This is a genomic window from Microbacterium sp. NIBRBAC000506063, from assembly GCF_017968845.1.
In the GTDB taxonomy this organism is placed as follows: Bacteria; Actinomycetota; Actinomycetes; order Actinomycetales; family Microbacteriaceae; genus Microbacterium.
Map to the genome: position 1 here is coordinate 784768 of NZ_CP072876.1, position 113406 is coordinate 898173.

Annotated in this window: 92 protein-coding genes and 30 pseudogenes (2 of these 122 cut by a window edge); 59 read left to right on the plus strand and 63 right to left on the minus strand. The window is 69.7% G+C overall.

What is annotated here, in order from left to right; genetic code table 11:
- The 9 genes and pseudogenes from KAE78_RS04455 to KAE78_RS04495 form a co-directional block, all read right to left on the minus strand.
- Positions 1-304, minus strand: the beginning of a protein-coding gene (locus tag KAE78_RS04455) for an AAA family ATPase (RefSeq protein ID WP_223171957.1). It extends 668 nt beyond the left edge of the window; only the first 304 of its 972 coding nucleotides appear in the window; the start codon lies at positions 302-304; the stop codon falls past the left edge of the window.
- Positions 305-703: 399 nt separating this feature from the next.
- Complete coding sequence (locus tag KAE78_RS04460) at positions 704-1693, minus strand: fibronectin type III domain-containing protein (RefSeq protein ID WP_223171958.1); 990 nt, start codon at positions 1691-1693, stop codon at positions 704-706.
- A 163-nt stretch (positions 1694-1856) separates the two neighbouring features.
- Positions 1857-2063 (minus strand): annotated as a pseudogene (locus tag KAE78_RS17325) (fibronectin type III domain-containing protein); the annotation flags it as partial.
- Between the two features lie 2 nt (positions 2064-2065).
- Positions 2066-3316: an Ig-like domain-containing protein gene (locus KAE78_RS04470; protein WP_223171959.1), complete on the minus strand. Its 1251-nt coding sequence runs from the start codon at positions 3314-3316 to the stop codon at positions 2066-2068.
- Positions 3271-3753 carry an Ig-like domain-containing protein gene (locus KAE78_RS04475; RefSeq protein WP_223171960.1) on the minus strand — a complete coding sequence of 161 codons (483 nt, stop codon included), beginning with the start codon at positions 3751-3753 and terminating at the stop codon, positions 3271-3273. Before KAE78_RS04475 ends, KAE78_RS04470 begins: the two co-directional genes overlap by 46 nt.
- A 217-nt stretch (positions 3754-3970) precedes the next feature.
- A complete protein-coding gene (locus tag KAE78_RS04480) occupies positions 3971-6439 on the minus strand; it encodes an Ig-like domain-containing protein (protein ID WP_223171961.1) in 2469 nt (822 codons plus the stop codon).
- A gap of 110 nt (positions 6440-6549) precedes the next feature.
- Positions 6550-7134: a DNA-3-methyladenine glycosylase I gene (locus KAE78_RS04485; RefSeq protein ID WP_317451862.1), complete on the minus strand. Its 585-nt coding sequence runs from the start codon at positions 7132-7134 to the stop codon at positions 6550-6552.
- A gap of 103 nt (positions 7135-7237) precedes the next feature.
- Positions 7238-9294, minus strand: a pseudogene (locus KAE78_RS04490) (acyl-CoA dehydrogenase).
- A 147-nt stretch (positions 9295-9441) separates the two neighbouring features.
- Complete coding sequence (locus tag KAE78_RS04495) at positions 9442-11193, minus strand: glycoside hydrolase family 3 protein (protein ID WP_223171962.1); 1752 nt, start codon at positions 11191-11193, stop codon at positions 9442-9444.
- Positions 11194-11343: 150 nt separating this feature from the next.
- On the opposite strand from KAE78_RS04495, the gene KAE78_RS04500 reads away from it, so the two are divergent.
- A complete protein-coding gene (locus KAE78_RS04500; protein ID WP_223171963.1) occupies positions 11344-12597 on the plus strand; it encodes a TetR/AcrR family transcriptional regulator in 1254 nt (417 codons plus the stop codon).
- A 92-nt stretch (positions 12598-12689) separates the two neighbouring features.
- Here the strand turns inward: KAE78_RS04500 and KAE78_RS04505 are convergent, their stop codons facing one another.
- The 5 genes and pseudogenes from KAE78_RS04505 to KAE78_RS19410 form a co-directional block, all read right to left on the minus strand.
- Positions 12690-13364, minus strand: a complete 675-nt coding sequence (locus KAE78_RS04505) for a MetQ/NlpA family ABC transporter substrate-binding protein (protein WP_262927752.1) — start codon at positions 13362-13364, stop codon at positions 12690-12692.
- A complete protein-coding gene (locus KAE78_RS04510) occupies positions 13361-13510 on the minus strand; it encodes a hypothetical protein (RefSeq protein WP_223171964.1) in 150 nt (49 codons plus the stop codon). Before KAE78_RS04510 ends, KAE78_RS04505 begins: the two co-directional genes overlap by 4 nt.
- 51 nt (positions 13511-13561) lie before the next feature.
- Positions 13562-14233, minus strand: a complete 672-nt coding sequence (locus KAE78_RS04515) for a methionine ABC transporter permease (protein WP_223171965.1) — start codon at positions 14231-14233, stop codon at positions 13562-13564.
- Between the two features lie 124 nt (positions 14234-14357).
- Positions 14358-14600 (minus strand): ATP-binding cassette domain-containing protein, encoded by a 243-nt coding sequence (locus KAE78_RS19405; RefSeq protein ID WP_411156016.1) that lies wholly within the window; start codon positions 14598-14600, stop codon positions 14358-14360.
- 226 nt (positions 14601-14826) lie between these two features.
- A pseudogene (locus tag KAE78_RS19410) lies at positions 14827-14985 on the minus strand (ATP-binding cassette domain-containing protein); the annotation flags it as partial.
- 147 nt (positions 14986-15132) lie between these two features.
- Here KAE78_RS19410 and KAE78_RS04525 point away from each other — a divergent pair.
- Entirely contained in the window at positions 15133-15477 is a 345-nt protein-coding gene (locus tag KAE78_RS04525; RefSeq protein ID WP_223171966.1) for an OsmC family protein, read from the plus strand.
- Here KAE78_RS04525 and KAE78_RS04530 read toward each other — a convergent pair.
- The 6 genes and pseudogenes from KAE78_RS04530 to recQ form a co-directional block, all read right to left on the minus strand.
- Positions 15462-16385: an HTTM domain-containing protein gene (locus KAE78_RS04530; protein ID WP_223171967.1), complete on the minus strand. Its 924-nt coding sequence runs from the start codon at positions 16383-16385 to the stop codon at positions 15462-15464. The genes KAE78_RS04525 and KAE78_RS04530 overlap by 16 nt on opposite strands.
- A 106-nt stretch (positions 16386-16491) precedes the next feature.
- Positions 16492-17217: a DUF5819 family protein gene (locus KAE78_RS04535; RefSeq protein ID WP_223171968.1), complete on the minus strand. Its 726-nt coding sequence runs from the start codon at positions 17215-17217 to the stop codon at positions 16492-16494.
- Between the two features lie 117 nt (positions 17218-17334).
- Entirely contained in the window at positions 17335-19032 is a 1698-nt protein-coding gene (locus tag KAE78_RS04540; protein WP_223171969.1) for a hypothetical protein, read from the minus strand.
- Positions 19029-19454 (minus strand): hypothetical protein, encoded by a 426-nt coding sequence (locus tag KAE78_RS04545; protein ID WP_223171970.1) that lies wholly within the window; start codon positions 19452-19454, stop codon positions 19029-19031. Before KAE78_RS04545 ends, KAE78_RS04540 begins: the two co-directional genes overlap by 4 nt.
- Positions 19382-20842 carry a choice-of-anchor G family protein gene (locus KAE78_RS04550; protein ID WP_223171971.1) on the minus strand — a complete coding sequence of 487 codons (1461 nt, stop codon included), beginning with the start codon at positions 20840-20842 and terminating at the stop codon, positions 19382-19384. The genes KAE78_RS04545 and KAE78_RS04550 overlap by 73 nt, the downstream gene beginning before the upstream one ends.
- Positions 20843-20939: 97 nt before the next feature.
- Positions 20940-22831, minus strand: a pseudogene (gene recQ, locus KAE78_RS04555) (DNA helicase RecQ).
- A gap of 66 nt (positions 22832-22897) precedes the next feature.
- On the opposite strand from recQ, the gene KAE78_RS04560 reads away from it, so the two are divergent.
- Positions 22898-23203: a GNAT family N-acetyltransferase gene (locus tag KAE78_RS04560; RefSeq protein ID WP_223171972.1), complete on the plus strand. Its 306-nt coding sequence runs from the start codon at positions 22898-22900 to the stop codon at positions 23201-23203.
- Positions 23203-24121 (plus strand): annotated as a pseudogene (locus KAE78_RS19415) (pirin family protein). The gene KAE78_RS04560 and the pseudogene KAE78_RS19415 overlap by 1 nt, the downstream one beginning before the upstream one ends.
- Before the next feature lie 26 nt (positions 24122-24147).
- Here the strand turns inward: KAE78_RS19415 and KAE78_RS04570 are convergent.
- From KAE78_RS04570 to KAE78_RS04595, 6 genes and pseudogenes are all read right to left on the minus strand, one after another.
- Positions 24148-25605: a cation acetate symporter gene (locus tag KAE78_RS04570; RefSeq protein ID WP_223171973.1), complete on the minus strand. Its 1458-nt coding sequence runs from the start codon at positions 25603-25605 to the stop codon at positions 24148-24150.
- On the minus strand, positions 25602-25976 hold the full coding sequence (locus KAE78_RS04575; RefSeq protein ID WP_223171974.1) for a heavy metal transporter: 375 nt from the start codon (positions 25974-25976) through the stop codon (positions 25602-25604). Before KAE78_RS04575 ends, KAE78_RS04570 begins: the two co-directional genes overlap by 4 nt.
- On the minus strand, positions 25973-26698 hold the full coding sequence (locus KAE78_RS04580; protein WP_223171975.1) for a LytR/AlgR family response regulator transcription factor: 726 nt from the start codon (positions 26696-26698) through the stop codon (positions 25973-25975). Before KAE78_RS04580 ends, KAE78_RS04575 begins: the two co-directional genes overlap by 4 nt.
- A pseudogene (locus tag KAE78_RS04585) lies at positions 26695-27886 on the minus strand (sensor histidine kinase). The gene KAE78_RS04580 and the pseudogene KAE78_RS04585 overlap by 4 nt, the downstream one beginning before the upstream one ends.
- A gap of 125 nt (positions 27887-28011) precedes the next feature.
- Entirely contained in the window at positions 28012-28236 is a 225-nt protein-coding gene (locus tag KAE78_RS04590) for a YbdD/YjiX family protein (protein WP_223171976.1), read from the minus strand.
- Between the two features lie 27 nt (positions 28237-28263).
- Positions 28264-30544 (minus strand): annotated as a pseudogene (locus KAE78_RS04595) (carbon starvation CstA family protein).
- Between the two features lie 138 nt (positions 30545-30682).
- Here KAE78_RS04595 and KAE78_RS04600 point away from each other — a divergent pair.
- From KAE78_RS04600 to KAE78_RS04630, 7 genes and pseudogenes are all read left to right on the plus strand, one after another.
- Complete coding sequence (locus KAE78_RS04600) at positions 30683-31234, plus strand: ECF transporter S component (protein WP_223171977.1); 552 nt, start codon at positions 30683-30685, stop codon at positions 31232-31234.
- Positions 31235-31306: 72 nt separating this feature from the next.
- A pseudogene (locus KAE78_RS19420) lies at positions 31307-33004 on the plus strand (ABC transporter ATP-binding protein).
- Between the two features lie 313 nt (positions 33005-33317).
- Positions 33318-33464, plus strand: coding sequence for a hypothetical protein (locus KAE78_RS04610; protein WP_223172542.1), 147 nt, complete (start codon positions 33318-33320; stop codon positions 33462-33464).
- Positions 33446-33583 (plus strand): annotated as a pseudogene (locus tag KAE78_RS17330) (energy-coupling factor transporter transmembrane protein EcfT); the annotation flags it as partial. The gene KAE78_RS04610 and the pseudogene KAE78_RS17330, both read left to right, overlap by 19 nt.
- 127 nt (positions 33584-33710) lie before the next feature.
- Entirely contained in the window at positions 33711-33854 is a 144-nt protein-coding gene (locus tag KAE78_RS04620; RefSeq protein WP_223172543.1) for an energy-coupling factor transporter transmembrane protein EcfT, read from the plus strand.
- A 9-nt stretch (positions 33855-33863) separates the two neighbouring features.
- A pseudogene (locus KAE78_RS04625) lies at positions 33864-34622 on the plus strand (siderophore-interacting protein); the annotation flags it as partial.
- A 115-nt stretch (positions 34623-34737) separates the two neighbouring features.
- Positions 34738-35325: an ECF transporter S component gene (locus KAE78_RS04630; RefSeq protein WP_223171978.1), complete on the plus strand. Its 588-nt coding sequence runs from the start codon at positions 34738-34740 to the stop codon at positions 35323-35325.
- A gap of 354 nt (positions 35326-35679) precedes the next feature.
- On the opposite strand, the gene KAE78_RS04635 is transcribed toward KAE78_RS04630, so the two are convergent.
- A complete protein-coding gene (locus KAE78_RS04635; protein ID WP_223171979.1) occupies positions 35680-37104 on the minus strand; it encodes an HNH endonuclease signature motif containing protein in 1425 nt (474 codons plus the stop codon).
- A gap of 123 nt (positions 37105-37227) precedes the next feature.
- Here KAE78_RS04635 and KAE78_RS04640 point away from each other — a divergent pair, with 123 nt between their 5' ends.
- Together KAE78_RS04640 and KAE78_RS04645 are read left to right on the plus strand one after the other, a co-directional pair.
- Positions 37228-37746, plus strand: coding sequence for a GNAT family N-acetyltransferase (locus tag KAE78_RS04640; RefSeq protein WP_223171980.1), 519 nt, complete (start codon positions 37228-37230; stop codon positions 37744-37746).
- On the plus strand, positions 37722-37904 hold the full coding sequence (locus tag KAE78_RS04645; RefSeq protein ID WP_223171981.1) for a hypothetical protein: 183 nt from the start codon (positions 37722-37724) through the stop codon (positions 37902-37904). The genes KAE78_RS04640 and KAE78_RS04645 overlap by 25 nt, the downstream gene beginning before the upstream one ends.
- Before the next feature lie 83 nt (positions 37905-37987).
- Here KAE78_RS04645 and KAE78_RS18415 read toward each other — a convergent pair.
- Positions 37988-39149, minus strand: a pseudogene (locus KAE78_RS18415) (acyl-CoA dehydrogenase family protein).
- A gap of 193 nt (positions 39150-39342) precedes the next feature.
- Here KAE78_RS18415 and KAE78_RS04665 point away from each other — a divergent pair.
- Positions 39343-41016 (plus strand): Rv2578c family radical SAM protein, encoded by a 1674-nt coding sequence (locus tag KAE78_RS04665; protein WP_223171982.1) that lies wholly within the window; start codon positions 39343-39345, stop codon positions 41014-41016.
- Between the two features lies 1 nt (position 41017).
- Here the strand turns inward: KAE78_RS04665 and KAE78_RS04670 are convergent.
- Positions 41018-42820, minus strand: a pseudogene (locus tag KAE78_RS04670) (glycosyl hydrolase family 18 protein); the annotation flags it as partial.
- A gap of 91 nt (positions 42821-42911) precedes the next feature.
- Between KAE78_RS04670 and KAE78_RS04675 the strand changes: the two are divergent.
- From KAE78_RS04675 to KAE78_RS04685, 3 genes and pseudogenes are all read left to right on the plus strand, one after another.
- Positions 42912-43382, plus strand: a pseudogene (locus tag KAE78_RS04675) (TetR/AcrR family transcriptional regulator); the annotation flags it as partial.
- Positions 43383-43497: 115 nt separating this feature from the next.
- Entirely contained in the window at positions 43498-43659 is a 162-nt protein-coding gene (locus KAE78_RS04680; RefSeq protein ID WP_223172544.1) for a hypothetical protein, read from the plus strand.
- A 244-nt stretch (positions 43660-43903) separates the two neighbouring features.
- Positions 43904-44176 (plus strand): hypothetical protein, encoded by a 273-nt coding sequence (locus KAE78_RS04685; protein ID WP_223172545.1) that lies wholly within the window; start codon positions 43904-43906, stop codon positions 44174-44176.
- Here KAE78_RS04685 and KAE78_RS04690 read toward each other — a convergent pair.
- Positions 44152-46242 (minus strand): DEAD/DEAH box helicase, encoded by a 2091-nt coding sequence (locus tag KAE78_RS04690; protein WP_223171983.1) that lies wholly within the window; start codon positions 46240-46242, stop codon positions 44152-44154. The two genes, KAE78_RS04685 and KAE78_RS04690, sit on opposite strands and share 25 nt — an antisense overlap.
- 111 nt (positions 46243-46353) lie before the next feature.
- Here KAE78_RS04690 and KAE78_RS04695 point away from each other — a divergent pair.
- A pseudogene (locus KAE78_RS04695) lies at positions 46354-47070 on the plus strand (hypothetical protein); the annotation flags it as partial.
- A 379-nt stretch (positions 47071-47449) separates the two neighbouring features.
- On the opposite strand, the pseudogene KAE78_RS04700 reads toward KAE78_RS04695, so the two are convergent.
- From KAE78_RS04700 to KAE78_RS04715, 4 genes and pseudogenes are all read right to left on the minus strand, one after another.
- A pseudogene (locus tag KAE78_RS04700) lies at positions 47450-50586 on the minus strand (efflux RND transporter permease subunit).
- Positions 50587-50600: 14 nt separating this feature from the next.
- Positions 50601-51170: a TetR/AcrR family transcriptional regulator gene (locus KAE78_RS04705; RefSeq protein WP_223171984.1), complete on the minus strand. Its 570-nt coding sequence runs from the start codon at positions 51168-51170 to the stop codon at positions 50601-50603.
- 100 nt (positions 51171-51270) lie between these two features.
- Positions 51271-51624: a fluoride efflux transporter FluC gene (locus KAE78_RS04710; RefSeq protein ID WP_223171985.1), complete on the minus strand. Its 354-nt coding sequence runs from the start codon at positions 51622-51624 to the stop codon at positions 51271-51273.
- Positions 51621-51992: a fluoride efflux transporter FluC gene (locus KAE78_RS04715; protein ID WP_223171986.1), complete on the minus strand. Its 372-nt coding sequence runs from the start codon at positions 51990-51992 to the stop codon at positions 51621-51623. The genes KAE78_RS04710 and KAE78_RS04715 overlap by 4 nt, the downstream gene beginning before the upstream one ends.
- A 150-nt stretch (positions 51993-52142) precedes the next feature.
- On the opposite strand from KAE78_RS04715, the gene KAE78_RS04720 reads away from it, so the two are divergent.
- The gene (locus KAE78_RS04720) at positions 52143-52817 is read left to right on the plus strand and encodes a Pr6Pr family membrane protein (RefSeq protein WP_223171987.1); all 675 of its coding nucleotides are present in this window, start codon (positions 52143-52145) and stop codon (positions 52815-52817) included.
- Positions 52818-52883: 66 nt separating this feature from the next.
- Here the strand turns inward: KAE78_RS04720 and KAE78_RS19425 are convergent.
- The 3 genes and pseudogenes from KAE78_RS19425 to KAE78_RS04735 all read right to left on the minus strand — a co-directional run.
- Positions 52884-53138: pseudogene (locus KAE78_RS19425) on the minus strand (FAD-dependent oxidoreductase); the annotation flags it as partial.
- A gap of 536 nt (positions 53139-53674) precedes the next feature.
- Positions 53675-54166: pseudogene (locus KAE78_RS04730) on the minus strand (FAD-dependent oxidoreductase); the annotation flags it as partial.
- A gap of 167 nt (positions 54167-54333) precedes the next feature.
- Entirely contained in the window at positions 54334-55116 is a 783-nt protein-coding gene (locus tag KAE78_RS04735) for a MerR family transcriptional regulator (protein ID WP_223171988.1), read from the minus strand.
- A 301-nt stretch (positions 55117-55417) separates the two neighbouring features.
- Between KAE78_RS04735 and KAE78_RS04740 the strand changes: the two are divergent.
- Together KAE78_RS04740 and KAE78_RS19430 are read left to right on the plus strand one after the other, a co-directional pair.
- Positions 55418-56259, plus strand: a pseudogene (locus tag KAE78_RS04740) (DUF4097 family beta strand repeat-containing protein).
- 82 nt (positions 56260-56341) lie between these two features.
- Positions 56342-56443: pseudogene (locus KAE78_RS19430) on the plus strand (PadR family transcriptional regulator); the annotation flags it as partial.
- A gap of 23 nt (positions 56444-56466) precedes the next feature.
- On the opposite strand, the gene KAE78_RS19435 reads toward KAE78_RS19430, so the two are convergent.
- The gene (locus KAE78_RS19435) at positions 56467-56727 is read right to left on the minus strand and encodes a hypothetical protein (RefSeq protein ID WP_411155985.1); all 261 of its coding nucleotides are present in this window, start codon (positions 56725-56727) and stop codon (positions 56467-56469) included.
- A 12-nt stretch (positions 56728-56739) separates the two neighbouring features.
- Between KAE78_RS19435 and KAE78_RS19440 the strand changes: the two genes are divergently transcribed.
- Positions 56740-56883, plus strand: a complete 144-nt coding sequence (locus KAE78_RS19440) for a hypothetical protein (RefSeq protein WP_411155986.1) — start codon at positions 56740-56742, stop codon at positions 56881-56883.
- 118 nt (positions 56884-57001) lie between these two features.
- Here KAE78_RS19440 and KAE78_RS04750 read toward each other — a convergent pair whose 3' ends face one another.
- Positions 57002-57541 carry a universal stress protein gene (locus KAE78_RS04750; protein WP_223171989.1) on the minus strand — a complete coding sequence of 180 codons (540 nt, stop codon included), beginning with the start codon at positions 57539-57541 and terminating at the stop codon, positions 57002-57004.
- 149 nt (positions 57542-57690) lie between these two features.
- Between KAE78_RS04750 and KAE78_RS04755 the strand changes: the two genes are divergently transcribed.
- Both KAE78_RS04755 and KAE78_RS04760 read left to right on the plus strand, forming a co-directional pair.
- Positions 57691-57879, plus strand: a complete 189-nt coding sequence (locus tag KAE78_RS04755) for a DUF3073 domain-containing protein (RefSeq protein WP_223171990.1) — start codon at positions 57691-57693, stop codon at positions 57877-57879.
- A gap of 203 nt (positions 57880-58082) precedes the next feature.
- Positions 58083-58313: a hypothetical protein gene (locus KAE78_RS04760; protein ID WP_223171991.1), complete on the plus strand. Its 231-nt coding sequence runs from the start codon at positions 58083-58085 to the stop codon at positions 58311-58313.
- 15 nt (positions 58314-58328) lie between these two features.
- On the opposite strand, the gene KAE78_RS04765 is transcribed toward KAE78_RS04760, so the two are convergent.
- The 5 genes from KAE78_RS04765 to purM all read right to left on the minus strand — a co-directional run bounded on the left by KAE78_RS04765 (position 58329) and on the right by purM (position 62574).
- Positions 58329-58691 (minus strand): TIGR02611 family protein, encoded by a 363-nt coding sequence (locus tag KAE78_RS04765; protein WP_223171992.1) that lies wholly within the window; start codon positions 58689-58691, stop codon positions 58329-58331.
- A gap of 65 nt (positions 58692-58756) precedes the next feature.
- Positions 58757-59359, minus strand: coding sequence for a hypothetical protein (locus KAE78_RS17340; protein ID WP_262927757.1), 603 nt, complete (start codon positions 59357-59359; stop codon positions 58757-58759).
- A gap of 46 nt (positions 59360-59405) precedes the next feature.
- Entirely contained in the window at positions 59406-60068 is a 663-nt protein-coding gene (locus KAE78_RS17345; protein WP_262927758.1) for a CynX/NimT family MFS transporter, read from the minus strand.
- A 76-nt stretch (positions 60069-60144) separates the two neighbouring features.
- Positions 60145-61521 (minus strand): amidophosphoribosyltransferase, encoded by a 1377-nt coding sequence (purF, locus tag KAE78_RS04775; RefSeq protein WP_223171993.1) that lies wholly within the window; start codon positions 61519-61521, stop codon positions 60145-60147.
- A gap of 21 nt (positions 61522-61542) precedes the next feature.
- Entirely contained in the window at positions 61543-62574 is a 1032-nt protein-coding gene (gene purM / locus KAE78_RS04780) for a phosphoribosylformylglycinamidine cyclo-ligase (RefSeq protein ID WP_411156017.1), read from the minus strand.
- A gap of 130 nt (positions 62575-62704) precedes the next feature.
- Between purM and KAE78_RS04785 the strand changes: the two genes are divergently transcribed.
- On the plus strand, positions 62705-63310 hold the full coding sequence (locus KAE78_RS04785) for a zinc-binding alcohol dehydrogenase (RefSeq protein ID WP_223172399.1): 606 nt from the start codon (positions 62705-62707) through the stop codon (positions 63308-63310).
- Between the two features lie 149 nt (positions 63311-63459).
- On the opposite strand, the gene KAE78_RS04790 is transcribed toward KAE78_RS04785, so the two are convergent.
- From KAE78_RS04790 to KAE78_RS18420, 3 genes and pseudogenes are all read right to left on the minus strand, one after another.
- A complete protein-coding gene (locus tag KAE78_RS04790) occupies positions 63460-63834 on the minus strand; it encodes a potassium transporter Trk (protein ID WP_223171995.1) in 375 nt (124 codons plus the stop codon).
- A gap of 101 nt (positions 63835-63935) precedes the next feature.
- A complete protein-coding gene (locus KAE78_RS04795) occupies positions 63936-65453 on the minus strand; it encodes an HtaA domain-containing protein (protein WP_223172400.1) in 1518 nt (505 codons plus the stop codon).
- A gap of 200 nt (positions 65454-65653) precedes the next feature.
- Positions 65654-67633: pseudogene (locus tag KAE78_RS18420) on the minus strand (HtaA domain-containing protein); the annotation flags it as partial.
- A gap of 1093 nt (positions 67634-68726) precedes the next feature.
- Here KAE78_RS18420 and KAE78_RS04805 point away from each other — a divergent pair.
- The 4 genes from KAE78_RS04805 to KAE78_RS04820 are packed head-to-tail and all read left to right on the plus strand — an operon-like array spanning position 68727 to position 71639.
- Positions 68727-69797, plus strand: coding sequence for a hemin ABC transporter substrate-binding protein (locus tag KAE78_RS04805; protein WP_223171996.1), 1071 nt, complete (start codon positions 68727-68729; stop codon positions 69795-69797).
- Entirely contained in the window at positions 69794-70867 is a 1074-nt protein-coding gene (locus tag KAE78_RS04810) for a FecCD family ABC transporter permease (RefSeq protein WP_223171997.1), read from the plus strand. The genes KAE78_RS04805 and KAE78_RS04810 overlap by 4 nt, the downstream gene beginning before the upstream one ends.
- Positions 70864-71463 carry an ATP-binding cassette domain-containing protein gene (locus KAE78_RS04815; RefSeq protein WP_223171998.1) on the plus strand — a complete coding sequence of 200 codons (600 nt, stop codon included), beginning with the start codon at positions 70864-70866 and terminating at the stop codon, positions 71461-71463. Before KAE78_RS04810 ends, KAE78_RS04815 begins: the two co-directional genes overlap by 4 nt.
- A complete protein-coding gene (locus KAE78_RS04820; RefSeq protein ID WP_223171999.1) occupies positions 71400-71639 on the plus strand; it encodes a hypothetical protein in 240 nt (79 codons plus the stop codon). Before KAE78_RS04815 ends, KAE78_RS04820 begins: the two co-directional genes overlap by 64 nt.
- Before the next feature lie 165 nt (positions 71640-71804).
- Here the strand turns inward: KAE78_RS04820 and KAE78_RS04825 are convergent, their stop codons facing one another.
- Entirely contained in the window at positions 71805-72161 is a 357-nt protein-coding gene (locus KAE78_RS04825) for a sterol carrier family protein (RefSeq protein ID WP_223172000.1), read from the minus strand.
- Positions 72162-72382: 221 nt separating this feature from the next.
- Here KAE78_RS04825 and KAE78_RS04830 point away from each other — a divergent pair, with 221 nt between their 5' ends.
- The 5 genes and pseudogenes from KAE78_RS04830 to KAE78_RS04850 all read left to right on the plus strand — a co-directional run bounded on the left by KAE78_RS04830 (position 72383) and on the right by KAE78_RS04850 (position 77642).
- Positions 72383-73057, plus strand: coding sequence for an NUDIX hydrolase (locus tag KAE78_RS04830; RefSeq protein WP_223172001.1), 675 nt, complete (start codon positions 72383-72385; stop codon positions 73055-73057).
- 33 nt (positions 73058-73090) lie between these two features.
- On the plus strand, positions 73091-74365 hold the full coding sequence (purD, locus tag KAE78_RS04835) for a phosphoribosylamine--glycine ligase (RefSeq protein WP_223172002.1): 1275 nt from the start codon (positions 73091-73093) through the stop codon (positions 74363-74365).
- Positions 74365-75225 carry a phosphoribosylaminoimidazolesuccinocarboxamide synthase gene (locus KAE78_RS04840; RefSeq protein WP_223172003.1) on the plus strand — a complete coding sequence of 287 codons (861 nt, stop codon included), beginning with the start codon at positions 74365-74367 and terminating at the stop codon, positions 75223-75225. Before purD ends, KAE78_RS04840 begins: the two co-directional genes overlap by 1 nt.
- 117 nt (positions 75226-75342) lie before the next feature.
- Positions 75343-76715, plus strand: a pseudogene (locus KAE78_RS04845) (uracil-xanthine permease family protein).
- Positions 76716-76781: 66 nt separating this feature from the next.
- Positions 76782-77642: a VOC family protein gene (locus tag KAE78_RS04850; RefSeq protein WP_223172004.1), complete on the plus strand. Its 861-nt coding sequence runs from the start codon at positions 76782-76784 to the stop codon at positions 77640-77642.
- Positions 77643-77669: 27 nt separating this feature from the next.
- On the opposite strand, the gene KAE78_RS04855 is transcribed toward KAE78_RS04850, so the two are convergent.
- Genes KAE78_RS04855 through KAE78_RS04875 form a run of 5 tightly spaced genes read right to left on the minus strand, consistent with a single transcriptional unit; the run spans position 77670 to position 83056 of the window.
- Positions 77670-78668 (minus strand): LacI family DNA-binding transcriptional regulator, encoded by a 999-nt coding sequence (locus KAE78_RS04855; RefSeq protein WP_223172005.1) that lies wholly within the window; start codon positions 78666-78668, stop codon positions 77670-77672.
- A gap of 37 nt (positions 78669-78705) precedes the next feature.
- A complete protein-coding gene (locus KAE78_RS04860; protein WP_223172401.1) occupies positions 78706-80130 on the minus strand; it encodes a GH1 family beta-glucosidase in 1425 nt (474 codons plus the stop codon).
- Positions 80131-80166: 36 nt separating this feature from the next.
- Positions 80167-81066 (minus strand): carbohydrate ABC transporter permease, encoded by a 900-nt coding sequence (locus KAE78_RS04865; RefSeq protein WP_223172006.1) that lies wholly within the window; start codon positions 81064-81066, stop codon positions 80167-80169.
- Positions 81063-82115: a carbohydrate ABC transporter permease gene (locus KAE78_RS04870; protein ID WP_411155987.1), complete on the minus strand. Its 1053-nt coding sequence runs from the start codon at positions 82113-82115 to the stop codon at positions 81063-81065. The genes KAE78_RS04865 and KAE78_RS04870 overlap by 4 nt, the downstream gene beginning before the upstream one ends.
- Before the next feature lie 47 nt (positions 82116-82162).
- On the minus strand, positions 82163-83056 hold the full coding sequence (locus KAE78_RS04875) for an ABC transporter substrate-binding protein (RefSeq protein WP_317451912.1): 894 nt from the start codon (positions 83054-83056) through the stop codon (positions 82163-82165).
- 516 nt (positions 83057-83572) lie between these two features.
- Here KAE78_RS04875 and KAE78_RS04880 point away from each other — a divergent pair.
- The 3 genes from KAE78_RS04880 (at position 83573) to purQ (ending at position 85132) form a co-directional block, all read left to right on the plus strand.
- Positions 83573-84091, plus strand: a complete 519-nt coding sequence (locus tag KAE78_RS04880; RefSeq protein WP_223172007.1) for an adenine phosphoribosyltransferase — start codon at positions 83573-83575, stop codon at positions 84089-84091.
- Between the two features lie 88 nt (positions 84092-84179).
- A complete protein-coding gene (gene purS, locus KAE78_RS04885; RefSeq protein WP_223172008.1) occupies positions 84180-84428 on the plus strand; it encodes a phosphoribosylformylglycinamidine synthase subunit PurS in 249 nt (82 codons plus the stop codon).
- Positions 84425-85132: a phosphoribosylformylglycinamidine synthase subunit PurQ gene (gene purQ, locus KAE78_RS04890; protein ID WP_223172009.1), complete on the plus strand. Its 708-nt coding sequence runs from the start codon at positions 84425-84427 to the stop codon at positions 85130-85132. The genes purS and purQ overlap by 4 nt, the downstream gene beginning before the upstream one ends.
- Before the next feature lie 100 nt (positions 85133-85232).
- Here purQ and KAE78_RS04895 read toward each other — a convergent pair whose 3' ends face one another.
- Complete coding sequence (locus KAE78_RS04895; RefSeq protein ID WP_223172010.1) at positions 85233-85673, minus strand: DUF1761 domain-containing protein; 441 nt, start codon at positions 85671-85673, stop codon at positions 85233-85235.
- A gap of 83 nt (positions 85674-85756) precedes the next feature.
- Between KAE78_RS04895 and KAE78_RS04900 the strand changes: the two are divergent.
- Positions 85757-87425 (plus strand): annotated as a pseudogene (locus KAE78_RS04900) (glycoside hydrolase family 13 protein); the annotation flags it as partial.
- Positions 87426-87466: 41 nt separating this feature from the next.
- Positions 87467-88477, plus strand: a complete 1011-nt coding sequence (locus tag KAE78_RS04905) for a LacI family DNA-binding transcriptional regulator (RefSeq protein WP_223172011.1) — start codon at positions 87467-87469, stop codon at positions 88475-88477.
- A 142-nt stretch (positions 88478-88619) separates the two neighbouring features.
- On the opposite strand, the pseudogene KAE78_RS04910 reads toward KAE78_RS04905, so the two are convergent.
- A pseudogene (locus tag KAE78_RS04910) lies at positions 88620-91625 on the minus strand (alpha-mannosidase).
- 96 nt (positions 91626-91721) lie between these two features.
- Between KAE78_RS04910 and KAE78_RS04915 the strand changes: the two are divergent.
- The 4 genes and pseudogenes from KAE78_RS04915 to KAE78_RS04930 all read left to right on the plus strand — a co-directional run bounded on the left by KAE78_RS04915 (position 91722) and on the right by KAE78_RS04930 (position 96664).
- Positions 91722-92935 (plus strand): annotated as a pseudogene (locus KAE78_RS04915) (amidohydrolase).
- Between the two features lie 127 nt (positions 92936-93062).
- On the plus strand, positions 93063-94376 hold the full coding sequence (locus KAE78_RS04920) for an MATE family efflux transporter (protein WP_223172012.1): 1314 nt from the start codon (positions 93063-93065) through the stop codon (positions 94374-94376).
- Between the two features lie 417 nt (positions 94377-94793).
- On the plus strand, positions 94794-96077 hold the full coding sequence (locus tag KAE78_RS04925; RefSeq protein WP_223172013.1) for an RNA polymerase sigma factor: 1284 nt from the start codon (positions 94794-94796) through the stop codon (positions 96075-96077).
- 35 nt (positions 96078-96112) lie between these two features.
- Complete coding sequence (locus KAE78_RS04930) at positions 96113-96664, plus strand: Ig-like domain-containing protein (RefSeq protein WP_223172014.1); 552 nt, start codon at positions 96113-96115, stop codon at positions 96662-96664.
- A gap of 125 nt (positions 96665-96789) precedes the next feature.
- Here the strand turns inward: KAE78_RS04930 and KAE78_RS04935 are convergent.
- Positions 96790-97412, minus strand: a pseudogene (locus KAE78_RS04935) (TrmH family RNA methyltransferase).
- A 201-nt stretch (positions 97413-97613) separates the two neighbouring features.
- Here KAE78_RS04935 and KAE78_RS04940 point away from each other — a divergent pair.
- A complete protein-coding gene (locus KAE78_RS04940) occupies positions 97614-98234 on the plus strand; it encodes a metal-dependent transcriptional regulator (RefSeq protein ID WP_262927759.1) in 621 nt (206 codons plus the stop codon).
- Positions 98227-98424, plus strand: coding sequence for a hypothetical protein (locus tag KAE78_RS04945; protein ID WP_223172015.1), 198 nt, complete (start codon positions 98227-98229; stop codon positions 98422-98424). Before KAE78_RS04940 ends, KAE78_RS04945 begins: the two co-directional genes overlap by 8 nt.
- Here the strand turns inward: KAE78_RS04945 and KAE78_RS04950 are convergent.
- The gene (locus KAE78_RS04950; RefSeq protein ID WP_223172016.1) at positions 98393-98995 is read right to left on the minus strand and encodes an ROK family protein; all 603 of its coding nucleotides are present in this window, start codon (positions 98993-98995) and stop codon (positions 98393-98395) included. The two genes, KAE78_RS04945 and KAE78_RS04950, sit on opposite strands and share 32 nt — an antisense overlap.
- 134 nt (positions 98996-99129) lie before the next feature.
- Between KAE78_RS04950 and KAE78_RS04955 the strand changes: the two genes are divergently transcribed.
- Positions 99130-99300, plus strand: a complete 171-nt coding sequence (locus KAE78_RS04955) for a hypothetical protein (RefSeq protein ID WP_223172017.1) — start codon at positions 99130-99132, stop codon at positions 99298-99300.
- Positions 99301-99309: 9 nt separating this feature from the next.
- Here KAE78_RS04955 and KAE78_RS18425 read toward each other — a convergent pair whose 3' ends face one another.
- The 3 genes and pseudogenes from KAE78_RS18425 to pyrE all read right to left on the minus strand — a co-directional run bounded on the left by KAE78_RS18425 (position 99310) and on the right by pyrE (position 101210).
- Positions 99310-99480: a hypothetical protein gene (locus KAE78_RS18425; protein WP_317451866.1), complete on the minus strand. Its 171-nt coding sequence runs from the start codon at positions 99478-99480 to the stop codon at positions 99310-99312.
- A 45-nt stretch (positions 99481-99525) separates the two neighbouring features.
- Positions 99526-100566, minus strand: a complete 1041-nt coding sequence (locus KAE78_RS04965) for a LacI family DNA-binding transcriptional regulator (RefSeq protein WP_223172018.1) — start codon at positions 100564-100566, stop codon at positions 99526-99528.
- An 84-nt stretch (positions 100567-100650) separates the two neighbouring features.
- Positions 100651-101210 (minus strand): annotated as a pseudogene (pyrE, locus tag KAE78_RS04970) (orotate phosphoribosyltransferase).
- 81 nt (positions 101211-101291) lie between these two features.
- Between pyrE and KAE78_RS04975 the strand changes: the two are divergent.
- The 4 genes from KAE78_RS04975 (at position 101292) to KAE78_RS04990 (ending at position 103493) form a co-directional block, all read left to right on the plus strand.
- Positions 101292-101828 carry a YbhB/YbcL family Raf kinase inhibitor-like protein gene (locus KAE78_RS04975; RefSeq protein WP_223172019.1) on the plus strand — a complete coding sequence of 179 codons (537 nt, stop codon included), beginning with the start codon at positions 101292-101294 and terminating at the stop codon, positions 101826-101828.
- 101 nt (positions 101829-101929) lie between these two features.
- Complete coding sequence (locus KAE78_RS04980) at positions 101930-102175, plus strand: AbrB/MazE/SpoVT family DNA-binding domain-containing protein (protein ID WP_223172020.1); 246 nt, start codon at positions 101930-101932, stop codon at positions 102173-102175.
- Between the two features lie 10 nt (positions 102176-102185).
- The gene (locus KAE78_RS04985; protein ID WP_223172021.1) at positions 102186-102521 is read left to right on the plus strand and encodes a PIN domain-containing protein; all 336 of its coding nucleotides are present in this window, start codon (positions 102186-102188) and stop codon (positions 102519-102521) included.
- Positions 102522-102632: 111 nt separating this feature from the next.
- Positions 102633-103493 carry an exodeoxyribonuclease III gene (locus KAE78_RS04990; RefSeq protein WP_223172022.1) on the plus strand — a complete coding sequence of 287 codons (861 nt, stop codon included), beginning with the start codon at positions 102633-102635 and terminating at the stop codon, positions 103491-103493.
- A 13-nt stretch (positions 103494-103506) separates the two neighbouring features.
- Here KAE78_RS04990 and KAE78_RS04995 read toward each other — a convergent pair whose 3' ends face one another.
- Positions 103507-103944, minus strand: coding sequence for an NADPH-dependent FMN reductase (locus tag KAE78_RS04995; RefSeq protein ID WP_223172023.1), 438 nt, complete (start codon positions 103942-103944; stop codon positions 103507-103509).
- Positions 103945-104203: 259 nt separating this feature from the next.
- On the opposite strand from KAE78_RS04995, the gene KAE78_RS17350 reads away from it, so the two are divergent.
- Positions 104204-105457 (plus strand): sensor histidine kinase, encoded by a 1254-nt coding sequence (locus tag KAE78_RS17350; RefSeq protein WP_262927760.1) that lies wholly within the window; start codon positions 104204-104206, stop codon positions 105455-105457.
- A pseudogene (locus KAE78_RS05005) lies at positions 105454-106166 on the plus strand (response regulator). Before KAE78_RS17350 ends, KAE78_RS05005 begins: the two are co-directional and overlap by 4 nt.
- 420 nt (positions 106167-106586) lie before the next feature.
- Here KAE78_RS05005 and KAE78_RS05010 read toward each other — a convergent pair.
- Positions 106587-107161, minus strand: a pseudogene (locus tag KAE78_RS05010) (NADPH-dependent FMN reductase).
- A 130-nt stretch (positions 107162-107291) separates the two neighbouring features.
- Between KAE78_RS05010 and KAE78_RS05015 the strand changes: the two are divergent.
- The 4 genes and pseudogenes from KAE78_RS05015 to KAE78_RS05030 all read left to right on the plus strand — a co-directional run bounded on the left by KAE78_RS05015 (position 107292) and on the right by KAE78_RS05030 (position 111320).
- Positions 107292-108461 (plus strand): annotated as a pseudogene (locus tag KAE78_RS05015) (benzoate/H(+) symporter BenE family transporter).
- A 155-nt stretch (positions 108462-108616) separates the two neighbouring features.
- Positions 108617-109054, plus strand: coding sequence for an alternative ribosome rescue aminoacyl-tRNA hydrolase ArfB (gene arfB / locus KAE78_RS05020; protein WP_223172024.1), 438 nt, complete (start codon positions 108617-108619; stop codon positions 109052-109054).
- Positions 109055-109321: 267 nt separating this feature from the next.
- A pseudogene (locus KAE78_RS05025) lies at positions 109322-110217 on the plus strand (ABC transporter ATP-binding protein).
- A 71-nt stretch (positions 110218-110288) separates the two neighbouring features.
- Positions 110289-111320, plus strand: a complete 1032-nt coding sequence (locus KAE78_RS05030) for an ABC transporter permease (RefSeq protein ID WP_262927829.1) — start codon at positions 110289-110291, stop codon at positions 111318-111320.
- A 128-nt stretch (positions 111321-111448) separates the two neighbouring features.
- Here KAE78_RS05030 and KAE78_RS05035 read toward each other — a convergent pair whose 3' ends face one another.
- Positions 111449-112666 carry a trans-sulfuration enzyme family protein gene (locus tag KAE78_RS05035; protein WP_223172026.1) on the minus strand — a complete coding sequence of 406 codons (1218 nt, stop codon included), beginning with the start codon at positions 112664-112666 and terminating at the stop codon, positions 111449-111451.
- A 115-nt stretch (positions 112667-112781) separates the two neighbouring features.
- Here KAE78_RS05035 and KAE78_RS05040 point away from each other — a divergent pair, with 115 nt between their 5' ends.
- The 3 genes in view from KAE78_RS05040 to KAE78_RS05050 are tightly spaced (at most 23 nt apart) and all read left to right on the plus strand, a layout consistent with a single transcriptional unit that may run on beyond the window.
- Positions 112782-112952 (plus strand): Lrp/AsnC family transcriptional regulator, encoded by a 171-nt coding sequence (locus tag KAE78_RS05040; RefSeq protein WP_223172027.1) that lies wholly within the window; start codon positions 112782-112784, stop codon positions 112950-112952.
- A complete protein-coding gene (locus KAE78_RS05045) occupies positions 112913-113269 on the plus strand; it encodes an Lrp/AsnC family transcriptional regulator (protein ID WP_223172028.1) in 357 nt (118 codons plus the stop codon). The genes KAE78_RS05040 and KAE78_RS05045 overlap by 40 nt, the downstream gene beginning before the upstream one ends.
- A gap of 23 nt (positions 113270-113292) precedes the next feature.
- A protein-coding gene (locus KAE78_RS05050) for a type II toxin-antitoxin system Phd/YefM family antitoxin (protein ID WP_223172029.1) crosses the window boundary here: on the plus strand, positions 113293-113406 show its start. Its footprint extends 168 nt past the window's final position; only the first 114 of its 282 coding nucleotides appear in the window; its start codon is at positions 113293-113295; its stop codon lies beyond the right edge, outside the window.

Genomic DNA, 113406 nt, shown 5'->3' on the forward strand with positions numbered 1-113406 from the left:
GGTGGAACTCGAACTTGTGCGACTGCTGATCGTAGATCGTCACGCCTGTGACATCGGACGGCAGCAGGTCTGGCGTGAACTGGATGCGCGAGCTCGTGCCCTGCACTGTGGCCGCGAGCGCCTTGGCGAGGCTCGTCTTGCCCGTGCCCGGAGCGTCCTCCAGGAGCACGTGGCCCTCGGCGAGCATCGACGACAGGACCAGCGCCACCACCTCGCGCTTGCCCTGCAGAGCGGCGTCGATGTTGTCGACCAGCCGGGTGAAGGTGCCCTGGAACCAGGCGGCCTGTTCGGGAGTCATCGTCATTACGCAGTCTTCTTTCTCATGTGGGTACTAGGGCCTCGGCCAGAATCTCTTCTCCGTGTCGACACTGCCGCCCAACCGACGATGTCGACCCAGACTTCGACATCATCTCGGCCCTGGTAGCAGCTCACCTGCTGCGAGCCGTTGCCGTGGAAGTTGACCGAGTAGGACTGGCCGCTGATCGGTTCCCTTCCGCCACGCCAGGAACTCGCATAGCAATACACCTGGTGAGAACCAATCGACAGGTTCTCGAAGTTGACCACAAATCTGCGGCATCCGTTCACGCAATTGCCTGCGGCTTCCCCTTGCGAGACCCAGACCTTCGGCTGCGGCGGGTTGCTCGTGGTGGCAGAACTGCGAGCCACCGACGAAACCTGCCCCGCGGTGTCGTGAGCGCGCACCTCAATGAGCCATCGTTGCTGGTAGCCGTTGCCGACGTTCCGCGAACCGCTGTTGGCGACATTGGTCCAGCCGCCGCTGCACGAGTTGCCCGAGGTCTGGCAGGTTCGGATCTGAACCTGGTCGATCGGACGCCCGTTCGGACTCGGTGCCGTCCAGCCCACGCGCACCGAGGTGCCCTGGTTCGTCGCCGTCGCACCGGGTGTGCCGACGGGCCGTAAGGCGTCGCCGTGGCCGAGGCGCCCGACTGGGCTCCCGCGTAGGTCGTGCCGCTGACGGTCGCGATCGCGCGGACGCGCACGGTGTAGTTCGTGCCGTTGGTGAGCCCGGTGATCCTGTTGCCCGAAGGCATGCTCGTCCAGTTGCCCCCGTTGAGCTGGTACTGGTAGGAGATCTCGTTCGCACGAGCGCCATTGCGGTTGTCGGCGGACAACGAGTAGTCGATCGTGATCTGACGGTCGCCCACGTTGGAGATCGTCGGCGTGCTCGGGCCCCGGGCGCGATGACCCCGCGGCGCTCGGCCGACAGCGGGCTCCAGTCGCCCCAGCCGGCCTTGTTCCGCGCACGGATGCGGTAGGTGTACGCCGTCTCGGAGGTGTCCACGACGACGGCCTGGCTCGTGGCGCTCGCGGCCGGGGTCAGCGTCTGCACGACCGAGGAGCCGCGGCGGACCTGCAGTTCGTAGGCCGAGATCGCGTCGCCGTTGTTCGCCGGGTGCGCCCAGTTGACCCGCATTTGCGCCTGGCTCCCCACCGGGGCGAGCTCGGTCGTGACGGGAGCCCCCGCGGCCGACGGAGGAGCCGCAGGGACCATGCCCGTCGACCAGGTGCTCCAGCTGGAAGGGTCGGGTGCGCGGTTGTGCGCGCGGACCCGCACCTGATAGTTCACGCCGTTCTCCAGGCCCTCCCACACGAGGGAGTTGCCCGTCACGTTCGTCTTCTGCGCGATGCCCGAAGGCGGCGCCGGGGAGATCTCCAGCGTGAACGACTCCACGGGCGAGCCGGGGTCGTCGGGGTGACCCAGTCGACCGTGAGCGAGCGGTCGCCGAAGCCGAGCATCGGCGGGCCGGGGTGTCGGGGCGCGCGTCGGGGCGCGCGACCTCGGATGCCGGGGAGGGCGGCGAGTCGCCGACGCGGTTGGTCGCGATCACCTGGAACACGTACTCGACGTTGTTGGTGAGCCCATCGAGGGTGCAGGTCGTCGCCGCGCACTGGCGCGAATACTCCGTGCCCTGGATCGAGGTGACTGTATAACCGGTGATCTCCGCACCGTTGTTGGCCGGGGGCGACCACGACAGCACGACAGTGCGGTCCTGGACGCTGGAGACCGACGGCGTGCCCGGCGCATCCGGGGCGCCACGCACGGTCAGGTTGATGCGACCGTCGACCTCGCGGTCGGGGTCCCCGTCGCATCCTGGATGCGGTAGCGCACCACCATCGATCCGACGAAGGTGGCATCGGGCGTCACTTCGACGTTGTCGCCGGCGACCCGCACCGAGCCGCTGCCGGTCTCGACCACGGCCGTGAGCACCTTCAAAGGCGTCTCCGGGAAGGGATTGAAGTCGTTGCGCAGGACGGCCACGGTCTCGGTGCGCCCCTGATGCGCCTCGTCGACGACATCGGTGTTGGCGGCGGGCAGCTCTCGGGTCGAGGCGATCACACGCACATGCACAGTGCCTTCGATCGCGGCCGTCTCGCCGTCGGTGATGCTCAGCCGGACGGCGCCCGTCGTCCCCTTGGGCGTGCTCGTGCCCGCCTCGACGAGCAGCGTGCTGCCGTCCACGCGGGCAGTCATGCCGTCGCCGGGTCCCGAGACGACCGTGTACCGCATCCTGTCGATGTCGCCGGGGTCGGGGTCGGTCGTCAGGGCCTTCAGGTCGAGGGAGACGGCGGCCTCACCCGGTGCGACCTGCATCTCACTGCCGAGGAAGGTCGGCTGCTGGTTGTCGGGCGGGAGCACGGTGATGGGGATGGTCAGCGTGGCCTTGCGCCCGTCGGGATCGTCGGGGCCGGTGCCGTCGGTGACCTCGAAGGTGAGCGCGTCCTGCCCGTGGTAGCCCTCTTTTGAGGTGTATTCGAGCGTGCGCTGGTCACGGATGAGCGGGGAGCCATCGGAGTGGACGGCGCTGACCTTGGCCGCCTCGGTGATGACGACCTCGCCACCGCCGACGACCGTCACGTACTCCGACAGCGGAAGGACGATCGTCTCGCCGCTCTTGACCTCGACCGGCGTGGTCGACAGCAGCGTGGGCGGAAGGTCGGCGACGGCGGGGACGAAGATGAACGCCGAGGCGTCCTGGTCGTCCTCGTCGGTGATGGTGTAGCGCACGAGCTGCGGCTCGTCGGTCACCGCCACCTGGATCGTGCGATCGGGCAGCACCGTGCCGCCGTCGCCGGCACGCAGCGTCAGCGCATCGACCGTGCCGTCCGGATCCTCGTCGTTCGCGAGCACCTCGACGGCGACCGTCAGCGTCTCGTCGATGTCGGAGGGCTGGACCCGGTCGTCACGGGCGATCGGGCGCTGCAGAGGCACGTTCTCATCGACCGTGATCTGCAGCACGGCGCGTGCGGTCAGTCCGCGCGCATCGCGGATCGTGTACTGGAGCGAGGTCTCCATCTCGCGATCGGGGCGGTCACGACCACCCGGTCGCCCACGACCCTGGCCTCGAGTCCTTCGACGTCGGGGACGATGAGCCCGTTCGGAACGAGGGAGATCTGGTCGCCCTCGGGATCGGAGTCGTTGGCGAGCACGGGAACGGCGACCTCGCGACCGGGGCGCACGACGAGCGAGTCCTTGACCGCGTAGGGCGCCTGGTTCACCGACTCCGGCGGGGCGATGCCCACACGTACGGTGGCCACGCCCGTCTTGCCCAGCCGGTCGCGCACCTCGTAGCGGAAGACGTCGACGCCCGCGGCGGTGTCGAAGGCTTCGTAGTCGAGGTAGTTCGCGCCGACCTCTGTGACCCGGCCCTGTGCGGGCGAGGAGGCGAGACCGACGAGCTCGACCGAATCGCCGTCGGCGTCGATGCCGTCCAGCGGCACGGCGATGCGCACCGTGGTCCCGCTCAGCGCTCGCGCGGTCAGATCGCGCGGCCTGGGGCGGCGTTGTTGTCCTCGTCGACGGGGAGGATCTGGATCGTGATGTATCCGGCATCCTTCTGCCCCGTGGAGTCCACCGCCTCGTAGGTGGCATAGACCGTCTTCGCCTCGGGACCTGCGCGGAAGCGGACGGTGTTCTGGGAGACGAAGATCTCGCCGTCCTCCGGATCGATCAGCGGCGGGACGAGATCGGGGCGACGGTGAGGGTGTCGTTGTTCGGATGCGAGTCGTTGTCGAGGACAGGGATCGTCACGACATCACCGGCGCGCACGACGACCTGATCGTCGTTGACGATCGGCGGCAGGAGCTTGTCGGGCGCCGAGATCGGGATGACGATGACGTCGCCCTCGGCCGTGTGAGAGCCGTTGGAGATGCGGTAGGTCAGGTGCACCTGCTCATCGAGCAGTCCCTGGTCGCTGATGCGCAGGGTCTCGTGGCCCAGCACCGAGACCGATACGCCGCTGCCCGGATCGACCGACACGGACTGCACGACCAGGATGCCGCCCGAGGGCTCAGTGTCGTTGTTGAGCACGCCGACGAGGACCTCGCCGCCCGAGGGCAGCAGCGCGACGTCGCGCACGGCGATCGGCGCCAGATCGCTGTCGTCGGGCTCGAGCACGTCGACGCGGACGAGCCCCGGCACGGGGGTGGGCCCGGCGGTGACCAGGTACTGCACGTAGTAGACGCCGGCCTTGTCCGAGACGAAGTCGAAGGTCTTGTTCGCGAAGTCCGCGGTGATGCGGGTGTCGGGGACCTCGTCGACGCGCGCCAGGCGCAGCGGCTCACGCCCGGAGCTGGTGTCGTTGGCCAGCGGCGCGACCGTCACCTGCTGGCCGACGCGGGTGACGACGTGATCGGCGTTCGTCTTCGGGAGCGTGGAACCCTGCGGGCGCACGTCGAGGATGAGCGTGCCCGAGGCGATCTCGCCGAGGCCGTCGGCGACGCGCACCTCGACCTCCTTGCGCCCCAGCAGGGTGCCGAGTGCGCGATAGGTGATCTGACCGTCGGTGGTGAAGTCGACCTCGTCGCCGTCGGCGGGGATCACCGTGCGCAGGTAGATGTCGTCGCCGTTCGGGTCGATCCAGTCCGGCAGCACGTTGTAGGAGACCGTGCCGCCGAGCTCGACGGCGATCGCGGTGGAGCGCTTCTGCACCGGGGCGGAGTTCGTGCTCCAGTCGTGCACCGTCAGGCGCACGGTCGCGGTGTCGGTGCCGGTGCGCCCGTCGTCGACCTTGTAGGTGAAGGATGCGGTCCCTGCGGCGCCTTCCGGAACGGTGATCTGCAGTGCGCCGCCGTTCTGGATCGGCTGGACCTCGCCGAGCGAGGGCTGGTCGCCCTCGAGCGAGGCGACGAGCACGTCGCCGTCGGCGTCCATGTCGTTGTCGAGCACCGGCAGCACGGTCGAGCGGCCCGGCCGGACGCCGAAGGAGTCATCGACGGCGATCGGATCGGTGTTCTGCTCGCTGCGCTCGGGCAGCGTCGTCTCGATCGTCTCCTCGGTCGTCTGCTCGTCCTCCTCCGAGTCGCCTTCCGGAGGCGTGATGTCATTCCAGTTGTCGACGCGCTGGAGGCTCTCGGTGGCCAACCACGCGGCGCCGCCGACGACGTCGTTGAGCACGACGACGTCGCGATTCACCCGGAACACGAGCTCCGCGGTGTCATCGAGGTCCGCGATATCGCTGACAAGATCGTTGTCGTCGCTCACGCAGTCCCTGACGAACTTCGCCGACCCCGCCCAGGCGCCGTAGGTGCAGCCCAGCAGGTGCACGGGCGCGGCCGGCGTCCCCTGGCCGCCGGAGGCGATCTCCGTCGGCTCGCTGCCGTCGAGCGGGACCTGGACGAGGTGCGAGGCCGTTGCGAGGGTCACGGCATCCGCCTCGGCGGAGGGCTGCTGCAGCACGACGGCGCCTGATCGACCGATCGAGGTGTGGAGCCCGCTCGTCGTGTGCACGGTGCCGGTGGCATCGTCGAAGACGACGGGCGTGGAGCCGACGACGGTGATCGAGGGGAAGGCCCTCTCGTCCAGCTCCGCCAGCTCGGAGACGGACGGATCCTGCGGCTCGCCCTCCGCGTCGACGGTGATCGTGACGATCGTGGAGTCCTTGGCAGAGACGGCGTGAATCGTACCGTCGGTGCCGACCGTGACGTCGGCGCCGTGGCCGAGCTCGGCGATGGGATCGGTACCCTGGATCTCGAGCGCAGAGAGACCCTGCGCGGGTGCGACCCAGAGACTCCCCGAAGAGCGGTCCAGCACCGCCACGGTGTTGTTGCCGAGCGCGACCTTCGCATCTCCCGGAATCGTCGCGTCGTCGGTGAGCGCGACGCGTGCGGGGTCGACGCTGGTGAGCGTGTTCTCCTGCTCGTCGATCACGAGCACGGTCGCCGCGCTCTGCAGGATGTCGAAGGACTCCCCGCTCGTGCGCAGACCGCTGTCGATGACGGTCGACTCATGGTTGAAGTGTCCGACGAGGAGATTCGAGGTCTTGGTGATCCAGACGCCGCCGTCGTGGAGATCGACCTCGGTCGTCGGGTTGCCGTCGTAGGCGAGCGCAAGCACCGAGATGGCGACGGCTCCGGCCGTCACCGCGGCGGCGGAGGCGAACGCTTTCGGGCGCGCGCGGACCCACGATACGGCCTTCACACTCAGATTCCCCCGGATGAGTTCACGCAGACATCGGCGACCACAGCGGTGGCACCGAGAAGTACCAGGTCATCATAGCCGTCGAAGGTGAGTGGTTCCGATGGGGAGAACTACCCTGTGGACAGGTCGAGGGCTCGCCAGCATCCGGCGATGTGATCGTCGACCATGCCGGCCGACTGCATGAGCGCATACATCGTCGTCGGACCGACGAAGCGGAATCCTCTCTTCCGCAGCTCCTTGCTGAGGGCGGTCGACTCGGCCGTGACCGCCGGCACGTCGGCGAACGCCGCCGGCCGGGGCCGCGGCTCCGGCGCGAACGACCACATGAACGCGTCGAACTCGCCGCCTGCCATGTCTCGCACGAGTGCGGCGTTGCCGATCGTGGCGAGGATCTTCGCGCGGTTGCGGATGATGCCGGCATCCGACATCAGGCGCTCGACGTCATCCGCGCCGAAGCCGGCGACGGTCTCGGGGTCGAATCCGGCGAACACCTCGCGGAATCGGGGACGCTTGCGCAGGATCGTGATCCAGCTGAGCCCGGCCTGGAAGCCCTCCAGCGACATCTTCTCGAACAAGGCACGGTCGCCGTGCAGCGGCGTGCCCCACTCCTCGTCGTGGTAGCGCTGGTACTCGGCATCCGATCCGACCCAGCCGCACCGGGCACGCCCGTCGTCACCGTGTACGAGAGAGCTCATGGCGTCAGCGTATTCGCCCCCACCGACATCCGTCTCCGTCTCGGCACGTCGGCCCCTGAGCCGACCCGTCGGTCGCTGAGCTCGTCGAAGCGCCCGCCAGCCGCTACTTCTTCTTGCGCTTGAGGGTCTTCTCCTCGACCGGGGCCTTGCCACTGGCGGCGAGGTCGGCGTAGTACGCCCGCGCCTCGTCCTGACGCGCCTGCTCCGCACCCGAGGCGATCGGGGCGCGCACGTGCTCGGGCTCGTAGCCGAAGGCGTCGACGAGGTCGAGCGCGTGCGGGCGCAGCCGTGCGCAGAGCCGGTCGATGTAGCGGGAGACGGCGGCCGCGCGCTGCGACGACAGACGGCCGTTGATGAGGTACCAGGCGAGGTGCTTCTCGATGAGGTGCAGCCCGAAGAGGTCGCGCAGCCAAGTGAGCACCTGCTGGGTTCCCTCGTCGGATGCGGCGTGCACGGCATCCGTGAACGCCTCCCACTGCAGCAGCTCGCCGTGGGCGCGGGCCGCCTCGATGAGCTCGGACTGGTTCTCGTTGAAGATGCGCTCGGCCTCGGCGGGAGTCGCCTTCTGCGCGGGCGCAGTCGGCCCGCGATGTCGCCGACCATGTCCTGCACGCGGTCGGCGAGCAGCTCGTGCTGCTGGCTCTCGCGAAGGCCCAGCTCCACCGAGCGGGCCGTCGAGCCGAAGTCGGCGACCGCCTGGCCGAGCTGGCGAAGTCCGGCCCCGTGGAAGACGCGCTCGGCGGTCTGCCCGACCGCGAAGGCGGCGAGGGCGGCGGCGTCCTTACCCTTGAACTGCTTCGCGAAGTCGGTGAGCAGGCGCTTGCCGACCAGCTGGAGCAGCACGTTGTTGTCGCCCTCGAACGTGACGTAGATGTCGAGGTCCTGGCGGAGTCCGACCAGGCGGTTCTCGAACATGAACCCGGCGCCGCCGCAGGCCTCGCGGGCCTCCTGGAGGGTGTCGAGTGCGTGCCACGTCGAGAGGGGCTTGAGCGCCGCGGCGAGGGTCTCGAGGTCTTCGCGATCCTGGTCGGTGTCGGTCTTGCCGCTGAAGACGCCGTCGAACTTCTTGAGGAACTCGTCGTGCGCGAAGATCTGCGCATAGGTCGTCGCAAGGCGCGGCAGCAGTCGGCGCTGGTGCTTGCCGTAGTCGAGCAGCACGGTCTCCTGGCCGTCGGCGCCGCCGAACTGGCGGCGCTGCGAGCCGTAGGTGATCGCGATGTAGAGGCCGAGGGCCGAGGCCCACGACGACGCACCGTCGAGGGAGACGCGGCCCTGCACGAGCGTGCCGAGCATCGTGAAGAAGCGGCGGCCGGGGCTGTCGATCGGGCTGGTGTACGTGCCGTCCGGGGCGACGTCACCGTAGCGGTTGAGGAGGTTCGTGCGGGGGATCCGGATGCCGTCGAAGGCCAGGCGGCCGTTGTCGATGCCGTTGAGTCCACCCTTGAGTCCGTCGTCCTCGCGGGTGATGCCGGGCAGGTCGTCGCCGTCCTCGCCCCGCAGCGGCACATAGAAGCAGTGCACGCCGTGGTTGACGCCGTTAGTGATCAGCTGCGCGAACACCGTCGCGGCGATGCCGTGCAGCGCCGCATTGCCCAGGTACTCCTTCGTCGCCGCCCGGAACGGGGTGTGGATGACGAACTCCTCGGTCTCCGGGTCGTAGGTCGCCGTGGTGCCCAGCGACGCGACGTCCGATCCGTGCCCGATCTCGGTCATCGCGAAGGCGCCGGGGATCTCCAGGCTCATGATGCCGGGCAGCCACTTCTTGTGGTGCTCCTCGGTGCCCAGCTGCAGGACGGCCGAGCCGAACAGGCCCCACTGCACGCCCGACTTGATCTGCAGGCTCGGGTCGGCGGCGACGAGCTCCTCGAAGCCGGCGATGTTGGCGCCGTTGTTCTCCTCGCCGCCGAACGCCTTCGGGAAGGCGCGGTGCACGGCACCGTTCTTCACGAGCAGGTGGAGCTGGCTGAGCACGCGCTCGCGGTGCTCGTCCTTGCCGAGCTCGTCTGCCCGCCAGAAGGCCGGGTCCTTGATCATCTCGCGCGACTGGCGGCGAGTGTCCGCCCAGGTGCCCAGAAGCTGATCGTTCAACTGCGCGACATTGACGCGCGGGCTGTTCTCAGTGGTGTCGTTCGTCTCGTGACGGACGGCGGCGTCGACCATGACCATTCCTCTCGGGAAGAAGCGGGAGTGCCTCCATGGTAGGTCTGCGACAACGCTCGCCGAACTCGACTGTCAATATTCTCTAAAAATATCGCGAGCGGACCCCCGCCCGCTTGTCTCCTCCCCACAGCGCGCGGCGCGTGGTCGTTACAGCGAGAGGCCGTGCCCGAAGCGGAACAACGGGTCTGCGGTGTCGAACGGCACGTCCGGACGGGATGCCTCGACCGCCGCCATCGAGCGCGCCACGTCGAAGGGCAGTCGGCCCCTCGCCTCGACGGCTCCGGTGAGCACGTCCAGCAGCGCGGCGGCGCTCGCACCCCAGTTCGCCGTGACTGCGGCAGCGGCATCGACGATGGGCTCGAGGATCGCCGGCCGATCCAACAGGACGTCCACGACGGTCGGGACGAGGGCAGCGATCTCACGCACATGCGCGACGACCTCGGCCGGGAACTCGAGGGAGCCGGAGTGGAAGAAGTTCTCGAACGTCGACCCGCGCTCCTCGAACGGGGCCTGGAGACGCAGGATCGCAGCATCCGCCTCCTCCGGCGTGTCGACGACCTCGCCGAACCTCGCAGCGGCTTCGGCGGCGATGCCCTCCACGTACAGCTTCGCGCCCGAGATGAGAGGGAGCACACCCGTGTTGCTCAACACAGCGATCGAGGCGCGCTGGGCGGCTTCGCCGGCAGCTCGGAAGTCGGCGCGACCGACGGTCTCGTCGGCCGTCTCTTCATCCACGTACGGGTCCTCGAACAGCCCGAGCTCGAACTTCTCGCGCAGAAGGCGCCGCGCCGAGACGTCCAGCCTCTCCTCGGCGACCTCACCCGAGGCCACGAGCTCGAGCAGAAGCTCCGGGCACGCCTCACCGCCGAACTGATCGGCGCCGGCGTCGAGAACCTTGACCATGCGCTCTTTGGGCGACAGGTGCTCGACGCCCCAAGCCCGGGCGGGAAAGCGGTGGCCGAAGATCTCGGCGTCGTTGATCAGGCCCCAGTCGGTGCACACGACGCCATCGAAGCCGAAGCGCTCGCGCAGGAGCCCGGTGATAACCGACTTGTTGAAACCGAAACCGACCTCTTCGAACTCGGTGCCGATCGGCATCCCGTAGTACGGCATGATCTGTCTGGTGCCCGCCTCGAAGGCCGCTTCGAAGGGCTTCAGGTGGTGCTCGAACGCATCGCCTGGGTAGACCTGCTCGCGACCGTACTCGAAGTGCGGATCCTCGCCGTCCTTCTGCGGCCCGCCTCCGGGGAAGTGCTTCGTCATGGTCGCCACGGACCCGTGACCGAAGGTCTCGCCCTGGAATCCGCGGATGTAGGCGGCACCGAGGCGTCCCGCAAGCTCCGCATCCTCGCCGAAGGTCGCGACCTGCCGCGACCAGCGCGGCTCGGTGGCCAGGTCGATCTGCGGATGCAGTGCGACCCGCAGCCCGACCGCGGTGTACTCCTGACGCGCGATGTCGGCGAAGCGCTCGACGACCTCTTCGTCCCCGATGGCTGCGAGACCCAGCGCCTCCGGCCACTGCGAGAACGGACCCGCCATGATCGCCGCGCCGGGGTTCTCGCTGAAGGAGTGTCGCGGGTCGGTCGACAGCGTCACCGGGATGCCCAGGCGCGTGGAGGCCGCCAGCCGCTGGAGCGCATTGTGCCAGGCGGCGATGTCGCGGCCTGTGGGTGCGGCGCCGAGCAGGTTGAAGTGCGACATCCGCTTCACCTCGACGAATTCGCGTGCCGAGGGCGTGCCGAATACGGGGTTCGGCGCGTCGAGGTCGCCGATGGCGATCATCGTGTGGAAGAAGAGCCCTGCTTTCTCCTCCAGGGTCATCTCGGCCAGCAGCAGATCGACGCGCTCGTCGACGGGAAGGCTCGTGTCGAGCCAAGGACGGACTGTGGTGTCTGTCATCTCACTTCACTCCTTTGATGCGGTGGACGAGGATGGCGCCGGTGCACGACTGTGAACACAGTACACGAAACCTGACCATTCGGTAACTGAAAGCCGATCGGTCGGTAAGCCATCGAGAGTAGGATGTATGCCGATGGAGAGGCACTGTTGATGACGCCCGCGACCGCGACGCACTCTCGCTCGACGCGTGCGCGCGGCGCCGAGGGCACGCGTCGGACGATCGTAAGGACAGCTCGCGAGCTCTTCGTCGCCCAGGGCTACCGGGCGACCTCACTGCGTGACCTCGCGACCGCGGCCGGCATCTCGCACCCCGGGCTGCTCCGGCACTTCTCGACGAAGGACGAAGTGCTCGCCGCCGTCGTCGGACAACTGGAAGCCGAGCGCACACCCGAGGTGCTCGCCCGCATCGAGGCCGATGAACCGGGCACGCTCGACTACGCGAGCATCGCGCGGGAGAACGCGGCGATCCCCGGCTACCTCGCGCTGTACGCCGCATTGGCCGGCGAAGCCTCGACCGTGCGTCACCCCGCACACGCGTACATGCGCGATCGTTACGCGAACCTGCGCGAGATCGCGTCAGCCGGATTTCACGAGGCGATCGACCAGGGCACGGTCTCTCCCGACCGGGATCCGATGGGCGAGGCGATCCGCCTGGAGGCGGCGTGGGATGGTCTCCAGCTGCTCGAGCAGTACCTTCCCGAACGCGTGAGCGTGGTCGACGAGCTCGAGGCGCGCGAGGGCCAGTTCGCCCTGCCCGTCGGCTGGCGCGACCCCGATGATTCGGCACCCACGAGCGATCCCGCGCCCCTGCCGGCCTCGCCCGCATTCGATCGCGTCGGCGGTACCTCGGCCGATGGCGGGTATCGCGTGGGTCGCGAACGCCGCGCGCGCATCGTCACCGACGCCCTCACTCTTTTCGCCGCCGAGGGATACGGCGACACGAGCCTGCGCGAGATCGCCGAGAAGGTCGGCGTCTCGAAGTCGACGCTGCTGCACCACTACGGCACGAAGGAGGAGTTGCTCCGTGCCGTGCTCGGCGAGCGCGACCGCCTCATCGGTTCCCGGATGTCCGGCGTGCCCGCCGGTCGGGCCGCGGAACTGCTGCGCGACATGCCGGCGGGCGCCGCGGAGAACCATGCCCGATCACCCGGCCTCATCGAGGTCTACGCCGTCCTGTCCTGCGAGGCCGTGCCGGTCGACCACCCCGCGCACGCGTACTTCACTGAGCGCTTCCGTCTCGTGACCGATCACTTCACGGCGCTCTTCCGCGCGGCGCAGGCGGACGGCGATCTACCCTCGCACCGTGCCCCGAACGCGAAGCCACCTGGCTCGCCGCGCTCTGGGATGGTCTGCAGTTCCAATGGCTCTATGATCGCGAGGCCCTCGACGTCGCCGCTCATCTGACGGCGCATCTCGACGACGTGCTGCCGCGCTGACGGCGCCCGGGCTGTTGCGCCCGCCGCACCGTCGTGCCCGCTCCCTGCGGGCACGACGGCTCAGAAGGCGACGTCGATCGTCGGGTTGGACTCGATGACCTCGCGCACGGCGTCGCTGCGGAAGGCGGCCTTGAGGGCCTCGGTCGCCGGCGTCCCGGCATCCTGCTCCCGCACCACCAGGTGCAGCGCGAAGGTGTCGTCGAGTTCGGTGATCAGTCCGTCGTCGTGCGGGTTGAGCCCGAGTACGGCGATGTGCGAGGGCCACTGGAAGACGAGGTCGGCCTCATCGTAGGCGGCGTTGAGCAGGCTGATGCCGACCTGGAGGAACTCCAGCTCCAGCGGGTTCTCGACGATGTCGTCCACGGTCGAGGCGTAGGGGTCGACGGCGGGATCGAGCACGATGATCCCCTCGTCGTCGAGCATCTTCAGGGCGCGTCCGCGGTTCGAGGCGTCATCCGGGATCGCGACCGTGTCGCCCGTGGCCAGGTCGGCGATGTCGTCGTGCGTCTTCGAGTAGAAGGCGATCGTGAAGTTGTAGACCGGCTGCACGCCGACGAGCGTGCCGTCGTTGCCGGCGTTGAACGTCTCCATGTACGGCACGTGCTGCGAGAAGTTCGCGTAGACGTCGCCGGCGTTGAGGATCGTGTTGGCGGTGACGTAGTCGGACACCTCGACCAACTCGATCTCGTAGCCGTCCTCGATCGCCTCGGCGGCGGCGAGCACGACATCCGTCATGGGCGACTGGACGGCGACGACCTGGAGGGTCTGGATGCCTTCGGGGTCTCTTCGCCGGCATCCGATTCACCTCCGGCGGCGCATCCGGCCAGGACGAGGACGGATGCCACGGCGGCGCCGAGGGCGAGACGAGATGTGGAACGCATGGGACTCCTTCTTTCTGGGGGTGCGGGACAGACGCGTGCGGCATCCGACGATCAGCGACGGTCGAGCCGACGAGAGGTGCGATGGCCGACCGCCTGGATGACGAGCACGCAGAGGATGATGACGACGATGGCGAGATACATGAGCGAGTCGTTGTACTCCTGGTAGCCGTAGCGCATCGCGAAGTCGCCGATGCCGCCGCCGCCCACGACGCCGAGGACGGTCGAGTACGACAGGAGGCTGATCGCCGCCGAGGTCAGCGCGTAGACCAGGCCCGAGCGCGCTTCGGGCAGGAGGAACCGGAACACCGCCTGCGGCACGGTCGCCCCCATGGCGTCGGCGACCTTCGGGATGCCCGGCGGGATCTCGCGCAGGATCTGCTCGGTCAGTCGCCCGTAGACCGCGATCGCCACGATGCACAGCGGCAGCGTCGCCGCCTGCGTACCGAAACTCGTGCCCATCACCAGGCGCGTGAAGGGGATGAGGAAGACCACGAGCACGAGGAAGGGGAAGGAGCGGACGATGTTGATGAAGGCGTCGGCGACCGCCCACACCGGCCTGTTCTCGATGAGGCCGCCGCGCTGGGTGAGGAAGACCGTCACACCCAGGGGAAGCCCGATGAGCACGGCCGCGGCGAGCGAGACGGCGAGCATGTAGCCGGTCTCGGCCAGTGCCTCCAGCAGGTCGTCGCCGTAGTCGGCGAGCAGGTCGGTGAGCCAGGTCATCCCTTCAGCTCCCGACGTACCTGCTCGCGGTAGCTCGGCAGCGACCGGTAGTCGGTGCGGGCGACGTCGAACAGCTCGACGAGCCGCCCCTCCTCCAGGAGCGCGGCGCGATCGCAGATGGCCTTCACGACGTCCAGATCGTGCGTGATGACGAGGATCGTCGTGCCGAGCTCGCGCTGCGCCCGCAGCAGCACGCCGAGCACGTCGGCGGTCGTCTTCGCGTCGAGCGAGGAGGTCGGCTCGTCGCAGAGCAGCAGCGAGGGCGGGCCACGAGCGCGCGGGCGAGACCGACGCGCTGGCGCTCCCCGCCGGAGAGCTGCGCCGGGAAGTGATCGGCGCGATGGGCGAGACCGACGAAGGCGAGCATCTCGTCGACCGCTTCGCGCTCCTGGGCACGCGTGCGATGGGCGGTGCGGCGCTCCAGCTCGAGGGCAGGGCGATGTTCGCGCGGACGGTGCGGTTGCTGAGCAGGTGCACGCCCTGGAAGAGCACGCCGATGTCACGGCGAAGCGCGCGCAGCCCCCGACGGCCGAGCGCGGGACGTCGCGGCCGGCGACGCGCAGGTCACCGGCATCCGGTCGCTGCAGCCCGTTCACGAGCTCGAAGAGCGTCGTCTTGCCCGCGCCGCTCTCGCCGATGACGCCGAAGATCTCCCCCGATCGGATGCCGAGGTCGACCTCGCTCAGTGCCGCGCGCTCGTTGCCGTCGAAGTGCTTCGTGACACCGCGAAGCTCGACGATCGTCTCGTGCATCGGTTCAGGCCGCTCCTCGTTCCGGCGGCATCCACCGATCGGATTTATTGGACTGAATACAAATATACTCGATGTATGAGCATGAGGTACCGGACGGAAGCCATCAACCGCGACGGAGGAAACGGAGTCAGTCGCATCCCCGGCGGGTTGAGCGTCACGGTCGCCTCACCGCTGGCCACCGACCCCGATCCTTCCGCGAGCAATCCCGAGCAGCTGCTCGCGCTGGCGTGGGCGACCTGCCTGAACTCCACCGCGCAGGTCATCGTCGCGGGCGAACGACGCACCGCCGTGCGCGTCGAGGTCGAACTGCACACCGCCGAGCCCGGGCCGGGCTACGAGTTCCACGTCGACGCCTTCATGTCGGTGGAGGGCGTCGACGAGGCCGAGGCGCAACGCGTGCTCGATGCCGCCCACGCCCGCTGCCCGGTCTCGAAGCTCCTGCGGGAGGCCGCGACCGTGCGCGTGCACACCGAGCTCTACGCGGCGGGCTGAGGCTCCGGCACGGACTCTTGCTCCGGCTCCTTGCGCCGCGCCGAACGCCGTCGCTGCACGTAGGCGCGCGCCTTCGCCCAGCTCTCCTCGCGGATGAAGATCATGTCGCCCGCGATCATCAGCAGGGAGAAGAACGGCAGGGCCATCAGGATGCCGATGCCCGCGTGCATCCCGGTGATGCCGATGAGAGCGACGATGCGCGTCCAGCGATTGAGCAGCAGAAGGGGGAACAGCAGCTGCAGGTAGATGCTCACCCAGGACGAGACGAACACGAGCGGCGTGATGTGCCAGACGAGCGTGTTCAGCCACGGGAAGAGGGTCAGTTCCTCCAGACGCAGGGGGTAGTAGACGGCGACGCCCGTGATCCAGGTGCTCCCCTGCAGCTTCCACAGCGCCGAGGTGATGTAGATCATGCACAGCTGGAAGCCGATGAGGATCACCGCGACGTTGTTGAGGAGGTTCGTGAACCACGCCGGTATCCCGAGGAGCGTCTTGCCGCCGGCATCCGGTGTCCGTTCTCCCCGGCGGGCGCGACGACGGGCATCCAGTGACCAGCGACGCGACAGATCGGCCAGGAGCATGACGATGACCATGATCCGGAAGGTCTGGTAGTGACCGGAGTTCGTGATGACCGGGTTCAGCGTCGTGAAGCCCAGCCAGAGGAACACGAACAGCGGGGAGATGATCCGCATGCGCCAGCCGAGCGTGTAGGCCACGGCCACGGCGAAGAGGATCGCGACCTTGATGTAGAGGACGACGTCCGGGTCGTCGCGGCTGAACGGGAAAGGCAGCGGCCAGAAGTACTCGTTCGTCGACGACACGGATGTCCGCGCCTCGCCCCAGTGGGACGCACTGCCGAACGAGTAGGACAGGTGGGGTGCCGAGAGCGCGAGGATGACGAGCGTCATCCCCCGTAGGCGATGCGCATGAGCGCGAGCCCATAGCTTGCGCGCCGGCCGTCGAGAAGCCAGCCGGTGAAGCTCTCGCGGGCATCGGCGAGGATCGTGGAGACGCTCATCGCGGGTACGCCTCCTCACCCGCACGCTCGAGCCACGTGAGGAAGCTGCGTGCGAACTCCTCCTGATCCTGACCGTCGTATTCGAGCGGCTCACGCCAACCCGCACGGGTCTGAGTCGGTGGAGGCGGCTCGGCGTCGGCATCGTGACGGTCGCGCCAGCGGACGACGGGCTCGTAGACGATGCGCGACTGCACGGCGAGGATTTCGTACTCCTCGCCGTAGAGCGCATGAGCGACCTGAGTCGCGTACGCGGTGACATAGTCGGATGCCCGCATGTACGCCCCTGCGCTCCCGTGTTCGGACAAGGCGGCCACCAGACGCTCGCGGTCACCCTCGCGATGGAAGTTGCCACCGGTCACGATCTCGGTCTGCTGCGCGTTCAGCCCTCGATAGGCCGCCATGTACGCCTCGGCACCGACGATCGTGAGTTGCTTGCGCAGAACCTTGCGGTAGGTGTCGGTGAGCTCCACCGCCGTGGCATTGATCCACTCTGTCTCGGTGCGCGTGCCGTCTTCGGCCTCGACCCAGGCGCGCACCCACAGTTCGCGGTCCTCGCTCGCCGGGTTCGGCGCGAAGATCCGGTAGTTCTGCACGAAGTACGGTCGGACATAGGCATCCGCCGCCGCGCCGGGGAGCGGCCCGTACTTCACCTGCGAGTACGGCACGTTCACCACGGCCGTGAAGAACATGTGCGTCGCCGCGAGGGCGAGCACGATCAGCATTGTGACGATGACGCCTCGAGAACGAACCGGTCGTCGTGATCGCTCGTTCCGACGACGGGCGGGGGTGCCCTCCGTACTGACGGGGGCACCCCGTTCCGTTGTCGTCATGCAGGCAGACTACCGTTCCGCCTGCTGCCGTACCGCGATCGCGAGGCGCCATAGGCGAGCGCTCCGCCGAGCAGCAGCAGCGCGCCGATTCCCATCGCCGGCCACGGGTCCGAACCGGTGGGGGCATCTGCTCCGCCACCACTTCGAAGGTCCGCTGACCGATCCGGATTCCTCGCCGGTCAGCGTCACCGTGTGCGTGCTCAGCGCCGCGGACTGCGGGATCGTCCACACGAAGGTGACTTCACCATCCGCATCGGCGACCTGCGTTCCCAGCTGGATCGTCGGCGTGGAGTTCATCACACCCGCGACGACCTCACCGGGCAGGAATCCGGTACCGATCGCGGTCTGGACCTCACCGCGCTGCAGCACCGGCACCTGAACGATGATGCCGATCTCACCCTCGGGATCCGTGGGATCGGTCGGGTCCGTCGGGTCGCTCGGGTCCGTGGGATCTGTCGGGTCACTCGGGTCCGAAGGATCGGTGGGATCGCTCGGGTCCGTGGGATCACTCGGATCGCTGGGGTCCGTCGGGTCCGAAGGATCTGTCGGATCGCTCGGGTCCGAAGGATCGGTGGGATCACTCGGGTCCGTGGGATCACTCGGATCGCTGGGGTCCGTGGGATCACTCGGGTCCGTCGGATCACTGGGATCCGTCGGGTCACTCGGGTCCGTCGGATCAGTCGGGTCCGAAGGATCTGTCGGATCGCTCGGGTCCGAAGGATCGGTGGGATCACTCGGGTCCGTGGGATCTGTCGGATCGCTGGGGTCCGTGGGATCACTCGGATCCGTCGGATCACTGGGATCCGTCGGGTCACTCGGGTCCGTCGGATCAGTCGGGTCCGAAGGATCTGTCGGATCGCTCGGGTCCGAAGGATCGGTGGGATCACTCGGGTCCGTGGGATCTGTCGGATCGCTGGGGTCCGTGGGATCACTCGGATCCGTCGGATCACTGGGATCCGTCGGGTCACTCGGGTCCGTCGGGTCACTCGGGTCCGTCGGATCTGTCGGATCTGTCGGATCGCTCGGGTCCGTGGGATCGCTCGGGTCCGTCGGGTCCGAAGGATCTGTCGGATCACTCGGGTCCGTCGGATCAGTCGGATCTGTCGGGTCCGAAGGGTCGGTGGGATCACTCGGGTCCGTCGGATCCGAAGGATCTGTCGGATCACTGGGATCCGTCGGATCGGTCGGATCGCTCGGGTCCGTCGGGTCACTCGGGTCCGTGGGATCGGTCGGGTCACTCGGGTCCGTGGGATCGGTCGGGTCACTCGGGTCCGTGGGATCGGTCGGATCGCTCGGGTCCGTGGGATCGCTCGGGTCCGTCGGATCACTGGGATCCGTCGGATCGCTGGGATCCGTGGGATCACTGGGGTCCGTCGGGTCCGAAGGATCACTGGGATCCGTCGGGTCACTCGGGTCCGAAGGATCGGTCGGATCGCTCGGGTCCGTCGGATCAGTCGGGTCCGAAGGATCTGTCGGATCCGTGGGATCGGTCGGGTCACTCGGATCGGTCGGATCGCTCGGGTCCGAAGGATCAGTCGGGTCCGAAGGATCTGTCGGATCCGTGGGATCGGTCGGGTCTGTCGGATCCGTGGGCTCCGTGGTGTCCTCGGCCACGACGACCGTGTCCGACTCCGCCGTGTTGCCGTACTCGTCCGTTCCCACGACAGTGAACACGTCGCCTTCCACTGCGGTGTCGGGGATCGTCACGGGCGTGTCCGCGGGATGTTGCCCTCACCGTCGGTGGTCACCGTGATCGGGTCGCCGACCGGATCACCGTTCTCGTCGGTCAGCTGCAGGTCGACGTCGGTGTTCGGCGGCCAGCCCGAGGAGTTCACGAGCGTTTCACCGCCGGCGACGACCGGGCTCGATGCATCCAGCTCCGGCTCGTACTCCGCAACGGAGTTCGGGCCGACTTGTGCATGGGCGAGCACGATCGTGCCCACGCCGCCTGCACCCAGGAGGTCGCCTACAGTCAGGACGAATGCTTCCTGACTGTAGACCGGACCGTTGTCCGGCTGCACATTGCCTCGCAACGAGACGACGCCGTTCAGCAGCGTCACAAGCGGGGAGATGTCGTCGATGATGTCGGTGACGGCACCGGTGACGACCGGTACGATGTCATCGACCACGCCACCAGAGCCCAGAAGGACGTCGGTAATCGGGCCGGTAAGCTCACCGAGCAGCACTCCCCGTCCAGACCAGGAACGGTGACTCCCGCGACAACTGCGGAGATGCTCGCCGTGGCGGTTCCATCCACAACCGAGGCGAGGGTCTGGTTCGGAACCGACACCGTCGCACCAAGGGTGCATATGACGATTTCAGCGAGACACACGTCGATGTCAACGTTCAATGTCGCCGCGTTCAGTGCGTCCTCGACCGCCGATTCAACGGCATCCGGCACAGTGTCCAGAAGATTGCCGATGCGTGTGAGCAGGTTGTTCAATACATCTGCGGAGAGTACCTCCTCCCCCACGAGGAGGTTGTTGAGCCCTCGACCAGTAGTGTCGCTGAACAGCGCGTCCAGATCCACTTCCACGACGCCTGTTCGCAGGTCGAGAGTGATGACGCCATCACCGAGCGGTGTGTCGAGGATGCTGTCCAGCGCCCCCGCGACATTGCTCGTGATCGAGATCTCAACCTCGCTGTTGCCGAGAAGATCTGTAACGCCGGTCAATGTCGCGATGACACCCGCCAGCAAGCCGTTCGGTCCCGTCAGGGTGTTGATCGCCGCATCGACGGTGTCAGCGACACCGTCGGTTCCGGTCAGCACCGTCTCCAGCCCGCCGACCGCAGGAAGACTGAGCAGCAGATCGCCACCGGCGACGTGATAGTCACGCGTCACACCGTCTTCGCCGTCGAGCGATGCCTCGGCGGTGACCGCGCGTAGAGAGATCTCCAGATCCGCGACCACATCGGTGACGCTCTCGCCGAGCAGACCGCTCAGATCGAGTGTCGCATCCGCGGGATAGTCCCCTGTTCCGCTCGTGTCGACGATTCCGCTGTCGTTGACGGCACCGGTCGCGGCTCGCGACTGTCCGCCATCTGACGACTGGGAGTACTGATTGACCGCGCCCAGGGCGAGGAAGTCGCCCAGCGGCACGGACAGACCACCGGGGATCGTGATGTTCAGCGCGTTGAGCGCCGTGAGATCCAGCGAGCTGGTCTGCGTGTCTGGGTCGGGCGACGTGCCGTCGTGGCTCGTCTCGACACCAGCCAGAGCGGCGACATTGTCGAGCGATACTCCATCCAGCAACAAGGATCCGGAGAGGAATCGTGCGCTGGACGCGGATTCATCCCCAGGAGCGGCGAAAGCCGCAGAGGAACCGAGCGAGTGCCCGACCACCAGAGCGGCGATCGCCGCAACCGTGAAAGGTCTTGTTCGTCTGCTCTTCTTTTTTACAGCGTGTTCTTTCTTGTGGTCGATCATGTACTTTGCCCCCTCGATGCAATGTACGTACTGTGATCTTCCCCTAGTCGGCCGATGTCGCCACCAACAGTCAAACTCCGTGACCCACACTGCCGTAGCCCTCAGCAAATGTCCAGGGTTCGTTCGACCATGTTGTGACACACGGTGAAACATCCGAACGTGATCATCCTCCGGCCACGTGCCTGGCTCACGCGCCGGCGATGACCTCCAGCACGGCCTCTCCGTAGGCCTCGCGCTTCTTCGCACCGATGCCGGTGATGCCATCGAGCGCATCCCAGGAGCCTGGCCGATGTTCGGCGAGCGCACGCAGCGTGGCGTCGCCGAACACGATGTAGGCGGGCACCCCGGCTTCACGCGCTGTGGTCGCGCGCCATTCGCGCAGTGCCTCGAACAGTTCGCGATCCTCCTCGCCCAGGGTGTCGGCCGCGGCCGCCTTGCGCACTTTCGCCTTCACCGTGCGGCCGATCGTGTCGCGCCGCAGCGGCACCTGACTCTCACCTCGGAGCACGGCACCGGCCGCTTCGCCGAGCGCCAGCGTGCCATATTCACCTTGCGGAATGAGGATGCCTCGAGCAAGCAGCTGCCTCACCACGGAACGCCAGTCCTGGTCGGTGAGGTCGGCGCCGATGCCGTAAGTCGCAAGACGCTCATGGCCCTGCTGCCGCATCCGCTCGGTGTCGGCACCACGCAGGATGTCGATGAGATGGCCGGCACCGAACGCCTGCCCGCGTTCCCGCTGCAGCCGCACGATCGTCGACAACAGCTTCTGCGCCGGCACGAGTCCGTCGAAGGTCTCCGGCGGCTCGAGACACGTATCGCAGTTGCCGCACGGGCTGGACTCCTGCCCGAAGTAGTCCAAGAGATTCTGTCTGCGGCATGCAACCGTCTCGCACAGTGCGAGCATGGCGTCGAGGTGCTGCTGCATCCGCATCTTGTAGGCGCGCTCGCCCGGCGACTGGTCAATCAGGCGACGCTGCTGCACGACATCGCCGAGCCCGTAGGCCATCCACGCGATCGCGGGGTCGCCGTCGCGGCCGGCGCGGCCGGTCTCCTGGTAGTAGCCCTCGACGGATTTCGGCAGATCGATGTGGGCGACGAAGCGGACATCCGGCTTGTCGATCCCCATCCCGAAGGCAATGGTGGCGACCATCACGACGCCGTCGTCGCGCAGGAACCGCGACTGGTTCGCCGCCCGCACCTCGGCGGGAAGGCCCGCGTGATACGGAAGCGCGTCGATCCCCTGCGCGCACAGGTACTCGGCGGTCTGCTCGACGGACTTGCGGCTGAGCGCATAGACGATGCCGGCCGGCTTCGAGCGGGCGTCGGGCCCGTCGACGAGCTCAGGGACCGACTGTATGAATCTCAGCAGCTGCCCGCGGGCCCCCTGCGGTCCCTGAGCCTGTCGAAGGGCGATGCGGTACTGAATATTGGGTCGGTCGAAACTCGCCACGAAGTGCCGCGCTTCGGGCAGCCGCAACCGCTCGGTCAGCTCGCGGTGCGTCGCCTTCGTCGCCGTGGCTGTGAGCGCCATGCGCGGCACGCCCGGAAAGCGCTCATCGAGATCGCCCAGCGCCAGATAGTCGGGACGGAAGTCGTGCCCCCACTGCGACACGCAGTGCGCCTCGTCTATCGCGATGACACTGAGCGTGCCGCGCTGCAGGAGCGCCGTCGTCTGCGGCGACGAGAGCCGCTCCGGGGCGACGTAGATGAGGTCGAGCTCGCCAGCCAGATAGGCGCGCTCGACCTCGGCGCGCTCGTGGGGGCCTGCGTCGAGTTCAGATAGGCCGCCCGCACGCCGTTGGCCAGGAGCGCGTCGACCTGATCGTGCATGAGCGCGATGAGCGGGCTCACCACGAGCCCCGTGCCCTCGCGGACGATCGCCGGCACCTGGTAGGTGATGCTCTTCCCGCCACCGGTCGGCATGAGGACGACCGCGTCTCCACCGGCGACGACGTGCTCGACGATCGCGGCCTGATCGCCGCGGAAGGCGTCGTACCCGAACACGGTGCGGAGCACGTCGAGCGGATTCTGCGGCATCCGTCCAGCGTATCGGCGGCGCGCGACATCCGATCCCTCCATCCACAGCTCCATCGTCCGGATGGGGCTTCACGGGCGTAGGTTGGAGGAACGAGCGAAGGAGCGCAGATGAGCGACATCACCGTCACCCTCAACGAAGACGAGTCCCGCTACGAGATTCACACCGGAGACGTACTGGGCGGATTCGCCGCCTTCGAGCGCCGCCCCGGCAAGATCCTCTTCGTGCACACCGAGATCGACCCCGCATTCCAAGGGAAGGGTCTGGCCGGGCAGCTGGCGGCGCATGCGCTGGCGGACGCCGCGGCATCCGGCGACACGATCGTGCCCTACTGCCCGTACATCCGGAAGTACCTCGAGACCCACGAGGTCGACGGCGCGACCATCGAGTGGCCGCAGCTCCCCGGGAACGGATGATGCGGGGGCCGCGCTCGATCACCCTCGAACCGAGGGAGGTGCCGCTGGGCGGCGTGCGCAACATGAGCGTGCTGCGCACCCTCCCAGCCGCGACCTGCCGACGGTGGGCGCCTGGTGCTTCCTCGACCGCTTCGGCCCGGGTCCGGTGAAGATGCGCGTCGAGCCGCATCCGCACATCGGCCTGCAGACGGTGACCTGGCCGCTCGTCGGCGATGTGCGCCACCGAGACTCCGTGAACAGCGACGTCATCGTGCGCCGCGGGCAGCTGAACCTCATGACCGCCGGGAACGGCATCTCGCACTCGGAGTACTCCGTGGGGAGGAGCCGGTGCCGATGGACGCACTGCAGCTGTGGACCGTGCTGCCCGAAGACGCCCGTCACGGTCCCGGCGGCTTCGAGCAGCACCACGACCTGCCGACGCTGACGATCCCCGCGGAGGAGGGAGCGGATGCCGAGGTCACGGTCGTTCTGGGCGAGTACCGGGGGACGCGCTCACCGGCATCCGCCTTCACCCCGATCGTCGGCGCCGAGATCGTGCTGGCACCGGGGTCACGGGTGGAGCTGCCGCTGGCGGTCGCCTGGGAGCACGCGATCATGCTCGTCGAGGGCGACGTGCGGGTGGCCGCCGTGGAGGTGCCGCGCGGGCAGATGCAATTCCTCGGTGACGGACGCGATGTCGTCGAGGTCATCAGCAAGGACGGCGCGCTGCTGTTCCTGCTCGGCGGTGAACCCTTCGAGGAGGATCTCGTGATGTGGTGGAACTTCGCCGGCCGCACCCACGAGGAGATCGCCCAGGCGCGCGAGGACTGGGAGGCGGGGAGCGACCGCTTCGGCCACGTGATCCATCACGGCGACGAGCGGATCCCGGCGCCGCCCATCCCGCCGGTGCGGCTCATGCCGCGAAGGCGGCACGTGTAGCGCCGCTCCGTCCCTCGGATGCCGCCTCACGCCCGATCGGGCGTGTGCAGCCGGCTGAGGAAGCGATCGGTGCGCAGGGGCGCGCCGCGGCGGTCGAGGAGCGAGACGATCACGGCTGTGGCCGTCGCGAGCGGGATCGTCCACGCCGCCGGCTGCGCCAGGAGCGGGGCCGCGACGCCGACGCCGTCGATCGCCCCGTGGATGAGGGCGGCCAGTCCGCAGGAGACACCGCCGGTGACCATCCCGGCGACGGCACCGCGTGCCGTGAGCCTGCGCCACCATACACCCAGCAGCACGATCGGCGACAGCGTCGAGGCGGCGACGATGAAGACCATGCCGACGCTGGAGACGAGACCCGCCGGCGCGGTCAGCAGCGCCACGGCCAGCGGCACGAGGCTGCACAGCACCGCCGACAGGCGGAAGGAGCGCACCGAGCCGGAGAAGACGTCCTGGCTGATGACGCCGGCCAGCGACACCACCAGGCCCGTCGACGTCGCCAGGAACGCCGCGAAAGCGCCCGCCACGATGAGCGCCGTCAGCAGCTCGCCGAAGATGCCGGGGAACACCCGGGAGGGAACGACCAGCGCGACCGTGTCGGCGACACCGGGCTCGGCAAGATCCGGAGCCACGATCCGCCCGAGCAGGCCCATGCCGCTGGAGACGGCGTAGAACACGCTCACCATCGCGATCACCAGCACGGTCGTGCGCCGCGCCGCGGCTCCCGTGGGACTCGTGTAGAACCGCACGAGCACATGCGGCAGCCCCATCGTCCCCATCAGCAGCGCCAACAGCAGTGATCCGGTCGCGTAGGCGTCGAATCCGGAGGGCCCCGCCTCGGCCGGGAACACCAGGGCGGGGTCGAAGTCGTGCGGCCCGCCGCTCAGCGCGAAGGCGATGAGGATCACCGGCACGAGCAGCGCGGTCAGCTTCAGCCAGTACTGGAACGCCTGCACGAAGGTGATCGCCCGCATCCCGCCCGCTGCCACCGCGGCTGCCACGAGCACCGCGACCGTCACGGCGCCCACCCACTCGGGGAGCCCGGCCACCACGACGAGCGTGATGCCGGCGCCGTGCAGCTGCGGGACGATGTACAGCCAGCCGATCACGAGCACGGCCGCGCTCGTGACCCGGCGGGCGGCGAGCGACTCCAGCCGCGCCTCGACGAAGTCGGGGATCGTGTACGCGCCGCTGCGGCGCAACGGCGTCGCGACGAAGACGAGCACGAGCAGATAGCCGGCCGCGTAGCCGATCGGGAACCAGAACCCGCGCGCGCCGTCGAGCAGCACCAGGCCGGACAGCCCCAGGAAGGTCCCCGCCGACAGGTACTCACCGCTGATCGCCGAGGCGTTCCACACCGGGCTGACCGTGCGCGAGGCCACGAAGAAGTCGCTCGTCGTGCGCGAGATCCGCAGCCCGTACGCGCCGATGAGGAGCGTCGCCACCACGATCAGCGCGACGCCGACGAGATCCAGGGCGACGTTCACTCGCGCTCCCGGAGGGTGCGGTACCGCCGCTCGTTGCGCGCCGCCCCGCGGGCGTAGAGCACCGCGAAGACGAAGATGATCGGGTAGAAGGCGAAGGCGTGCAGCAGCCACGACAACGGGACGCCCGCCACGACGATCTCGTCGAAGACAGGAATGAGCGCCAGGGTGATCGCCATCGCCGCCATCACGACCACGAAACCGGCCACCGTCCCCAGGGCCAGGCGCAGCTGGCTGCGCATGAGCGCTCGCGCGTAGACGGCGTCGGCCTCGTCCGCGGCGTCGCCGGGGAGCGCGAGTCCGCGGGTGACGGGCGCACCCCGCCGGGGTCCGACATCCGATGTCACCCGGACCCGCCGCGGTGCGTCGCTCATCGCCCGCTCCTCTGCTCGCCCCGGGTGAAGGTCTCGCGCACGACCGGCAGCAGCCTTCTGCTCACCGGCAACACGATGTCGCCGACGCTCACCGAGGGCTCCGATCCGCTCAGCCGCACCTCGGTGACCGCGGCCGCGCTCACGAGGTAGGAGCGGTGCACGCGGAGGAACCCGGCATCCGCCCACCGCTGCTCCAGCTCCGAGATCGGCACGCGCACGAGATGTCCGGTGCCGTCGTCGGTGTGCAGCCGGGAGTAGTCGCCCTGCGCCTGCACCCAGCGCACGTCGCTGCGGCGTACGAAGCGCACGGCCGAGCCGACCGTGACCGTCAGCACCTCGTCGTCGCCCTCGGCCGCCGCATCGCCCAGTTCGAGCACGCGGTCGACGGCACGGCGCAGACGGTCGGCGCGCACGGGTTTGAGGAGATAGTCCGCGGCGCGCAACTCGAAGGCCTCGACGGCCCGCGCCTCGTCCGCCGTGACGAAGACGACCGCGGGCGGCTCGGCGAGCGCGAGCAGGGCGCGGGCGAGCTCGGTGCCCAGCAGCCCCGGCATGTGGATGTCGAGGAAGGCGATCGTCACCGCGCTCTCCGAGAGCAGCCGCAGCGCCTCGGCGCCGGAGGTCGCCGTGCGGATCTCGCCGATGCGCGGGTCGGCGCGCAGCAGGTGGACGAGCTCGTCGAGGGCCGGATGCTCGTCGTCGGCGACGAGGACATCGATCATGAGCTCACCTCGCCGAGATCGGGGTCGTGCAGCGGCTGCGACTTCGGCACCCGCATGCGCACCAGGGTACCGGCGTCGCGGTTGGTCTCCACGACCAATCCTCCCTCGACGCCGTACAGCTGGCGCAGGCGCGTATCGACGTTGCGCAGCCCGATGTGGGCGCCGTCGTCGGCCGAGACGAGCAGCTCCCGCAGCGAGACCGGGTCCATCCCGACCCCGTCGTCCTCCACCGTGATCTCGGTGTGGGTGATGTCGTCGCGGGACTCGATGCGGATCGTGCCGCCGCGCTCCCCGGCTCGAGCCCGTGCCGCACCGCGTTCTCGACGAGCGGCTGCACCGACAGGAACGGGATGACGGTCGCGAGGGTCTCCGGCGAGATCCGCAGGGTCACGCGCAGCCTGTCGCCGAACCGCGCGCGCTCCAGCTCCAGGTAGGAGTGGATGCTGCGCAGCTCCTCCGCGAGGGTCGTGAACTCCCCCTGGCGACGGAAGGAGTAGCGCGTGAAGTCGGCGAACTCCAGGACGAGTTCGCGCGCCCGGGTCGGGTCGGCGTGGATGAAGGAGGCGATCGCCGTCAGCGCGTTGTAGATGAAGTGCGGGGAGATCTGGGCGCGCAACGACCGCAGCTCCGCCTCGGCGAGCGCGGTCCGCGAGGCGTCGAGCCCGCCCAGCGCCACCTGCGCCGCGCACCAGTCGGCGACCTCCTCGGCGGCGCGGACGAGGCTCGCGCGCACCGGCGCGGCGAAGGCGACGACCACCCGAGCACCTCGCCGTCGACGCCGATCGGCGCGCCGACCGCCTCGAGGTCGCTGTCGTCCTCGGATGCCGGGAACACCTGCCGCCGCCCAGTCTCGCGGACCCGGGCGGCGATGCGCACGGCCGCCGTCTCGAGCCCGTCGGCCGCTCCGTCGAGCACCACCGCGTCGTCGTCGCCGACGATCGCGATCGCCGCGCTCCCCAGCAGCACCCGAAGGTGCCGGGCCGCCCGGGCCACATCCGGAGAGGAGAGCCCCGCGCGCAGATGCGGCGCGGCCAGGCTCGCATGATGCAGCGCGCGGTACGCGGCCTGCTCGGCGTCGCTGCCGAGGTCGGCCGTTCCGCGGGCAAGCCGCCGGGCGAGCAGCAGCAGGACCGTCAGGGCGATCCCGCCGATCACACCCAGCACCGCCGCCAGGACGACATCCGTCATGGCCTCCAGCCTAGGAGGTGCGACGCCGACGATTCCGGAAGAATCGGATACCCGCCGGGTGTGATCCGTGGGATCACCCCCTCAACCGGAACGCACCCGATTCTTCCGGAACCGTCGTTCGCACCTCAGCAGCAGCGCGCCCCCGGATTGCGGTCCTGGTCGTCCATCTTCTGGCGCCAGAACTGCCGCTCGGTGAGCGGCTCCTGGTCCGGATGCGTACGCCGGAGATGGGCGACGTAGGTCGCGTAGGCGCTGTCGCCCATCAGGTTCGTGAAATACCAGCGGATGCCGCGCCCGGCCCGCCCCCGAACGCGGCGAGCGCGCGCAGGGGTGGGGGCCGGTCGCGGCATCCGTCTTCTGAGTCATCGTCGCGGCGCTCAGTGGTGAGCGCGGCCCTTCAGCTCGGCCTCGACGATCGGCGCCCATTCCTTCTCGAGCTCGCGCTCGGAGGGGTCGGGATGAGCCCGGCCGGGGCGTAGCGGCGCGAGGCGACGGGTGCCTCCTCGGTGTTCTCACCACCGCCGTTGCGGACGGCCTTGATCGTCACGGCGATCGAGGCGACCATCACGATGATGGCGAGGGTGACGAACACGACCGACAGGGTGCCCTGCACGCCCGTGTTGCGGATGACGGCCTCCATGACCTCCGGGGAGCCGAGGGTCGTGTCGCCGGCGGCGAGCGCGTCGCGGTAGCGGAAGTGGTTCGCCCAGTATCCGATCGCGGGACCGGCGAGAAGATCTTGTACAGCGACGCCGTGATGGTCACGACGGCGGTGAACCCGAGCGGGAGGATGACGATCCACAGCCACTTCGCGAAGCTCTTGCCGCGCTTGGCGACGATCGCGAGGACCACGGCGAGCGCGATGGCCGCCAGCAGTTGGTTGGCGATGCCGAAGAGCGGGAAGAAGGTGTTGATGCCGCCGAGCGGGTCGGTCACACCGAGGATGAGGATGTATCCCCAGCCGGCGACCATGATGGCGGTGGTGATCCACACCCCGGGACGCCACGACACATCGCGGAACTTCGGGATGACGGCGCCGATCGAGTCCTGCAGCATGAAGCGGGCCACACGCGTGCCGGCGTCGACGGCCGTGAGGATGAACAGCGCCTCGAACATGATGGCGAAGTGGTACCAGAACGCCATGAGCGCCTGACCGCCGAGAGCCTGCTGCATGATGTGCGCGAGGCCGAGGGCGAGGGTCGGGGCGCCACCCGTGCGCGAGACGACCGACTCCTCGCCGATGGCCGCGGCGGTGCCGGTGAGCATCTCGGGCGTGAGGTGCACCCCGGTCAGGCCCAGCGAGTTCACGAAGGCGACCGCGCCCTCCACCGTGCCGCCGGTCATGGCGGCGGGCGAGTTCATCGCGTAGTAGATGCCCTGATCGATCGAGATCGCGGCGACGAGGGCCATGATCGCGACGAACGACTCCATGAGCATGCCGCCGTAGCCGATGAAGCGGGTCTGGCGCTCCTTCTCGACGAGCTTGGGGTCGTGCCCGAGGAGATGAGCGCGTGGAACCCGGAGAGGGCGCCGCAGGCGATCGTCACGAACAGGAAGGGGAACAGGGCCCCGAGAACACCGGCCCCAGGCCCGTCTTGCCGAACTCCGAGATCGCGGGGACCGTGATCTCCGGACGCACCACGATGATCGCGACGGCGAGGAGGACGATGACGCCCACCTTCATGAACGTCGACAGGTAGTCGCGCGGGGCCAGCAGCAGCCAGACCGGGAGGACGGCGGCGATGAAGCCGTAGATGATGATGCCCCAGGCGATGACCTCGCGGTCGAGGTGGAACATCGCGTAGCCCCACTCGGTGCCGGCCACCCAGCCGCCGGCGATGATCGCGGCGATGAGCAGCACGAAGCCGATGATGGAGACCTCGGTGACCTTGCCCGGGCGCAGGTAGCGCAGGTAGACGCCCATGAAGAGCGCGATCGGGATGGTCAGCGCGACCGAGAAGACGCCCCACGGGCTCTCGCCGAGGGCATTGACGACGACGAGCGCGAGGATCGCCACGATGATGATCATGATCAGCAGCGAGGCGATGATCGCGGCGGTGCCGCCGATCTTGCCGAGCTCCTGGCGGGCCATCTGACCGATCGTGCGACCGCCGCGGCGCATCGAGAAGAACAGCACGAGGTAGTCCTGGACGGCACCGGCGAGCACGACGCCCACGATGATCCAGATCGTGCCGGGGAGGTAGCCCATCTGCGCGGCGAGCACGGGACCGACGAGGGGCCGGCGCCGGCGATGGCGGCGAAGTGGTGACCGTAGAGGACACGACGGTCGGTGGGGACGTAGTCCTTGCCGTCCTGCTTGACCTCGGCGGGGGTGGCCCGCTTGTCGTTCGGGCGCGTGAGGTAGCGCTCGATGACCTTCGAGTAGAAGCGGTAGCCGATCAGGTAGGTGCAGACCGCGGCGAACACGAACCAGATCGCGTTGACGGTCTCGCCTCGCACGAGGGCGAGCATCGTCCAGGCGACACCGCCGAGCAGGGCGATGGCGGCCCAGAGGACGATCTTGGCCGGGGTCCAGCGGGTGTCCTTCTTGTGCTGTTCCTCGGTGAGGGCGACAGGGGGAAGGTTCGGGTCGGTGGCGAGATCCTGCTCGTCGCCTGCGACTGCGGCGCCGCGACCGCGCGACGTGGAATCAGTCATGGGTTCTCCTTGTGAGTGCGCAACGTTGCGTGACCCCACGTTAGGGAGCGTGGCACGGGCGGAGAGCACGAGCGGGCATCGGATGCGACGAACGGCGCCGACTGCGCGACGAACGGCACCGGCCGGTACTCTGAGAGGATGCCGAAACCACCCTCCGCCCTGTCCACGCGCGTGCTCCTGACATGTGCGGCGATCGGCGTCGCGACGGGTCTCCTCTCGGCCGGGGCCGGCTATCTCAGCATCCCCGTCTCGGCCGCGATCCCGGTCCTCTACGGGGTGCTGCTGGGCTCGCACGTGCTCCCAGGCGTCATCGCCCAGGCGCTGCTGCGTCTGCCGTGGGTCGCGCTCCTCACCCACGTCCTGGCCGCTCTCGTCTCCAGCGCCCTCGCGCCGCACTGGGCGACCCGCTTCATCGGAGCGGCGATCCTCATCGGCGGCATCCAGGAGGGCATCGCCGCCCTCACCCGCTACCGGCACTGGGAGTGGTGGCGCTTCCTCGTTTCCGCCCTCATCGTCGGCGCAGTCCTGGGCGTCTCGATCGGCATCGCCGCCGACGTCAGCAAGTTCACCCCCTGGGCGATGGTGATCTACTTCGGGCTGTTCCTCGTGGCGCCGGGCGCCTGGACCTTCGTCGGAATCGCGATCGCCGAGGCACTGCGGCGGGCGGGCGTGGCGCAGATCCCTCGCTGACGATCTCTCACCGCACGGCCCCCTCGATGCACGCCGCTGCGCACCCAGGTAAGGCTCAGCTAAGTTAGAAGGATCGACACCTCATCCGCGCCCCTGCTTCGCGTGCGTGACCTCTCCCTCACCCACGCGGGATCCGAGCGACCCTCGCCGAGGCGGGTGAGCTTCGACATCCATCCCGGCGAGGTCGTGCTCGTGCTGGGTCCGAGCGGCTCGGGCAAGTCGACGCTCACCCTCGCACTCAATGGACTCATCCCCCACGCGGTCCCCGCGGAGATCTCCGGCACCGTCGAGGTCGCCGGGACGGACACCTCCGCGGCATCCGTCGCCGAGTTGAGCACGCATGTCGCGATGGTGTTCCAGGATCCGGACGCCCAGCTGGTCACCGGCACCGTCTTCGACGAGGTCGCCTTCGCCCTCGAGAACCTGCTGCTGCCGGTCGACGAGGTGCTCGCCCGCACCGAGGACGCCCTCCGCCGCATCGGACTCTGGGAACGGCGCGACGACAACCCCGACCGGCTCTCCGGCGGCGGCCGTCAGCGCCTCGCGATCGCCTGCGCCCTGGCGATGGGCTCTCCGGTGATCGTGCTCGACGAGCCCACGGCGAACCTCGACCCGCGCGGCATCGACGATGTGTACGCGGCGCTCGGCGACCTCGTCGCGTCGGGAGACCGAGCGATCGTCCTCGTGGAGCACAACCTCGACGCCGCCATGGCCTTCGCGACGCGGACGATCGTGCTGGGCCCCGAGGGTCGCCTCGCCTTCGACGGGCCCGTCGCCGACGTCATCCGAGGCCACACCGACGAGCTGTTGGAGATGGGGTCTGGCTCCCCGCCGCGACCCTCGCCGCACGAAGGCTGCGCGACGCCGGCGTGGAGATCGAGCCCCTCCCGCTGACCCCGGCCGAGCTGCGGTCAGGGCTGGAGAAGGCCGCGCTGCCCAGGATCCATGAGCCGTCGGATGCCGGAGCCGTCACCACCGGCATCCCGGTTCCCGCCGCGGAGCCGCTCATCCGCGCTCGCGGGCTCACCGTCCGTCGCGGGCGCACCGAGGTGCTCCACGACGTCGACCTGGACATCACCGCCGGCAGCTTCGTCGCCTTCGTGGGCACGAACGGCGCCGGCAAGACCACCCTGATCCAGGCCCTCGCGGGGTCGTCCCGCCGCCGCGTCGACAGGTCAGCGTGGCCGGGATGGATCCGGCCTCGGCCTCACCGCGCGACCTCGCCGCGCACATCGGCTTCGTCTTCCAGAACCCCGAGCACCAGTTCATCGCGCACACCGTGTTCGACGAGCTCGCGCACGGGCTGCGGCTGCGACACGTCGGCGCCGACGAGATCACCGAGCGCGTGGAGCAGATGCTGCGGCGGTTCGGCCTGGAGGACAAGGCCGACACGCACCCTTCCTCCTCTCCGGTGGCGAGAAGCGCCGGCTCTCGGTCGGCACGGCCCTCATCACCCGCCCGCGGGTGCTCGCCCTCGACGAGCCGACGTTCGGGCAGGATCGCGCCCGTGCCGCGGAGCTCCTCTCGCTCCTGCGCGACCTGCGCGAGGAGGGCACGACGATCCTCGTGGTCACCCACGATCTGCAACTCGTGGCCGACTATGCCACGCACACCGTCGTCCTCGAGGACGGCCGCATCCGCGCGGCGGGCCCCACGGCGGAGCTGTTCCGCTCGGAGACACTGTTCGAGGGCGCCGGGCTGCGCCTTCCCGCCCTGCACCGGGCGCTGCCCTCGGCGCTGCGCGGTCTGCGGTTTGAGGCGGCCCGATGAGCCTCGCGACGCCGGACCCGACGACGACGGATGCCGCAGCTCGCCCGCATCCGTCCTTCGACCCCTATGCGCCGCCGCCGGCTCCGTCGTGGCGGTTCCTGCACGGACTCAACCCGCTCGCGAAAATCGCCGCGGTCGCCCCGGCGATGATCCTGCTCGTCTTCGTGCGCGACCATGCCACGCCGATCGCGTTCCTCGCGCTGGCCTACGCCCTGATCCTCGCCGGGGCGCGCATGACGCGGCTCACGGCGCTCCTTCTGTTCGGGGCCGTGCCGCTGGGGTCGTCGCGATCGGCTTCGGCTTCGCGATCTGGGTGGATGCCGCCGGCGTCGATCACACCGCTCCCCTGCTCGAGGTCGGCCCGTGGACCCTCTACACGGGCGCCTCGCGATCGGCTTCGCCACGAGCCTGCGGCTGGCGGCGATCCTCGCCCTCGCCCTCATCGGCGGGCTCACCATGACCGGGCCCGATCTCGTGCGGGCGAGCGTGCAGCAGCTGCGCGTGCCCTATCGGGTCGGCTACACGGCTCTGGCCGCCTACCGCTTCGTGCCGCGCTTCGGCTACGAGCTCTCGGTGATCCGAGCGGCCCACCGCGTGCGCGGCCACCACGGCGGGCGCGGCCCCGTCGCCCGGCTCGCCCGCGGCTGGGGTACATCGTGCCACTGCTGGCGGGGCGATCCGGCACGCCGAGCGCGTCGCCCTCGCGATGGACTCCCGCGCCTTCGGCGCCCACCCCACGCGCACCGAGCGGCACCTCGTCCCGTTCCGCGCCCGCGACGTCGTCTTCACGGTCGCGGTGCTCGCGGCATCCGCCCTTATCTTCTTCCTCTCCTTCCCCTGGCAACTGTAAGGAACCGTCATGGCCGCACACAGCAAGCTCGTCCGCCCGGAGAACGCCGAACTGATCCGGTTGGAGGTGCTGCGCCGTGAGAAGCTCGCCCCGCACTGGGTGCGCATCACGCTCGGCGGCGGCGAGATCGACCGGTTCACGCCGATGGGCTACGACCAGTGGTTCCGGCTGTTCCTGCCGATCGGCGGCGACGCGGGGCTCGAGCGGGTGCCGGCGAAGGCGAACAAGATCTTCGGCTACCTGAAGTTCCTGCGCATCCCCGACGGCGAGCGGCCGGTCATGCGCAACTACACCGTGCGCGCATACCGGGCCGCGAACGCGGAGCGCGGCGCCGAGATCGACGTGGACTTCGTGCTGCACGGCTCGGCGGCCGACGGCACCGCCGGGCCCGCCTCCCGCTGGGCGGAGCTGTGCGAGGTCGGCGAGAACGTGCTCATCATCGACGAGGGTCTCGGCTTCAACCCGGCCCGCGGCACCGACCGCGTCGTACTCGTGGCCGATGAGACCGGGCTTCCCGCCGTGTCGGGGGTCTGTGCTTCGCTGCCGTCGGATGCCGCGGGCACCGTGATCGTCGAGGTGCCCACCGACGACGACGCCCTGGTGTTCCCGCATCCGGAGGGTGTGGACGTGCGGTGGCTGACCCGCCCGCACGGCATCGCGCCCGGCACCCTGGCGCTGGATGCGCTGCGCGCTGCGGAGCTTCCCGCCGATCCGTTCCACGCCTACATCGTCGGAGAGCAGTCGCTCGCCACCGGCGCCCGCAGGCATCTGCACGGCGAGCGCGGCATCGACAAGGACCGCATCACCTTCACCGGATACTGGCGGATCGGCGCGGCCTCCCCGCCTCGAAGGCCTCGCGCGCCGCTGCCGCGGAGCCGCTCGCGTGAACGCGCCCGCCGTGCGCCGCCGCTTCCCCACCGCCCTCCTGCTGATCTGCGCGGCGATCGGCGTCGCCGGCGGCCTGCTCCTCGCGCCGGCGAACTGGCTGTCGACGGGGCTGCTCGCCACCGTGCCCCTGTTCTCGGTGGCGATCGCCGGGCTCTGGATCCTTCCGGCGGTGATCGCCCTGCGCCTGCTGCGCAGACCGCTCGTCGGCATCCTCGTGGGCGTGATCTCGGGTCTGGTGATCGTGCCGTTCTCCGGCTACGGCTTCATGAGCGTCGTGACCAACGCCTCCTGGGCGCTGTTCGCCGAGCTGCCGTTCCTCGTGGTGCTGTGGCGGTTCTGGCGCACCTGGATGCACTACGCCGGCGCAGCCCTTCTGGGTCTGACGTACCCGGTCTTCGCCTGGGCGTTCTTCGACCTGGGGTCGGTGGGCCTGTGGGCGCAGATCGGCTTCTTCGCGCTCACTCTGGCGAGCTGCCTGGCCGCGACGGCCGTCGGCATCCTCATCGCCGACCGGCTGCGCGCCGCCGGTGTCGGACGCACGGTTTCCCGGACCGGAACGGCCGGGTCATCTCTGCACGGGTGAGTCATCTGCCCATCCGAGCGCCCTGGCAGGGGTCTGCTGAAGGAATGGGTGACACTTGATCTGTGGTGCCGTGTGGCGCTGCGGGAGGCTGTCATCTTGCCCAAGCCCTCTCCCCGTGAGTCCCGCTACGATGTCGTGTCGCGCGAAACCTCTCCAGCGCACCATGCGGCGCGGCGCGCACCACGCACCAACCATCCGCCCCAGGGCACACGGCGCCAGGCACGAGACACCGGCACGTCCACCCGTCAAGTTCACACAGGCGTGCGCCGCGCGCAGGTCGCTGACCTCATTCGGGCGTGCGCGATCAGGCGGCCAGGCGCCACCCGGTGCGCGGCGGTGGATCGAACAACCACCTCAGCGGCGAGGCCGATCGGAGCGGGATGGGTTCTCGCCCGTCTCCCGGCGGCCGGTGCAGGAGGAACTCCCCTTGCCCTCGCGGGTGATCTTCCAGCCGGCGTTGTGCAGATGCAGGTGATGGTATCGGCAGAGCAGGATGCCGCGGTCGATGTCGGTGCACCCACCCTCGGAGTAGGGGTCGATGTGATGCGCCTCTGAGTAGGAAGGCGGCCTGTCGCATCCAGGCCACATGCACCCGCCGTCGCGAACGGCCAGAGCCAATCTCTGCGTCGCATTGAAGAGCCGACGTTCGCGCCCGACATTGAGCGGGTTGCCGCAGGCGTCGACGGCGACCGCGACTGTTCCGGTCTCGCAGAGCGCTCTCTCCAGCACGGAGCCGGGCAGCGGCACGTGCCCGTCTTCGGTATGAGCCACCGCAAGGAGCCTGCCGAAGGCGTCGCGGGGACCGGCCGCCTCCGCGACCGTGACGACGCGCACACCCGCCTGGCGCACCCCGAAGACTTCTTCGGCCTCGGCGAGAGTACCGGCACGGAACAGGTCGGTGACCAGATCATAGGCGAGCTGCTCATTGCTGCGCGGGTCGTCGATGAGATCAGCGACGGCATCCTTGTCGTCGGAAGCGAAGCGGGGGCCGCCTCGACGGGGCCGCAGAGCGGCATCGAGCACGCTGCGCCACCACGCGGCAGCCTCGTCGTCGAAGACGATATGGCCGTGGGTGCGCCCCTCGGCATCGACCCGCATGCGGAAGGAGCGCTGCGCGTAGTGCTCCTCCCATCGACGCTCGGCGCCGGCCGGGTCGATGAGGTCACGTGCGGCACGCGCGGACGCGGCGAGATCCTCGACGGTTCGCCCGGATGCCTCGCTCACGAGCTGCTCCGCAGCCAGCCGCCACACCTGGATCACATCGTCGTCCTCGCAGCCGGGAATCTCCGGCGGCTCCCCCAGACCTCGCCGGATCACGTCGTGCTGCGCCCGGCTGATCTCACCTCTGATGAGCGCCTGACCTAAGGGGCGGTGCCAGGGCTCCCGCGTCGCCGAGGCGACAGGTTCGGCAGAATCGCCGGAGCTCGCTGCGTCATCCGACTCGACCAACGACGCTCCCACGCGAATGACACGAATCGCCTCGCCCTTGGGGACACCGGCGACTTCTTGCACCATCTGCACCGGTGAGCGGAAACCGCCGGCCTGCGCGAGTCCGGCATGCCCGGCTTGCCGTGTCGAGCGCTGCGCGATCACGCCCGCGAGCACTGCCTCCAGCTTCTGCACGTCTCGAGACAGCTCCGCGACCGCGGAGAACGCGAGCCGCACCGACTCATCGCTGAGTTCGCATGCTCCCACCGCGAGTCCGGCGGCATCGACATCAAGCTCGGCGAACTGCGCGAGCTTCTGCAGCCCATCGTTCAGATCACCAAGGAATGTCATACTTCTACTATGCCATACTTCGAATATTTGTTCTAGTCTTTTGACGATGAATCGCCGCTGCCCTCACCCTCCCGCCGCGGGCCGCCCTTCGTCCGCCCGACATCGCCGTGCCATACTTTCCCGATGAACGCCCCCGACCTCGCCCGTCTCTGGCCGGCATCCGGAGTCCGAGCCCGCGCCGGCGACCTCGAGCTGCGCTGGATCGACGACGAGATGCTCGTCGCACTCGCAGAGCTCGCCGGCCGGGGCGTGCACGACCCCGAGCGGATGCCGTTCTACGTGCCGTGGACGCGCGGCGACGCCGGCACGGTGGCGCGCTCGGTGATCACGTATCAGTGGGGCGTGCGCGCGCACGTCGGACCGGAGAAGCTCATGCTGGAGCTCGGAGTGCTCCACAGCGGCACCCCGGTCGGCATCCAGGGTGCGAGCGGCAGCGACTGGGGCGTCCTCCGCCGCGTCGAGACCGGATCCTGGCTGGGCCGCGAGCATCAGGGCCGCGGCATCGGCACCCGGATGCGCGCGCTCATGCTCTTCCTGCTGTTCGACGGCCTCGGTGCCCGCGAGGTCACCTCGGGGCGTTCCGCGACAACCCGGCGTCGAACGCCGTGTCGCGCAGGGTGGGATATCTCGACAACGGCGTGACGACCGTCGCCCGCGAGGGCCGGCCCGTGGCCCACAGCAACTACCTCATGACCCGCGAGCGCTTCGACGAGGTGCGCGAGGCGAATCTCGCCCTTCTCGGCGCCCCCGTCGAGCTCGAGGGCGTCGAGGCGCTCCGCGCCGCGCTCGAGCCGTCCTGACCGGGTCGTCGGACCAGCCCGACCCCACACATGACGGATGCCGCGACCTCGCCGGCCGCGGCATCCGATGCTTCTGTGTGGGCTCAGCGCTTCCCGGCGATCTGACGACCCACGAGGTCGCGCATGATCTCGTTGGTGCCGCCATAGATGCGGTGCACGCGGGCGTCGGTGAAGGCGCGGGCGATCGGGTACTCCATGATGTAGCCGTAGCCGCCGTGCAGCTGGACGCCGATGTCGAGTACCTCCCACTCGCGCTCGGTCGCCCAGAACTTGATCTTCGCCGCGTCCTCGGCCGTGAGCTTGCCATCCTTGTACGCAAGCATCGCGCGGTCCACGTAGGCCCACATCGCCTCGGTGGTCGTCGCCATGTCGGCCAGGCGGAAGCGGGTGTTCTGGAAGTCGGCGATCCGCTCGCCGAAGGCCTCGCGCTCCTTGGTATACGCGACCGTCCAGGCCGTCGCCGCCTCCGCGGCGGCCGCAGCCGCGACGCCGATCGACAGACGCTCGAGCGGCAGGTTCATCATCAGCTGGATGAAGCCCTGACCCTCCTTGCCGCTGATCAGGTTCTCCTCGGGACGAAGACGTCGGTGAAGCTGAGCTCGGCGGTGTCCCAGCCGTGGAAGCCCATCTTGCTGAGCTTCTTGCCCTGATCGAAGCCCTCCATGCCCTTCTCGAGCAGCAGCAGGCTGAACGCGTCGGGGCGGTTGCCCTCGCCGGTCTTGACGAAGGTGACCACCAGGTCGGCGGTCGTGCCCGAGGAGATGAACGTCTTGGCGCCGTTGACGATGTAGCCGCCGTCGACCTTCTTCGCGTTCGTCTTGATGCCGCGCAGGTCTGAGCCCGCGCCAGGGTCGGTCATCGCGAGCGCGCCGAGCACCTCACCGGTGGCCATGCGCGGCAGCCACTTCTCCTTCTGCTCCTGCGTGCCCATGTGCACGAGATAGGGCACGGCGAGGTCGTCCTGGATGCCGAAGGCCCCGCGAGCGAACCGGCACCGGCGCCGATGACCTCTTCGTTCACGATCGCGCGGAATCGGTAGTCCTGCAGCATCCCCGCGCCGCCGAACTCCTCCGGCACGGACAGGCCGATCAGACCCGACTCACCGGCGGCGAGCATGGTCTCGCGGCCGATCTCGCCGGCCTCTTCCCAGCGGGCGATCGCGTCGAGCGTCGCGTGGCGCTTGACGAAATCCCTGACGAGGTCGCGGAATGCCTCGTGGTCCTCTTCATAGATGTCGCGTTCCATCGCGTCCTCCTGGTCGTGAACAACTCTGTCGCTCTGGCGATTCTAGGCGGATCGAATGCGAAGCGACAGCCGATTGTGGGAATGCGTCCCATATGCAGTGAAACTGGGTACCGTTCATTGTCGGATGCGGTAATTTACCATTCTCATGCACCGATGCTTGACACAGTTTCGTATCTATGTTCCCCTTAACGGCATGAGATGGCAGGGGCAGGAGATCGGTGCGACGGATGCCGCGGCTCTGCCGGGCCTGGAACACCTCGGCGGGCTCGTGCAATCGGTGACGACACCCGACTTCGCGGGCATCACCTTCCACGAGGTGCTCTGCAAGAGCGCCCTGAACCGCGTGCCCGGCTCGTCGGCGATGCCCTTCGACTGGACGATCAACCCCTATCGGGGCTGCTCCCATGCGTGCGTCTACTGCCTATCGCCCGACACACTCGTGCTGATGGCCGACGGGCGGCAGCGCAGAATCGCCGACCTGGGTATCGGCGACGAGATCATCGGCACAGAACGACAGGGCTCCTACCGTCGTTACGTACGAACCTCTGTCCAGGCGAAGTGGTCCACACGCAAGCGGGCATACAAGGTCGAGTTGGCCGACGGCACTGAGCTGGTGGCCAGCGGTGACCACCGCTTTCTGACCGAACGCGGGTGGAAACACGTGACAGGAGATATGAGCGGCACCCATCAGCGCCCTTATCTCACCCCCAACAATCGGCTCATGGGTTTCGGTGTGGGGCTACTGAGCGACCCTGCGATCACGCGCAAGGTCGACCTCACTGGGACGGCCGTGAAGACGGTGGCCGATCTCCGTGTCATGAGCGTCACCGACCTCGGCGAAGAGATCGACATGGTCGACATCACAACAGGCACGGGCGACTTCATTGCCAATGGCGTCATCAGCCACAACTGTTTCGCCCGGCGCACACACGAGTACCTCGAGCTCGACGCCGGGCGCGACTTCGATTCGCAGATCGTCGTCAAGGTCAACGTCGCCGAGGTCCTGCGGCGCGAGCTCGCCCGCAGCTCCTGGAGCCGGGAACCCGTGGCCCTCGGCACCAACACCGACCCGTACCAGCGGGCCGAGGGCCGCTACCGGCTCATGCCCGGCATCATCTCCGCCCTGACGGATGCCGGCACACCCTTCTCGATCCTCACCAAGGGCACGCTCCTGCGGCGCGATCTTCCGATGCTCACCGAGGCCGCGGCATCCGTCGACGTCGAGATCGCCCTGTCGATCGCTGTCTTCGACGACGCACTGCAGCGGAGCATCGAACCGGGCACACCGTCAGCGGCGGCGCGGCTGGCCACCGTCCGCGCGGCGACGGACGCCGGGTTCCGGGTCACGGTCTTCCTCATGCCGCTCCTGCCCCACCTGACCGATTCGATCCCCGCGATCGAGCACGCCCTGACGCGGATCAAGGAGGCCGGCGCCGCCCGTGTCGTCTACGGCGCCCTGCACCTGCGCCCCGGGGCGAAGCAGTGGTTCTTCCGGTGGCTGGAGCGCGAGCACCCGGAGCTGCTCACCTCGTACCGCGCCCTCTACCCGGGCGCCTCCGCGACCGCCCCCAAGGTGTACCGCTCGTGGCTCGCGAAGCGCATGCGTCCGATGCTGCGCATCCACGGTCTCGACGGTCATGACGAGGACGACCCGCCCCGTCGCGCGCCGATCGCCGGGCTGGCCGCGCGGAGGTCGGATGCCGCATCCGCTCCCCGGCCGCCGCACCCGCTGCCGGCATGCTCTTCTGATGATGGCCGGGGACGCGACCGCCTTCCTTGGGTCGCGCCCCCGGATCTCGATCAGCGCTTCCAGGGCCCCAGGCCGAAGCTCCGGGCTCTTGACCACGCGTCCACCACTGCGCGATGAACACCTCGCCGTCGTGGGTCACCTGGTCGCCGGCCTGGTAAACGGTGTCGGCGAACCAGGGCTGGATGGCGGCATCCGACTCTCCGCAGAGCGCGACCGTCTGCCAGGAGCCGTACACGCTCGCGCCCGGCTCCTCAGCACGCGTCCACCACTGCGCGGCGAAGACCTTGCCGTCGAGGAAGACCGTGTCACCGTTGTTGTACACGGCGCCCGCGTTCCACGGCCCGGCCGCCTCGCACGTCACGAGCTCGGTGCCCGCGACCGGTCCGGGTGCCGCGTCGCGCAGCACCTCGGCCGAGGCCGCCGGCAGCTCGACGGCCACATCGTGACCCAGCTCCCAGAAGTCCACACCGCCCAGGCCCAGGCTCAGCGCCCAGCGGGTCTTCTCGGCGACCGCCACCGGGTCGTCGAGGGTCCACCACTCGCGCGAAGCCTCGTCGTAGGCGTAGGTCGCGTTGAACTTTCCCTCGATGTAGTCGTGATGGATGTCGAAGTCGCGGTTCTTCAGCGTGTCCCACGACTGGATCGCCGTGCCGTCGCTCTGCCAGGCCGGGCTGTCGGCGTCGCCCCAGGGCTCGAGATCGGCACCGCGCCAGCCGTAGCCGTAGGCGGCGAGGCCGAGGTTGAGCTTGGCGGGATCGATGCCGGCGTTGGTGTAGCTGGCGATCACCGCGTCGAGCCCCAGGCCCCAGTTGTGCGCGGGGTCGCCGAAGACGTTGCCCTGGTGCCCGGTCGTGGCGCCCCACGAACCCCACAGGTCGTAGCCTTGGATGTTGCCGAAGTCGAGGTACTGGAAGAACTCGGGGTCGTTCCAGCCGCCGGCGGTGATGACCGTGGGGCTGGCGGGCAGGAAGGCCGAGATCTCGTAGTGCTTCCCGGTCTCGGCTCCCAGATCGTCGAGCGCCTCGCGCAGCTCCCTCGTGAAGGCGAGGAAGTTGGCGCGGTCGTTCTCCTCGTCGACGCTGTTGCCGACCTCCTGAGCCCAGTCGGGCGCACCCGGCCACTCCCAGTCCAGGTCGAAGCCGTCGAAGATCCCGGATGCCGCACCCTCGCCGCCGCGGCCGTCGATCACCGGCAGGTCGCCGCGGATCCAGAGGTCGACGCACGACTCGACGAGCGCCGCGCGGCGTTCGGGCGTGGCGACGGCATCCGAGAACGACTTCGACCACGACCATCCGCCCAGCGAGACGTTGATCTTCAGCTCGGGATACAGGCGCTTGACCTGACGCAGCTGATTGAGGTTGCCCGCGAGCGGCTGATTCGCCCGGTCGGCGATGCCGAGCACGGACTCGTCGGCGCTGAACAGGTGCAGGAAGTCGCTGTTCGCATCTCCTGCGGTGTCGGTCTGGCCGGGCGCGGGAGCGGGTGTGTCCGAGATGAAGCAGGTGTAGGGGTCGACGTCGTCCAGACCCTGCGCGCCGTCGGCGATGGCCGCGTCGATGGCGGCCTGCGAGCCGGCGATGTTGCCGAAGGAGTAGTTCAGGTGAGTGATGTTCTCACCGGCGTCCGCGTCGACGAACAGCTTCTTGAGGGTCGCCTGCTTCTCGCCGGTGGCGTGCCACTGGCCGTAGTAGCCGACGTTGCGATAGCCGTTGATGTGGGTCGTGTCGGGGAGGTCATCGGATGCCGCAGCGGCCGTCGGCGCGACGAGAAGTGCCGCGGCGATCACCGCCGCGGTCGCGAGCGGAAGGGCGGGGTTTCGGGGGGACAACGCGAGCTCCTTTGTTCGGTTGGACGACTGCCGAGGCGACGCCGCTCCGGCACACCATTTAGGACATAGTCCTAACAAATTGGCTTCCCCCATTCTTCCACGAAGGCACCCGATTGCGCTTGTATTCTTTGGCTAACTGTCTTAGCTTTAGAGCTATGCAGACTAACAGCGCGGTGGAGCAATGATGGCGCGTGCGGGACTCACCCCCGAGTCCGTCGTCGATGCCGCGCTCGCGGTGATCGACGACAGCGGCGCCGACGCACTGACGCTCACCGCCATCGCCGGGCGCACCGGCGTCGCGAGCCCCTCGCTCTACAAGCACGTCGCCGGTCTCGCCGAGCTGCGCACCCTGGTCGCCATCCGCGTGCTCGACGAGATCACCGCCGCGCTCACCACCGCGGCCCTCGGTCGCAGCGGCGGTGACGCCGTCGGCGCCCTCCTCCACGCCTATCGCGACTACGCGGTCTCCCACCCCGCCCGCTACGCCGTCGTTCCCGCCGATCCGCTGCACGATCCGCAGCTCGCCGAAGCCGCCGGCAGGCAGCTCGCCGTCATCTTCGCGGTGCTGCGCGGCTGGGGGATCGAGGGCCCCGATGCCGTTCACACCACCCGCGGGCTGCGCGCACTCGCGCACGGCTTCGCCCACATCGAGTCCGCAGGAGGCTTCGGCCTCGCCGAGGACGTCGACGAGAGCTTCCGCCGCATCGCCGAGGCCTTCGTCACCGCTCTGACCGGCCAACCTCGCACGACCCCACCATCGAGGAGAAGCAATGATCACCGACAACGGCACGCGTCGCGGCATCCGATCCGGCGCTCTCGCCCTCGCGCTCTCGGGGGTGCTCTTCGCCCTGTTCCCGCTTCTGCGCCCCTGGGCCGACAAGTCGCAGCTCGAAGACGGGCTCATCCAGGCAACCGGTTCCCCGCCTGGGTGATCGCCCATCTCGCCGGTGCCCTTGCCTTCGTGCTGCTGTGCCTGGGCGCCTTCGCCGTGCGCGACGCGCATCTGGCTCATCGCGGCGAACGCACGGCGCGAAGCGCACTCGTGCTCCTGTGGATCGGCACCGGACTCACGCTGCTCTTCTACGGCGCCGAGACCTTCGCCCTCAACGCCCTGGCAGTCGCCCCGAGTCCACACCCACGCCGCTGTTCGACGCGATTCGCGAGGGCGTCGCGCAGGTGTCGGTCTTCGGCGTCGGTCTGCTGCTGCTGGCCATCGGCGCCGTGCTCCTCGCCGTCGCGGTGTGGCGCGGGGGCGTCCTGCCGCGCACGAGTGCGCTGCTGCTGGCCGCGACGATCGCGCTCTACCTGCCGCAGTTCTTCCTGCCGCCGGCGGGGCGCATCGTGCACGGCATCCTCACCGCCGTCGGCGCGCTGTGGCTGGCGGTCGCGCTGTGGCGCACGACCCGCCCGGCCACGGCCCTCGGTCAGCCGGTCACGTCGGAGAGCTGACGCCCCGAGATCTCCTCGATCAGGTCGTCTCCGGGGCGGGCCTCCTCGAAGGGCGCGTCGATCTCGGCGCGGTCGAGCAGCTCCGTCATCCGACGGCGGCGCTGGCGCGTGATGAGCGTGACGACGCGGCCCTCGCGGCCGGCGCGACCCGTGCGACCGGCGCGGTGCAGGTACGTCTTGTACTCGTCAGGTGCGTCGGCCTGGACCACGAGATCGATGTCGTCGACGTGGATGCCGCGGGCTGCGACATCCGTCGCCACGAGCACGTTCACGCGCCCCGAGGTGAGCTTCTGCAGGTTGCGCGTGCGCTTGGCCTGGTTGAGGTCACCGTGCAGGGAGACGGCAGGGATCCCGGCATCCTCGAACTGCTCGGCGAGCATCTCGGCGTAGGCGCGGGTGCGGCTGAAGACGAGGGTCTTGCCGTCGCGGTCGACGAGCGAACCGAGGATCTCGGCCTTGTCGCGGTGGTCGATCACGAGCACGCGGTGGTCGATCGTGCTGGAGTGCTGGTCTTCGCCGGCGACCTCGAAGACGGCCGGGTCGACGAGGAACTCCTCGACGAGGGCGGCGACCTCGCGGTCGAGCGTCGCGGAGAAGAGCAGCTTCTGGCTTCCGTCGGCGGTCTCGCGGAGGATGCGCTGCACGGGCTCGACGAAGCCCAGCTCGCACATGTGGTCGGCCTCGTCGAGCACGGCGATCTGCACCTCGGAGAGGTCGAGCTTGCCCTGCTCGATGAGGTCTTCGATGCGGCCGGGCGTGCCGATGACGATGTCGACGCCCTTCTTCAGCGCACCCACCTGGCGGCCCTGCGGGACGCCGCCATAGATCTGGGTCGTGAACAGGCCGACGCTGCGCGCGATCGGCTGCACGGTGCGATCGATCTGCAGGGCGAGCTCGCGCGTCGGGGCGAGGATGATCGCGCGCGGCGCGCGGCCGATCTGACGGCGCAAGCCGCCAGCGGTCCCTGAACCTGTCGAAGGGCGGCGCTTGCCCTTCTGCGACTGCAGGACGCTCTCCACCAGCGGCGCGCCGAAGGCGATGGTCTTGCCGGAGCCGGTGCGGCCGCGGCCGAGCACGTCGCGGCCCTCGAGCACCGAGGGGATCGTCGCCGCCTGGATCGCGAAGGGGCTGGCCGCACCCAAATTGGCGAGGGTCTCGACGATGTTCGAGCCGAGCCCCAGGTCGCCGAAGGTCGTGTCCTGGACATCGGATGCCACCACGGCCTTCGCCTTCAGTCGCTCGTGGACGACGTCCTCGGTGGGGGCGGCGGCCGGGGTCGCGTTCCAGTCGGCGCGACTCGGGCGCGCGGTGCGGTCGTCGCGGCGGGGACGGTCGTTGTCGTAGCGGGGGCGGACGCTGCGATCGGAGGAACGACGGTCGTCGCGGCCGGAAGCGCGGCGGTCGTCGTCGCGACGCGGGCGGTCATCGCGCCGAGCGCGGTCATCACGACCGGACGTGCGGCGATCGTCGTCACGACGAGGGCGGTCATCGCCGTACGAGCGCCCCGCACCCTTCCGGTCGCCCCGCGAACCCGCGCTGGCGCGCGAGTCGAAACGCGGTGAGCCACCGCGGGAACGGTCATCGCCGCGGTCGCCGTTGTACCGCGGGCGGTCGTCGCTGTAGCGCGACGGCCCGCGACGGTCATCGACCCGACCCGGGCGGTCGGCCCGGTCATACGAACGACGCTCGTCGCGGTCGTTGTAGCGGGGGCGGTCGTCGCGCGGACGGTCGTCGCGGTGGTGCGGCGCCTCGCGGCGGCCCGACTCGGCACGGTTGCGAATACCGCGCGCCTCGTCGCGACCGGCCCGCTCCTGCGCGGTCCACCGACGCTTGGGTGCATCCTGCGCGGCCTCCGCGGGACGATGGCCGCGGTGCTTCGGGCTCTTGCTGCCGGGGCGGGAGTCGCGCGCGGGACGAGTATCGCGCGCAGGGCGCTGCTCTGCGGCATCCGATCGCTCGTCACGGCCGTGGTGCCGGTCGTGGAACGACGGGCCCTTCTTCTTGGCGTAGCGGGGGTCGAAGTTGCGGGAGGAGCGTCCGCCCTTGGGCGGGGTGTTCTTGGGCATGGTGGTGTCCTTACTCGGGTTGTTCTCAAGGAACAGCGCCATGCGCGCGCAGGATCGCCGCGCGGCACGGTGAACCCGGACATTCGTCGGCCGGGGGCCATTCAGATCGTGATGGTTGTGAACCATCGGCCCCTGGGCTCACACATTCACACACGATTCCGCACCCCGCTCGGGGCCGCGGATGCCCGAAGCCGACCCGTACACGCTAGCGCACCGACCTGGGAGACCGCCGGTGCCGCGTACGATGACGGGGTGACTTCTCCCACCGGCATCCAGGTGCACCTCTCCCGCGGCGGCGTGCGTGCGCAGATCTCGCAGGTCGGTGCCTCACTGCGCGCCCTCACCGTCGACGGCACCGAGATCGTGCCGCCCTTCCCCGATGACGAGCCGGCGCCGGCGTGCGCGGGCATCGTCCTCGCGCCGTGGCCGAACCGCATCCGCGACGGGCGCTGGGACGACGAGGGCACGCCCCGCCAGCTCGCCATCACCGAGCCGAAGTACGGCAACGCGAGCCACGGCCTGCTGCGCTTCACCGCCTATGAGATCGAGCAGTCGGATGCCGCGGCCACCTTCCGCGCGACCGTCCACCCGCAGACCGGCTACCCGTACCTCGTGGAGACGGCGGTCACCTATGCGCTCACCGACGACGGCATCGAAGTCACGCACACGCTCGTGAACAGGTCGCCTGTCGCCGCCCCCGTCGCCCTCGGCGCGCACCCCTATCTCACGATCGGCGGCGCCGACCCGCGTGCGCTCGTGCTGCGCATCCCCGCGCGCACCGCGTTCGAGGCGGACGAGCGGATGCTGCCCGTGCGCACCGTCGCCGCCCCGGCCGTGCTGCGCGAGGGCGTGCCGCTCGGCGAGATCTCGCTCGACACGGGCTTCACCGATCTGGAGCGCGATGCCGACGGGCGCGTGCGCCACACGCTCTCCGCCCCGACGGTCGCCGGGTCACGCTCTGGCAGGGCGAGGGCTTCGACAGCGTGCAGGTGTACATCACCCCGACTACCCCGGGCAGGATCTGACGGTCGCCGTCGAGCCGATGACGGCCCCCGCCGATGCCTTCAACAGCGGCATCGGCCTGCGCCGCCTGCCCCCGGGCGCCTCCTGGCAGCTGCGCTGGGGCATCGTCTTCGCCGGCTGAGCGCTCCGCGGCATCCGCCGCTCCCGGAGAACGGAACGCGGTTCGCTGGTCGTGGCGAGGGGATCAGTCCCCGGTACGATCGCGCAGCGCGCGGCGGGTCAGGCCGGCATCCGACGGCGGCGGCCAGGCGGCGGCATCCGCCACCGCGGGCTCCCCGCGCTTCTCGCGGCGACGCTCCTTCGCCCCCTCGACGAGGTTGTAGAGCGTCGGGAGCACGATCAGCGTCAGCACCGTCGACGACAGCAGACCGCCGATCACGACGATCGCGAGCGGCTGCGAGATGAACCCGCCGTGCCCGGTGATGCCGAGGGCGAGCGGGGTCAGCGCGAAGATCGCCGCGAGCGCCGTCATCAGGATCGGGCGCAGACGCTTCTCGCCGCCGGCGAGGGTCGCGTCGTGCGCGCTCAGCCCTTCTCGCGGTACTGGTTGACGAGGTCGATGAGCACGATCGCGTTCGTGACCACGATGCCGATGAGCATGAGCACGCCCACGAGCGAGGCGACGCCCAGCGGGATGCCGGTGGCGATCTGCAGCAGGATCGCGCCCGTCGCCGCGAACGGCACCGACACCATCAGCAGCAGCGGCTGACGCAGCGACTTGAACGTCGCGACCATCACGACGTAGACGATGAGCATCGCCGCCAGCATCGCCAGGCCCAGCTGCTCGAACGACTCCTGCTGCTGCGCGGCGACGCCGCCGATCTCGGCCCGCGCGCCGTCCGGCAGTGAGACGGCATCGAGCGCTTCGGTCACCGAGGCGGTGCCGACGGCCAGGTCATCGGATGCCGGCGGCACCGTGATCGTCGCGGTGCGCATCCCGCCGACGGTGGTGATCGAGGTGGCGCTCTCGCGCTCCTCGACCGTCGCGATGTCCTGCAGCTCGACGGGACCGAGAGCGGTCGGCACGATGAGCTCGCGGAGCTCCTCGACCGTCACCGGCGGCTCATCGGTCGCCTGGTAGACGCTCACGGAGGTGCCGTCGATCTCGACCGCACCCAGCTGCTGCGGGCGCATCGTGTTCGAGACGATCTGACCGACCGCGACCTCCGAGAGGCCGCGCGCAGCGGCCTCCTCCCGGTCGACGACGACGGCGATGTACGGCAGCGAGGCCGAGAGGTTGTGCGTGACGTTGCCGATGCCGTCGCGGCCCTGCAGTTCGTCGACGATCGCGAGGGTCGCCTCCTCCAGATCGGTCTCGGATGCCGCGCTCACACTCACCGCGATGTCGGAGGAGCCGAACCCGGCCGAGGCGCTGACGGCCACGTCACCGGCATCCGACAGACCGTCCAGGGCCGCCTGCACGTCGGCACGCAGCTCCTCCTGGTCGACCGCGGAATCGGTCATGATCGAGAAGGTCGCCCCGGCGCCGCCCGAGAACGCGTCCATCATCGCCGAACCGCTCGACCCGATCGATACCTGCACCGTCTCGATGCCGTCGATGCCCTCGAGCGCCTCCTCGACCAGGCGGGCCGCCTCGTCCTTGGCCTCCAGGCTCGCGCCCGGGCCGAGGTTCTGCGTCACGGTCATCGTGTTCTGACCGCTGTCGCTGAGGAAGTTGACCTTCATGAGAGGCGCGGCCGCGACCGTCGCACCCATCACCAGCACCGCGAGGATGAGCGTGACCGCGGAGTGCTTGAGCGTCCACGTGAGGATCGGCCGATACGCCCTCTGCAGACGCGTCGGCGGGGCCTCGGGGTGCTCGGGGTCGACCGCGTTGCCGGCCTCGTCGAGCAGCGGCTTGCCCGGACGCAGGAACCAGTACGCCAGCACCGGCACGATCGTGAGCGACACGAGCAGCGAGGCGCTCATCGCGAACGTCACCGTCATCGCGAACGGACGGAACAGCTCGCCGACCATGTCGCCGACGAACACCAGCGGCAGGAAGACGGCGACGGCCGTGACGGTGGATGCCGTGATGGCGCTGGCGACCTCGCGTACGCCGAGCTTGATCGCCGCGATCTTGTTCGCATCGCCGACATAATGCCGCTTGATGTTCTCGATGACGACGATCGAGTCGTCGACGACGCGCCCGATCGAGAGCGTCAACGCACCGAGGGTGAGGATGTTGAGCGAGTAGCCGAAGGCCTGCATCCCCACGAAGGTGATCAGCACGCTCGTCGGGATCGAGATCGCCGTGACGAGCGTCGAGCGCACCGACATGAGGAAGACGAGGATCACGAGCACCGCGAAGACGAGACCGAGCACGCCCTCGACGGCGAGCGTCTCGATCGAGTCGACGATGAAGGGCGCCTGATCGAAGACGATCGTGAACTCGGCATCCGGGAAGGATGCGGCGATCTCGTCGAGCGCGGCGATCACGCCCTCCGACACCTCGACCGTGTTCGCTGCGGGGAGCTTGGTGATCGAGATCGAGATGGCCTCCTCGCCGTTCACCCGCGAGAGCGAGGAGACCGGGTCGGACTCCTGCGCGACCGTGGCGACGTCGCCGATCGTCACGGGAGAACCGACGAGCGGGAGCTCGGCGATGTCCTCCACCGACGTCAGCTTCGCGCCGGTCTGGACGGTGAGCGTGCGGTCGCCCTCGGTGATCTCGCCGCCGGGGAACAGGATGCCGTTCTGCTGCAGCGCGGAGGAGATCGCCTGGGTGTCCAGCCCCGCGGCGGCGAGCTCTGCGGCATCCGGCGTGATCGTGATGCGCTGCCCGATCCCGCCGACGATCGCAGCGGCGTTGACGCCCTCGACGTCCTCCAGATCGGGGATCGCGAGACGCTCGAGGTCGGACTGCGCCGTCTCGATGTCGGCGAAGCCGGTCGCGGCGATCTGGATCACCGGCAGGTCGTCGAGGCTGATCGAGAGCACCTGCGGTGTGACGTCGTCGGGCAGCTGCGAGGAGATGCGGTTGATCGCCTGCTGGATCTTCTGTTCGGCCGTCGCCAGGTTCGTGCCGTAGGTGAACATCGCCTGGACGACGCTCGCGTTCGTCGTGCTCGTCGCGCTCGTCGACTCCAGGCCGGCGACGCCCTGGATCGCCGTCTCGATCGGCGTCGACACGTCGTTCTCGACGACCTCGGGCGAGGCGCCTGGGTACGTCGCCATGACCACGAGCGCGGGCAGCTCCAGCGAGGGGATGAGCTCCTGCTTGAGGTTCGTCAGCGCCAGGCCGCCGAAGACGGCGGAGACGATGGTGATCAGTGCGATGAGTGCACGGTTGCGCAGACTGAAGACGGCAAGGTTCGACACGTCGGTTCTCCGGGTCAGGTGGTGCGGCGATCAGACTCGCCGAGGATGCCGGCGAGCGCGGTTTCGATGATGCGGTGCGGAAGCGGATCGTCGCTGATCTGCAGATGCCAGAGGATGCCGTCGACGAAGACCGCCGCTGCGCTGGCGCGGTCGCGTCCGTAGTGGGGTTCGAGGATGCCGATCATCTCCTGCGACCAGGAGTTCGCGATCGCGCGCAGCTTCGGATCGTGCACCGCCGCGGTGACCACGGCGCGATCGGCGCGTACCGAGCGCGCGTCGGCGAGAGCAGCCGTGAGCACCTCGGCGAGGACGGTCGCGGTCGCACCGCGCACCTCGAAGGCCTCGCGCATCCGCTGCATCTGCGTCTCGATATGCGCGACGAGCAGCTCCAGCGCGGCGTCACGAAGGTCGTCGAGCGTGGCGAAGTACTGCGTCGTCGCTCCGAGCGGCACATCCGCGCGGGCGGCGACCATCCGGTGCGTGACGGCGTCGACGCCCACCTCGGTGATGAGCTCGGCGGCCGCCGTCACGATCGCGGCGCGACGCGCTTCGGGGTCGCGCTTGCGGCGTGGCTGCTCGGTCATCGTTCTCCTGGACTTCTGTACATGTACTTTTGTACAGCTCCGCCTTGTGGGGTTGCTGGGAGGGGGTCGCTGGGGCGGGTGCGGGGGCGCTCCCGCTCCGTCAGCTGGTGAGCAGCAGGCCCGCGAGCGCCGCCGCCACCGACAGCACGAACGTGCCGAGGAGATTGAGAGCGGATGCCGGGCGCTCCCCGTTCCGCCAGAGCACGACAGTGTCGAGCATCGCCGTCGAGAACGTCGTATAGCCGCTCAGGAGGCCGGCACCCACGATGAACAGGGCGTCCGGGGCGAGCCCGGCGGCGAGGCCCAGCGCGAAGGAACCCGAGACGTTGACGAGGAGGATGCCCCAGGGGAACCGGCGTCCGGCCAGACGCGCCACGCCCAGGTCGGCGAGATAGCGCAGGGCGGCACCGACTCCGCCGGCGAGCGCGGCGGCGAGGAAGACGAGCGGTGTCACGACTCCTCCCCCCGGCGCGGCGAGGCGATGCGCAGCCCGAGGACGGCGGCGATCACCCCCAGCACGAGGCTCGCCGCGGCGAAGAACAGAGCGAGGGCCGGGGCGCTCTCCCAGAGCTCGACCGTTCCCGCACCGAAGGCGCTGTAGGTCGTGAAGCCTCCCAGCACCCCCGTCGCCAGGAACAGACGGATGCCGGTGGCCCGCGGCATCCGACCCATGACCACGCCGATGAAGAACGCGCCGGCGATGTTCGCCAGCAGGATCGCGAGCGGGAATCCGCCCGGGGCGGGCAGGGCCAGATCCAGACCGAGCCGTGCCGCCGTGCCCAGCGCACCGCCGGCGGCGACGAGCAGGATCCGGATGAGCACGCGGCTACCCTACTCCCCGGCGTCCGCGGCCCCGTCTGTCCGTGGCATGTGCCGCGGCGCGAGCCGGACGGATGCCGCGGCATCCGATTACGTAAACTCACGGGAAGGCGATCCCAGCGACCCGATGCGGGAGGCAGCACGCAGGTGAACATGAGAACGGCATTCGGATGGGCGCGTCTGCTCACCGCGGCCGTCTGCGTGGTCGCCCTCGTCCACCGCTGGCTCTGGGCACTCGGCTCGCAGACGATCGCCAGCCAGAACTTCCTCGCCTACCTCACGATCCAGTCGAACATCGCCTTCGCCGCACTCGCCCTGATCGCCGGCGTGATCGCCCTGCGCCGTGCGGAGGATCCGCGATGGCTGACGACCGCGCGGGCGATCGTGCTCAGCTGGACGATCACCGCCGGTCTCGCCTTCGCGGTGATCGTCTGGCAGGCCGGCTCCCGCGGCATCCCGATCTGGGTGCCCTGGTCCGACGTCGTGCTGCATTTCGTGCTCCCGGCGTGGACCATCGTGGCCTGGATCCTGGGGCCCGGCCGCCGTGCTGCCTCGTGGCGTGTGGTGCCGTTCGTGCTGCTCTACCCGGTGCTCTGGGGCGTGTTCACGCTGTGGCGCGGCAACGTCATCGGCTGGTACCCGTACTACTTCCTCGACCTCCGGCAGGTGTCTGGGCTGCTCGAGCTGATCATCAGCTGCGCGATCGCGCTGTCGATCTTCGCGCTCGTGGCGAGCGGGCTCGTCGCCGTCAGCCGCCTGCGCACCACCGCGTTCCCACCGGTCGTCGAGCGAGCACCGCCAGACGACCGGACTACGCCTCCGGAGTGAAGAAGGCCAGGGACGAACGCGCGGCGCGCTCCACCTCATCATCGTCGAGGGATGCGAACTCCTCGGCCGCCGCTGCGCCGACGAGCCCGACGAGCACGGGTTCGCCGGTGGCGGGGCGAGGTTCAGCCAGGTGCGGATGAGGGCATCGCCGCCGATCACGTGCCAGATGACGGCATCCGTCTCCCAGAAGTGCTCGTCGAAGCGCAGCCAGACGGTCTCGACGAAACCGGAGCCGAGGGCGGCGATCGCCCCGCGCTTGGCGAACGGCAGCGCCGGGGCGAACTCGATCGCCTGCTCCTGCAGCACGCCGAGGGGCACGGTGACGACGACCCGGTCGAAGGAGAGCGCCTCGCCGGTTCCGAGCCGGAGACTGACCCCTCCTCGTCATAGGCGATGCGGCCCACCGGGGAGGCGAGCGTCACGTCGAGGTCGTCCAGTGCCTCCTCGACCATCACGCCGACGTCGACCGGTGCGCCGGTGAGCGTGTCGGAGGGGAGCGAGGGCGGGAACCAGCTCGACGCCCGCGCCGCGTCCACGCCGGTCGTCGCCTCGAGCCAGGCGAGGGAGGCGAGGAGTTGCGGGTCTTCGATGTCGGCACCCGCCTCCGCCAGCGCATCGAGCAGCGGGATGTCGGCGGGACGGCCCGCCGCCTCCTCGACGGCGCCCTGGATCTCCGCAGTGCCGAGGCTCTCGACCTCGCCGCCCTCGGTCTGCCCGATGCTGCTGTCGAAGGGGAGCTGCGTGATCGCCGGGAGATCGAGGCTCGCCGCGACCGAGGCGGTGTCGCCCGGTGCCGAGAGCCAGGCGCCGAGCTGCACCGGCAGCGGCCAGGCTTCGTCGTGCACGGAGTGGAGGCGGCCGCCGGTGCGCTCGCGCGCCTCGAAGACCATCACGTCCGCGCCCCCGTCGGCGAGCGTGCGCGCCGCGACGGCACCGGCCGCACCGGCACCGATCACGGCGATGCGCTCACCGCGTTCGCCTGCCGCCAACACGGCGAAGGCCGCACGGCGACCCGAGTCGATCGCGCCTCGGACGGTGCCGGGGTGCTCGGCATCCGTCGCCTCGCCGGCGAAGAACACGCGATTCTCCAGCGCCTCGCCGAGCGCCTCGCGGTGCTGCGGCGTGGCGCCGGCGGGCACATAGCTGATGGATCCGCGCGAGTAGGGGTCGTCGGCCCAGGTGCTGCGCAGCATCGCGGCCGGTTCGGGCGCTCCTTCGACGGGCTCGGGAGGCGTCGGATCCACGGTCGCGGTCGGTGTCGGCTCGGGCCGCGGCGTGCAGGCGGCGAGCAGCATCGCGACGGCACCGGATCCGGCGCCGATAAGCAGAGTCCGCCTCGTGATGCTCATCGAGTGCCACCCTACCGCCCGGGGACTGCTTTCCCGGCGCGTGAAGGCTTTCTCGCCGTGCAGGTGGCGTTCTCCTCGCGCAGGCGGGGAGGAGAGCACACGTGGGGAGGAGCGGATGCCGCGCGGGCGTCCTCCCGACGCGCACTTCTCCTCCCTCGCGCGCAGCGTCACAGGTTCGCCGCGGCGTAGACGCGCAGCGCGTCGCGGACGAAGGTCGCGCCCTCGGTGCCGCCGTAGTTGGCGGCGAAGCGCGGATCGGCGACGTACATGTCGCCGAGGCTGAGCACGTAGCCCTTCACTTCCTCGCCGGATGCGGCGGGCGTGCCCGGGATCGACCGCAACCACTCGACGTGGCGGCGGGCGAGGTCCTGGGCGACATCGGATGCCGCATCGGTGCCGGATTCGGCCGCCGCAGTCCAGTCGCGACCGAGGTCGGCGACCTTCTGTTGCCACGCGGCGCGCTCGGCATCCGACATACCGCGGTACCAGCGGTCGCTCTTCGCGTACGCGTCCTCGCCCCAGCGCTCTTCGACCTCCTCCTTGTACCGGGTGTGGTCGAAGCCGTCGAACATCTTCTCTGCCATGAGCTGTTCACCTCCTCTCAGTCCGTCGATGGTGTGCACGACCGCCTCGATCTGACGGGCGAGCCGGTTCTGCTCCTCGCGCAGGTAGGCGAGGTGGGTCTCGAGCGCGGACACCTCCTCAAGAGCGGTCCCTGAGCCCGCCGAAGGGCGAAGCACATCGGCGATCTGCGGCAGCCCGAGTCCGAGCCCACGCAGCAGCAGGATCCGCTGCAGGCGCACGAGCGCGTCCTGGTCGTAGTGTCGGTAGCCGTTCGCGGCGATGCGGCTCGGAGCGAGCAGACCGATGTCGTCGTAGTGCCGCAGCGTGCGGCTCGTCGTGCCGGCCAGGCGCGCGATCTCCTGAATGGACCAGTCTTCACCGGGCATGATCGCCTCCTCTCTCTGTGGTTCCGTACCACCGTAGAAGTTGACGTCGCGTCAATGTCAACTCCCGTCTTCCCTGCGCCCCCGCGTGCCGGTCTCACATGTTGCGACACGAGGCCCGGTATCCCCGCATCACCCGAGACCGAGAGGTTTGGCGGTCTCAGTTGATGCGACCTCGATGGCTGCGCACCCGCAACAAATGAGACCGGCGAGACGAGAGTATTGACAAACTCGAGATATATCGTGTTATTCTTGAAACACGCGATATATCGCGATCAGACTTCCAAAGAAACAGGAGAACACCATGACCGAGAAGTGGCTCATCGCCCCGGGCGAGACCCGCGTCATCGACATCGAGCGCGCGCAGCGCCTGAAGATCGGCCTCGTCCGCGGGCAGGTCGACATCATCGCCCACGACGAACCCGGCATCCGGGTCGAGGTCCACGGCGTGACCGTGAAAGACCTCCGCATCGAGCACGACGGCACGCAGCTCGAGATCGACCACCCGCAGCTGAGCTGGGAGAACTTCCTCGAGGTCTTCCGCAACTTCGGCTCGGGCGGCCCGCGCGCCGAGGTCAGCGTCGCCGTCCCCCGCGACATCGCCCTGAACCTCGGGGTCGTCAGCGCCAGCGCACTCGTGTCCGGCCTCGAATCGGATGCCCGCCTGAACACCGTCTCCGGCGACGTCATCGTCAACACGCACACGGGCGACCTGACCGTCAACGCCGTCTCGGGCGACGTGCAGGTGCAGGGCCTCGACGGTGCCTTCTCGGCCAACAGTGTCTCGGGCGACGTGGCGGTCACCGGCACCCCGAGCAAGGCCGCGATCGACACGGTCTCGGGGGCGATGGTGGTCGACACCACCGCATCCATCGACACGATCGCTCTCAACACCGTCGCCGGCGGCGCCACCGTCCGACTGCCCGAGAGCCTCGCCGCGAAGTACTCCGTGCGCAGCATGAACGGCCGCCTGACGATCGACGGTGTCGACCGCGGCTCCGCCGGCCCTCCAGCTACAACGGCTCGACGGGTGAGCTGGCCGGCTCCTTCGTCGACCTGCGCTTCAACTCGGTCTCGGGCGATCTGACCGTGCTCCGCCACGGCCCGATCACCAGCACCGAGAACGACGAGGAGTGGGACGCATGACCCCGCCGTCTTCTCGCACGGCGAGCTGCGCCTGTACCTGCTGTCGCTCCTCGCGGAGGAGCCGCGGCACGGCTACGACATCATCCAGGCGCTCGCCGATCGCACGGGAGGCACGTACACGCCCAGCGCCGGCACGATCTACCCGCGCCTGGCCAAGCTCGAGGAGGAGGGTCTGGTCACCAAGACCGTCGACGGCCGCAAGACCATCTACGCGATCACCGACGCCGGCCGCGCCGAGCTCGACTCCCGCGAAGACGACCTCGCCGGCATCGAGGAGGACCTCGCCGACTCGGTGCGGCTCATCGCCGATTCGGTGCGCCAGAGCGTGCAGGACGCCATGAAGAGCCTGCGCGCCGATCTCGCCGCCGCGGCCCAGGAGTCGCGCAGCACGCGCGCCTCCTCCTCCGCGCACAGCACGCCCCGGCACCGGAGACGGCGGATGCCGTCGGCAGCCGCGAGCAGCTGCACCGGGCGGACGCCGTGATCAACGCGTTCCGCGGGCGGGCGCGGTCGGTGCTGCGCACGCACGTCGCCCGCGGCGGGGCGCTGGCGGCATCCGTCGTCGATGACCTCGAGAAGGCGCTGGACGCCGCGGCCGAGGCGATCACGCGCGCGCTGCGCTGACAGCCGAAAAATCGGGACCGGTCCCACGGAGACACGCGAGGGCGGCCCTCGCGCTGAGCCCGTGGGACCGGTCCCGAATGTTCACGGGCGAGACGCACGGACGAGCAGTACCCGCGAACTACTCGACCCAGATGTCCTGCGAGTCCTCGACCGGCTCCTCCAGCGGAACCACGAGGATCGGGCGATGCTGGCGATGGGCGAGGCGAGCGGCGACCGATCCGGTGAAGAACTCCCGGATCGACTCGCCGAGCCCGCGCTTGCGGGTCCCGACGACGATGAGCTGCGCGTCCAGGCGGTTGGCGAGCTGCTTGATCGCCAGGGCCGGGTCGCCGACGAGCTGCCGGGCGGTCCACGTGATATCCGCCCCCGCGAGCGCCTTCTCGGCGGCATGCTGCACCTCGGTGAACTCCGCGGCTCCCGCATCGAGGTTGATGTCGATCGGCGCCGAGTGCACATAGCCGTCGGGATCCTCGTAGGTCACGAAGCGCGTCACGTCGACGTGCACGACGACGAGCGGGACGCCCAGGATCTTCGCGTAGCGGACCCCCTCCTGGAGGACCCGGGGCGACTGGGTGGGCTGCATGCCGACGATGACGGCCTTCTGCAGGGCGGCGTTCTGCACGGCCTGCTCATCAGGCGTGGGGGTCGTATCGGTCATCTGGATCGCTCCCTTCACGGACCGTGCTACGGCGGACGGCACCTGCTCCCATGGTATTCTGAATGCTACTCTTACCGGCTTGTCGCCGGTGTCGTGAATGCAGCGGGTGCCGGAACGCCCGCCGCTCAACTCGTGAGGGGGTCTCGCGCATGGGGCGTGGCCGTCAGAAGGCGAAGCACACAAAAATCGCCCGCGAACTCAAGGCGTACAGTCCTGAGGTGAACTACTCTGCGCTCGAGCGCGAGTTGGGTCATCCCAACGACTCCGAAGACGCCTACGTCGACAAGTGGGCCGACCAGTACGCGGACGAAGACGAAGACGAGTACGAGCGAGCCTGAAGCCCGTTCGTCACGCCCGTCGCCTCGTGCGGCGGGCGTTTCTTCCTGACCGGATGCCGCAGAGCGCCTTCTCTTCTGCACCGGACGCCGTCAGCGACCGATCCTCCGCAGTTCCTGACAGACATCCGGAGCCTCGGGATCGAGGGCGTCGCCCCGCGCCATAGGGTCGTGACAACCGACCGGATCACGGGGAGAATGGAGGCATGACGGTGTCCGCAGAGATCGTGACGATGATCGCCACCGGGGCGACACTCCTGGTCGCGTTCATCGGTGGCTTCGGGTGGATGATCAACCGGTTCGATGCTCGTATGGATGCGCGCTTCGACAAGGTGGAAAGTCGGCTTGACCGCGTCGAGCAGGAGCTCACCGAGGTGAAGGTCGCCGTCGCCCGCCTCGAGGGTCCGCCGCGTCATCTGATCACCACGACCCGCTGACCGGCGGCGAACCGACTACTCGACGCGTGCCGCGCGGCGAGCGCGTCGCGCATTCCACCACGCCCAGAACCTGCTCAACTGACGCTTGGCGAAGACCATGAGGCGCCGGGCCCAGTGGAACTCGGTGCCCAGCACCGCGAGGCCGAGGAACACGATGAGCCAGCCCGGCCCGGGCAGCGGGATGAGCACGATGCCCACGAGCACGATGATCGTGCCGAGCGTGGCGACGAGGATCCGGTAGGCGAGGTTCACGTGGGGCCGCTGCGCGACCTTCTCGCGGATGCCGGCGAGCCACCTCCGGATCGGGTGATTCGGGCTCTCCCCCTCGGCGATCTCATCGTGGATCTCGAGCTCGAGGGCGGAGGGAGCACTGCGCATGTCTCGATGGTCGCATCCGAACCCCGGGATTGCCTGGGTATCGGCTCCGACCCACCTGGACGCGGTCACCAGGTCGCGCCGTGGCGACGCTCCCATTCGGCCTCCACGGTCGTGCGGCGGCCGGCGATGATCCCGAACGGGATCGCGAAGACCAGCACGCCGATGAGCACGAGGATCGGCACCGACCAGGAGTCGGTCAGATCGTGCAGCACTCCGATGAGCATGGGGAAGACGGCGGCCCCGGTGTAGCCCACGCTCTGCACGAAGCTCGACAGCAGCACAGCGCTCTCCGGGGTGCGGGAGCGGATGCTGATGAGCACCAGGGCAAGCGGGAACAGCAGCCCGACCAGCCCGTAGAGCACCGTCCACAGCCACAGCAGCGACGGCACCGGGAACAGGAGAAGCCCCGTCAGCCCGACGAGGCCGGAGATCACCCCGACGAGGAACAGCGGACGCGTCGCCTGCAAGCGCACGACCAGCACGGGGACGAGCAGCGACGCCGGGAGCGCGATGAACGCGAACAGGGACAGCAGGAATCCGGCGGTCGCGGCATCCACCCCGGCGATGTCGATCATGACAGTGGGGAACCAGGCGAAGGTGACGTAGGCCATCACCGAGGAGGTGCCGAAGGTCACCGCGAGCGCCCAGACGAGCGGAACGCGGCCCATCCGGGCGAAGGCCGATCTGTTCTGCGGGCGGTCGCGATCGGACCGGTCACCGGTTCGGCGACCTCCCGGTCGCCGCCGGACGACGGATGCGGCGCACCTGCGGGGCCGGCAGGCGGGGCCGTGGTGAGCGGGGCCGCCGAGGGCGCCACAGCATGAGCAGCCACGGGATGAGTCCGGCGATCGCGAAGACGCCCCACAGGCCGAGCGACACGCGCCAGCCCGCGGCATCCGCCATCGGCACGGCGACCAGAGGCGGCAGGAACGTCGACAGCGCCATGGCCAGCGTGTAGAGCGTCATCAGCGAGCCGATGCGGTCGGGGAAGTACTTCTTCACCAGCGGCGGCAGGAGGATGTTGCCCATGCCCACGCCGGCGAAGATCAACGCGGTCCACAGCACGAGGCCGATCGCGTCGCCGGCGAAGGCGCGTCCGATGAGCCCCGCCGAGATCACGGAGAGCGCGAGGACGGTCAGCCGTTCCAGCCCCAGCCACCGCTCCAGCAGCGGGGTCAGGATGCCGAACACGGCGAAGCACACCGGCGGAAGGGTGCCGATCAGTCCGATCACCGGCGACGACAGCGGGATCTCCGCCGAGATGAGGTCGTACATCGGCGACAGCGAGGCCACCGCGGAGCGCAGCGAGAACGCGCACAGAAAGATCCCGAGGACGGCGAGGATGCGCCCGCGCCACGGCGAGCGCACCGCGGTCATGATGACTGCGCGCCTTCGACCCAGGCGAGGTACTCGTCGGTGACGGTTCCGGTGACGTAGCGACCGTCGAAGCAGCTCATGTCGAGATCGGTGATCTCCGACCCCTCGATGATCGCGGCCTTGAGATCGTCGATCTCCTGATAGACGAGCGCGTCGCATCCGAGGACCTCGGCGATCTCGGGGATCGTGCGGCCGTGGGCGACGAGCTCCTCGCGCGAGGGCATGTTGATGCCGTACACGTGCGGGTAGCGCACGGGCGGCGCGGCCGAGGCGAAGATGACCGACTTCGCGCCGGCATCCCGCGCCATCTGGATGATCTCCTTGCTCGTGGTGCCCGCACGATCGAGTCGTCGATCAGCAGCACGTTCTTGCCCTTGAACTCGCTCGACATCGCGTTCAGCTTCTGCCGCACGCTCTTCTTGCGGACGGCCTGCCCGGGCATGATGAAGGTGCGGCCGACGTAGCGGTTCTTGTAGAAGCCCTCGCGGTACTCCTTGCGGAGCTTGCGCGCGACCTGCATCGCCGAGGGCCGGGAGGAGTCGGGGATGGGCATGACGACGTCGATGTTCTCGAGCGGCACGTGCTTGGCGATCGTGGCCGCCAGGCGATCGCCCATCCGCAGGCGCGACTCGTAGACGGCGACGCCGTTCATGATCGAGTCGGGGCGGGCGAGATACACGTACTCGAAGGAGCACGGCGCCAGCTGCGGGTCCTTCGCGCACTGGCGGGTGTGCAGGTGGCCGTCGAGATCGATGAACACCGCCTCGCCAGGATCGACGTCGCGGACGACCTCGAAGCCCCCGTTCTCGAGCACGAGCGACTCGCTGGAGACGACCCACTCGTAGGTGCCGTCCTCGCCCCGGCGCGTGCCGAGGATGAGCGGACGGATGCCGTAGGGGTCGCGGAAGGCAAGCAAACCGTACCCGGCGATGAGCGCGATGGCGGCGTAGGAGCCCTCGGCGCGGTCGTGCACCCGGCTGACGGCGCGGAAGATCTCCTCGGGCGCGAGCTCGGTGCCCGAGATCGACGCCTGCAGTTCGCTGCCCAGGATGTTCACGAGCAGCTCCGTATCGGAGGACGTGTTCAGGTGCCGGCGGTCCTTGCGGAAGAGGATGTCGGTGAGCTCACGCGTGTTGGTGAGGTTGCCGTTGTGCACGAGGACGATGCCGTAGGGGGCGTTGACGTAGAACGGCTGGGCCTCCTCCTCCTGCGAGGCGGAGCCGCGGGTCGCGTAGCGGACGTGGCCGAGGCCGATCGTGCCCAGGAGCGTGCGCATGTCGCGCGTGCGGAAGGCGTCGCGCACCATCCCCCGCTCCTTGTGGATGTGGAAGACGCCGCTGGGCTCGGCGGTCGCGATGCCGGTCGAGTCCTGCCCCCGATGCTGGAGCAGCAGAAGCGAGTCGTAGATCTCTTGGTTGACGGCGCCCTGCCCACCATTCCGACGATGCCGCACATTGGGTTACGTTCGCTCCGCTCAGTTCTTGTATGCGCCGACGAGGCGGACGGCGCCGCCGTCGACGCCCTTCGCCCCCTGTTCGAAATCGCCGTCGGGACGGGCGCCGGTGCGCACGGTGGCGACCGGCCAGGTGTCGATGCCCGCGGCGGTGAGGGCGGCGGAGATATCGGATGCCGCATCCGCCGCGACGATCGCGACGAAGCCGATGCCGAGGTTCCAGGTGCCCTCGCTGGACTCCAGCGAAGTGCCCGCGATGTCGCTGAGCACGCGGAAGACGGGCGCGGGCGACCAAGTCGAACGGTCGACCTCGGCCCAGGTGCCCTGCGGGAGGACGCGGGCGAGGTTCGCGGCGATGCCGCCGCCGGTCACGTGGCTGAGGGCGTGGAGCCGCTCATCGAAAGCATCGGCGATCGTCAGCAGCGGCGAGGTGTACAGGCGCGTGGGCGTGAGCAGCGCCTCACCCCAGGTGGCACCGAAGTCGGCCGCATTGTCGCCGTAGGAGATGCCCGCGCGGGTGATGATGTGCCGCACGAGCGAGTAGCCGTTGGAGTGAAGACCGCTGGAGGCGAGGGCCAGCACGACGTCGCCGGCGCGGACCCGCTCGGGGCCCAGCATCCGATCGGCCTCGACCACGCCGGTCGCCGCGCCGGCGACGTCGTAGTCGTCGGGCCCGAGGAGGCCCGGGTGCTCGGCGGTCTCGCCGCCGACGAGCGAGGTGCCCGTGAGCGTGCAGGCCTCGGCGATGCCACGGACGATGTCGGCGATGCGCTCGGGCACGACCTTGCCGCAGGCGATGTAGTCGGTCATGAAGAGGGGCTTGGCGCCGACCACGACGATGTCGTCGACGACCATGCCGACGAGGTCGTGGCCGATCGTGTCGTGCTTGTCGATCGCCTGGGCGATGGCGACCTTCGTGCCGACGCCGTCGGTGCTCGACGCCAGCAGCGGACGGGTGTACCCGAGGAGGGCACGGGCGTCGAAGAGGCCGGCGAAGCCGCCGACACCGCCGAACACTTCGGGGCCGTGCGTGGCGCGCACAGCGGACTTCATCAGCTCGACGGCGCGGTCTCCGGCAGCCGTGTCGACGCCGGCTTCGGCATAGGTGTGGGAGGACACCCTCAAGGATACCGCCGCGACCGGGCCCCTCGTCGCCGCCCGGGCATCCCCTACGATAGGGGCCATGGCCGACAAGCCCCAGTGGCTCATCCGCGAGGACGCGAGCGTCCCCGTGCTGGTCGCGCTCGCCCTGCGTCAGCAGATCGGGGTACGGGCGCCCGACGATCTGCCGAGCCTGCGCGACCTCCCGCAGAGGGCTCCGGATGCCGCAGACGCCACGGACGCCCTCGAGGCGCAGTGGGTGGACTACTGGAACATGACGGTCGAGCCGCAGGCGCACCCGGCATCCGGTCCTCTCGAGCTCGTCGAGGGCTTCGACACCCTCGTCGCGCTCCCCGCCGAAGGCGCCGAGGAGCTGCGCGCGGCGATCGCGCCACTCGCGCCCGACGCCGTCGTCTATGCGAGGAAGGCGCACGATCGGTATGTGGGTGCGATGAAGCCGGCCGCGGGCGGCAGCGCCTATCGCGCCTATGCGAGCGCGATCGCCGAGTTCGAGCGCGAGGTCGGGCGGCGCGCCCACTCCTTCGAGCTGAACGTGCAGGTTCTGCCGCTGGCGCAGCGCGGTGTGTGGTGGATCGGTGCGCTCACCGTCGCGGTGACCGACGGCCTCCGCCGCGACGTGGTCGCCTTCGATGCGGCCATCCGCCCGATCATCGCGGAGTTGGCGTAGAGACACGTCCTACCCCGTTTGACCCCCGGTCGTTGAGCGACACTTCGACTCGCTGCGCTCGCTCAGCACGGGTCTTCGCGAGACGAAACGCGGTGCCCTGTCCGGACAAGCGTGCTGCGTTTCGTCTCGGTCGCCTGCGGCGGCCTCGCTCAACGACCGGTGGGGGCGCCCGGCTCGGGGTGCTCGTCGACCTCGATGATCGTCTCGTGGTCGACGCGCACAACACGGTCGTTCTTTCGCGTGAGACGCTCGATCAGCACGGCGACCAGGGCGCCGAGGGCGACACCCACCGGCACGAGGAAGAGCAGGGCGAAGCCGAGCACCTGGCCGAAGCTGTAGTGGACCCCGGTGTCGGACACCGGCAACTGGTCGTTCAGGACCGCGGAGAGACCGCCGCTGCCGCTGATCGTCAGCACGAGCGTCACGATGACCGCGACGACGGCGCCGAGCGCCATGAACACCCCGTAGCGCGGCACGCGCCGGACGGTGGCGAGGGAGGTCTCGTGGCTCTGATCGGGCTCCATGCCTTCCATTCTCGCACCCCTGCCCTTTGCGCCCGCCGTGCGCATATACGGAACCGACCGCCGAGCGAGTGCTCGACGGCCGGTTCCGTACCGACTGCGGATTACTCCGCGGCCACCTCGGCTGCGGCGGGCTTGCGGCCCCGCGTGGCCAGCACACCGATGCCGATGCCCAGCAGGAGGGCAAGGAGCACGCCTCCTGCGATCCACGGCCAGACGGGTGCGCCGCCGGCATCCGACTCCTCCGGAGCCTCCTCGATCGGGGCGGCTTCGACGATCGGCTCGGCCTCCACCGGAGCGCCGCAGTCGGCGGCCACGGGGATCACTGCCGAGACCGGGTCGAGCTCCTCACCGGCCGGGTATGTGCCGAAGGCGGCCGCACCGGCATCCGTCAGCGTCGCCGGCAGCGCATCGAGAGTGAGCACGCCGTCCGAGATCTCTGCCCCCTCCAGGGAGAACTCGGCGAAGCGCACATCCGCGAGGTCGACGTCGTCGCCTTCCTGTGTGGTGCCGGTGATGTCGAACACGATGTATCCGCGCTCGCCCGCCAGCTCGATGCGCGCGTTGTTCAGTTTCGTGTCGAGCGCGCCGTCGTGGCCGTGGAAGGCGAGCTTGCCGCCGAGCGTGACCAGTCCCGTCGCGGCATCCGGGTCGATGGCGCCCGTGCCGCTGGTCCACACGTAGTCGGGGTACTGGTACTCGACGTCGGTGAGGTCCCACCCGCCCTTGGCGATGCCCTCGATGTAGACGCGGAACGATTCCTTGAAGCCCCAGCTGAGCGTGGCTCCCTCGACGAGGCACGGGCCGACGGCCAGGCTGGTCGCGCCCCGTTCGAGGGTGAAGACCAGACCGCGGTCGACCGAGCCCTGGAAGGTGAGCGTGTGCTCGCCGTCCGCGAGGGTCGCGGGCACGGCGCCGGTCCACGTCGCGACGCCGTCCGCATCCGCGGTCACCGTGTCGAGCAGGACGGGCGTCGAGTACACGACGACCTTGATGCCTTCTTCGTTCGCCTCGAAGCCGGATGCCGAGAACGTGCCCGCACCGCCGGTCGAGAACGCAGCCAGCGACTCGGCTTCGGCCTCGATGCCGTCGGTGGCCGGCGGTGACGCCGGAAGCTCGACGGAGTCCTCGTCGGATGCCGCGCTCGCGACCGTGCCCGAGGCCCCGGCCGGAGCCGATGCGGCGGCGCCGATCGTGAAGGTCACCGGGTTGAGGCTCGTGCTGTAGCCGGCGAACACCTGGTTCAGGCCGGCGCTGGTGAGCGAGGCGGGAACGGCCGTGTAGGTGACGGCACCATTGTTCGTCGTCCTCGCACCCGCGCCGAGGTTCAGCGTCGCGAACGGGACCTGGGCCCCGCCACTGGTGACGTAGAGCTTCGCGGCGTTCGCCGACGTGATCACGATCCGCGGGTTGCTGATCGTGACGTCCAGCACGCCGTGGTGTCCGGTGAAGCGCACCGAGCCGACGTACGAGACCGAGCCCGTTCCGGTGGCCGGGTCAAAGGTGCTGCCGGCGGCCTGCCCGAACTGGAACTGGCTGCCCGAGCGCGTCGCACCGCCCGACACCGAGATCGCGCCCTTGGCGATGGGACCGGTGACGTAGCTCGCGAAGCTCGACGAGATCGCCCAGCGGAGGGAGCCGCCCGGGACGGTCGGGCCCGTGGGCGCCGTCGGCGTCGTGGGGTGGTCGGCGTCGTCGGGGGCTTCGGGCCGACCGGACCGGTCGGCGGCTCCGGCGGCACGACCACGGAGGCGACGCCGACCGTGAAGGTAACCGGGGCGAGGCCGCTGGTGGGCGCCGCGCCGTCGAACACCTTCTCCAGGCCTGCCGAAGTCAGCGTCGCCGGCGCGCCGGTGAAGGTGAGTGCCCCGTCGGAGGCGGAGCGAGTGGCCTTGCTCAGATCGAGGGTGGCCAGGACGACCCGCTCGCCGCCGCTGGTGACCGCGAGCGTGCCCGCCGTCGCCGACGTCACGGTGATGACCGGGTTGGCGACCGTGATGTCGAGTGCGCCGTGGTGCCCGGTGAACCGGAGGGAGCCGGCGTAGGCGACCGCGCCGGTGCCCTTGTCCGCGTCGAAGGACGTGCCCGCGAGCGACTGCGCGAAGGTGAACAGACCGCCCGCCCGCGTCGCCGGAGCAGCGACGGTGACCGAGCCGCCCGCGATCGGGCCCTCGACGTAGGAGATGAACGAGGGTGCGAAGCCCCAGGTCAGCGAGCCTTCCTGGCCCGGTCCGGTCGCCGGCTGCGCGACGGTCACGGCTGCGAAGGCGTCGAGGCTGCGATCGGTCTGCGAGAGCCCGTGCGCGGCGCTGGAGGCCACCTGGTAGGTCTTGTCCGGGTCGAGCGTCCCCGCGGGGATCGTCAGGGTCGTGGTGAAGGCGCCGTCGGAGATCAGCGCCGCCGGGACCCAGCTCTGCACGATCCAGCCCTCGCTCGGAAGGGGCGCTCCGCCCGACCAGGCCGAGGTCTCGCCGAAGAGGATGTAGGCGCCGTTGGCGGCACCCGGCCCGGCGAAGCCGGTCCCGGTGACGGTCAGCACGTTCGCTGCTTCCGGGTCGAGGTCGCTCGAGGGCGACACGGTCAGCTCCGGGGTCGGGGTGGCGGGAGCCTTGCCCCGGTAGTCGAGTCGGACCTCGAGTTCTTGGGCGGGGTCGTTCGTGGCGCCGCCGGCGACATAGGTGAACACACCATAGGAGCCGCCCTCGGGCGCCGCACCGGAGATGCCCTCCAACTCGATCGAGAACTCGAACGAGCCGTCCGTGCCCAGCGTCACCCGCTGACCGGCCACCGCGTTGATGTACCGCGCGTCGATGTTCGCGAAGGTCGCATCCGTCATCGCCCACCGCTGCACCGCGACCGCACGATCACCCGAACCCGCACCCGTCGACGGCTGCCACGCCTCGGCGAAGTTGCCGAAGACCACATAGTTCCCCGCCGGATCACCCACCGTCACCGGAGCACGCGTGGAGACATTCCCCTCCGGATCGAAACCCGAACCCCGCACAACCACCGTGTCACCCTCATAGAGGGGCGAGTCGCCCACCGGCGTCACACCGTCGGCGGCGAAGACCTCCAGCGCCGGACCGCTCGGGCGCTCCTCGTCGACATATTCCAGGCGCAGCTCGAGCTCCTGGGCGGGGTCGTTCGGGGCACCGCCGGCGACATAGGTGAACACGCCGTAGGAACCCGGGGCGGCCGCCGCGGCCTTCGCCGTCAGCTCCGCCTCGAAGGTGCCGTCCTCGGTCAGCACGATCCGCTGACCGGCCACGGCGTTGATATACCGCGCATCGATGTTCGCGAAGGTCGCATCCGTCATCGCCCATCGCTGATCGCCCACCGAGCGCTGCGACCCCGCTGCACCGCTGGACGGCCGCCACTGCTCGGCGAAGTTCCCGAACACCACATAGTTCCCGGCCGGGTCGCCGACCGTCACGGGAGCACGCGTGGAGATGTTCCCCTCCGGGTCGAAGCCCGAACCCCGCACCACGACCGTGTCGTTCTTGTAGACCGTCGCGCCTTCGGCGAGCTCGGTCCCGTCGGCGAGCTCTGCGGTGATCGAGGGCGACGGCCGCTCGCTGTCGACATAGTCCAGCCGCAGCTCGAGTTCTTGGGCGGGGTCGTTCGTGGCGCCGCCGGCGACATAGGTGAACACACCATAGGAGCCGCCCTCAGGCGCCGCACCGGAGATGCCCTCCAACTCGATCGAGAACTCGAACGAGCCGTCCGTGCCCAGCGTCACCCGCTGACCGGCCACCGCGTTGATGTACCGCGCGTCGATGTTCGCGAAGGTCGCATCCGTCATCGCCCACCGCTGCACCGCGACCGCACGATCACCCGAACCCGCACCCGTCGACGGCTGCCACGCCTCGGCGAAGTTGCCGAAGACCACATAGTTCCCCGCCGGATCACCCACCGTCACCGGAGCACGCGTGGAGACATTCCCCTCCGGATCGAAACCCGAACCCCGCACAACCACCGTGTCACCCTTGTACACCGTCGCACCGGAGGAGAGCTCCGTCCCGTCCTCGAGCGAGGCGGAGAGTACCGGCGTGAAGGCGCCGCCCTCCTCGCCGGAGTCGCCGTCGCCGTCCTCGGCGCCTTCGCCCGAGTCACCCTCACCCGAGTCGCCGTCCTCACCGGAGTCGCCCTCGTCGCCGGAGCCTTCCCCGTCGCCGCCGGAACCTTCCCCGTCGGACTCGTCGTCGTCCTCGGCGCCGAACACGGCGTCCCACTGCGCGCCCGAGATCGCCACGGACTGGCGCCCGACGATCACATCCGCCGTCGGGTTCCCGTGCGCGAACCAGACGAGTGCCTCGTAGGAGGTCGACCGGTCAAGGTTCGCCGCAGGCGCGGTGTACGACCCCGACCCCGCGCCGCCCACGATCGTCGCGGCCGGTACGTACTGCCCGGGGAAGACGACGTTCGTCGTACCCGACTCGGTGAGCGCGACGTAGACTCCCGTCTTGCCCGCGGGGAGCTCTTCGACGCCCGTGAAGTCGATCGTCACCGCCAGCCCGGCCTCGTTCGCGGCCGTGATGCTGCCGTTGACCGTCGCGGTCGCGGCATAGGCGGGCGCAGCGACGAGCGCGCCGCTGACGGCGAGGACGAAGGCGACGAGGGCCGCGAGCAGTGCGCGGCTCCTGTCGGTGAGAGATGCGGACTGTGTGGTGGCGTTCACGGTTCTTCTCCGTGCGCCGGTCGAGCACGCGAGCGCTCTCCGGCGCGACAATGCGTTCGGGTGAGTGTGGTGGGAAAATTGGTTAGGCTTAGCTAACCCCGCACCGTTTGAGGCTAGACCACCCCGTCGGCCGAGGTCAAGTTTTAGGTTAGCCTTTCCTAATGCGTCGAATACCTGCCCTTCTCCTGGCTGTCGCCGTCACGCTCGGCGTCGCCGGTTGCGCGGGTGTCGCGGCATCCGAGTCGCCCGAGACGCTCATCGACGGCGCCTGCCCGCAGGCGTCCGTGCGCCTTACCGATCTCCCCTCGCCGAGGACGTCCGCGCGACCACCGGCGGCTCCACCGCCTGCCTCCCCGACCATGCGATCGAGCCCATCGCCGACACCACGGCTCCGCAGCTGCCGGTCACCGTCACCGACGCCGAGGGACGCGAGGTCGAGATCACGGACGCGAGCCGCATCCTCCCCGTCGACATCTCCGGCACGATCGCCGCGACCGTCTTCGCGCTGGGTCTGGGCGACAACGTCGTCGGACGCGACTCCTCCACGCTCTTCGCCGGCACCGAGGAACTGCCCGTCGTCACCAAGACCGGGCACACGCTCAACCCCGAGGCCATCCTCGAGCTGGCCCCGACCGTGATGCTCACCGACACCACGATCGGCCCGAAGGAGGTGCGCCAGCAGCTGCGCGATGCGGGCATCGCGGTCGTCGTCCTCTCCGATGAGCGTCGGCTCGACAACACCGAGCAGCTCATCGCCGAGGTCGCCGCCGCCCTCGGTGTGCCCAGCCGCGGCGACGAGCTCATCGCCCAGGTCGACACGGCCCTCGCCGAGGCGCAGGCCGAGATCGCGGAGGCCGTCCCGGCATCCGACGCCCAGAAGGCACGGATGCTGTTCCTCTACGTCCGCGGCAACGCGAACGTCTACTACATCTTCGGTCGCGACTCCGGCGCCGACTCGCTCATCGACGCCGTCGGCGGGATCGACGTGGCCGGGGAGATCGGCTGGGAGGGCATGAAGCCCATGACCGCCGAGGCGCTCGTGACCGCACAGCCCGATGTGCTCGTCATGATGACCGACGGCCTGGCCTCGGTCGGCGGGATCGACGGCCTTCTCGAGCGTCTGCCCGCGGTCGCCGAGACGCCCGCCGGCATGAATCGGCGCGTGATCGACATGGCCGACACCGACATCCTCAGCTTCGGGCCGCGCTCGCCCGAGATCCTCCGCGCCCTCGCCCGCGCCCTGTACGCGCCCGCCGCGGGCGACACCGCATCCGAGTCCGCCGGATGACCGCCGAGGTCGTCACCCCCGTCCCGGCCCGGCGCTCCTGGTCGGTGTTCACGCTCGTCATCGTCGGTCTCGTCGTCGCCCTCATCGCCACCTGCATCATCTCGCTCGGCAGCGGCCAGTACGCGCTCTCGCCCTCGCAGATCATCGGCATCCTCCTGCAGGCGATGGGGATCGACACGGCCTGGGCGCCGGAACAGGCGACGGATGCCGGGGTCATCCTCAACATCCGCCTCCCCCGGCTCGTGCTCGGTCTGCTCGTCGGCGCCGCCCTGGCGGTGTCCGGCGTGCTCATGCAGGCGATCTTCGGCAACCCGCTCGCCGACGCCGGCGTCGTCGGCGTCTCCTCGGGCGCGGCACTCGGCGCCGCGGCGAGTCTCACCTTCGGGTTCGCGACGCTCGGGATGTGGACGACGCCGGCCTTCGCCTTCGTCGGCGGCCTCATCGCCGTGCTGCTCGTCTACTTCATCAGCCGCTCGGGCGGACGCACCGAGGTCGTCACGCTCCTGCTGACCGGCATCGCGATCAACGCGATCGCCGGGGCGGGGCTCGCCTTCCTCACCTTCCTCGGCACGACCTCGACCCGCGAGCAGATCGTCTTCTGGCAGCTCGGCTCGCTCAACGGCGCGCTGTGGCCGAGCATCGCCCTGGTCGTGCCGCTGGTCGTGATCGGCATCGCGGTCGCGATCATCGTCGCGCACCAGCTCGACCTCTTCTCCCTCGGCGAGCGCACGGCCCGCCACCTCGGCGTGCGCGTCGAACGGCTCCGCATCGTCGTGATCGTCACCGTCGCGCTGCTCGTGTGCGCCGCCGTCGCCTTCGCCGGGATCATCGGCTTCGTCGGGCTCGTCATCCCCCACCTCATGCGGATGATCCTCGGCCCCGCGCACCTGCCCCTGGTGATCTCCTCCGCCCTCGGCGGGGCGCTCCTCATCGCCGTGGCCGACCTCGTGGCGCGCACCGCGGTGCCGATGGCCGACATGCCGATCGGCATGATCACCTCGCTCGTCGGCGGCCCCTTCTTCCTCTGGCTGCTCGTGCGCACGCGCCGCATGGCGGGAGGCTGGGCATGACCGCGCGGCTCACCGCCCACGGCGTCACGGTCCGTCCCGTGCCGAGCGGACGCGCGATCCTCGAGGACGCCTCCATCGAGGTGCATGCCGGAGAGATCCACGCCCTCGTCGGGCCCAACGGCGCCGGCAAGTCGACGCTGTTCGGGGTGCTCGCCGGCGACCTGGAGCCGGAGAGCGGGCGCGTGGAGCTCGACGGAGCGGCGCTGGCCGGCATCCGACCGCGGGATCTCGCCCGCCGCCGCGCGGTGCTGCTGCAGCAGAACACGGTGTCGTTCTCGTTCACCGCGGAGCAGGTCGTGCGGATGGGCCGGGCGCCCTGGGCGCGCACCCCGCAGGAGGATGACGATGACCGGGCCGTCGCCGAGGCGATGGCCGCGACCGAGGTGCTGCCCCTCGCGCGCCGCTCGGTCTCGTCTCTCTCGGGCGGCGAGCGGGCGCGCGTCGGGCTGGCCCGGGTGCTCGCCCAGGGGTGGACGTGCTGCTGCTCGACGAGCCGACCGCGGCCTTGGACCTCAAGCACCACGAGGACGTCATGCGCGTCGCCCGGCAGAAGGCGGATGCCGGCGCGACCGTCGCGATCGTCCTGCACGACCTGAACGCGGCGCTCGCCCACGCCGACCGGGTGACGCTGCTGTCGCAGGGGCGCGTCGTGTCGTCGGGGACGGCCGCCGAGGTGCTGACCGCCGCGGCGATCGAGGAGGTCTACGGGCAGCCGGTCGACGTCTTCCCGCACCCGGGCACGGGCGTGCCGCTGATCGTGCCGCGGCGCTGACCGTGCTCTCCCGGCGGCTGGCCGCCGTCTGCAGGAGCAACCCAACCGTCTGCAGGAGCAACAGCGCCTGTGCAGCCGGAAAGACGCCAGAAGCACCCCAAATCCGCACGGATCTCCTGCACTCCGCGAACCGGCTCCTGCATACGGCGGGAGCGGGTGGACGTCTCAGGGCCGCAGCGGCAGCAGATGCGACAGGTCGGCGCGGGTGCCGGAGGCGCGGATGCGCCCGGCGGATGCGGCATCCGACCAGGACTCCTGCCCGGTCGCGAGGGCGATCCAGGTCGCGGCGTCGGTTTCGACCACGTTCGGCGGGGTTCCCCGCGTATGCCGCAGGCCCTCCACGACCTGCGCCGCACCGAAGGGCGGCACGCGCACCTCGACGCTGTTCCCGGGCGCCTTCTCGTCGAGCAGCTGCAGCAGATAGCGCACGGCCGTCGCGAGATCGGTGCGGGACGGGGAGTCGGATGCCGCCACCGCCGCGAGCGCCGTGCGCCCGGTCTCGGTGTCGATCTTGCGTGCCATGCGCCCAGCGTAGACCGTGCCCGACTCCGGAGGACTGCCCCGCGGACCGGTGCGCCCCCGGGCCCCAACTCCAGAGAATCGGCCCGATTCCGGCTGCTTCGCGCCTCCACGCCCCGACAAGCGGGGATCTCTCCGGAGTTGGGCGCACCGCGCGGGCGCCACCGCGCCCACGGCTCCGGAGTTGGGCGCGCACCGCACGGGGACGCCGTAGGCTCGGAGGGATGAGCCCGACTTCGACGTCCCGCGACGCGCGCGCCGAACTGCTCGCCGCCGTCGGCGACGAGGGGTGGAACGGGCCGTTCCCCCAGATCCCGCAGGATGCCGAGCCGCACGAGGCGGCCGTCCTCGTCCTGTTCGGCGTGCTCGACTCCATCCCGGCGACCGGCACGCACGCTCCGGTCGCCCGCGATCTGGACGTGCTGCTGCAGCGCCGCTCCTCGACCCTGTCGTCGCATGCCGGACAGGTGTCGTTCCCCGGTGGGCGGCGCGACGCCGAGGACGACGACCTGATCGCCACCGCCCTCCGCGAGGCGCAGGAGGAGACCGGGCTCGATCCCTCGGGAGTGGAGGTGCTCGCCACCCTCCCCGAGCTGCCGCTGGCCGTGACGAACTTCCGGGTGACGCCCGTGCTGGGCTGGTGGCGTACCCCCACCGAGGTCGCCGCGGTCGACCATGCCGAGACGGTAGAGGTGTTCCGGGTTCCCGTGGCGCATCTGCTCGACCCCGCCAACCGCTTCACCACGGTCCGCCGCTACGGCGCACACACCTTCCGAGGTCCGGCGTTCGACGTCGACGGCACCGTCGTCTGGGGATTCACCGCGATGGTGCTCGATCTGCTCTTCCGCGCCGCCGGATGGCATGTGCCCTGGGACACCTCGATCGAGCGGCCCATCTGAGCGCCCGCGCGCCCGCGTGGGTAGGCTGAAACCGTGAAGATCCTCGTTCTCGGTTCCGGTGCTCGCGAGCACGCGATCATCCTCGCCCTCCGCGGCGAGGAGCAGTCGCACGACATCTACGCCGCCCCCGGCAACGCGGGGATCGCGCAGGACGCCCAGCTGGTCGACCTCGATCAGCTCGACGGCGCCGCGGTCGCCTCCTTCGCGAACGAGAAGGCGATCGACCTCGTCGTCATCGGCCCCGAGGCGCCGCTCGTCGCGGGGGTCGCCGATGCGCTCCGCGAGCGCGGCATCCCCGTCTTCGGCCCGGGCAGGGCCGCCGCCCAGCTCGAAGGCTCCAAGGCCTTCGCGAAGCGCGTGATGGATGCCGCGGGCGTCCCCACCGGTCGCGCCGTCCGCGCCACGACGCGCGAAGAGGTCGAGGCCGCCTTCGACGAGCTCGGCACCCCGCACGTGGTCAAGGCCGACGGCCTGGCCGCCGGCAAGGGCGTGCTCGTGACATCCGACCGCGCCGCCGCCCTCGCCCACGCCGAGCAGTACCTGCCCTCCGGGCCCGTGCTCGTCGAGGAGTTCCTCAGCGGCGACGAGGTCTCGCTCTTCTTCCTCAGCGACGGCGACACGGTGCGCGCGCTCAGCCCCGCGCAGGACTTCAAGCGCGCCTACGACGGCGACGAGGGCCCCAACACCGGCGGCATGGGCGCCTACTCGCCGCTGCCCTGGCTGACCGAGCGGTTCGGCGGCGAGCGGGCGTTCGTCGAAGAGGTCACCCGCACCGTCGCACTCCCCGTCATCCGTCAGCTCGACGCCGAGGGCACGCCCTTCATCGGTCTGCTCTACGCCGGGCTGATCCTGACGGATGCCGGTGTGCGCGTGATCGAGTTCAATGCCCGTTTCGGCGACCCCGAGACGCAGGTCGTGCTGCCGCGCCTTCGGACCCCGCTGTCGGAGCTGTTGCTGGCGGCGGCCTCCGGCAACCTGGAGGATCATGCCGAACCCGTCTTCTCCGACGATGTCGCGATCACCGTCGTTCTCGCGAGCGAGGGCTACCCCGAGGCGCCCGAGACCGGACGCCTGATCGAAGGACTCTCGGATGCCGCGGCCGTCAAGGGCGTGACCCTGGTGCATGCGGCGACCGGCGCCCCCGATGCGCCCGGCGGATCCCTGACCGCGACCGGCGGCCGGGTGCTGAACGTGGTGGCCGTGGCATCCGACTTCGGGGCGGCGCGCGAGCGCGCCTACGAGGCGCTGGGGAAGATCCACCTCGAGGGTGCGCACTTCCGCAGCGACATCGCCGCGAAGGTCGTGTGATGGCTGCGCAGGAGCTGCCCGGCTGGCGACACACCTATTCCGGCAAGGTGCGCGACCTCTACGCGTCCAAGGAACCGGGAGACGAACGGATGCTGGTGGTCGCCTCCGACCGTGTGAGCGCCTTCGACCACGTGCTGAGCCCGGGCATACCCGCCAAGGGCGCACTGCTCACCCAGCTCAGCCACTGGTGGTTCGACCGCCTCTCCGAGTTCCCGAATCACCTCGTCGACGGCGAGATCCCGGATGCCGTCGCCGACCGTGCGATGCTCGTGCGGGCGCTCGACATGCTGCCCCTGGAATGCGTCGTGCGCGGCTACATCACCGGATCCGGCTGGGCCGAGTATCAGGCCGAGGGCACCGTGTGCGGCATCCCGCTGCCGGAGGGCCTGAACAACGGCGACCGCCTGCCCGAGCCGATCTTCACCCCGGCGTACAAGGCGCCGATGGGCGAGCACGATGAGAACATCACCTTCGCGCAGGCCGAGGAGCTCGTGGGGGCCGAGCGCGCCGCCCAGCTGCGCGACGTGTCGTTGGAGATCTACCGCCGTGCCGCGGCGATCGCGGAAGAGCGCGGCCTCATCCTCGCCGACACGAAGTTCGAGTTCGGGACGGATGCCGCAGGCACCCTCCGACTGGCCGACGAGGTGCTCACAAGCGACTCTTCGCGGTACTGGGATGCAGAGGCGTGGGAGACGGGCGAGTCGCCCGCGGCTCGCATGGCGAGCTTCGACAAGCAGATCGTGCGCGACTGGTTGGCGGCGAACTGGGACAGGCAGGGCGAGCCGCCCGCGCTGCCCACCGAGGTCGTCGAGCGGACCGCCGCCCGCTACCGCGAGCTCATCGAGCGACTGACCGGCTGAGCCTGGTCGCGCCGCGAACGCGCGCACATCGGTGTCCCGCGTGCCCGCGCGAATGACAGCGCCGGCCGCCGATAGTGTGTGCTCAGCACTCAGCCCCCGATCCCCGAGGAGATCCCCATGCCGCTGTGGAAGATCCATGGCAACGGCCGCACCGTCGAGCCCGGCGCCGTCGTCCGCCCCGAAGAACGCTTGAACTGGCCGGTCTCATTCGCCATCGGCCTGCAGCACGTGATCGCCATGTTCGGCGCGACGTTCCTCGTGCCGATCATCACCGGCTTCCCCGTCGCGACGACGCTGCTGTTCTCCGGTGTCGGCACGCTGCTGTTCCTCCTCATCACGAAGAACCGCCTCCCCAGCTATCTGGGTTCGTCCTTCGCGTTCATCGCACCGGTCACCGCCGCGACCGCTACCGCCGGCATGGGTTCGGCCCTCGCCGGGATCGTCGCGGTCGGCGTGCTGCTGGCCATCGTCGGCCTGGTGGTGCAGTTCGCCGGACTCGGCTGGATCAACAGGCTCATGCCGCCCGTCGTCGCGGGAACCATCGTCGCGCTCATCGGCTTCAATCTCGCACCAGTCGCCTGGCTGAACTACCAGGAAGGTCCGGTGACGGCGACCGTGACCCTGACGGCCGTCGTGCTGTTCAGCGTACTGTTCCGCGGATTCCTCGGACGCATCTCGATCTTCCTCGGCGTGATCGTCGGATACATCGTGGCCGTGATCCGCGGCGAGGTCGACTACACGGAGGTCAAGGCCCTCGCCGAAGCCGACGGCTTCCTCGACGCCGTCACCGGAAAGTGGTTCGGACTGCCGCCCTTCCACCTCCCCGACTTCGCCTCGCCCGGCACCTGGTCGGTCATCGCGATGTTCCTCCCGGTGGTCCTGGTCCTCATCGCCGAGAACGTCGGCCACGTGCGCGGCGTCGCCACGATGGTGGGCGATCCGAAGATCAACGAGCACACCGGTCGCGCTCTGTTCGCCGACGGCGTCGCCACGACCTTCGCCGGTGTCGGCGGAGGTTCGGGCACCACCACCTACGGCGAGAACATCGGCGTCATGGCCGCCACGCGCGTCTACTCCACCGCGGTGTACTGGGTCGCCGGCGTCGTGGCGATCCTGCTCGCCTTCTCGCCGGTCGTCGGCGCCGTGTTCAACTCGATCCCCGCAGGCGTCATCGGCGGCGTGACCACCGCGCTCTACGGCCTGATCGGGATCATCGGCATCAAGATCTGGGTCGACAACCAGGTCGACTTCTCCCGCCCGGTCAACCAGTACACGGCAGCCGTCGGACTGGTCATCGCGATCGCAGGCTTCATGTTCACCGCCCCGGCGTCGAACTGGGCGGCATCGTCCTCGGCACCGTGGCCGCGCTGCTCATCTACCACCTGGGCAACGCGATCGCCCGCTGGCGCAAGACCGGTGCTGACGACGGCGGCCCCATCGTGCCGATCGGCCAGCTCGGCGGCGACATGCAGGAGGAGCCGGCACGCTGAGCCCGCGGCATCCGCGTCGACGGATGCCGCGGGAACATCCGGGGCGGCATCGTGGTTGCATCAGGCATGGACACAAAACTTGCCTCGGCTACTAAAATGGGCGCGGTCACGCTGTTCGTCGGCGACCTCGACGCGATGACGCGTTTCTACCGCGATGTCATCACCCTCCAGGTGCTGCGCGCGGAGGGTGACGTGGTCGCCCTCGGGCGCGGCGGCACCGAGCTCGTGATCCTCCACCACGATCCCGCACTCCGGCACGCCGCCGCGGGCTCCGCCGGGCTCTTCCACACCGCGATCCTCTTCGAGTCGCGGGAAGCGCTGGCCGCGGTCGTCTACTCCGTCGCCCAACGCGCACCGCAGCTGTTCACCGGCAGCTCCGACCACCTCGTCAGCCAGGCGTTCTATCTCGATGACCCCGAGGGCAACGGCATCGAGCTGTACTGGGACCGTGACCGCACCGAATGGTCGTGGACGCACGGCCAGATCGAGATGGCGACGCTCTACCTCGACCCGAACCGGTTCCTGCACGAGCACCTGACCGAGCAGGCGGCCTCGGGCTCGACGGAGGCGGATGCCGCGACGATCGGCCACGTGCACCTCTCGGTCGGCGACGTGGCCTCCGCCCGCGACTTCTACGTCGGCAGGCTGGGCTTCGACGCCACCGCCTCGCTCGGCGACAGCGCACTGTTCGTCAGCGCCGGCGGCTACCACCACCACATGGCGATGAACACCTGGACCTCCCGCGGGGCCGGACCCCGGATGCCGGCGCTCGGCCTCGGCCGGGTCGACCTCGCCCTCCCCGACGCCGATGCGCTCGGTGAGCTGGGCGAGCGCCTCGCGCACTTCAAGATGCAGGTGGCCGACGACGGGAAGACGCTGACCTTCGCCGACCCGTGGAACAACACGCTGCTCGCGGCGGTGGCGTAGTCTCCGGCATCCGACGCCGTCCGAGGATCACGCCGATTCGCGGACGACGAGATCCGTCGGCAGGATCGTCCGGTGCGCGGGCTCCCCGCCGGCGAGGAGCTCCAGGAGCACCCCCGCCATCGCCTGCCCCTGCGCGAACATGGGCTGGCGGACCGTGGTGAGCGCCGGGTCGACGCTCGTGGCGACGTGGGAGTCGTCGAAGCCGACGATCGCGATGTCCTCCGGGATGCGGACGCCGGCACCCCGCAGCACGCTCATCACGCCGCGCGCCATGAGGTCGCTCGCGACGAAGATCGCGTCGGGCAGCCCCGCACCGGATGTCAGCATCCGACGGGCCGCCTCCGCGCCGCCCGCCTCGCTGAACCCGCCGTCGTACTCTCCGGCGGGCTCCAGTCCCGCCTCGGCGAGCGCCTGCCGGAACCCGTCGATGCGATCGACTGCGGCGGGCATCGTGCGCGGGCCCGACACGGTCGCGATGCGGCGCCGGCCGATGCCGAGGAGGTGTTCGGTGGCGTGGCGTCCGCCGAGCACATTGTCCGTGTCGACGAAGTAGTCGGTGGGGCGCACCGTCATGGGCCGACCGCCGAAGACGACCGGCACGGCCGAGGCGATCCGTTCGACGTAGAGGTCGCCGGTGTGGTGCGAGACGATGATCGCGCCGTCGACGCCGCCGTTGCGCACGAAGCTCGTCATCTTGTCGCCGGGGTCGTCGCTGGCGATGAGGAGGTTGAGGATGTAGTCGGACCGGCCCAGCCGCGCCGAGATCCCCGACACGATCGCCGCGAAGAAGGGGTCGCCGAAGAAGCGGGTCGTGTCCTCGGGGACGACGAGGGCGATGGCATGGGTCTGCCTGCTCGCCAAGGAGCGGGCCGCGCGATTGGGCACGTAGTTCAGGCGGGTGATCGCCGCCCGCACCGCCTCGAGCGCCTCCGGGCTCACCCGATCGGATCCGTTGACGACGCGGGACACCGTCGAGCGCGAGACGCCGGCGGCGACGGCGACCTCCTCGATCGTTGCGCGTGACATCTCACCCTCCCTCGCGCGAACTGCCGGAACGGACGCGTCAGATCGCGCGTTCCCCGATGATGCGAGCGTACTCGCGCCCGGAGTCCTTCACGATCCGCTCCTGCGTGTCGTAGTCGACGTAGACGATGCCGAACCGTTTCTCGTAGCCCCAGGCCCACTCGAAGTTGTCCATGAGCGACCAGTAGAAGTAGCCGCCGACATCCGCCCCCTGCTCGATCGCGTCGAGGGTCGCGGACAGGTGCGCCCGCAGGTAGTCGACACGCTCCTGGTCGTGCACCCGGCCGTCCTCGACGGCATCGTCGTAGGCCGCGCCGTTCTCCGTGACGTACATGCGCACATCCCCCACGTACTCCTCCGACAGGCGCAGGAGAAGGCGCGTGAGCCCCTCGGGCTGCACCTCCCAGCCCATCGAGGTCTCCGGGAGTCCGCGGTCGATCCAGTGGACGCCGGCATCCGCGGGGAAGGGCGAGGCGGTCTTCCGGTCGGTGGGCGCCTGGCCGCTGTCGCGGGGCACCGCCGGTGCGTGCCCGCTGACGAGCTCGCCGTGGTAGTAGTTCACGCCGAAGGCGTCCAGGGGCACGGCGATGGTCTCGAGGTCGGATGCCGTGACGGCCTCCTCCCAGCGGGCGACCGCCTCCGCGTCGACGGCGCGGAAGTCCTCGACGATATCGGCCGGGTACTCCCCGCGGAAGACGGGGTCGAGGAACCAGCGGTTGAACTGCCCGTCGATCCGACGCGCGGCATCGCGGTCGGCGGCATCCGATGTATCGGCCGGGTCGGCGACGGTGAGGTTCAGCGTGACGCCCAGCGACAGGCTGTCGTCGCGCTCGCGCAGCGCTCGCACCGTCTGCCCGTGCGCGAGCAGCAGGTGGTGGGCGGCGAGCAGACCGTCGCCGAAGCTGTACCGGCCCGGCGCATGGACGCCCGCCGTGTACGACAGGAACGACGAGCACCAGGGCTCGTTGAGCGTCGTCCAGTGGTGCACCCGGTCGCCGAGGGCGTCGTGCATCGTGAGCGCGTACTCGAGGAAGCGGTCGGCGGTCTCGCGCACCGTCCAGCCGCCCCTCTCCTCCTGCGCCTGGGGCATGTCCCAGTGGTACAGGGTCAGCCACGGCACGATGTCGGCCTCGAGCAGCGCATCGACCAGGCGCTGGTAGAAGTCCACGCCCGCGGGGTTGACGGCGCCGGCATCCGGCCTGACCCGCGACCACGAGGTCGAGAAGCGGTAGGTCTGCAGGCCCATCCGCTTCATGAGCGCGACATCGTCGCCGTAGCGATGGTAGTGGTCGCAGGCGACGTCGCCGTTGTCGGCGTTCACCACCGCACCCGGCACGCGCGAGAAGGTGTCCCAGATCGAGGCGGTGCGCCCGTCCTCGAACGCGGCGCCCTCGATCTGGAAGGCCGCGGTCGCCCCGCCGAAGAGGAAGTCCTGCGGGAAGGAGCGCGAAGAGCTCTGCGTCATGGCGACGGTCTCCTGTCTGTCGATGAGGGTCAAGGATCAGCCTTTCACGGCGCCGGCCATGATGCCGCTGACGAGCTGCTTGCCGGCGAAGATGAACAGCAGCAGCAGGGGAACGGTGGCCAGCAGGACACCGGCGAGGACGATGGACCAGTCCACGAAGTAGTTCGCCTGCAGCAGCGACAGCGCGACCGGCAGGGTCGGGCTCTCCCGGTCGAGCACGATGAACGGCCAGAAGAAGTTGTTCCAGGCGCCCACGAAGGTGAACAGGAACAGCATCGCCGCGGCCGGACGCGCCGCGGGCATTCCGACCGTCCAGAATGTGCGGATCATCGAGGCGCCGTCGACACGCGCCGCCTCGATCAGCTCGTTCGGCACGGCCTGACGCAGATACTGCGTCATCCAGAACACGCCGAAGGCGCTCGTCAGTGCGGGGATGATGATCGCGCCGATCGTGCCCGTCCACCCGAACTCGGCGAACAGGATGTAGAGCGGCACGACGCCCAGCTGCGCGGGCACCGCCATCGTCGCCACGACGAAGACGAGCAGGCCGTTGCCGCCGGCGAAGCGCAGCTTCGAGAAGGCCCACCCGGCCAGCGTCGAGGTCAGCACCACCGCGGCGGCGATGAGGAACGAGCTGTAGATCGAGTTCCACAGCGCCGTCCAGAAGTTCACCGCCGGGTCGTTCACGACCTTCAACGCGTTGTCGATGAAGTTGCCGCCCGGGATCCAGTTGATCTCCGGGTTGCGCAGCGTCGACGCATCGCCGGAGCCCACGAGGAAGGCCCAGTAGAAGGGGAAGGCGGATGCCAGCAGCACGACGCCGAGACCCGCGTACACCCAGAAGCTCGGGCGGTAGCCGCGGATGCGACGCACGGCGAACTGCGTGCGCCCGCGCCCGCCGGGTACGGTGACCGCCTCTGTGGTCGTGGAGCTCATCGCGCACCTCCCTTTCGTCGCATCCGTCTCGGTCTCTCGTTCCTCGTGCCCTCACCGCGCACGAGACCGCGGGTGACGGCGAGGTTGATGAGCCCGATCAGCAGGATGATGAGGAACAGGATCCAGGCCAGGGCCGCCGCGCGGCCGAAGTTCCACTGCCCCCAGCCGATGTTGTAGAGGTACAGCGTGATCGTGAGCCACTGCTGCGCCGAGCCGCCGCGTCCGGTGTTGTCGAACATGCGCGGCTCGTCGAAGATCTGCAGGCCGCCGATGGTTGCCGTGATGATGACGAAGATGAGGGTCGGCTTGAGCGAGGGCAGGGTGATGCTCGTGAACTGGCGGAAGGCGCCGGCGCCGTCGACGGTGGCCGCCTCGTAGTAGTCGCGGTTGACCGCTTGCATCGCCGCAAGGAGGATCAGGGTGTTGTAGCCGGTCCAGCGGAAGTTCACCATCGTGGCGATGGCGACGTGGCTCCAGAAGGGCTCGACGTGCCAGGGGATCGCCGGCATCCCCCAGTTGCCGAGGATCGTGTTGATGAGGCCGAAGCGGTCGGCGAAGATGTTGCTGAAGATCAGCGCCACCGCCACGGGTGCCACCACATACGGCAGCAGCACGCCCATGCGCCAGAAGGTCTTGGCGCGAAGATTGCGGTCGAGCATCGCGGCGATGAAGATCGCGGCGATCATCTGGGGCACGGCGGACAGCAGGAAGATGCTGAAGGTGTTCCGCAGCGCCACCCAGAACGCCGGCTGGGAGAGCACCCAGAGGTACTGGTCGAAGCCGATGAACGTGCCCGTGCCGCGGACGAGGTCCCAGTCCATGAAGGAGATCACGGCGGTGTACGCGATGGGGAACAGCCCCACGATCGCGAACATGATGAAGAACGGCGAGATGTACAGGTAGGGCGAGAACTTGAGGTCCCACCTGCTCAGGCGGTGGGAGAAGGAGATCACCCGGGTCGGGCGCGCGGGCGTCCCGCTCGGCGCCCGGGAAGGGGCGCGGGTGTCGATGTCGGTCACGAGGACCCTCCGATCGGCATGAGTCGGCATGAGGGGCGGGCGGCGGGTCAGACGCCGCCCGCCCGTCAGCGGTCGTGTCAGAAGGCCTCGACCTGGGCGATCCAGCTGTTCCAGGAGGACTCCTTGTCCTCCTGGCCGTCGAAGACGCGGTTGACCGCATCCTGCAGGGCGTCGTGGTACTGGAAGTACTGCGGGCCCTTGTACGGCGCCACGGTGATCGCGTTGGCGCGGTCGATGCCGATCTGCCCGGTCGGCGCGTCGTTGAAGTACTCGTTGGTGAAGTCGCTCAGGTCACTGCTTCCCTGTGCCTCGATCTGGCTGGGGAAGGTGCCGACGTTGACGAACGCCTTCAGCTGCACCTCGGGCGAGGTCAGCCAGGCGGCCAGGTCCTTCGCGGCCTCGACGTTGCTGCCGTTGGCGGGGATCGTCAGGTACGAGCCGCCCCAGTTGCCGCCGCCGCCCGGGAAGGCGTTGGCGACGTCCCAGCCGTCGATGTCGGGTGCGGTGCCCGAGATGATGCCGTGCATCCACGGCGGGCAGAGCATCGCGGCGTACTCGCCGTTGGCCATCGAGGCGAACCAGTCCTCGGACCACTGGCCGGAGAAGGCCGCGATCGGGATGGCCCTGTCGACGACCGCGTCGTAGGCGGCGCGCACCTCGGGGTTGGTCGTGGCGATGATCGAGCCGTCAGGCTGCTCGTAGCTGTACTCGAGCTGGTTGACGATGCCCTGGAGCACGGAGTTCGCCGAGTCGATGAAGGGGTTCCCGGTCTCGGCGACGTAGTCGGCGCCCACCTGGAAGAAGGCGTCCCACGTCGGGAAGAGACCGGCGACCTCGTCGCGGTCGGAGGGCAGGCCCGCCTCCTCGAACAGGTCGGCGCGGTAGCAGATGCCCTGGGGCCGATGTCGGTGCCGTAGGCGACGAGGTTGCCGTCGGCATCCGTCGCCGCAGCTTCCTTCCAGTCGAGCCAGCGGCCCTTGAGGTCGTCCTGGACCGGGCGAGCAGGTCGGAGTACTGCATCATCTCGGCGAACCAGTCGATCTCCACGGCCTCGATGTCGGCGAGACCGCCGCTGCCGAGCTTCTGGAAGAAGTTGGCACGGGCGTCGCCGGACTCGGCGGCGCGGTTGTGGGTGATCGTGACGTTCGGGTTCTGGGCGGTGTACTCGGCCAGCAGTTCGTCGGTGTACCCGAAGTCGTTGAACGTCGCGATGGTGAGGGTGATCGGCTCGTCCGGATCGGCGGGACCGGTTCCCTCGCCACCGTTGCCGCCGCTGCAGGCGGCGAGGGTGAGGGCGGACACGGATGCGACAGCGGTCACTGTCAGCATCCGGCGCAGGGCGCGTGATTTCACGGTTCACTCCTTTGTGCGTGTGTGTGTTGCGGATCTGAGTGCTGCTGCGTGGGAGCGCTCCCACACTGTGTGGGAAACTTTATGGGAGCGCTCCCACGACGTCAAGTCCGAGTTGTGTCGCCTACGCTGTTGCGGTGACCTCCGCAGACCTCTCCCGCGCCGAATCGCTCATCCGCGCCATCCCGGACCACCCCGCGCCCGGCATCCTCTTCCGCGACATCACGCCCCTGCTGGCGGATGCCGCAGCCCTGCGCACGACCACCGACGCCCTCATCGCGCCCTTCGTCGGAGGGTTCGACGTCGTCGCCGGGATCGAGGCGCGCGGGTTCCTCCTCGCCGGCGCGGCGGCGATCGCCGCGGGCGTCGGGCTCGTGCCGATCCGCAAGGCGGGCAAGCTGCCCCGGCCCGCGGCATCCGTCGACTACGCCCTGGAGTACGGCACCGCCACCGTCGAGATGCACGACGACCTGCCCGCAGGCGCCCGGGTGCTCCTCATCGACGACGTGCTCGCCACGGGCGGCACGCTCGCCGCCGGGCGCGAGCTCATCGAGCAGCTCGGCGGCACGGTCGCCGGCATCGCGGTGCTCTTCGAGATCTCGGGTCTCGGCGGACGAGAGGTCGTCGGCGACCTGCACACCGTCTTCAGCGCCTGAGCGTCACCGCGCCGCGTCGCCCGTCGGGAAGGCTCGCGTGACGGGCGGTAGGATGAGGGGGCACCCCACCCCCGTCTCGGAGCCGAACATGCCCACCATCGTCGTCGACGTCATGCCCAAGTCCGAACTCCTCGACCCGCAGGGCAAGGCCGTCACGGGCGCGCTCACCCGCCTCGGCATCGACTCCTTCGGCGAGGTCCGCATCGGCAAGCGCTTCGAGCTGACCGTCGAGGGCGAGGTCACCGACGCGCTGCTCGCGCAGGCGCGCGAGATCGCCGACGACATCCTGTCCAACTCGGTCATCGAGGACGTCGTCGGCATCGAGGTCGTCGAATGACGGTGCGCATCGGGGTCATCACCTTCCCCGGCTCGCTCGACGACCGCGACGCGCAGCGCGCGATCCGCCTCGCCGGGGCCGAGCCCGTCGCCCTCTGGCACGGCTCGCACGACCTCGACGGCGTCGACGCCCTGGTCCTCCCGGGCGGCTTCAGCTACGGCGACTACCTGCGCTCGGGGGCGATCGCGGCCCACTCGCCGATCATGGCCGAGGTGAAGGACGCCGCGGCGAAGGGCATGCCGATCCTCGGCATCTGCAACGGCTTCCAGATGCTCGTCGAGGCGCACCTGCTGCCCGGCGGCCTCATCCGCAACGACCACCAGCACTTCGTCCGTCGCGACCAGCGCCTGCGCGTCGAGAACAACGACACCGCCTGGACGAACGAGTTCTCCCGGCACCAGGAGATCGTGATCCCGCTCAAGAACGCCGAGGGCGGCTACATCGCGAGCGACGAGACCCTCGACCGCATCGAGGGCGAGGGCTTGGTCGCGTTCCGCTACCTCGGGGTGAACCCGAACGGGTCGCTGCGCGACATCGCCGGGCTCACGAACGAGGCCGGGAACGTCGTCGGCCTCATGCCGCATCCGGAGCACGCCACCGAGCCCGGCTTCGGCCCCGACACCGCCGCCGCCATGCGCTCCGGCGTCGACGGGCTGCCGTTCTTCACGAGCGCGATCGCCGCCGTCACCCGCGTCGCCGCCTAGGCCGCCCGTTTCGCGGACACCTGCCCGAATCGCGGGTGATTCCCTCCGATTCGTCCGCGATTCGGGTCATCGTCCGCGAAACGGGACGCGGATGCCGCGGCTACACCGTCCCGGCCGGCGGCCAGACGCCGATGATCGCGGCCATGACGAGCAGCGTCACCAGTTCGTGCGCGATGTTCAGGGTCGTCAGCTGCGTCGGACGCCCCTCGAAGGCGTCATGCGTGATGAAGCGCGCGGCCGTGAGACCGGCCCAGAGCGCGACGGCCGTCACGATCGCGGAGAGGAAGTACGAGCCGTCGTAGAAGTGCCAGGCGATCGAGACCGCACCGGCGAGCACCCACGCGGTGACGAAGCTCATGAGCGCGCCGACGAGGATCGGCATCCATGCCTGCAGCCCCGTCACATCGGGATTCTCGATGTCGACGCCGGCGAGCTTCGCCCAGCGCCGCCCGAAGGTCTGCGGCATGTACCAGAGCGATCCGACGATCATGCTTCCCGCCGTCGCGACCAGCACCGCCCAGTAGTTGATCTCAGGGACCATGGCTCCTCCTCGAGTCGGCCTCGATCCCGACGCTACCCCGCGCAGGGGTCGGATGCCACGACAACGCGCCCGCAGTGGCGCGACTGCAAGCGCTTACAGTACGCTGGGGGAATGTCCCAGTCAGAGCAGACGTCCGCCCCGGCACCGAGTGGTGGCGCACCGCCGTTATCTACCAGATCTACCCCCGCTCCTTCGCGGACGCAACGGGCGACGGCATCGGCGACCTGCCGGGCATCACGAGCAGGCTCGACGCGCTGAAGGAACTCGGCGTCGACGCCATCTGGCTGAGCCCGTTCATGACGAGCCCGCAGAAGGACGCCGGCTACGACGTCGCCGACTACCGCGACGTCGACCCGATCTTCGGCACGCTCGCCGACTTCGACGAGATGCTCGCGCAGGCACACGCCCGCGGCATCCGGGTCATCGTCGACCTCGTGCCCAACCACTCCTCCGACCAGCACGTCTGGTTCCAGGAGGCCCTGAGAGCGGCGCCCGGCAGCCCGGAGCGTGCCCGCTACATCTTCCGCGACGGCCGCGGCGATAACGGCGAGCTCCCCCGAACAACTGGGAGAGCGTGTTCGGCGGCGGCATGTGGGAACGCGTGACCGAGGCCGACGGCACGCCCGGCCAGTGGTACCTGCACATCTTCGACGCCACCCAGCCCGACTTCGACTGGAACAACGAAGAGGTGCGCGAGGAGTTCCGCTCCGTGCTGCGCTTCTGGCTCGACCGCGGCGTCGACGGCTTCCGGGTCGACGTCGCGCACGGCATGATCAAGGCCGACGGGCTTCCCGACTACCACCCTCCGACCGACGCCGACTCGATGGGCGGCGACGAGGAGAACGTCCCGTACTGGGGGCAGGACGGCGTGCACGACATCTATCGCGACTGGCACCAGGTGCTCGCGGAGTACGACGGCGACCGTGCGCTGTGCGGCGAGGCGTGGCTGCCGACGATCGAGCGCACCGCGCTGTGGGTGCGCCCCGACGAGATGCACCAGACCTTCAACTTCCCGTACCTGATGACGCCGTGGGATGCCGGTCAGCTGCGCGGGGTGATCCGCGAGTCGCTCGACGCCTTCGGCGCCGTCGGCGCCCCCAGCACCTGGGTGCTGTCGAACCACGACGTCGTCCGCCACGCCTCGCGCCTGGCGCTCACGGCCGACAACCCGCAGGGCGCCGGCATCGGCCCGACTCCCCCGGCCAGCCCGTTCCCGAACTGGGGCTCTCTCGCGCCCGCGCCGCGACGACGCTCATGCTCGCGCTGCCCGGCTCGTCCTACCTGTACCAGGGCGAGGAGCTCGGGCTGCCCGAGGTCATCCACCTGCCGGGCGACGCGCGTCAGGATCCGACCTGGTTCCGCACCAACGGCGAGCGCTACGGACGCGACGGCTGCCGCGTGCCGCTGCCCTGGGAGTCCGACGCCCCCGCTTACGGCTTCAACGACACGGGCGCCTCGTGGCTGCCGCAGCCGGCCGAATGGGCTCAGTTCGCGCGCGAGCGGCAGGAGTCGGATGCCGCATCCACCCTCTCCCTCTACCGCGAGCTGCTGCGCCTGCGGCGCGAGAACGGTCTGGGCGCCGGCACGCTCACCTGGCTGGACGCCGGGTCGGATGCGGTCGCATTCCGTCGCGGTGATATAACTGTGGTGGTCAACATGGGCGAAGCCGCTCTCGACCTCGCGACTCTCGCCGAGGGCGCGAACCCGGTCTTCCTCGTGCAGAGCGAGGCCTTCGAAGGGACCGAGCTGCCCCGAACACGGCGGTGTGGTTCCGCAGCTAGCGAAAGCATTCCATGGTCAGCATCGATGAGGTTGCGCGATTGGCCGGCGTCTCCACGGCGACGGTGTCGCGCGCCCTCAGCGGTCGCGGCCAGGTGTCGGAGGCCTCCCGTCAGCGCGTGCAGCAGGCGGCGAAGGCCCTCGGTTACGTCGTCTCGTCGCGGGCGTCGAGTCTCGCGTCGGGTCGCACCAAGAACGTCGGCGTGATCGTCCCGTTCCTGGACCGCTGGTTCTTCAGCACGGTGCTCTCGGGGGTCTCCGCCGCGCTCATGCGCGCCGGCTATGACATCACGCTGTACAACATCACCGCCGACGATGCGGTGCGCACGGCGGTGTTCTCGACCTTCCTGCGCCGGCAGCGGGTGGACGCCGTCATCGCCGTGGCCATCGAGCTGGGCGAGACCGAGACCGAGCAGCTGCAGGCGCTCGGACTGCCGGTGGTCGCGATCGGCGGCCCGAACCCGAAGCTCGACACCCTCACGGTCGACGACGTCGCCGTCTCGCAGCTGGCGACCCAGCATCTGCTGGGCCTCGGTCATCGCGACATCGCCCACATCGGCGCGAACCCCGAGTTCGACCTCGACTTCCACATCCCCACCCACCGCCGGCAGGGGTTCGAGAAGGCGCTGACGGATGCCGGGATCGCGGTCAAGCCGGCCTTTCTCGAGCCCGCCGACTTCACGATCGAGGGTGGCTACCGCGCCGGCAAGCAGCTGCTGGGCCGGCCCGGGCCCCGGCCGACGGCGATCTTCGCGGCATCCGACGAGATGGCCATCGGAGCGATCCTCGCCGCCCGCGACCTCGGCTTCCGCGTGCCCGAGGACCTCTCGGTCGTCGGCATCGACGGCCACGAGCTGGGCGAGTTCTTCCGGCTCACCACGGTCGACCAGTTCCCCATGGGGCAGGGCGAGCGTGCGGCGGAGCGGATCCTGCAGCAGCTGTCGGAGGGCGGCGAGGAGCCGCCCCACGGCCAGGGCGCACTGCCGTTCGAGCTGGTCGTCCGCGGGACGACCGCGCGGGCCTGAGCCCGCCCCTTCGCCCCACACCCTCACTCCCGCCCTCGGTTCGTCGAGTGCACTAGTTCTCGCCCAGTGCACCGGTTGTTCGCGGCAAAGAAGTGGTGCACTCGGCAGCAAGCAGTGCACTCGACGTGGGTCTGGAGGCGCGTCAGGGGCGCGCGACCCGCAGCGTCACGACCTGGAAGGGGCGGAGGGCGAGCCCCACCTCCTCGCCGTTCCAGGCCACACCGTCGGGCGCGATCTCGCGTTCGAGCAGGTCGGTCTGGACGACGGATGCCGCGGCGAAGCCGAGCCGCAGCTCCGACTCGGCCGCCCGCCGCGCGACTCGTAGAGGCGGACGACCACATCGCCGCTGCCGTCCTCGGCGAGCTTGACCGCCTCGACGATCACGCCCGAGCCCTCGTCGACCTCGACGATCGGCGCGACGGACCCCGCGCCCGGCACGCGGCGCTCCGGGAGATTGATCCGGTACCCTCCCGGATCGCGTCGGCGACCTCCGCGCCGATCACGAGTCCGATACGCAGGCTGTGCCGTCCCTGGTCCTGCTCCGGGTCGGGGAAGAGCGCCGCGCGCAGGAGCGAGAGCCGCGCCGTCGTGATCGTGCCTCCGCGCTCGTCGCGCTGCTCCCGACGGAAGTCGTGGCCATAGGTGGAGTCGTTCACGATCGCGACGCCGAAGTCGGGCTCGGCGACGTGCACCCACCGGTGCGCGACGGTCTCGAAGCGAGCGGCGTCCCAGGAGGTGTTCGTGTGGATCGGCCGCCTCAGGTGCCCGAACTGGATCTCGGATGCCGCGTGGTCGGTGTGGACGTCGAGCGGGAAGGCGAGCTTGAGCAGCTTCTGCCTCTCGTGCCAGTCGATGTCGAGTACGAGCTCCAGTGTGCGCGAGCCGCGGCGGAGCGAGAGACGCTCCACGACGCTCGAAGCGCCGAAGGCCCGGCGGACGGCGAGCTCCTCGCCCTCGACGCCGATCGACTCGACCTCGGTCAGGTCGCGCACCGTGTGGCGGTAGTGCTCGTCGATGTCCCACGCGTCCCACTGCGTGGGGGTGTCCCGGTGCAGCTGCAGCAGCCCCGCCGCCCGCCCCGGGCGATGGCCTCCCGGCCGGACGCGAGATCAACCGCCGAGACGATGAGCCCGCGCGCATCGACCCGCACCCGGATCACGCCGTTGTCGAACAGCCAGCCGTCGGCATCCGGAACCGGCACGGCAGCCGGCTCCTCCTCCGCGGCGGCCACGCCGAGCGCGGGCACGCCCGCGCTCGCGTGCGGGGCGGCATTCGCCACAACCGTACGGTCCCCGTCACCCACGAGCGCCCGCAGGCTGTCGGCGATGATCTGCTCCAGCTCCGCAGCGACGAAGGCGTAGTTGCGCTCGGCGTCGCGATGCACCCACGCGATCGAGGAGCCGGGGAGGATGTCGTGGAACTGCTGCAGCAGCACCGTCTCCCACACCTTCCGCAGACGCTCGGCGGGGTACTCCGCGCCCGTGCGGACCGCGGCCGTCGCCGCCCACAGCTCGGCCTCGCGCAGCAGATGCTCGCTGCGGCGGTTGCCCTGCTTGGTGGCGAGATGGCTCGTGTAGGTGCCGCGGTGGAACTCGAGGTAGAGCTCGCCCGACCAGACCTCCGGCCGCGGGTACTCCGCCTCGGCGGTCTCGAAGAACTGCCGCGGCGTCGAATGCACCACGCGCGGCGAGCCCTCCAGCGACCCGGTGCGCGCGATCGCCGCGGCCATCTCGCGGGTGGGCCCGCCTCCGCCGTCGCCGTATCCATAGGGCAGCAGCGACACCGAGCTGCGCCCCTTGTCGGCGAAGGTGCGCTCGGCGTGCGCGAGCTCGGCGGCAGTCACCCGGGCGTTGTAGGTGTCGACGGGCGGGAAGTGGGTGAAGATCCGCGTGCCGTCGATGCCCTCCCACGAGAAGGTGTGATGCGGCATCCGATTCGTCTCGCTCCAGGACAGCTTCTGGGTGAGGAACCAGCGTGCCCCGGCCGCCCGGGCGATCTGCGGGAGGGCCGCGGTGTAGCCGAAGGAGTCGGGAAGCCAGACCTCCTCGGTCTCGATGCCGAACTCGCGCAGGAAGAAGCTCTTGCCGACGAGGAACTGCCGCACCAGCGCCTCGGAGCCCGGCATGTTGGTGTCGGACTCGACCCACATGCTCCCGACCGGCACGAAGCGGCCCTCGGCGACCCTCGTGCGAATGCGCTCGAACAGATCGGGGTAGCGCTCCTTGATCCAGGCGTACTGCTGCGCCGAGGAGGCGGCGAAGTGCACGTCCGGGTCCTCGTCCATGAGCGAGAGCACGTTCGAGAAGGTGCGCGCGACCTTCCGCACCGTCTCGCGCACCGGCCACAGCCACGCCGAGTCGATGTGCGCGTGCCCGACGGCATGCAGCGTGTGTGCGCTGTCGGATGCCGGGCGGCGAGGATCGGCGCGAGGACCGCGCGGCCTGCGGCGGCGGTCGCGGCGACGGCATCCGGATCGACCGCGTCGATCATCTCCTCCAGAGCGAGGAGGACCCGCGCCCTGCGGGGCGAGCCCTCATCGAGCTGGTCGACGAGCCCGCGCAGGGCGAGCGTGTCGTCGAGGAGGGCGGCAACGTGCAGATCGCGCAGCCGCACGTCGACCGCCTTCAGCGTGTAGAGGGGCTCGGAGCCGGCGGTCTCCGGGTCCCCGAGCGGGGTGGGGTCGAAGGTGAAGATGCTCCCGACATCCGGATTGGATGCCGCCTCGACGAAGACGTCGATCGTGCCGTCGTCGCCCACCGCCTCGACCACGACGTTGTTGAGTGGGGCGATGCCGCGCACGGGGCGACCGTGGAGATCCCAGACCATCGCCTCGCACTGGAAACCCGGCTGCCCTTCGGTGAAGCCCAGGTCGACGACGAGCTCGGCGCGGGTTCCGGCGACCTCCTGCCATTCGTCGGGCACGGCGCCCTGCACGCGGAACCACGTCGTCCCCAGGGGCGGCCCCAGCTCTCGCCGACCGCGACGGACGCGTAGTCGCCGGCCGCCGCCTCGTCGAAGCCCACCGGCTCCCCGGCGCCTCCCACCTCTCGACGCGCAGCGGCTCCGCCGCGCGATGAACGTGGGGCCGCAGGCGCTCCCGGATGAACCTGTCGACGCGCAGCAGTGCGAGTTCGGAACGATCGTGCATGCCCCCAGTGTCTCCCCTCTCCCGCCGCTCGGAAAGCCTCTCCGAGGTGCGGCGCCCTCGCGGACGGGATGAGCGGCCGCGGGTAGGCTCTAGGTCATGACGATCGACCTCGAAGCCCTGTACATCGACCTCCACCAGCATCCGGAGCTGTCGTTCCAGGAGACCCGCACCGCACAGGTCGCGGCCGGACACCTCCGCGACCTCGGGTACGAGGTGCACGAGGGCATCGGAATCACCGGAGTCGCCGCGGTTCTGGCCAACGGCGAGGGCCCGACCGTCTGGCTGCGCGCCGACATGGACGCCCTCCCCGTCGAGGAGCAGACCGGCCTCGCCTACGCGAGCACCGCGAAGGGCATCGACCCGGCCGGGAAGACGGTCCCGGTCATGCACGCCTGCGGCCACGACATGCACGTGACCGCCATGATCGGCGCCGCCGAGCGCCTCGTCGCCGAACGCGATTCCTGGACCGGCACGGTCGTCGTCCTCATCCAGCCGCCGAGGAGTACGGCGCCGGCTCGCGCGCAATGCTCGACGACGGACTGCTCGAGCGCGTCCCGCAGCCCGATATCGTGCTCGGCCAGCACGTCACGCCCCTGCCCGCGGGCATCATCGGCGTCAGGCCGGGCACGCAGATGGCGGCATCCGACGGCCTGACCGTCACGCTGCACGGACGCGGCGGCCACGGCTCCCGCCCGCACGCGACGATCGACCCGGTGGTGATGGCGGCGGCCACGGTCATGCGCCTGCAGACGATCGCCTCCCGCGAGGTCGACCCTCGCGACGTGGGCGTCGTGACGGTCGGCTCCATCCACGCGGGCCTGAAGAACAACATCATCCCGGCCGAGGCGACCCTCGAGCTGAGCCTGCGCTATCCGAACGACGAGATGCGCGAGAAGATCCTCGGCAGCGTCGAGCGGATCGTGCGGGCAGAGGCCCTGGCATCCGGCGCCGAGCAGGAGCCGACCATCCGCACCGACCACACGCTCCCCCCGACCATCAACGACGCGGCGGCGACCTCGCGTGCGGTCGCGGCCTTCCGCCGCGCCTTCGGCGAGGAGTCGGTCGTCGACCCCGGGATGTTCACCGGCAGCGAGGACGTCTCGTGGTTCGCCCGCGACACCGGCGTGCCACTCGTGTTCTGGTTCTGGGGAGGTCACGACCCGGCCGCGTACGCGGAGGCGGATGCCGCCGGCACCATCGATCGCGATGTGCCGACGAACCACTCGCCGTTCTTCGCCCCCGAGATCCACCCGACGATCGAGGTCGGCGTGACCGCCCTCGTCGCCGCCGCCCGGGAGTTCCTGGACTGATCGCGGCGCCCCTCGCGCCGCGCGAGAACGCACAGAACGTCCTTCCCGGCCGAGCCGAGGGACGTTCTCCGCGTTCTCGATGCGTGGGGGTGGGGGGGGGAACGCGCCCACGCAATAGGCTCGTCGGGTGGTGTCCCTCAACCGTCAGATCCTGCGTCTGGCCGTGCCCGCGCTCGGCGCGCTCGTCGCCGAACCCGCCTTCCTCATCGTCGACGCCGCGATGGTCGGTCACCTCGGGGCCGAGCCCCTCGCCGGGCTCGGCATCGCCGGCGCGGTGCTGCACACGATCGTGGGCCTCATGGTCTTCCTCGCCTATTCGACGACCCCGGCCGTCGCCCGCCGTTTCGGGGCCGGCGATCGTCAGGGTGCCGTGTCGGTCGGCATCGACGGGATGTGGTTCGCCCTGCTCATCGGCGCCGTACTCGCGGCGGCCGGCGCGATCGCCTCGCCCTGGCTGGTGAGCCTGTTCGGGGCGACGGATGCCGTGGCATCCGAAGCAGTGACCTACCTCACCATCTCGATGTGGGGTCTGCCCGCCATGCTCATCGTGTTCGCGGCGACCGGGCTCCTGCGCGGGATGCAGGACACCGTCGCCCCGCTGTGGATCGCCGGACTCGGATTCACCGCCAACGCGCTGCTGAACTTCCTCTTCATCTACGGCTTCGGCTGGGGGATCGCCGGCTCCGCGCTCGGCACGGTCACCGCCCAGTGGGGCATGGTCGCCGCCTTCGTGCTCGTCGTCGCGCGACTCGCGAAGGAGCACGGCGCCGTGGTGGGGATGAACCGGGCAGGGCTGCGCGGCTCCGCCCGCGCAGGCGGATGGATGTTCCTGCGCACGGTGAGCCTGCGCATCGCCCTCCTGATCACCGTCGGGGTCGCGACGGGCATGGGCACGCTGGAGCTGGCGGGCTGGCAGATCGTGTTCACGATCTTCTCCGCCGCCGCCTTCGCCCTCGACGCCCTCGCGATCGCCGCGCAGGCGCTCATCGGCAAGGGGCTCGGCGAAGGCGACGAGACCCAGGTGAAGAGGGTGCTCGCGCGCACCGTCGCCTGGGGCACCTGGTTCGGCGTCATCGTCGGCGGTCTCATCGCGGCGCTCTCCGGGGTGATCGGGCTGGCCTTCACCGGAGACGCCGACATCGCCCGTCTCATCCAGCCCGCACTGCTCGTGCTGGCCGTCGCCCAACCGGTCGCCGGCATCGTGTTCGTGCTCGACGGCGTGCTCATCGGCGCCGGCGACGCCCGCTATCTCGCTCTCGCGGGCGCCCTGAACCTCGTGCCCTTCCTCCCGGCGCTGTGGATCATCGCCGCCGCCGGCGTGAACGGAGTCGGCGGCCTGATCTGGCTGGCGGCGGCCTTCTTCGGCGTCTACCTCTTGGCGCGGCTGGCGACCCTCGGCTGGCGAGTGCGCAGCGGACGGTGGCTGCACGTCGCAGTGTAGGGCGAGCCGCCACCTGCCCCACCCCACGAGGGGCGGGGTGGGAGCAAGCAGGCGGTCCCGTCATGCAGCGTGAGCTCGTCGGGGACCTGCGAACGGCGACCGAACAGGAGCGCGGCTCCTGCGAAGCCCACCGTCCAACCCCGGTACGAGGCAGCGGAAAGAGGACTTGCTCTCTCCGATGTGCGCGCCGGGGTCGATCGTGGTTCCTCTGTGGAGGAAGAACTTCACTACGATCAGAAGAGAGCGAGGAGCCGCGAAAAAGTGACGCGATCCGGTCGGAAAATCTCGATTCTGCTGACACGCTGGCAATTTTTGCCCGTCGGCGTCACTTTTCACCGCGTTTCGACTCTCATGATTCGATGGCATTTTTTGCGCAGCGTCGAACGGTACGTGCGGTGAACGAAGGGGAACGATCCGGTGGCATCGACACGCCCTCTCGACGACAACCTCGCGGATGATCGGCTCAGCGACGCCGAGCTCATCGCCCAGCTGCGCTCCGGGGACCATCGCGCCTATGAGGCCCTGTGGTCGCGGCACGTCGCGGCTGCGCTGCGTCTCGCCCGTCGATACGACCTGCAGCAGGCGGAGGATCTCGTCTCGGAGTCGTTCCTGGCCGTCTACGACCAGATCGCCGTGGCGGGGAACGGCCCGGAGACGGCTTTCCGCGCCTACTTGTTCACCGTCATCCGGAACGCGGCGGCGAAGACCGCGCGGCACGGACAGCAGGTCATCAGCGACCCCGAGATCGACACCGTCGACACCAATGACGGTCTGACGATCCTTGCCCGCGAAGAGGATGCCGCCGATCTGCTGGAGTCGTTCAAGGCGCTGCCCGAGCGCTGGCAGCGTGTCCTGTGGCTCGCCGAAGTCGATCAGGTGCCGCGCGGGGCCATCGCCCAAGAACTCGGAATCCGCCCCAACGCGGTCTCGGCCCTTCTCCGCCGCGCCCGCTCGGGACTGCAGTACCACTGGCTCTTGCAACGCGTACCGTCCGCATTGCAGTCGGATCCGACCCACGTCGCACGATTCCTGCCCGCTTACATCACCGGCGGGAAGATCGAGGCCTCGAAGACGAGCGTGCTCGTGCACCTGCAGCGCTGCGAGACCTGTCGGCACGTGCACGAGGAGCTGAGCCTCGCACATGGGCGCATGCGCAAGACCATGCTGTCGGTCTCCGGTTTCGCCGCGCTGAGCGTGACGCTTCCGACAAGCACGCCCGTACCGGCTGCCGCGGCCGCCTCGCTGCTGGCGGTGTTCGGCGCGGGGACTGCGCTCAGCGGCGTCGGGGTCACCGCCGTCGTCGCCGGCGGGGCGCTCGTGGCGACCCTCGTCGCCGGCGCTCCGTTCGGCGCCCAGGACGATCGCACGCCGGGCGCCTCCGACTCCGCGGTGACCGACGACGCCGCGCAGCGCGTCGCCGAACGGCCCCCGGGGTTCGCCCAGCGACCGCCCGGCGTCGAGGAGACGCCGATGCCCATCCCACCCGCGCCCGAGGGCGTCGAAGCCGTCGAGGCCGAAGAGCGCCCCACCCGTCCGGGGCGCGGAGACTCCTCGACGCCGCTGCCCGAGCTCGACCTCGAGTTCGACTTCGACACCCTCGTGACGCCTCCGGCGCGACCACCCGCGCCCCAGCCGGTCTCCGTGGCGCCGGAGCCCGACCCGGACTCCCCGGAACGGAGAATCCGCCCGCCATCGCTCTGAGCGCCTCGCCACCGCCTTCGTCCTACCTCGCTCCCGTGTTCGGCGGCACCGCCGACGCCTCGGTCACCGACGTGTACGTCTCGATCGGCGAGGCGACCTACCTCGCCGACAGCGACGCCGCCGGACTCTGGTCGTTCGATGCACGCGCCCTGCCCCTCGCCGCCGGCACCCATTCCTACCGGATCTGGGCCGTGGACGACGCCGGAGCGACGAGCGCGCCGCTGTCAGGCGAGTTCGCGGTCCTCGAGCTCACGGTGCAGGGCTTCGAAGACACGGCGGACTTCCTGCTGGCCGAGGCCTCAAGCTCCGGCATCGTCTTCACGACGCAGGGCCCCGCCGACGGCCGACTGTGCATCGATGCCGATTCCGGCCAGAGCGCCGTGATCCCCTTCGACGAGAGCGGGACGGTGACCCGCCGCATCCGATTCATGGCCGGAGGCTTCTACACGATCTCCTTCGCGGTCTGCCAGAACGACGCATGGGGCGTCGCCACCGAGCATTCGCTGTTCGTGGACGACCCCTCGATCATCTTCGGGCCCTTCGACCCGGAGGAGACGTGGATCGAGATCGACGATCCGGCCGGGTGATGCCAGTCAGCTCGTGCTCGCCGGCGACGCCCGTGACCTGCGTAACTTCGCAGATCTACACAGCCTCGCAGGAATACTCGAAATCGCTGCGAACCTATGCAGATCTGCGAGGTCTCGTCGTGAAGCTACCCGCCCTCCGCATGCCGCCGACACCACTCGTACATCACCACGGCCGCGGCCGCGCTCGCGTTGATCGAGCGGGTCGATCCGTACTGGGTGATCTCGATGTGCCCGGATGCCGCGGCCAGCGCCTCGGCCGACAGCCCCGGCCCTCCTGCCCGAACAGCAGCACGCAGCGCTCGGGCAGATCGGCGCGATCCACCGGCACCGAGCCCGGCACGTTGTCGACGGCGATGATCGGCACGCCGGCATCCGATGCCCAGGCGGCGAAGGCCGCGACGTCCTCGTGATGCACGACATGCTGGTAGCGGTCGGTGACCATGGCGCCACGGCGGTTCCAGCGGCGGCGCCCGATGATGTGCACGGTGTCGGCAAGGAAGGCGTTGGCGCTGCGCACGATGGATCCGATGTTCATGTCGTGCTGCCAGTTCTCGATCGCGACGTGGAACGGATGCCGCCGCGTGTCGAGGTCGGCGACGATCGCCTCCATGCGCCAGTACCGGTAGCGGTCGACGACGTTGCGGGTGTCGCCGTCGCGCAGGAGCTCGGGGTCGTAGTGCGGCCCGGTCGGCCATTCCCCCTCCCAGGGGCCGACGCCGTGGGTGCTGCGCTCAGGGGTCTCGGTCACTCCGCCAGCGTAGCCTCCGTCCGCGCCTCCGTTGCGTGCGGAGAAGCGGACCACGAACGCACCTGTCGGCGTGTCAGCCGAAGACACGCCGACCGTGCGCGATCTCATCCGACGTTCGATGCACCTTCCGCCCAAGCACGGGATGCCTCGCCGGTAGGCTGAGGGCGTGCCCTCCCCGCAGCCGACGACTACCTGAAGACGGTGTATTCGCACACCGAGTGGCAGAGCGCGCCCATCACCCCGTCCGTTCTCGCCGGCAAGCTCGGGGTGGCCCCGTCGTCGGTGACCGAGATGGTCAAGAAGCTCGCGGCATCCGGTCTCGTCTCGCACGTGCCCTACGGCGCCGTGCGCCTGACTCCGGAGGGGGAGAAGCGGGCACTCGCGATGCTGCGCCGCCACCGCCTCATCGAGACCTGGCTCGTCCAGGAGTTCGACTACGCCTGGGACGAGGTGCACGACGAGGCGGAGGTGCTCGAGCACACCATCAGCGACCGGCTCCTCTCCCGCATCGATGAGAGGTTGGGCTCGCCGCGCTTCGATCCGCACGGCGATGCGATTCCGGATGCCGCAGGTCACGTCGACCGCGAACCCTTCGTGCTGCTGGCGGATGCCGCCCCCGGCCATGCGGGCCGCGTCCTGCGCGTGAGCGACCGCGACCCGGAGCTGCTCCGTGGGCTGGAGGCGCTCGGCGTTCGCGTCGGCAGCAGGCTGCGGGTCACCGCCGACGGCGTGGAGCTCGAAGGATCGGCGCTGACGCTGCCGGCCGGCGCCGATCAGATCGTCTGGGTGAGTCGCGACGCGGACGGTGACGACGATGAGTGAGCGCGACATCTTCTTCCTCGCGATGACCGGCATCGTCGCGACGACGCTTGTCGTCTTCGTCGTCCAGTTCGTCCGCTCCCGCCGCTCGCGCGGCGACGGCGAGCGGGCGGCAACTGGTGGGAAGGCCCCTGGGACGACGACGACAAGCACTGAGCCGCTCAGCGGAGGAGGAGCGCGGCCGCGCCGATGAGCGGCCCCTCGTCTCCCAGCGCCGAGCGCACGACGCGCGTGCGCCGCGAGTAGTCGTGCGCCGCACGCTCCACGAGCGCGTGCTGCACGAGGTCGACGTAGTCGTCGGAGACGAAGGAGAACCCGCCGCCGATCGCGATGACGTCCAGGTCGAGGAGGGTCGCGGCATCCGCCAGCGCATGGCCGACCAGCCGCGCCGAGCGTTCGATCGCCGCCCGCGCGACCGCGTCGCCCTCGGCCGCGCTGCGGGCGAGATCCTCGCCCGAGGAGCCCTGCCAGCCCTGCTCCTGCGCCCAGGCGACGCTCGCGGGCCCGGCGGCGACCTCTTCGAGCATCGCTCCGCCGTCGGTGTGCACGTGGCCGAGGTGCCCCGCGTTTCCGGTGGCCCCGGATGCGTAGGAGCCGTCGGAGACGAAACCGCCGCCGATGCCGGTGGAGACCACCATCGACAACGAGGCGGTCGCGCCCTGCGTCGCGCCGAGCCACGACTCGGCGAGCGCGAGGCAGCCGCCGTCGTGCCCCATGACGGCGGGAACCTCCCGGCCCAGCACGGAGGCGGCGGCGGATGCCACGGCGTCCCGCAGCGGGAACTCCCCACCCGCGGCAGATTGAACGGCAGGATCGAGCCGGCGTCGCGGTCGATCGGCCCGGCGCTGCCGATGCCGACGCCCACCAACTCATCGTCAGCGGTCAAGGACGCCGCGGCGTGCGCGACGACGGCGCCGAGGGCGGAGCGCAGGTCCGCGGCATCCGACCCCGGCCCGTCTCGGCCCGGCGGCGACTGCCCGCGCGCACCCGGCCCGACGCCTCGACGAGGGCGCCCTCGACCTTCGTGCCGCCGACGTCGACGGCGATGGCCACCCGCGTCACGACTTGACCGAACCGCTCATGAGACCCCGATGAAGTGCTTGCCCAGCAGGATGCACACGATCAGCGTGGGGATGGAGGTGATCAGCGCCCCCGCCATCGCCGCGCCGTGGTTGGCCAGCTGCGCCCGCATGTGATCCTCCACCGGATTGTGCGCACCCGCAGGGTGCGGATGACTGACGTATGACATCAAATCTGAAAACGTTGCCACACGCAAGCGCGCCGTATCACGACCTCATAACCCCGACGATCGGGGAGCGATCTCGCCCGAGCCGCGCTCGATGATGCGCGTGCCGAGGACGATGCGGCGCTCGGGCCCGATGAGCCCCGCGATCCGCTCGAAGAGGAGATCCGCCGCCGCCTCGCCGATCGCCCAGGGATCCTGCGCGATCGTCGTGATGGCCGGGGAGAGCAGATCGGCGAGCTCGAAGTCGTCGAAGCCGACGAGCGCCGGCTGCAGCCCCAGCAGACGGGAGGCCTTGAGCACCGCCTTGGTCGTGCGGCTGTTCGTCGTGAACAGTGCCGTGGGCGGCTCCGGCAGCGAGAACATCTCGCGCAGCGCCTCGACGCAGACGTCCACCTCGTCCTCGACGACGACGGTCAGCTCGGGCGGGGTGGGAAGGCTCGCCGCCCGCATGCCCTCCGCGAAGCCGCGCTGCCGCTCCTCCGAGGTGAACTGACCGGCGACATGCGCGATGCAGGCGATCCGGGTGTGCCCTGCCGCGGCGAGGTGCTCCACGGCATCCGCCGCGCCACGACGGTTGTCGACGACCACGAGATCCGCCTTGAGCCCGTGGGGAGGGCGGTCGGCGAAGACGATCGGAGTGCCGGCGTCCCGCTCGGTCTGGAGGAAGGAGAGATCGGCCTCCTCGTGCGAGATGACGATGAGTCCGTCGAGCCTGCGCCCGAGCATGCGACGCAGCACCCGCTCGTTCTCGCGCGCGTCGTCACCGGCGGAGGCCACGAGCACGAGCAGGTCGCGCTCCTGCGCCCGCTTCTCGATCGCTCCCACGAACACCGAGTAGAAGGGATCGGAGATGCGGGTGACGACCACGCCGATCGTGCGGGCGGAACCCGTCCGCAGCGTGTGGGCGAACTCGTTGCGGGAGTAGCCGAGGTCGCGGATGGCCCGCTCGACCGCCCGCACCTTGTCGCGGGTCACCCCGCCCTTGCCGGATACGACGCGCGAGACGGTCGACAGGCCCACCCCGGCACGGGTCGCGACGTCCTTCATCGTCGGCCGGCCCGGCGGCGGCGTACTCTTCCGGTCACTCATGGTTGCTCCCGATCAGGAGCATTTCATGAAAACGTTGCCGAGTCCATCGGCGGGGCTGCGGCGACGCCGCGGCCACCGCGCAGGTCACTGCGGCGCAAGCCCCAGGTCGTCCAGATCGAAGGCCGCGCGCCACTCCAGCCCCTCCGCCTCGATCGCCTGCTGGGCACCCGTCCTGCGGTCCACGATCACCGCGACGGCGACGACCTCGGCGCCCTCGCGGCGCAGCGCCTCGACGGCCTTGAGCGCCGACTGACCGGTCGTGGAGGTGTCCTCGAGCACCACGACGCGGCGGCCCGCGACATCCGCCCCTCGACCTGTCGGCCGCGGCCGTGGTCCTTGGGCTCCTTGCGCACGACGAAGGCGTCCAGCGGACGCGCGGTCTGGACGGAGGCGTGCATGACTGCGTTCGCGATCGGGTCGGCGCCGAGGGTCAGGCCGCCGACGGCGACGGCGTCCAGGTCGCCGATGAGGTCGAGCATGATCCGACCGATCGCGGGTGCGGCCCGATGGTCGAGCGTGAGCCTGCGCATGTCGACGTAGTAGGTGGCCTTTTTGCCGCTGGAGAGCGTGAAGTCGCCGTGGAAGACGGCCTCGTCCGCGATGAGATCGAGAAGGGACTGGCGGTCTGCGTCGAGAGTGGTCACGGCCCCCAGTCTACGGCGGGGTGGATGCGCCCGCCGGTGCGGCCTATCGTGGCCAGTGACGAGCCGAAGGAGACACGAACCATGTTCGACTACGACCCCTACGCCGCCCTCGCCGAGCTCCGGCCGGTTCCGGAGTTGACGCTGACCAGCCCCGACTTCACGCACGGCGGGCCGCTGCCGCTCTTCGCCTGGTCGGCGTCCCGCGGCGGCGAGGACCGATCGCCCGCGCTGGCATGGACGGGTGCTCCCGAGGGCACGCACAGCTTCGCCGTCTCGTGCTTCGACCCGGATGCGCCGACCGGATCGGGCTACTGGCACTGGGCCGCCTACAACCTCCCTCCCGAGACGACGCACCTGTCCTGGGGCGACGGCACCGTGGATGCGCTCCCCGAGGGCGCCGTGGTGCTGCCGAACGAGGCCCGCTCCGAGCGCTTCGTCGGCGCGGCGCCGCCTCCCGGGACGGGCGTGCACCGCTACTTCTTCGTCGTCGATGCGCTCGACGTCGACGCCCTCGACCTCCCGGCGGGTTCGACCCCCGCCGTGCTCGGCTTCAACCGGCACTTCCACACCCTCGCCCGCGGGGTGCTCGTCGGCACCGCCGACCCGGCCGAGAGGTAGGCCACTCGGCCGGCTGCCGCGACATCCGATTCAGGCGCATGCACGCTTTCCTTACGAATTTTCGTGACGTAAGCTGATAACAGAGAAGGTAAGGAGGCGCCATGCCGTATGCGACGATGACCAGCAAGGGGCAGCTGACCGTGCCCAAAGAGGTTCGGGAGGACATGAACCTCCGAGCGGGATCGAAGGTGATGTTCGTCAAGCTCCGTAATGGGCAGTACCGGCTCGTTCCGCGGACAGGCAGTGTCGAAGACTTCATAGGACTGCTGCACGACCCGACCCGGCCGCCGATGACGATCGAGGAGATGAACGACGCGATCGCCGAGGGCGGGCGGAGAGCGGGCTGAAGGGCCTGCGGTGATCGGTCTCGGCTCCGAGCTCATCGGGATCGACACGAACGTCGTACTCAGGGCCATCCTCGAAGACGATCCCGTCCAGTCCCCACCGGCGGCCGCGCTGTTCCGCTCGCTCTCTCCCGAGCGGCTCGGGTTCATCACCCTGGTCACGCTGGCGGAGGTGTACTGGGTCCTTTCCCGATCGGTGCAACTACCGCGTGATGAGTGCCTTGCCATCATCAGCGCACTCGTCTACACGGAGACTCTGGAGTTCGACGACGGCGAGGGCGTCGTGCGGGCGCTCTCCTTCGCCGAAGAGGGCGCCGACTTCGCCGATGCGCTCATCGAGGGACGATGAACCAGTTCGGCGTGACCGAGACCGTGACCTTCGACCGGGATGCCGCCGAGCGCCTCGGCTGGCGGCTGCTCGAGGCGCGCTGACGTCCGCATCCGGTCGTAGGCTGGTTTCATGCGCCTGGCCACCTGGAACGTCAACTCCATCCGCACCCGCGTCGCCCGCACCGTCGAGTTCGCCGTGCGCGAAGACATCGACGTCCTCGCGATGCAGGAGGTCAAGTGCAAGCCCGAGCAGTTCCCCTACGGGCCCTTCGAAGACGCCGGCTACCACGTCGAGGTGCACGGGCTGAACCAGTGGAACGGCGTCGCGATCGCCAGCCGCCTGCCGATCACGGACGTGCAGGCCGGCTTCCCCGGCATGCCGGGCTTCGCCAAGGGTGCGACGCCGGATGCCGCGCTCATCGGCGACGGCGCCCCGCTCGAGGCGCGCGCGCTGGGCGCGATGATCGAGGGCGTTAAGGTGTGGAGCCTGTACGTGCCCAACGGCAGGTCGCTCACCGACGCGCACTACACCTACAAGCTGCAGTGGCTCGACGCGCTGCGCCGGCATGCGGCATCCGAGCTCCAGGGAGATCCGGAGCTGCCTCTGGCCTTCGTCGGCGACTTCAACATCATCCCCTTCGACTCCGACAACGGCGACCCCGACATCGTCGAGGGCGTCTCGACACACGTCTCGCCGCAGGAGCGGGCCGCGTTCTTCGCCCTGCAGGATGCGGGGATGACCGACGTCGTGCGCCCGCTCATCCCCTCCGGCTACACGTACTGGGACTATCAGCGGCTGAAGTTCCCCCGGGACGAAGGGATCCGCATCGACTTCGTGCTCGGCTCCCCGACCTTCGCCGAGCAGGTCACGGCCGCCGCGATCCACCGCGACGAGCGCAAGGGCGAGCAGCCCAGCGATCACGTCCCGGTCGTCGTCGAGCTCGACCGCGAGACGAGCGATGACGACGACCTGCCGATGATCTTCGGCTGAGGCGTGTCGCAGGTCAGCTCCACCGATCCACGAGGTCGCGGAGCGCCTCGAGGAACCCGGTCAGGAATCTCCGCGTGCTCTCGCTCGCGACCTGCCCGTCGTCGGTGAAGAAGTCGTCGGTGATGCGGATGTAGGCCTCCGGACGCCCCACGAGCGGTGCGCCCTGCGCGACCAGGATCGACTTCAGATGCGCCTGGGCGACCGCGGTCGAGATCGCGCCCCTGCTCGCTCCGATGACGCCGGTCGGCGTGTTCGTGAAGCTGCTCCTGCCCGGAGGCCGCGTGGCCCAGTCGATCGCGTTCTTGAGCACTCCCGGGATGGAGCGGTTGTATTCGGGCGTGACGACGAGGAGGCCGTCGGCGGACTCGATCGCCTCCTTCAACGCCCAGCCCTCAGCAGGGAAGTCCTCGTCGAACTGCCGCCCGAAGAACGGCAGATGCGCGATCGGCACGTCGCGAAACTCCAGCCCGCATCGGCGCCCAGCAGGACCAGCCCGTCGGCGAAGCGGCGGTTCAGCGACGGCTCCGAGGCGCTTCCGACGATGAGTGCGATGGTCCGGGTGTTCTCCGTCATGCATGCCCCTGAGATCGACTGCGTCCACTCTCCCCAAAAAATCCGCGTGGCACCACCCCTTGCGCGTCCCGCGGGAGAGGGAGAGAATCCCCCGCGAGACGGATGCCGCGGCATCCGATCCCGCCTACCGTGGAAGCATGTCCGCACTCGCCCGCCCGTTCACCGCGCGCGATCAGCGCATCGATGCCGCCGTCGCTGCGGCGATCCTCGTCGGCACCGTCCTGAGCGCGGCGCTCTCGTCGATCTCGGAGATCTACGGCGACGAGGCCGCACCGCTGTGGCAGGCGCTGCTCTACGCCGTTCTCATCTCGGCGCCGCTGGCCGTCCGCCGGCGCTGGCCCGGGATCGTCGCGGTCATCGTCTCGGGCGGATACTTCGTGGCGGTCACGCTGAAGATCCCCGAGATCGTCGTCGGCAACATCGCGATGTTCATCGCCCTGTACACGGTCGGCGCGTGGATGCCGAACCGCCGCCGGGCGGCCGGTGTGCGCATCGGGATCATCATCGGCATGTTCACCTGGCTGATCGTGACGATGTACCGTGACGCGATCGCCTACGCAGACGACGCCGAGGTGATGTCGGGCACGCTGTCGCCGTTCATGGCGTTCATGCTGCTGCAGATCCTGCTGAACCTGCTGTACTTCGGCGGCGCCTACTACTTCGGCGAGCGCGAATGGACCGCGGCGCGACAGCGCGCCGCCCTCGAACAGCGCACCGCCGACCTCGAGCGCGAACGCGAGCTGACCGCGGCGCAGGCGGTCGCCCTCGACCGCGTGCGCATCGCGCGCGAACTGCACGATGTCGTCGCCCACCACGTCTCGGTGATGGGCGTGCAGGCCGGAGCGGCGCGCACCGTGTTCGACCAGGACCCGCCCAGGCCAAGCAGATGCTCGTATCCGTCGAGTCGTCCGCGCGCGAGGCGATCACCGAGCTGCGGCACCTGCTGGAGACGCTGCGCGAGCACGACGGCGGCGAGGCCCCTCGACGCTGTCGCTCGCCGACATCCCGAAGCTGGTCGACGCCTCCCGCCAGGCGGGCCTGCCCACCGATTTCACCGTCGTCGGCACGCCGGTCGATGTGCCCGGGTCGTCGCCGTGACCATCTATCGGATCACCCAGGAGTCGCTCACGAACGCCCGTCGTCACGCCGGCGCACACGTCGCCGCGGACGTGCGCCTGCGCTACGCGGAGGGATCGGTGGAGGTCGAGGTCACCAACAGCGGCCGCCTCATCGCCGAGCCCCGCCCGGGCCTGGGCATGCTCGGCATGCGCGAACGCACGATCGCCGCGGGCGGTGTGATCGAGATCGGTCCGCGGGAGAAGGGCGGTTTCCGGGTGCGGGCGTCGTTTCCTGTATCGGATGCCGCCGAGCTGACCGAGGCCGCGCGATGACCGCCGGGATCCGGGTGCTCCTCGTCGACGACCACTCCATGCTGCGGGCGGGCTTCCGGACGATCCTCGACGCACAGCCAGGGATCGCGGTGGTCGGCGAGGCGGCGACGGGGTCGAGGCCGTGGCCGCGGCATCCGCTCTGCACCCGGACGTCATCACGATGGACGTGCAGATGCCCGACATGGACGGCATCGAGGCGACCCGCCGGATCGTCGCCGACGCCGAGGTGCGCGCCGCGATCGCGATCGTGACGACCTTCGACCGCGACGACTACCTGTTCTCGGCGCTCGACGCCGGAGCGAGCGGATTCCTGCTGAAGAACGCCTCCCCCGAGGACCTCGTGGCGGCCGTGCGGGTGCTGGCCGCGGGCGAGGCGATGCTCGCGCCGGAGGTCACCCGGCGCGTGCTGCAGCGGTTCGCCGCACCGGCGTCGGATGCCGCGCCCAGGTCTCCGGACCCCGCGCCGCGACCGACTGCACCTGTCGACGCACGGCAGCCGGGCGCGCTCGTACTGCCCGAACCGCTGACGGAGCGCGAGGCGGAGGTGCTGCGGCTCGTGGCCGAGGCGCGCAGCAACGCCGAGATCGCGGCCGAGCTGTTCATCGGCGAGGCGACCGTGAAGACCCATGTCTCGAAGGTGCTGCAGAAGCTCGGCGCGCGCGATCGGGTGCAGGCCGTGGTGCTGGCGCACCGGCACGGGTTGGCCTGATCGGGACGGGCTCCGGGGTGTGCGGTTTGCGAGCGGAGGGTCCCTCCCACGCTGCGCGTGGGGCCCTCCCGAGGCTCGCAAACCGCACACCCCCTGCGCCCTCGCGGGTCACCGAGCCCGCGGGCCGGAGGTGGTGAGGAAAAGTAGAGGACTCGTCGATGCCGATCGACGTCACCTCGGTCGTTGAGCGAGCCGAAGGCGAGTCGAAACGGGGCAAGGATCCCGGGAGACCCTCACCCCGTTTCGTCTCGGTCGGGCTACGCCCGGCCTCGCTCAACGACCGGAAACGGCCTGGCGTGTTCGCGATCGACGCCAGGGCGTTTCGACACTTCGACGCGCTTCGCTTGCTCAGTGCGGCGCGCGATCGGCTGCGCCGCTCTCACGGGGCGACCGGGTTGCGCTCGTGCGCAGCACGAGCGCTTAAGCGGAGACGAGCTCCGCGGAGTGGTTCACGCGCGAGATGAGCAGGTTGAACGCCTCGAGGAAGCCCGTCAGGAACCCTGCGGTGCTGTCGTCGGTGACCTGGCCGTCCTCGGTGAACAGGCCCGGGCGATCCTGGATGAAGCCCTCCGGCTGACCCATGGTGACGGCGCTGAAGTGGCCGAGGATCGCGCGCAGGTGCTGCTGCGCGGCGGCGGTGGCGACGCCCGAACCCGAAGTGCCGATGACCGCGACGGGCTTTCCGAAGAACGACATCTCGCCGTAGGGGCGGGTCGACCAGTCGAGGGCGTTCTTGAGGACGCCGGGGATGGAGCGGCTGTACTCGGGAGTGACGATGATGACGCCGTCGACGTCGGCGATGGCCTGCTTGAAGTCACGCGCGACCTGGGGAAGTCACCGTCGAAGTCGGGGGTGTAGAAGGGGAGATCCTTGATCGGGATCTCGACGAGCTCGGTGCCCTCGGGCGCGAGGTTCTGGAGAACGCGGGCGAGACGACGGTTGATCGACGTCGAGGAGATGCTGCCGACGATGAATCCGATGGTACGGGTCACGATGATCCTTCTGTGGGTTCAGGCCCTATGCGGGCGAATGTACACAGGGCTCAACGCCGCATCCCTCGTTCTATTCCCTCGCATGTAAAATTTCGCGGATCGGATGCCGCGGCATCCCGCTAGAGTCGCAGTCATGCCCGACACCTCGCCGCTGTCCCGGCCCATCCTCGCCGGACTCGTCACGGCGCTCGTGGGATTCACGAGCGCCTTCGCCGTCGTCCTCACCGGACTCGGCGCGGTCGGCGCGAGCCCTGCCCAGGCGGCGAGCGGCCTGCTCGCGGTGACGCTGACGATGGGCCTGGGCTCGATCGCGCTCTCCGCGCGGTACCGGATGCCGATCACGGTCGCCTGGTCGACCCCGGGTGCGGCCCTCCTGGCGGCGACCGGCATCGTCGAGGGCGGGTGGCCGGCCGCGGTCGGCGCGTTCCTCGTGGTCGCCGCCCTCATCCTGCTGGCAGGCCTGTGGCCGGGGCTCGGCCGCCTGATCGCCCGCATCCCGGTCGCGATCGCCCAGGCCATGCTCGCGGGCGTCCTCCTGCCGCTGTGCCTCGCACCGATCACCGGGATCGTCGAGAACCCCTGGTGCGTGCTCCCGGTCGTGCTCACCTGGCTCGTGTTCGCGCGCCTCGCGCCGCGCTGGGCCGTGCCGCTCGCCTTCGTGGCGGCGGCGGTCGTCGTCGCGGTCGATCTCGTGCGCACGGGCGCCGCGGTCGACCCACAGCTGCTCGTCCCCGCGTCGAGCTCACCATGCCCGCGTTCACCCTCGGCGGCATCGTGGGGATCGCCCTGCCGCTGTTCGTCGTGACGATGGCGTCGCAGAACGTGCCCGGCGTCGCCGTGATGCGCAGCTACGGCTATGAGGTGCCGTGGCGCCCCGCGATGATCGTGACCGGGGTCGGCTCAGCACTGGGCGCCTCCGCGGGCGGCCACGGCATCAACCTGGCCGCGATCAGCGCGGCGCTCGCGGCCTCCCCGAGGCCGACCCCGATCCGAACCGCCGCTGGGTCGCCGGGTTCTCCAGCGGTGTCTTCTGCCTCCTGCTCGCCGCCGCATCCGCCGCCTTCACCGCTCTCGTCCTGCTCGCCCCGGCGGCGGTCATCCCCGCCGTCGCCGGACTCGCGCTCTTCGCCGCCTTCGGCTCGGCGGTGCAGCAGGCGATCCACGAGCCGACCGAGCGCATGCCCGCCGTCGTCACCTTCCTCATCGCCGCCAGCGGCATCGCCCCGCTGGGGTGAGCGCCGCGTTCTGGTCGCTCCTGGCCGGACTCGCCGTGCGCGGCGTGCTCACCCTCGCCCGCCGCTGAGGCATCACCCTTTCCTCCCGCGAAGGCCGGCCGCGGCCCACGGATGCCGGGCGTTTCTACGGATGTCGGGCGACACGCCGCGGATTCATCCTGCATCCGTCGTTTCGCCCGACATCCGTGGAGGAAGACGGCGCGTGCAAGAGGATGATGGATCCATGGTTGCTCCCCACCGCCGCGGTCTGCGTGTCACCTCGGAAGTCACGATCCCCGAGGCCGAGCTGTCGTGGCGCTTCTCGCGGTCGTCCGGCCCCGGCGGCCAGGGCGTGAACACGACCGACTCCCGCGTGGAACTCGTCTGGGACGCGGCGGGCTCGAAAGCCCTCTCTCCGGTCCAGCGCGAACGTCTCTTGGGCCGCCTGAGCAGTCGCCTGGTCGACGGGGTGCTGACGGTCGCCGCATCCGAACACCGCGCACAGGTGCGCAACCGGGAGGCGGCACGCACTCGATTGGCCGCCCTGGTGGCCGAGGCCCTGCGTCCGCCGCCGCCGACGCGGCGACCGACGACTCCGAGTCGAGGCGCGAAGGAGCGCCGCCTCCAGGCGAAGCAGCGACGCACCGACATCAAGCGGCTGCGTCGACCACCCGTCGACTGAAGGGCGAAGCGCCGCGCCCGCCGCCGACGCGTCGACATCCCCTCTCGTGAAGCCCGCACGGGCCCACGGATGTCGAGGGCTTCTACGGATGTCGGGCGACACGCCGCGGATCCGTCCTGCATCCGTCGTTTCGCCCGACATCCGTGGAGGGGTGGGAGAGAGACGGCAAGTGCGACATGACGAGATGCGGCGTCCCCCGTCCGGGGAGGGCGACAATCCGTCCCGCGGGGGATGCCCGCGGCATCCTTCCATCCCTAGCGTGGAGGCATGACGAACGGAACGCTCGAACTGCAGGGCATCGCCAAGAGCTACGGCACGCGGCAGGTGCTCCAGGACATCACCTTCTCCGTCGCCCCCGGGCGGCTCACGGGCTTCGTCGGCGGCAACGGTGCCGGCAAGACCACGACCATGCGCATCATCCTGGGGCTGCTCAGCTCCGACGGCGGCACGGTCACCCGCGGGGGTGTGCCGCTCACCCCGGAGGCGCGTCACCAGTTCGGGTACATGCCCGAGGAGCGCGGCCTCTATCCGAAGATGAAGGTGCTCGAGCAGGTCGTGTACTTCGCGCGGCTCAACGGCTTCAGCAAGGCGGATGCGACCGACAAGGCCACCGCTCTGCTGACCGAGCTCGGACTCGGCGAGCGCCTGGGCGACAACATCGAGGCGCTGTCGCTGGGCAACCAGCAGCGCGCGCAGATCGCCGCCTCGCTCGTGCACGAGCCCGACGTCCTCATCCTCGACGAACCCTTCTCGGGTCTGGATCCACTCGCGGTCGAGACCGTCGCCGGTGTCCTCCAGGAGCGTGCCGCCCGCGGGGTCTCGGTGCTGTTCTCCTCGCATCAGCTCGACGTGGTCGAGCGCCTCTGCGACGAGCTCGTCATCATCGCCGATGGAACCATCCGCGCGGCAGGTCCCGCGACGCGCTCCGCGAGCAGCACGCGGCCCCGCGCTGGGAGCTCGAGTCCACCGGCGACGTCGGCTGGATCCGCACCGAGACCAGCGTGCGGGTCGTCGACTTCGACGGCGGCAGCGCCGTCTTCGACGCCGACTCCCCCGAGATCGCCCAGCACGTTCTCCGCCGCGCGCTGACCGGTGGAGAGGTCGTCCGGTTCGGCCCGCAGCATCCGACTCTTTCCCAGATCTTCAAGGAGGTCATCAAGTGAGCACCGTGACCCAGGACCCGCGCACGAGCATCTCGACCCCGCAGGCGGTGTGGTTGGTCGCCGAGCGCGAGATGAACACGAAGCTGCGCAGCAAGGCGTACATCATCTCGACCGTGATCCTCCTTCTGGTGGCACTGGGCGGTGTGCTGTGGATGGGCTTCTCCGGAGGCGGCTCCTCCACGACGCCCGTCGCCGCGACCCCCGAGGTGGCCGCACAGCTGCAGCAGATCGACGAGCTCGAGGTGACCGAGGTCCAAGACCGGGCGGCGGCCGAGGAGCTCGTACGGGCCGGCGACGTCGATGCGGCCGTGCTGCCGGATGCCGCAAACCCCACCGGTCTGCTCGTGCTCGCCGAGAGCGAAGCGCCCCAGTCGCTGCTGCTGATGCTGTCGGCCGCGCCCACCGTGGAACTGCTCGAGCCCGACGGCGCGACCTGGGGCATGCGCTATGCCCTCGGCCTCATCTTCGGGCTCATCTTCATGATGGCCGCGATCACCTTCGGCTCCCCCATCACGACGAGCGTCGTGGAGGAGAAGGCGACCCGCGTCATCGAGATCCTGCTGTCGACGATCCCCGCCCGCGTGCTGCTGGCCGGGAAGGTCATCGGCAACACCATCCTCGCGATGGCGCAGATCCTGCTGCTGGCGGCGGTCGTCGTGATCGGCATGATCGTGTCGGGTCAGGTCGAGCTACTCAAGGGCATCGGCGGGCCGATCGTCTGGTTCTCGGTGTTCTTCTTCTTCGGCTTCATCCTGCTGGCGGCGATGTTCGCCGCCGCGGGATCCCTCGTCTCCCGCCAGGAGGACGTCGGCGCGACCATGACGCCGGTGATGTACCTGACGATGATCCCCTACTTCCTGGTGATCTTCTTCGGCCAGAACACGCTCGTCATGACGATCCTTTCGTACGTGCCCTTCTCCGCGCCGGTCGCGATGCCCATCCGTCTCTTCTTCGACGAGGCGCTGTGGTGGGAGCCGCTCGCCGCCCTGGCGATCCTGCTCGCCACCTGCGTCGCGGTCGTCGCGCTCGGCGGCAAGATCTACGAGAACTCGCTGTTGAAGATGGGGGCGCGCGTGAAGTTCCGCGAGGCGCTGCGCGGGTAGCCGGGACGGACTCCGCGGTGTGTGTTCCGCGAGCGGAAGGAACCTCCCACGCTTCGCGCGGGTCCCTCCTGAGGCTCGCGGAACACACACCGCTGCGTCCTGCGGCGACACGCCGGGGAGCGGCTTGGCTATGAAGCAGTGGAGAAGAAGGTGTCGGATGCCGCGGCATCCGACACCTCTGCAAAGCCCGCCTCGAGGTCGGCGATGAGGTCGCCGGGGTGCTCGAGGCCTATCGACAGCCGCACGATGTCGGCAGAGGGCCGGGCCTCCGGCGGCACGGGGCGGTGGGTGAGCGCGGCGGGGTGCTGGATGAGCGAGTCGACCCCGCCCAGCGAGACGGCGTGGGTGAACAGCGAGACGGATGCCGCGAGCACACTGGCCGCCTCGAACCCGCCCCGCAGGCGCACCGCGAGCATCGCGCCCGTGCCGCGCATCTGCCGGCCGATGAGGCCGCGCGGGTCGCCGCCGGCGCCCGGGTAGAAGACCTCTGCCACGGCCGGGTGATCGGCGAGCCACGAGGCCACCGCCCGTGCGGTCTCCTGCTGCCGCTGCATCCGGATGGGGAGCGTCGCCAGCCCGCGGTGGAGCAGGTAGGCGCCGAGCGGGTGCAGGATCGCCCCGGTCACCGCGCGCACGCGCCGCAGCGCCTCGGCGGTCTCCTCGTCGCAGGCGACGACGCCGGCGATCACGTCGCCGTGCCCACCGAGGTACTTCGTCGCCGAGTGCAGCGACATGCGGGCGCCGAGCGCGATCGGGTTCTGCAGGACGGGCGTGGCGAAGGTGTTGTCGACGACGACCGGCACGCTCCCCGCCCGGGCGACGACGCCGGTGATATCCACCAGCTCCAGGGTGGGGTTGGCAGGGGTCTCCACGATCACGAGTGCGGTGTCGGCTCTCACGGCATCCGCCACCTCCGCCTCCTCGCAGAAGGTGGTCTCGACTCCGAGCAGACCCGAGCCGAGCAGGTGATCAGTGCCGCCGTAGAGCGGGCGCACCGCGACGATGTGCCGCTTGCCGGTGGTGCCCGTGTGCGCGAGGATCACCGCGGTCATCGCGGCCATGCCCGAGGAGAAGGCGACGGATGCCGAGGCACCCTCGAGGTCGGCGAGCGCCTCCTCGAAACGGCCGACCGTGGGGTTCCACAGGCGCGCGTAGACGAGACTGCCGCCGTCTATAGGACGTCCGCCGAGCGCCATCGCCTCGTAGGAGTCGCCGCCGCGCTCGATGTCGGGGAGCGGATTGGTCGTCGAGAGATCGATGGGCAGGGCGTGGACGCCGAGGGCTTCGAGGTCGTCGCGGCCGGCGTGGATCGCACGCGTATCGGGGTGCAGCTGTGGGGTCTCCATCCTTCCAGTCTGCGCAGATCGCGGAGTATCCGCAGAGAAACGATGGATTCAACGGTGATCAGCACCTAAACTGCGATTCTCAGCAAGATTCCTGCGAAGAAGGTCGAGGAAGTCGATGAATGCGCAACCCGCCTCCGGTCCGGTGGAGCTCGACGAGACCGACCTGGCGATCCTGCGGGTGCTGTCCGCATCCGCCGACATCACGAACAAGGCGCTGGCCGCGAAGCTCGGTCTCGCCGAATCGACATGCGCGCACCGCGTGCGGATGCTGCGGCGGCGAGGGTGATCCGCGACATCCGCGTGCGCCTGGACAGCGCCGCGCTCGGCTACCCGCTGCAGGGCATCATCAAGGTGCGCATGCGCAACCACACCCCGCAGAACGTGCGCGACCTCTACGACGCCCTGGCCGCGATCCCGCACGCGCTGCAGGTCTTCCACGTCGCCGGCGTCGACGACTTCCTCGTGCACGTGGCCGTGCCCAGCGCCGAGGCCCTGCGCGACACCGTTCTGCGCCACATCACCGTGCACCCCGCCGTGCGCTCGACCGAGACCCAGTTGGTCTTCGAGCTGCGCGACGGCAGCGGGCTGCTGCCGGTGGACTGATCCTGCGTGCTACCCTGTGCTACATGACGCTGATCACTCACCGCGAGATGCGCAACAACAGCGCAGAGGTGCTGCGTCGCGTCCAGAGCGGCGAGTCGTTCACGGTCACCAACAACGGCGAGCCGGTCGCCCAGATC

Bases quoted from the DNA above. Each gene is read 5' to 3' on its own strand.
- KAE78_RS04470 (WP_223171959.1), bottom strand. From the start codon at position 3,316: ATGGAGACCTCGCTCCAGTACACGATCCGCGATGCGCGCGGACTGACC.
- KAE78_RS04485 (WP_317451862.1), bottom strand. From the start codon at position 7,134: ATGAGCTCTCTCGTACACGGTGACGACGGGCGTGCCCGGTGCGGCTGG.
- KAE78_RS04495 (WP_223171962.1), bottom strand. From the start codon at position 11,193: ATGACAGACACCACAGTCCGTCCTTGGCTCGACACGAGCCTTCCCGTC.
- KAE78_RS04500 (WP_223171963.1), top strand. From the start codon at position 11,344: ATGACGCCCGCGACCGCGACGCACTCTCGCTCGACGCGTGCGCGCGGC.
- KAE78_RS04505 (WP_262927752.1), bottom strand. From the start codon at position 13,364: ATGACGGATGTCGTGCTCGCCGCCGCCGAGGCGATCGAGGACGGCTAC.
- KAE78_RS04510 (WP_223171964.1), bottom strand. From the start codon at position 13,510: ATGCGTTCCACATCTCGTCTCGCCCTCGGCGCCGCCGTGGCATCCGTC.
- KAE78_RS04515 (WP_223171965.1), bottom strand. From the start codon at position 14,233: ATGACCTGGCTCACCGACCTGCTCGCCGACTACGGCGACGACCTGCTG.
- KAE78_RS19405 (WP_411156016.1), bottom strand. From the start codon at position 14,600: ATGCTCGCCTTCGTCGGTCTCGCCCATCGCGCCGATCACTTCCCGGCG.
- KAE78_RS04530 (WP_223171967.1), bottom strand. From the start codon at position 16,385: ATGACGCTCGTCATCCTCGCGCTCTCGGCACCCCACCTGTCCTACTCG.
- KAE78_RS04535 (WP_223171968.1), bottom strand. From the start codon at position 17,217: ATGCTGATCGTGCTCGCCCTCGCGGCGACGCACATGTTCTTCACGGCC.
- KAE78_RS04560 (WP_223171972.1), top strand. From the start codon at position 22,898: ATGAGCGACATCACCGTCACCCTCAACGAAGACGAGTCCCGCTACGAG.
- KAE78_RS04575 (WP_223171974.1), bottom strand. From the start codon at position 25,976: ATGAGCGACGCACCGCGGCGGGTCCGGGTGACATCGGATGTCGGACCC.
- KAE78_RS04580 (WP_223171975.1), bottom strand. From the start codon at position 26,698: ATGATCGATGTCCTCGTCGCCGACGACGAGCATCCGGCCCTCGACGAG.
- KAE78_RS04590 (WP_223171976.1), bottom strand. From the start codon at position 28,236: ATGCCGCGACCGGCCCCCACCCCTGCGCGCGCTCGCCGCGTTCGGGGG.
- KAE78_RS04600 (WP_223171977.1), top strand. From the start codon at position 30,683: ATGCCGAAACCACCCTCCGCCCTGTCCACGCGCGTGCTCCTGACATGT.
- KAE78_RS04620 (WP_223172543.1), top strand. From the start codon at position 33,711: ATGGACTCCCGCGCCTTCGGCGCCCACCCCACGCGCACCGAGCGGCAC.
- KAE78_RS04635 (WP_223171979.1), bottom strand. From the start codon at position 37,104: ATGACATTCCTTGGTGATCTGAACGATGGGCTGCAGAAGCTCGCGCAG.
- KAE78_RS04640 (WP_223171980.1), top strand. From the start codon at position 37,228: ATGAACGCCCCCGACCTCGCCCGTCTCTGGCCGGCATCCGGAGTCCGA.
- KAE78_RS04665 (WP_223171982.1), top strand. From the start codon at position 39,343: ATGAGATGGCAGGGGCAGGAGATCGGTGCGACGGATGCCGCGGCTCTG.
- KAE78_RS04680 (WP_223172544.1), top strand. From the start codon at position 43,498: ATGATCACCGACAACGGCACGCGTCGCGGCATCCGATCCGGCGCTCTC.
- KAE78_RS04690 (WP_223171983.1), bottom strand. From the start codon at position 46,242: ATGCCCAAGAACACCCCGCCCAAGGGCGGACGCTCCTCCCGCAACTTC.
- KAE78_RS04705 (WP_223171984.1), bottom strand. From the start codon at position 51,170: ATGACCGAGCAGCCACGCCGCAAGCGCGACCCCGAAGCGCGTCGCGCC.
- KAE78_RS04720 (WP_223171987.1), top strand. From the start codon at position 52,143: ATGAGAACGGCATTCGGATGGGCGCGTCTGCTCACCGCGGCCGTCTGC.
- KAE78_RS04735 (WP_223171988.1), bottom strand. From the start codon at position 55,116: ATGCCCGGTGAAGACTGGTCCATTCAGGAGATCGCGCGCCTGGCCGGC.
- KAE78_RS04750 (WP_223171989.1), bottom strand. From the start codon at position 57,541: ATGACCGATACGACCCCCACGCCTGATGAGCAGGCCGTGCAGAACGCC.
- KAE78_RS04755 (WP_223171990.1), top strand. From the start codon at position 57,691: ATGGGGCGTGGCCGTCAGAAGGCGAAGCACACAAAAATCGCCCGCGAA.
- KAE78_RS04760 (WP_223171991.1), top strand. From the start codon at position 58,083: ATGACGGTGTCCGCAGAGATCGTGACGATGATCGCCACCGGGGCGACA.
- KAE78_RS04765 (WP_223171992.1), bottom strand. From the start codon at position 58,691: ATGCGCAGTGCTCCCTCCGCCCTCGAGCTCGAGATCCACGATGAGATC.
- KAE78_RS17340 (WP_262927757.1), bottom strand. From the start codon at position 59,359: ATGGGCCGCGTTCCGCTCGTCTGGGCGCTCGCGGTGACCTTCGGCACC.
- KAE78_RS17345 (WP_262927758.1), bottom strand. From the start codon at position 60,068: ATGACCGCGGTGCGCTCGCCGTGGCGCGGGCGCATCCTCGCCGTCCTC.
- purM (WP_411156017.1), bottom strand. From the start codon at position 62,574: ATGAAGTCCGCTGTGCGCGCCACGCACGGCCCCGAAGTGTTCGGCGGT.
- KAE78_RS04785 (WP_223172399.1), top strand. From the start codon at position 62,705: ATGGCCGACAAGCCCCAGTGGCTCATCCGCGAGGACGCGAGCGTCCCC.
- KAE78_RS04790 (WP_223171995.1), bottom strand. From the start codon at position 63,834: ATGGAGCCCGATCAGAGCCACGAGACCTCCCTCGCCACCGTCCGGCGC.
- KAE78_RS04810 (WP_223171997.1), top strand. From the start codon at position 69,794: ATGACCGCCGAGGTCGTCACCCCCGTCCCGGCCCGGCGCTCCTGGTCG.
- KAE78_RS04815 (WP_223171998.1), top strand. From the start codon at position 70,864: ATGACCGCGCGGCTCACCGCCCACGGCGTCACGGTCCGTCCCGTGCCG.
- KAE78_RS04820 (WP_223171999.1), top strand. From the start codon at position 71,400: ATGCGCGTCGCCCGGCAGAAGGCGGATGCCGGCGCGACCGTCGCGATC.
- KAE78_RS04825 (WP_223172000.1), bottom strand. From the start codon at position 72,161: ATGGCACGCAAGATCGACACCGAGACCGGGCGCACGGCGCTCGCGGCG.
- KAE78_RS04830 (WP_223172001.1), top strand. From the start codon at position 72,383: ATGAGCCCGACTTCGACGTCCCGCGACGCGCGCGCCGAACTGCTCGCC.
- KAE78_RS04840 (WP_223172003.1), top strand. From the start codon at position 74,365: ATGGCTGCGCAGGAGCTGCCCGGCTGGCGACACACCTATTCCGGCAAG.
- KAE78_RS04850 (WP_223172004.1), top strand. From the start codon at position 76,782: ATGGACACAAAACTTGCCTCGGCTACTAAAATGGGCGCGGTCACGCTG.
- KAE78_RS04855 (WP_223172005.1), bottom strand. From the start codon at position 78,668: ATGTCACGCGCAACGATCGAGGAGGTCGCCGTCGCCGCCGGCGTCTCG.
- KAE78_RS04860 (WP_223172401.1), bottom strand. From the start codon at position 80,130: ATGACGCAGAGCTCTTCGCGCTCCTTCCCGCAGGACTTCCTCTTCGGC.
- KAE78_RS04865 (WP_223172006.1), bottom strand. From the start codon at position 81,066: ATGAGCTCCACGACCACAGAGGCGGTCACCGTACCCGGCGGGCGCGGG.
- KAE78_RS04870 (WP_411155987.1), bottom strand. From the start codon at position 82,115: ATGCCGACTCATGCCGATCGGAGGGTCCTCGTGACCGACATCGACACC.
- purS (WP_223172008.1), top strand. From the start codon at position 84,180: ATGCCCACCATCGTCGTCGACGTCATGCCCAAGTCCGAACTCCTCGAC.
- purQ (WP_223172009.1), top strand. From the start codon at position 84,425: ATGACGGTGCGCATCGGGGTCATCACCTTCCCCGGCTCGCTCGACGAC.
- KAE78_RS04895 (WP_223172010.1), bottom strand. From the start codon at position 85,673: ATGGTCCCTGAGATCAACTACTGGGCGGTGCTGGTCGCGACGGCGGGA.
- KAE78_RS04905 (WP_223172011.1), top strand. From the start codon at position 87,467: ATGGTCAGCATCGATGAGGTTGCGCGATTGGCCGGCGTCTCCACGGCG.
- KAE78_RS04945 (WP_223172015.1), top strand. From the start codon at position 98,227: ATGAGTGAGCGCGACATCTTCTTCCTCGCGATGACCGGCATCGTCGCG.
- KAE78_RS18425 (WP_317451866.1), bottom strand. From the start codon at position 99,480: ATGTCATACGTCAGTCATCCGCACCCTGCGGGTGCGCACAATCCGGTG.
- KAE78_RS04965 (WP_223172018.1), bottom strand. From the start codon at position 100,566: ATGAGTGACCGGAAGAGTACGCCGCCGCCGGGCCGGCCGACGATGAAG.
- KAE78_RS04975 (WP_223172019.1), top strand. From the start codon at position 101,292: ATGTTCGACTACGACCCCTACGCCGCCCTCGCCGAGCTCCGGCCGGTT.
- KAE78_RS04980 (WP_223172020.1), top strand. From the start codon at position 101,930: ATGCCGTATGCGACGATGACCAGCAAGGGGCAGCTGACCGTGCCCAAA.
- KAE78_RS04990 (WP_223172022.1), top strand. From the start codon at position 102,633: ATGCGCCTGGCCACCTGGAACGTCAACTCCATCCGCACCCGCGTCGCC.
- KAE78_RS17350 (WP_262927760.1), top strand. From the start codon at position 104,204: ATGTCCGCACTCGCCCGCCCGTTCACCGCGCGCGATCAGCGCATCGAT.
- arfB (WP_223172024.1), top strand. From the start codon at position 108,617: ATGGTTGCTCCCCACCGCCGCGGTCTGCGTGTCACCTCGGAAGTCACG.
- KAE78_RS05030 (WP_262927829.1), top strand. From the start codon at position 110,289: ATGAACACGAAGCTGCGCAGCAAGGCGTACATCATCTCGACCGTGATC.
- KAE78_RS05035 (WP_223172026.1), bottom strand. From the start codon at position 112,666: ATGGAGACCCCACAGCTGCACCCCGATACGCGTGCGATCCACGCCGGC.
- KAE78_RS05040 (WP_223172027.1), top strand. From the start codon at position 112,782: ATGAATGCGCAACCCGCCTCCGGTCCGGTGGAGCTCGACGAGACCGAC.
- KAE78_RS05045 (WP_223172028.1), top strand. From the start codon at position 112,913: ATGCGCGCACCGCGTGCGGATGCTGCGGCGGCGAGGGTGATCCGCGAC.